Raw genomic sequence first — 112,374 nt, 5'->3', positions numbered from 1 at the left:
AACCCGCAGGGAGGGGCAGTTGCTCAGCCCGGAGGAGCAGCGCGTCGGCGAGGACCGCATGCTGCTGCTGTCCTGGGAGAGCAAGTGGTGGGGCGGTACGAAGGCGCAGCAGCCGACGTGGAAGGAGATCGCGGCCGGTGAGCTGGACGAGACCGTCATCGACGTCCAGGCCCGCCGGATCAAGGAGTACGGCGAGCGCACCGGGAAGAAGGTGTTCCTCTCCTTCGACCTGGAGATGGACACCCGCACCCCGGACAACGGCACACCGGCCGAGTACGTGAAGGCGTACCGCCACATCCACGAACGGTTCGCGACACTGGGCGTCGACAACGTCGTGTGGACGTGGATCATCACCGGCTATCTGAACCACGCCGACCTGTTCGAGCGGATGTACCCGGGAGACGCGTACGTCGACTGGATCGGCTACAACCAGTACAACTACTACCGCTGCCACAAGGCGCGGTGGATGACCTTCGCCCAGACCCAGACGGCCAGCCACGACTGGATACGGAAGAACATCTCCGCCGACAAGCCGCTGATGCTCTCCGAGTTCGGCACGGCGGTCGACTCGGAACGGCCGGAACGGCAGGCCGAGTGGTACGCGGAGGTGCCCGGCGTGCTGAAGAACCTGGACGGGGTCAAGGCCGCCCTCCAGTGGAACCACCGCGACCCCGGCCCCCACTGCAACCTCGCCCTGGCGAATGACGCGGCGTGGGACAGCCTGCGCGAGGTGGTGGCCGACCCGTATCTGAACCAGCCGCTGAAGTGACCTCAGCCGGCGAACTCCGGCCCGCGGAGCAGCGCCCGGCCGTGCCGGTACCAGCGCCAGGCGAGCGTCCTCGGGCCGTCCCGGTACGGGGCGATCCGCGCCCCGCCGCCGGCCAGCCACGTCTCGACATCGGCGACGGTGTGGCCGCGGCGGACGATCAGGCGGGCGATGCGGTAGCGCTCGTCCCGGTCCGAGCTGAGCGCGTGCCGCACGGCGGTCGCCGTCTCGTAACCGGCCCGGGCGGCCGTCGCGCGCACCCGCGGGCTGTTGTAGCCGTGCGGATAGGCGAGGTGCGGGACGGCATGGCCGAGGGCGTCCTCCAGCGCGGCCTTGGAGTCGAGGAGTTCGGCTCGGAGCCGGCGGGCGGTCAGGGTGTCGAGCTGGGCGTGGGTGACCGTGTGGCTGCCGACCTCCAGGCCGGCCTCCTCCAGCCGCTTCGCCTCGTCGAGGGTCATCATCGGGGCGGGCGGCAGCAGACTGCGGCCGCCGGGGGAGATGGCGCCGGTGGTGAGATACGCGGTGGCGGGCAGCCCGCGCCCGGCCAGCACCTCGGCGGTCGGGCCCGGCAGGTCGGCGAAGCCGTCGTCGAAGGTGAGCAGCACCGGCCGGGGCGGCAGCGGCGCCCGCCCGGCGAGGTGGGCGGCGAGCGCGCTGATGGTGACGGGGGTGCGCCCGCTGTCCGCGACGGCGTCGAGGTGGGCCGCGAACGCCTTCGGCGTCACGGTGAACTCGGCGATCCACTCCGGCGGATCGTCCATCACGGCGTGGTAGAGGAACACGGGGACGACCGAGGCCGCCGCGGCCCGCACGGTGTTCATCGCGCCCCCTTCCCCGCACCGTCCCCGGCGCTGCTCCCCGGCCTGTTCCCCGCACCGTCCCCGGCGCTGCTCCCCGGCCTGTTCCCCGCACCGTCCCCCGCGCCGTCCCGCAGCGCCCGCCGGGCCCGCAGGTAGCCGAGCGGTCCCAGGAGCATCCCCCTGCGCTGGAGCCGCGACAGCCGGCGGGGCCACGGATGGGTGCGGCTGTCGTGGGCGCCCGGTGCGTCGCCGCCGCCGGTGTCCCGTACGGCGGTCAGCGCGCGGGCGTGCGCCAGGCCGCGCGGCAGCCGGGCGAGGAACGCGGGCAGCAGCGCGGGCCGGTTGACGAGGATCGCGGTGAGGTAGGCGGTGAGGCCGGCGCCGTAGCCGTACGCCTGGGCCTCCAGGTCCGCCCAGGTCTCCCGGTGGTGGTGCCACACCAGCGCGTACGGCGTGTAGTGCAGTCGGTGCCCCTGGGCTAGGACCCGCACGAAGCCGTACAGGTCGTCGCCGCCCCGTGCGGGCGTCCCCGCCCCGGTGGCCGGGTCGAAGCCGCCGACGGCCCGCAGCGCCTCCGTACGGAAGGCCATGTTGGCGCCGGAGCCGAAACGGCCCGCGGTGAACGGGAACAGGGGTTCGCCGCGGGGCGGTCGCCGGGGGTCGTACGTCGTCGGGGCGAAGCCCTTGGCGAAGCCGCCGTTGCTCTCCAGCAGGACCTGGGCGGGGGTGCGCAGCCGGGCGGGCAGGATCAGGCCGGTGGCGCAGCCGAGCCGCGGGTCGGCGGCGAACGGCGCGGTCAGCTCGGTGAGCCAGCGGGGATCGGCGACCACGTCGTCGTCGGTGAACGCGATCACCTCGCCCCGGGCGGCCGCCAGCCCCCTGTTGTGCGCGACGGCGAGTCCGGGGACGGGCTCGCACACGTACCGCACCCGCTCGCCGTACTTCCGCTCCACCAGCTCGCGCGTCCCGCCGGTCACGGGCGCGTTGTCGACGACGAGGACCTCGAACCGCGGATGCTCCTGTGCGAGCAGCGAGTCGAGCGCCCGCGCCAGTTGCCCGGCCCGCTCCCGGGTGGCCACGACGACGGAGGTGTACGGCGGTGCCACCCCGCCGTCCCCCCGCCCGGCCGCGGACGGTGCCTGCGGGGCCGCCCCCGCGAACCGCTCCCGGGCCGCCGCGGTCAGCACCGCCCGCGGATCCGCCCCCCGCGGTACCCGCGCCAGCAGCGTGCCCACCGGCCGTCCGAAGCGTCTGACCAGCAGGAACACCTCGCCGTCGGTCACCGGCGGGCTGCCGGGGCCGGGTCTCGGCCCGCCCCCGCCCGGCTCCAGGGCCAGGTCCAGGTCCAGGTCCAGCTCGGCCACCTGCACCGCGCCGATGGCCAGGAACCGCCGTATCTCCTCCTGTGTGTCCGCGCTGCGGGACATCCGCCCTCCCCCTCCTCACGAGCGGCGCAGCCGTGCCGCGCCCTTCAAGGTCCGTGACGCCAGTGACGCGAGGCGCGGGCGGGCGCGGACGAAGCCGTGCGCCCGGCGGGCGGGCTCACGGCCCAGCCGGTGCAGCACGGCGCCCGCGCCCGGACGGGTCACCGCCCCCTCGTGGACGGCGAGTTCGCCGGTCTTCAGCGAGTCCTTGTACGCGGCCGGACCGCGCCCCATGTCGAGCAGCCCGATGCCCTCGGCCGCCGCCGCCCCGGCCATCCGCAGATGCAGCACGAGGCCGGGCGAGTACTTCGCGAACTCCGGGTCGTACGCCGGGAACCAGCAGGCCAGGACGGAGGCCGAGCGCAGCCCGAAGTGGGCGGCGACGGGCCGGTCACCGGCGTAGAGGACCGACAGCGTGCCCGTGCACCCGGGCGCCCGGGTCTCGGCGAGCCGGCCCACGAGCCGGGTGATCCACTCCTGCGCGAACCGGTCACGGCGTCCGGTCCTGCGGTACTGCGCGGACTTCCACTCCATGAGCACCCGCAGCGCGCCCGGGTCACGCTCGTCGAAGACGAACCGTACGGGTCCGGCGTGGCGGCCCAGCCTGCGTTCCTTGGCGAGGGTGGTCCTGAGGAACTTCGGCGACCGGGTGCGCAGCACCGACTCGTACGTCCCGTAGCCCTTCTCCACGTCGATGACATAGGTGGCGTGCTCCTCGGCCGCGTACGGCACGAACAGCTCCTGGCCGGCCTCCAGGTTGTCGAAGGCGAGGCTCGACAGCGAGCAGGCCCGCAGCAGCCCGGCGCCGTCCGGGAGCACGCCGGGCGCCAGCACCGCGCCCTGGCAGTCCGACACCCCGAGCCCGATCGCCCGGCCCTGCCCCAGCACGCCCCGCTCGTAGGGCAGGAAGCCCGCCGGCTGCGCCCCCTCGTACAGCACCGCCACCCGGGCCCGTGGCCGCACCCGGCCCACGGCGGTGGTGAACTCCGGTTCCATGAACGGGCTGCGCGGTGCGTCCGCCGCGGCGCGCAGTTCCCGCCAGCGCTCCCGTTCCCCCTCGCCGAGCTCCTCGGGCCTCAGCACGCGCACGCGTCCGCTCACCTGACCCCCCGATCAAGTCCCCCCTGGACACTTGGAAGGTACCGCCCGAACCCGGGCGGACGGTAGAGAGCGGACGATGTTCTCGCCAAACGGTGAAAGAGACCGAACCGGTCGCCACCCGGCGCCGACCAAAGGGGAACCGCACCGAAATCGAGCCCAAACGGGCACGGTGAATCGGGTGGTCGCGTTGTCCGTATTCTCTGATCATGGCCGCACCCACCGATTGTTCGCTCATCGCCACCGACCTGGACGGGACGCTGCTGCGCGGCGACGACACCCTGTCCGACCGGTCCCTCGCCGCACTCGCGCGGGTGGCGCAGGCCGGTGCCCAGCACCTCGTGGTGACGGGCCGCCCGGCCCCCAGAGTGCGGCCGCTCCTCGACGACCTCGGCTGCACGGGGCTCGCGGTGTGCGGACAGGGCGCGCAGGTGTACGACGCCGGCGCGGACCGGCTGCTGTGGTCCGTCACCCTGGACCGGGAGCTGGCGGAGACCGCGCTCGGCAAGATCGAGGCCGAGGTGGGGGAGGTGTACGCCGCGGTCGACCAGGACGGGGTCGACGGGCTGACGCTGATCGAGCCGGGCTATCTGATGCCGCACCCGACGCTCCCCGCCGTACGGGTCGAGCGGCGGAGCCAGCTGTGGGTGCGGCCGATCAGCAAGGTGCTGCTGCGGCACCCGCTGCTGTCGGACGACGCGTTGGCGGCGGCGGCGCGGTCGGTGGTCGGTTCGCTGGCCACCGTCACCATGTCGGGGCCGGGGACCGTGGAGCTCCAGCCGTGCGGGGTGACCAAGGCGACCGGGCTGGCGCTGGCCGCCGAGCACCTGGGGCTGAGCCCGGCGCGGACCGTCGCCTTCGGGGACATGCCGAACGACATCCCCATGTTCGACTGGGCGGCCCACGGCGTCGCGATGGCGAACGCGCACCCCGAGCTGAAGGCGGTCGCCGACGAGGTCACCACGTCGAACGAGGACGACGGCGTGGCCGTCGTCCTCGAGCGACTGTTCGGTGGTGCGGCCGTGCTCGGCCGTCAGCGGTCGGCTCAGTACGCGCCGAAGACGTTGTCGATGGAGCCGTAGCGGTCGGCGGCGTAGTTGCAGGCGGCGGTGATGTTCGCGACCGGGTCGTACGGGTCGAAGGCGGTGCCGGGCACGTGGTAGGCGGCGAAGGTCGGGTCGATGACCTGGAGCAGGCCCTTCGACGGGGTGCCCTTGGCGGCGTTGGAGTCCCACAGGTTGATGGCGTACGGGTTGCCGGAGGACTCGCGCATGATGTTGCGGTGGATGCTCTCGTAGGAGCCCGGGATGCCGTGCTGCGCCATGACGGACAGCGACTCGCGGATCCAGCCGTCGAGGTTGTTCGGGTACGCCGTGGCGGTGGCGGCGGTGGACGTCGGGGTGGCCGCGGCGGCGCCGGTGGCGCCGAACAGCGGGAGGGCGACCACGGCGACGCCGGTGCCGGCGACGGCGAGGGAGCGGACGAGGCGGCGGCGGCCGAAGCGGGACTGACCGGTAGCGGGCATGTCTGGGTTCCTCTCCAACGCCTGCGAGGTGAGCTGTCGGGTTCGGGCGGGAGAGTGCCCGGCCGTGCCCCTGCGGGCATGGCTTCACCCCGAGCCGTCCCGGTGCGATCGGTGCGATGCCCGGTCCGGCGACTTACCTGGGTCCCCCGCTCCTGCCGTGCGTGAGTTCGTCGGTGGTGTGATGCGGGCGGTGGCAGGATTCGGCGTCCGCCCGGCAGGCCCGGAACGTATGCGAGAGCAGATGCCGGGAACAAGTGAGGGGATCACGCAAGGGGCCGTTTGATCTTCGAATGGGTGATTTGGGGTGCTTGATCCTTTGCGACTGCCAAGGGTCAACTCCGGTCCGGGGGAAGGGGAAACGCCGGTGCGCCGGGGTGGCGGGCGTGGCGGGTGGCGCGTGACTCACTTCACTGGCCGGAGGGCGCGAGAGCATTTACCGCCAAGGGGAATCCGTTTGCCAATTGCGGCAAATCGGACGGTCGGCCGGGCAGGATGGTTCGGGTGTCGCTACGTCCCGGAAAGCGGGTGTATGTCCGTTGTTATCAACCGATCGGAAACGCCCTGCTCCTGATCCCGTATCGCCCTGCCTGTGACCCCGGGTGCCGGTGGTGATCGAAACATGACCGGATACGCTGACTTGAGTGATGGCAGCGACCTATCGACATTCCGTGTAACCGCCAGTGGACACCAGCAGACAGGAGACCCCTCGTGACCGTCGTCGGGCCGTTCGGGCTGAGCGTGCGGGACCAGGCTCTGGAAGCCGATGTCCAGGCCGGAATGACGGCTGTCGAGGAAGGGCTGATCGAGGCCACCAAAAGTGAGGTCCCCTTCATCACGGGTGCCGCCCAGCACCTGGTGCGGGCCGGCGGCAAGAGGTTCCGCCCGCTGCTGGTGATGCTCGCCGCCCAGTTCGGCGACCCCTACGCGCCCGGTGTGGTGCCGTCCGCCGTGGTCGTGGAGCTCACCCACCTGGCCACCCTGTACCACGACGACGTGATGGACGAGGCCGAGGTGCGGCGCGGGGTGGACAGCGCCAACACCCGCTGGGGCAACTCCGTCGCGGTCCTCACCGGCGACTTCCTCTTCGCGCGGGCCTCGCACATCCTGGCCGACCTCGGCCCGGAGGCGGTGCGGGTGCAGGCCGAGGCGTTCGAGCGGCTGGTCACCGGGCAGATCCTGGAGACCGCGGGACCGCAGGACGGCCGCGACCCGGTCGACCACTACCTGGACGTGCTCGGCGGCAAGACCGGCTCGCTCGTCGCCGTCTCGTGCCGCTTCGGCGCGATGATGTCCGGCGCCGACGAGACGGTGGTCGACGTGCTCACCCAGTACGGCGAGCGGCTCGGCGTCGCCTTCCAGCTCGCCGACGACGTCCTGGACATCGCCTCCGACTCCCACGAGTCGGGCAAGACCCCCGGCACGGACCTGCGCGAGGGCATCGCCACCCTGCCCGTGCTGCGGCTGCGCGAGCGGGCGGCACGGCTGGGGCTGCCCGAGGACATCGCCCTGTGCGAGCTGCTCGACTCCGACCTCACCGACGACACCCGGCACGCCGAGGCGCTGCGGCTGCTGCGCGCCCACCCCGCCCTGGAACAGGCCCGCCGGGACACCGTGCGCTACGCCGAGGAGGCGCGGGCGGCGCTCGCCCCGCTGCGGGACTGCGAGGCCAAGGCCGCCCTCGTGCAGCTGTGCGACGCCGTGGTGCACCGCGCGGGCTGACCGGCCGACGGCCCGCCTCCCCGCGACCCCTACTGGACGGGGGAGGAAACCACCCCCCGTGTCATACCCCAGCAGTACGCGCAGTTGCGTCCGCGGTCTGACGCGTCCTCCCGCGGGATTTGGTCGGATGGACCACGACGGACAACACCACTTCTCACCGGTTCGGGTGAGAATGGCGGCTCAGGGCGAGACTGGTGCGAGGACACGAGACGGAAGCCGCCGCCGACCACGGAGGGCACACATGGCACCGTACGAATCCGAGAACAGGACGACCGAGGGGGAGGTCGACGAGCCGAGCACACGGCGGCGCAGGGCCGCGCGGTACGTCGTCCCGGTCACGGTGATGGGAGTGGCGGCCGCGACCATCGGGCTCGTCCCCGCGATCGCCGACTCCGGCGACCCCGACCTGCCGGAGATCACCGCCGCACAGCTCATCGAGAAGATCGCGCAGTCGGACGTCGAGCGGCTGTCCGGCACCGTGAAGATCACCACCGACCTCGGGCTGCCGGACCTCGGCGGCCTGGAGAACAGCCTCACGTCCGGCGCGACGGGACAGGGCGACGACGGCGGCTCCTCGGCCGACCCGTCCGCCAAGCTCACCGAACTGGCGTCCGGCACGCACACGCTGCGGATCGCGGCCGACGGCCCGGACCGGCAGAAGGTGTCGATCCTGGAGAACGCCGCCGAGTACAGCCTGATCCACAACGGCAAGGACGTCTGGGGCTACGACAGCGAGTCCAACGAGGTCTACCACGGCACGGTCGACGCGTCCGGCGAGGACCGGGAGCAGCGGCCCCCGGCCACCCCGGACGACTTCGCCGAGGAGGCGCTCAAAGCGGTCGACGACACCACGTCCGTGACCGTCGACGGCACCGCCCAGGTGGCCGGCCGGGACGCCTACCGGCTGGTCGTCCAGCCCAAGCAGTCCGGTTCCACGGTCGGCCGCATCAGCATCGCGGTCGACCACGAGACCGGTATGCCGCTGAAGTTCACGCTCACCCCGGCGAGCGGCGGCGCGGCCGTCGTCGACGTCGGCTTCACCAAGGTGAGCTTCGACCGGCCCGACGCGTCGACCTTCGAGTTCACCCCGCCCAAGGGCGCCGAGGTGACCGAGGAGGGCGAACTGGACCACGAACCGGGCCGCGCACCGGACCACGGCCGGGACCACTCCGGGAAGCCGGAGCGGGCCCCCAAGTCGGAAGAGGACCTGGCCAAGGGCCTCGACGGCATGAAGATGATCGGCGAGGGCTGGAACACCATCGCCACCTTCGACAGCGGCGCCGGGGGCGGCCTGCCCACCGGCGAGGCCGGCGGCGACCTCGGCGGCTTCCTCGGCTCGCTCGGCGACCCGGTCAAGGGCGAGTTCGGCACCGGCACGGTGTTCAGCACCCGCCTGGTCAACGCCCTGATCACCGAGGACGGCACGGTCTATGTGGGCGCCGTCACCAAGGACGCGCTCGTGAAGGCGGCCGACGCGGGGAAGTAAGGCCCCGGGACCTTACGACGTGACAGGGAACGAGGGAGCCGATGGGCGAGGCGTCCGCCAGGGAGCCGGACGGCGCGCACGCGGGTGACGCGGTCATCGCCACCCGCGCGCTCACCAAGCGCTACCGCGGCGGACAGCTCGCCGTCGACGGTCTGCACCTGACCGTCCCGGAGGGCAGCGTCTTCGGCTTCCTCGGCCCCAACGGCTCCGGCAAGACCACCACCATCCGCATGCTGATGGGCCTGATCGAGCCGACCTCCGGCACGGCGCACGTCCTGGGGCGCCCCATGCCGCGCTCCGCGCGCGCCGTGCTGCCCCACGTCGGCGCCCTCATCGAGGGCCCGGCCCTGTACGGCTTCCTCTCCGGCCGGGACAACCTGCTGCGCTACGACGCCGCCGACCCGACCGCCGATCCGCGCACCCGGCGCGCCCGCGTCGCCGCCGCACTGGACCGGGTGGGCCTCACGGCCGCCGCGGCCAAGAAGGCGAAGGCGTACTCCCTCGGCATGAAGCAGCGCCTCGGCCTCGCGGCCGCCCTGCTCCAGCCGCGCCGGCTGCTCGTCCTGGACGAGCCGACCAACGGCCTCGACCCGCAGGGCATGCGGGAGATCCGCACGCTCGTGCGCGAACTGGCCTCGGACGGCACCACCGTCTTCCTCTCCTCCCACCTGCTCGACGAGATCGAGCAGGTGTGCACGCACGCCGCCGTGATGGCCCAGGGCCGGCTGATCACCCAGGGGCCGGTGGCCGACCTGGCCGCCGGAGCCCGCGGCCGGCTGGCGGTGACCACACCGGACCCGGCGGACGCGGCCCGGGTGCTGAAGGAGCAGGGGGTCGCCGACGTGATCGTGGACGGTGACCGGGTGTCCGGCGAGGCGCCCGAACGGGACCTCGCCGAGCTCAACGCCGCGCTGGTGACGGCCGGCGTCCGGGTCCGCGGCTTCGGGGTCGAACGGGCCTCGCTGGAGGACGCGTTCGTGGCGCTGACCGGGGAGGGGTTCGATGTCGCGGGCTGAGACGGCACGGAGGCCGAGTCCCCTGTGGACCCTCGGCCTGTTCCGCAGCGAACTGCTCACCACCTTCCGCCGCTGGCGCACCCTGGCCCTGCTCGGGGTGCTGGCGGCCGTACCGGTCCTGGTCGGCATCGCCGTGCGCATCGAGACCGGTGACGGCTCGTCGGCCGGCGGCGGGGGCGGCGGCGGAGGGCCGGCGTTCATCTCGCAGATCACCAACAACGGCCTGTTCCTCGTCTTCACCGCGCTCGCCGCCACCCTGCCGTTCTTCCTCCCCATGGCGATCGGGGTCGTCGCGGGCGACGCCCTCGCCGGCGAGGCGAACGCCGGCACCCTGCGCTACCTCCTGGTCGCCCCCGCCGGCCGCAGCCGCCTGCTGCTCACCAAGTACGCGACGGTCGTCACCTTCTGTCTGGTCGCCACCCTCGTGGTCGCCGTCTCGGCGCTGATCACCGGCGCCCTGCTGTTCCCGCTCGGCGACCTCACCACCATCTCCGGCACCCGGATCGGCTTCGCCGAGGGACTGGGCAGAGCACTGCTGATCGCCCTGGTCGTCGCCGCGTCACTGATCGGGGTGGCGGCGCTCGGCCTGTTCGTCTCCACGCTGACCAACAGCGGCATCGCGGCGATGGCGACCACGGTCGGGCTGCTGATCACGGTCCAGATCCTCGACCAGATCCCCCAGCTGCACGCCCTGCACCCCTACCTCTTCTCCCACCACTGGCTCTCCTTCGCCGACCTGATGCGCGAGCCCGTCTACTGGGACGACCTGACGAAGAACCTCGGCCTCCAGGCCCTCTACGCGGCCGTATTCGGCTCGGCGGCCTGGGCACGGTTCACCTCGAAGGACATCACCGCGTAGGAAACGCGGTGGCACGCGTCGGCCGGGCGTGTGACGGTTCGGTCCGTGGGCAACTCAAAGGCATATCCCGTCCTGCGGACCACCGACGCGGCCGAGGCGTACCGGCAGGCCAGGCGGTTGTGTGCGCTGCTGGAGCACATCGACGACCGGATCTGGCTCTTCGCCGAGATGCGGACGGTCAGCGAGGTCCGGGAGATGGCCGGCCTCGTCCCGGGGGCGGATTTCAACTACGAGGGGCGCCGCATCGACCCGGCGACGGGAGAGGCGCTCCGGTTCGACCTCGACGTGGCGACGCTGGACGACGCCGAACTCCGTACGCACCTTCCGTTGTCCTTCAGCGAGGACGTCGAGCCCGGGGACGCCGGGGAACTCGCGGAACGGTTCCGGGCAGCTCTGGGCGAGGGCATGGCATCCATCCGATGGGACGGCCGGTGGCCGGACGACCCGGAGACGGACTCGTACGGGCACTGGGGATACGACGGGGTCCAGATCGTGTTCCACAGCGATGAGGCTCAGTACGACGACAAGTGGACCGAGGACCACACCGTCTTCGTCCATGTGAGCAAACACGACGACCCCGACCGCGCCCGGACGCTCGCCGCATACATCGGCAGCCGGGTCCTGGGCGACGCACAGCTCGGCTGGTGAGCCCCGTCCGTCAGCCGGACGCCCCGTGCCGTTCCGCCTCCCGTGCCACGGCGAGCAGCAGGTCCTCCCGTCCGCGCGCCGCCACCAGCTGGAGCCCCGCCGGGCAGCCGTCGGTGCCGAACCCGGCCGGGAGGCTCAGCGCCGGGTGCCCGCTGAGGTTGAACGCCCAGGTGAGCGCGGTCGAGTAGACCTCCCCGGGGCCCTCGTGGCCGTGCGGTGCGGTGGGCGCCGTGGGGGTGAGCAGCAGGTCGGCGGCGGAGAAGAGGGCGTCCAGGCGGCGGTCGTTCCCGGCGCGGACGCGGTGGGCGCCGGTCCGGTCGGCGCCGGGGGTGCGCAGGGCGGACCAGGCCGGAGCGGGGTCGAGGAGCGCGGGCGGCTCCGGGGGCCGGACCAGCCGTACGATCCCCGCGTCGACGAGCCGGCCGGCCGCCGACCGGGCCAGGGCGACCGGCTCCGGGTCGGGGCGGGCGAAGCCCAGGCCGGGGGACCACACGGCGGAGACGGGAAAGTCCGGGGGCGCCGCGTCCGCGCCGGACGACGGCCGTACCGCCCGCCACCAGGCCGCCGCGTCCGCGGCCGTACGGGCCAGCACCCCGGGCGCCGCCAGTCCCGTACGGTCGGGCGACGGAAGCCGGCCGCCGGTGACCTTCAGCCCGAGGACTCCGCACCACGCCGCCGGTATCCGCACCGAGCCCGCGCCGTCACCGCCCGTCGCCAGCGGCACCAGCCCGGCCGCCACCGCCACCGCCGCCCCGGCCGACGAACCGCCCGGTGTGCGGTCCGCCCGCCAGGGGTTGACCGTGCGGCCGTGCGCCCCGAGTCCCCATGTCTGCCACGGCGTCCCCGGGCCGGGCACGGACGTGGCGCCCACGGCGACACAGCCCGCCGCGAGCAACGGGCCCGCCGCACGCAGCCCGTGCCGCCCCTTGACCGCGATCGGCACCCCGGCCAGCGGCAGCCGCTCCCCGGCGGCCACCCGCGCGTCCACCTCACCCGCCCGCCGCAGCGCCTCCTCGCCCCACACGTCGAGAAAGGCGCACAGCACCGGATCGGCCCGGCCGATCCGCTCCAGCGCCTCCGCGACCACGTCCACCGCCCGGCGTTCGCGTCCGCGTACGGCGGAGGCGATCTTCTCGGCGCCGTCCGCCGTGCTCAGCGTGCCGAGCCCGTCAGCCGGGCCGGGGAGTCCGTTCCGTGCGGCGGCCGGCCGCTCAGGTCGCCCAGGCGCCACTCGGGCACCCACGGCACCCGGTACACGTCGATGACCGCCTCGATGAGCCGGATCCGCTGCGCGAGGGGGCGGGGCAGCCGTCCCGGCGCGTCCGCCACCAGGACCACGGCCTCCAGGTCGAGCCCCCGGGGCGCCTCCCCGCGCCGGAACACCTCCACGGCCGGGGCCACGGCGTCGAGGCCGGCCGCATGGGTCCGGGCGACCAGCAGCACCGACCGCGGATCGGCCGGCCCGGGCCAGGCACGGCCGCTGTCGTGGCCGCCGTAGACGGCGGCGAGCGTGGAGACGCCGGCGCCGCCGTGCAGGCCGACCCAGGAGAAGCGGCGGGCCGTCGCGTGCGCGTGGGCGGGCTCCGGCGGGGCCGCCGCCTCCGCGTCCGGCGCCGCCACCGGCCCTCGGATCCAGATCTCCGGTCCCTGTCGCATGCCTGTCCGCATGCCCCCTCTCCTGCTCGCCCCCTCGATCTTCATGCCGTCGGCCGGACGCGAAACCCGCGGTGGCGGCCGTTGGGACGAGCCTGTGACATCGCGGTGACGTGAGAAGCGCGGGCGAGCGGACAGACTCGGCGGTAGGTGTACGACCCGAATGAGGGAACGATGTCTCGACTCAGCCGCGAGAAGAAGCGGGAACAGCAGCCGGCCGCCGATGCGGCGCATCGTGCGGCCGCGCCGATCGACGTCCATGTCCCCGTGGGCGCCGCGGCGGCGACGGTCGGCGGGGTGCCGGTGATCGCGGGGCCCGGCGAGGAGATCCAGCACGCGGTGCTGAACCGCCTCCACCGCATCGCCATCGCCTCCGGGCACGCCGTCCTCGCCACCGTGCACGACGAACGCATCGGCTACGTCGTACCGCTCGAGGTCGAACCGGACGGCTCCAGCCGGTTCACGGCACAGCCGGACCGGCTGCGCACGGCACGGGACCCGGAGCCGGCGGGCGCGGCGGAGCCCGCGCGGGAGCCCGCCACGGACCGGCCGACGCACCTGCTGCGCCCCGCACCGGAACCCCGGGCACCCGAGCAGCCGGCCCCCGTACGGGACGCCACCCCCACCTTCAGGCTGCGCCCCCTCCCCGAGCCGGCTCAGGCCACGCCGCCCGGCACGGTCGCTCCCCCGACCGGCGAGTTCGGCCCGCCCCCGGCCATGGGCGCGAGGCCGCACCCCGCGGAGCCGGGACCCGAGCGCGTACCGAGTCCCGAGCCGGAATCCCCGCCGGCCCCCGACCTCGACGCCGACCCCAAGCCCACCCCGCCCCGCGGATTCGACGCCGTGGCGGAAGCGGTCCTCGGCGACGAGCCCCCCGCCGCCTCCGGCGAGCACCACCTCGCCGAGCCCATGGCCCGGGTCAACGAGGCCGTCCGGTCCGGCCGGATCGACACGGCCGCCCGCCTGGCCGAGGAGACCGTGGCGCAGGCGTCGGCCACCCTCGGCCCCGACCACCACGAAGTCCTGCGCCTGCGCGAACTCGCCGCCTACATCGCCTACCTGGCCGGTGAGCCGCTGCGCGCCTTCCGGCTCTCCCTCGACCTCGCCCTGATCTGCCGCCGCGCCCAGGACGCGGAGGCCGCCTACGGCAACGTCCGCAGCGCCGCCACCGCATGGCGCGCGGTGCGCGATCCGCTGCTCGGCCTCGAACTCGGGCACGAGCTGATCGCGCTGTGGACCGAGCTCGCCGCCGAGGGCGGTGCCGCCGCCGACGAGATCGAGGAGCTGGAGTCCGCCCGCGCCCGCATGGGCCGGCTGACCGAACGGGCCCGGAGGCAGCGGAGCTGAGCCCCGGGCGTCAGTGCAGGCAGAACTCGTTGCCTTCCGGGTCCGTCATCACGAGCCACCCCCCGGAAGGCTCCTCCACCCGGCGCAGCACCCGCGCCCCGAGGTCCTCCAGTCGCGCGAGCTCCTCCTCGCGGCGCCCCTCGCCGGGATGCAGGTCGAGGTGGAGCCGGTTCTTGACGGTCTTCGCCTCGGGGACGCGCTGGAACAGCAGCCGCCGTCCGCGGCCGGTGCCGCTCTCCTCGTCGTAGGGGTCGTCCGGGTGCCGTACCGCCGCCAGGTCGCGCCAGGCACGGCGGCCGTGCGACTCGACGGTCAGCTCCGCCGGTACGGCGCCCGCGCCGAGGAGCTTCGCTATGAGGGCGCTGTTGTCCTCCACCACGTACCGCAGGGCGGCGGCCCAGAAGTCGGCCTGGGCGTGGGGATCGGCCGCGTCGATGACGACCTTCCAGTGCACGGGCGTGGCCGGAGTCGGTGTCTGCGTCATGCCTCCAGTTATAGAACCGGGCACTGACACCCGCCCGGTGCGCTGCCGCGTCCGGCTACGGCCCGGTCCTCAGCGCGTCCTGCTCCGGCGCGGCGGGCACGCCCTCGGGGCCGCGCGCGCCGCCCACCGCGCCGGTCGTCGTGGCGCTCGCCGCGGTCGGCCGTACGTCGGGAGCGGCGGCCAGCGCGCGGGCGGCCCGGCGGGCGGTGCGCAGCGCGTCCCAGGTGAGCAGGGTGAGCGCCAGCCACACGAGTGCGAAACCGGCCCAGCGCTCGGGAGGCATGGCCTCCTTGAAGTAGACGATGCCGAGCAGGAACTGGAAGACCGGCGCCAGGTACTGCAACAGCCCCAGCGTGGACAGCGGCACGCGGATCGCGGCGGCGCCGAAGCAGACCAGGGGTATCGCGGTGACGAGTCCGGTCGCGGCGAGCAGCAGCGCGTGCCCGGCCCCCTCGCCGGTGAAGGTGGACTCGCCCTGGGAGCCGAGCCACACCAGGAAGCCGAGCGCGGGCAGGAACTGGATCGCGGTCTCGGCGGCCAGCGACTCGACACCGCCGAGGTTGACCTTCTTCTTCACCAGCCCGTACGTGGCGAAGGAGAAGGCGAGGCAGAGGGAGATCCACGGCGGCCGGCCGTATCCGACGGTGAGGACGAGCACTGCGGCGGCGCCGATCCCGACCGCCGCCCACTGCGCGGGCCGCAGGCGCTCCTTCAGCAGCAGCACGCCCATCGCGATGGTGACCAGCGGGTTGATGAAGTAGCCGAGGGAGGCCTCGACGACGTGCCCGGAGTTCACCGACCAGATGTAGACGCCCCAGTTCACGGTGATGACCGACGCGGCCACCGTGACCAGCGCCAGCCTCCGCGGCTGCCGCACCAGCTCGCCGAGCCAGGCCCAGCGGCGTACGACGAGCAGGGCGGCGGCCACGAAGAGCAGCGACCAGACCATGCGGTGGGCGAGGATCTCCACCGCCCCCGCGGGTTTGAGCAGGGGCCAGAACAGCGGCACGAGCCCCCACATGCCGTACGCGGCGAAGCCGTTCAGCAGTCCTATGCGTGCCTCTGCGGCCGACTTGCCGGTCACGGGTCCTCCTTCATGCCTGACGCGTGCCCTGTCTCCCGCGACGCCCGCCGGACGCGCGTGATGCCCGCCGGATGCGCGCGTGATGCCCGCCGGACGACGGTAACGCCGGACACCCCCGCGTGTCATGCCCGTACCGGCATACGGTCATGACCAACGGGGGTCGGGGCTGTTTCGGCCGGCCCTTCAGTCCTTCAGCGCGGCGGCGACGGCGTCGGCGAGCGGGGTGGTCGGGCGGCCGGCCAGCCGGGACAGGTCGCCGCTGTCCACGACGAGCTCGCCCTTCGCGATCGAGGCGTCCACGCCCGCGAGGATCGCGGCCATCGGCCCGGGCACGCCCGCCCCGGACAGGATGCCGGTGAGCGCCTCGGGCGTGACCGGCCGGTAGGCGATCTCCCTGCCGGTCTGCCGGCTCAGCTCGGCCGCGTACTCGGCGAAGCTCCACGCCTCGTCGCCGCCCAGCTCGTACGTCCGCGACGCGTGTCCCTCACCGGTCAGTACGGCGACGGCGGCGGCCGCGTAGTCGGCCCGGGAGGCGGAGGAGACCCGGCCGTCACCGGCGGCGGCGAGGACCGCGTCGTGCTCCAGCACCGGGGCGAGGTTCTCGGTGTAGTTCTCGTGGTACCAGCCGTTGCGCAGCAGGGTGTACGGCACTCCCGAGTCCAGCAGCGCCTTCTCGGTGGCGCGGTGGTCGTCGGCCAGGGCGGCGGTCAGGGAACCCGGGGCGCTGGTGTAGGCGAGCAGGGCCGCGCCGGCGGCCTTCGCGGCGTCGATCACGACCCGGTGCTGGCCCACCCTGCCCTTGTCGAACTCGTTGCCGGAGATCAGCAGCACCTTGTCGCCCGCGGCGAACAGGCCGTCGAAGGTCTCGGGGGCGTTGTAGTCGGCGACCGCGACGCGTACCCCGCGTCCGGCGAGGTCCGCGGCCTTCCCGGCGCTGCGGACGACGGCCGTGACCTGCTCGGCCGGGACCTTCTCCAGCAGCTGCTCCACGACGTGGCGGCCGAGGTGCCCGGTGGCTCCGGTGACGACGATGCTCATGATCGGTGACTCCTTTTGGGGTGGGTAGGACACTAACCATAAGGAGTGCGCTATCGAAAAGAAAGTGCCCACGTCCCGGCCCGGCAGGCATACGACGAGACCCGGGCGCCACAGGGCACCCGGGTCTCGTTCGCGGCCTGCCGCGGGGGTCAGCCCACGACGGTCCAGGTGTCGCCGCCGGCCAGCAGCGCGGCCAGGTCGCCCTTGCCGTTCTGTTCGACGGCGGCGTCGAGCTGGTCGGCCATCAGCGTGTCGTAGACCGGCCGGACGACGGAGCGGAAGACACCGATCGGCGTGTGGTGCAGGGTGTTCGGATCCGCGAGCCGGGACAGCGCGAACGCGGTGGTCGGGGACGCGGAGCCGGCGTCGTGGACCAGGATCTCCGCCTCGTTCTCCGGTGTCACCGTCACCACCTTCAGATCACCGGTGGCCCGGTCGCGTACGACGCCCTTGGCCCCGTCCGTGCCGAAGCGGATCGGCTCCCCGTGCTCCAGCCGGATCACCGCCTCCTCCGCCTGCTGCCGGTCCTTGAGCACCTCGAAGGCGCCGTCGTTGAAGATGTTGCAGTTCTGGTAGATCTCCACCAGCGCCGTGCCCGGGTGGTCGGCGGCCTGGCGCAGCACCTCGGTGAGATGCTTGCGGTCCGAGTCCACCGTGCGCGCCACGAACGACGCCTCCGCGCCGATCGCCAGCGACACCGGGTTGAAGGGCGCGTCGAGCGACCCCATCGGCGTCGACTTGGTGATCTTGCCGACCTCCGAGGTGGGGGAGTACTGGCCCTTGGTCAGACCGTAGATCCGGTTGTTGAACAGCAGGATCTTCAGGTTGACGTTGCGGCGCAGCGCGTGGATGAGATGGTTGCCGCCGATGGACAGCGCGTCACCGTCGCCCGTCACCACCCACACGCTCAGGTCCCGGCGGGAGGCCGCGAGCCCGGTCGCGATCGCGGGGGCGCGGCCGTGGATGGAGTGCATCCCGTAGGTGTTCATGTAGTACGGGAACCGGGAGGAGCAACCGATGCCGGAGACGAAGACGATGTTCTCCCTCGCCAGGCCCAGCTGCGGCATGAAGCCCTGGACGGCGGCGAGCACGGCGTAGTCACCGCAGCCGGGGCACCAGCGCACCTCCTGATCGGACTTGAAGTCCTTCATGGACTGCTTGCCCTCGGCCCTGGGCACGAGCTGGAGCAGCGTGTCGGCGTCAGTCATCGATGGCCTCCTTCAGCGCCGCGGCGAGCTGCTCCGCCTTGAACGGCATACCGTTGACCTGGTTGTACGACTGGGCGTCGACCAGGTACTTCGCCCGGATGAGGGTGGCGAGCTGCCCGAGGTTCATCTCCGGGACCACCACCTTGTCGTACCCCTCGAGAACCGCGCCGAGGTTGTGCGGGAAGGGGTTCAGATGCCGCAGGTGCGCCTGCGCGACGGACTCCCCGGCCCGCCGCAGCCGCCGCACCGCCGCCGTGATGGGCCCGTACGTCGAACCCCAGCCGAGCACCAGCACCCGCGCGGTCCCGCCCGGGTCGTCGACCTCCAGGTCCGGTACGTCGATACCGTCGACCTTGGCCTGCCGGGTGCGGACCATGAAGTCGTGGTTGGCCGGGTCGTAGGAGATGTTCCCCGTGCCGTCCTGCTTCTCGATGCCGCCGATACGGTGCTCCAGACCCGGCGTGCCTGGGATCGCCCAGGGGCGCGCCAGGGTCTGCGGATCCCGCTTGTACGGCCAGAACACCTCCGTGCCGTCGTCCAGCGCGTGGTTCGGGCCCTGTGCGAACCGCACCCGCAGGTCCGGCAGCTCCTCCAGGTCCGGAACCCGCCACGGCTCGGAGCCGTTGGCCAGGTAACCGTCGGACAGGAGGAACACCGGGGTGCGGTAGGCCAGGGCGATCCGGGCCGCCTCCAGGGCGGCGTCGAAGCAGTCGGCCGGGGTGCGCGGGGCGACGACCGGGACCGGCGCCTCACCGTTGCGCCCGTACATCGCCTGCAGCAGGTCCGCCTGCTCCGTCTTGGTCGGCAGACCCGTGGACGGGCCGCCGCGCTGGATGTCGACGATCAGCAGCGGCAGCTCCAGCGACACCGCCAGCCCGATCGTCTCCGACTTCAGCGCCACCCCCGGACCGGACGTCGTCGTCACCGCGAGCGAACCCCCGAAGGCCGCCCCCAGCGCCGCCCCGATACCGGCGATCTCGTCCTCCGCCTGGAACGTCCGCACACCGAAGTTCTTGTGCCGGCTCAGCTCGTGCAGGATGTCCGAGGCCGGGGTGATCGGGTACGAGCCCAGGAACAGCGGCAGGTCCGCCTGCCGGGACGCGGCGACCAGCCCGTAGGACAGGGCCAGGTTCCCGGAGATGTTGCGGTACACCCCGGGCGGGAACGCCTTCGCCGCCGGGGCCACCTCGTAGGAGACGGCGAAGTCCTCGGTGGTCTCCCCGAAGTTCCAGCCCGCCCGGTAGGCCGCGATGTTGGCCGCCGCGATGTCGGGCTTCTTGGCGAACTTCGCCTTCAGGAACTTCTCCGTGCCCTCGGTGGGCCGGTGGTACATCCAGCTCAGCAGGCCGAGCGCGAACATGTTCTTGCTGCGCTCGGCCTCCTTGCGGGTGAGGTCGAACTCCTTCAGCGCCTCCACCGTCAGCGTGGTCAACGGCACCGGGTGCAGGTGGTAGCCGTCCAGCGAGCCGTCCTCCAGGGGGCTGCTGTCGTAGCCGACCTTCTGCATCGCCCGCTTGGTGAACTCGTCCGTGTTGACGATGATCTCCGCGCCGCGCGGCAGGTCGCCGACGTTGGCCTTGAGCGCGGCCGGGTTCATCGCCACCAGCACGTTGGGGGCGTCACCGGGGGTGAGGATGTCGTGGTCGGCGAAATGGAGCTGGAAGGACGAGACACCCGGCAGGGTGCCGGCGGGGGCGCGGATCTCGGCCGGGAAGTTCGGCAGTGTGGAGAGGTCGTTGCCGAAGGACGCGGTCTCCGAGGTGAAACGGTCACCGGTGAGCTGCATCCCGTCACCCGAGTCCCCCGCGAACCTGATGATCACTCGGTCGAGCCGGCGGACATCCTTCGCCCCCGCCGCTGTGCGCTGCTCTCCCACGACTGCTCCGTCGGCCTGCTCCGCAGTGCTGCTGACCTGGCTGGTCACTGAACTGGACCTCCTCGAGGCGGCTGTCCGGGACGGCCTTCCCGCAGGCCTTCCCCGCATAAACCCTACGTCCGTAAGGGTCGCCTTCCTCGGGTCATTCGCATGTTGGACACGACTTCGAGACGTCCCGGCACGACAGGTCTAGGAGTTGAGGTAGGTGAGCACGGCCAGGACCCGCCGGTGATCGCCGTCGCTCGGGGACAGCCCCAGCTTCAGGAAGATGTTGCTGACGTGCTTCTCCACCGCGCCGTCGCTCACCACCAGCTGCCGGGCGATCGCCGAGTTCGTCCGCCCCTCGGCCATCAGGCCCAGGACCTCCCGCTCGCGCGGGGTGAGCCCGGCCAGCACGTCCTGCTTGCGGCTGCGCCCCAGCAGCTGCGCGACGACCTCCGGGTCCAGCGCCGTACCGCCCTCGGCCACCCGCACCACCGCGTCCACGAACTCGCGGACCTCGGCCACCCGGTCCTTCAGCAGATAGCCGACGCCCCGGCTGGAACCGGCGAGCAGCTCCGTGGCGTACCGCTCCTCCACGTACTGCGACAGCACCAGCACCCCGACCCCCGGATGCGACTTGCGCAGCTGCACCGCGGCCCGCACCCCCTCGTCCGTGTGCGTCGGCGGCATCCGTACGTCGGCCACCACCACGTCCGGCAGCAGGTTCTGCCCGTCCAGCTCCGCGATGGTCTTGATCAGCGCCTCGCCGTCGCCGACACCGGCCACGACCTCGTGCCCCCGGTCGGTCAGCAGCCGCGTCAGTCCCTCCCGCAGCAGCACCGAATCCTCGGCGATGACCACCCGCACCCTGTCCTCCACGTCCCTCGGCCCCCCACACCCTGCTCCGGTCCCACCCTTCTGGCGGATCCGGTCGACAGGTCCAGCATTCCAGCATCCGGCGGGGGATGGGCCGGGGGATCACGATCGGGGGTGTCGTCGGGGCGGGCGGCGGGCGGCGGGCGGCGGGCGGCGGGCGGCGGGCGGTGGCCGCCGGGTGCGGGTTGCGCGTGCGCGGCTGCCGCGGGTCGGGGCACGCGCTGCGCGTGCGGCCGGGCGAGGGCGTACGGCGTGCGACGGCGACGGGTCCGGTCCGTCACGGCCGGTTCGCGCGGCAGGCGACGGCGACCGGTTCGTCGCGGCGGTCCGGGCCCCAGGCGGCGGCGACTGGCTCGTCACGACCGGTCGCACGTACGGCATGCGGTCGGTACGGGACGGTCGCCCGCACGCCCGCACGCCCGCACGGCCGGGGCGCACGGGCGGCGGGTGCGGCCCATGTGCCGCACCCGCCGTTCCGGCCTGCCGTCCTGGCCTGCCGTCCTGGCCCGTCGTCCCGCCTCGGGGCGTCAGTACGCGGTCACCGTCACCGAGTCCGCTCCGCGCGCCACGGCAGTTCCGCCGTCACCCGGGTCGGGCCGCCGGGCGGCGAGTCCACCACCAGGATCCCGTCCACCGCGTCCAGCCGCTCCGCCAGGCCCGCCAGCCCGGAACCCCGGGAGGTGTCGGCGCCGCCCACCCCGTTGTCCACCACCTGGAGCATCAGCCGGTTCTCCGCCCGCCACACCTCCACGGCCGCCCAGGTCGCCCGCGCGTGCTTGCTGATGTTCTGCAGCAGCTCCGAGGCCGTGAAGTAGGCGATGCCCTCGATGGCCGGCGCGGGCCGCTCGGTCAGGTCCACCTCCACCTGCACCGGCACCGTGCACCGCGAGGCCACCGACGACAGGGCGGCGTCCAGGCCCCGGTCGGTCAGCACCGCCGGGTGGATACCGCGCGCCAGGTCCCGCAGCTCCTGCAGCGCCGTCTTCACCTCACCGTGCGCCTCGTCCACCATCTGCGCCGCGACCTGCGGGTCCTCCCGCAGCTTCTCCTTCGCCAGACCCAGATCCATGGCCAGCGCCACCAGCCGGGCCTGCGCCCCGTCGTGCAGATCGCGCTCGATGCGCCGCAGGTCCGCCGCCGCCGTGTCCACCACGACCCCGCGGTCCGACTCCAGCTCCACCACCCGCGTGGCCAGCCGGGACGGCCCGAGCAGCCCGTGCACCATCACCCGGTCCACCGTCGTCAGCGCCCGTACGATCCACGGCGTGGCGAGCGTGAACAGCAGACCCACGCCCGCGGTCACCGTGATCTCGAAGGCGTTGTCGAGGTAGATCTCGTGCTGCCCGTCGCCGTACAGCTGGATGCCCGGCTGCCCGGCGTACACCGGGTGGACCCAGAACCACAGCGGATACGTCAGCAGCGCCCAGCCCACCGACCAGAGCGTCACGGTGACGGTGAAGGACAGCACCGCCCACGGCAGCTGGAGCACCGCGTACAGCAGGGCCCGCCAGGACGCGCCGCTCTTCAGCACGGCACCGATCCAGCCCATGAGCCCGTTCCGCTTCGCCCGCAGCGGATCCGGCTCGCCCACCTCCAGGTCCAGCAGCCCCCGGGCCCGGGCCCGCTCCACCGACCCGAACCCGCGGCAGCCGGCGAGCGCCGCCGCCAGCACCGGAACGCCGAGGAACGTCACCAGCAGGCCCGCGCCCAGCGACACCATCGTGACCGCGTAGGTGAACAGCAGCACGCTCACCGGCAGGCTCAGCAGCACATACCCCAGCTCCCGCCAGGTGCGCCCCTCGACCGGCGCCCGCAGCGCGGCCGGCAGCCGCTGCCGCCGTGCCCCGGCGCTCCCGGGATGCCCGGGTTCCGTGGGGAGCCCGTAGCCCTGTCCGTACTCCGTGGCCATCGGCGTCGTCCTTCGTCTCGTCCGGAGGCTGTGCTGTCGTATCTCCAGACTGCTGCGTCGCAGGTCGGCGGACCATGGAGTCCGTCGCAGTCTTGGCCGGGGGGTTTTCCCTACCTCCGGCCGCGGGCGGACGCCCCCTTGCCGGTGCGGGCCTCCTCGGCCAGGACACCGGAACGGTCCCGCCACGGCAGCTCCGCCGTCACCGTCGTCGGACCGCCCTCCGGCGAGTCCACGACGAACAGACCGTCCACCGCGCCCAGCCGGTCGGCCAGGCCCCGCATGCCCGAGCCGCCCTCCAGGTTCGCGCCCCCGCGCCCGTCGTCCCACACCTGGAGGAACAGCCGCCCCTCCGACCGCCACGCGTCCACCGCCGCCGACCGGGCCCGGCTGTGCTTGCTGACGTTCTGCAGCAGCTCCGAGACGGTGAAGTAGGCGATGCCCTCGATGGCGGCCGCCGGACGCTCGTCCAGGTCGACCGTCACCTTCACCGGCACCGTGCAGCGCGAGGCGACCGAGGACAGGGCGGCGTCCAGGCCCCGGTCGGTCAGCACCGCCGGATGGATGCCCCGCGCCAGGTCCCGAAGCTCCTGAAGCGCCAGCTTCACCTCGCCGTGCGCCTCCTCGACCATCGAGGCCGCGGCGTCGGGGTCCTCCAGCAGCTTCTCCTTGGCCAGCCCCAGCCCCATCGCCAGATTGACCAGCCGGGCCTGCGCCCCGTCGTGCAGATCGCGCTCGATGCGCCGCAGGTCCGCCGCCGCCGTGTCCACCACCACACCCCGGTCGGACTCCAGCTCCGCGATACGCCGCTCCAGCTCGTCGGAGGGCGACAGCAGGCCGCGCACCATCGCCCGGTCCACATCGGCCAGGGCGCGCACCACGAACGGCAGCACCGGCCAGAGCACGAATAGCCCGGTCAGCGCGACGGTGAAGGTGAGCACCCCCCACGGCAGCCGTATCAGCTCGTACAGCACCGTGCGCCAGCCCACCGGGTCCTTCAGCGCCATCCACAGCCGCGGCCAGAACCCCCCGCGCCCGAGCGGCAACCGGCTCGGCTCCTCCACCCGCACCCCGAGCAGCAGCCTGGCCCGCGCCCGCTCCAGCCGGCCCAGCAGCCGCGCCCCCATCAGCCCGGCGGCCAGCAGCGGCAGCCCGATCACCGTCACGGCCAGCCCGGCCCCGGTGAACAGCATCGTCACCGTGTAGGTGAAGCCGACCAGCGACGCCGGGAGGTTCGCCAGCAGATGGGCGATCTCCTTCCAGGTGTGCGCGTCATAGGCGAAACGGGCCGGCGGCGGACGGTCGCCGGGCGGCCCTGCCGGTGCGGAAACCGCCGTCACGGGCGCACCCGGAGGCGGGAAGGGTTCGGTCATGCGCCTCAGCCTGCCGGGAGCAGGGGGGTCCGCGCCATCAGGCGGGCCGCCGGGCCTGCCTGAGGAAAACCCCACCCTCGGGGTATCCCGAGTGGTGACGGGCTGCTTACCGTGCCTTTACGAGGGCCTAGACTCCCGTGCGTACAGATCGTCGAGCCGTTGCGTTCGGCGTTCACCGGCACGGATCACGGGCACGGGACAGGCAGGGGCCCGGGAGCCGATCCGAGGGAGTGAGGGGCGGACGTGCGGGAAACGACCGTCGTCGCGGCGGACTACTTCCAGTCCTACTCGGTCGTCGGACTGCTCGCCGTCGTCGGCGTGCTGTTCGTCGCCGTCGCCTTCGGAGCGGGACGCCTGCTGCGGCCCGTGGTCCCCACACCCGAGAAGCTCCTGACGTACGAGTGCGGAGTCGACCCCGTCGGTGAGGGCTGGGCCCACACCCAGGTCCGCTACTACGTCTACGCCTTCCTCTACGTGATCTTCGCCGTCGACTCGATCTTCCTCTTCCCCTGGGCCACCGTCTTCGCCGCCGACGGCTACGGCGCGACGACCCTGGTGGAGATGTTCATCTTCCTCGGCTTCCTCGCCGTGGGCCTGCTGTACGCATACAAGAAGGGCGTCCTGACATGGACGTGAACCCCGCCGCCGACCCCGCCGCCCCTTCCGCCGCCGGCGGCCCCGAGCCCGTCCTGCTTCCGGAGCCGAAGCGGCTCGGCGCGCTCGCCCGGCTGGCGCCCGAGCCGATGAAGGTCGTCCTCAACTGGGGCCGCCGCTACTCCCTCTGGGTCTTCAACTTCGGCCTCGCCTGCTGCGCGATCGAGTTCATCGCCGCATCCATGGCCCGGCACGACTTCATCCGCCTCGGCGTCATCCCGTTCGCCCCGGGACCGCGCCAGGCCGACCTGATGGTCGTCTCCGGCACGGTCACGGACAAGATGGCGCCCGCGGTGAAGCGCCTGTACGAACAGATGCCCGAGCCGAAGTACGTCATCTCCTTCGGCGCGTGCAGCAACTGCGGCGGGCCGTACTGGGACTCCTACTCCGTCACCAAGGGCGTCGACCAGATCATCCCGGTCGACGTCTACGTCCCCGGCTGCCCGCCCCGCCCCGAGGCGCTGCTCCAGGGGATCCTGAAACTCCAGGAGAAGATCGCCCGCGAGTCGCTGGGGGAGCGGTACGGGACCTCCGGCGGCGGCGCGGGGCCCTCGGCGGCGGCCCTGCGGAGCGGCCTGGTCCGGCCGCCGGCGCCGGCCGGTGACGACGGGGAGGGCCGATGACCGCGGCCGGCTGGCTCCCCGCCGACGCCGGGGAACTCTTCGGCGCCGACGCCACGGCGGCGGAGTCCTACGGCGTCCTCACCGCCGACGTCCCGCCCGCCTCCTGGATCACCGCCCTGGAGACCGCGCGCGACCGGCTCGGCTGCACCTTCTTCGACTGGCTGAGCGCGGTCGACGAACCCGGCACGGGCTTCCACGTCACGGCCCACGTCGCCGCCCTGCACCCCGTACGGCGCCTGCTGCTGCGCACCACGGTGCCGCACGACGCCCCGACGCTGCCCTCCGCCGTGGACGTCTACGCGGGCGCCGCGTGGCACGAACGCGAGACGCACGAGATGTTCGGCGTCGGCTTCACGGGCCACCCCGGCCTGGACCACCTCCTCCTGCCGGACAACTTCGAGGGCCACCCCCTGCGCAAGGACTTCGTCCTCGCGGCCCGGGTCGCCAAGGCCTGGCCGGGCGCGAAGGAACCCGGCGAATCCGAGCACGGCGGTCCCAAGCGCCGCCAGATGCTGCCCCCCGGCGTGCCCGACCCCAACGAATGGGGCCCCCAGAAGGGCCAGCTCCCCCCGGCCCCGTCCCGCCCTGCCCGGGGCGCGACCCGCACCCGCACGACACCGGACACACCCCCTTCGCCGCGCCGCACCCGTTCAGCATCGGAGGGTTCGGCGAGCCAGGCGTCCGCACCGGGTTCTCCGACCCCGCCCCGCCGCAACCGCTCGGCGGCGGAGGGTTCGGCGAGCCAGGCGGCCCCCACCGAGGCTGCTGCCCAGCCCCCGACCCCGCCGCGCCGCAACCGCTCGGCGTCGGAGGGCTCCGTCAGTCAGGCGTCGACCCCGGGTTCTCCGGCTTCGCCGCGCCGCAACCGCTCGGCGGCCGAAGGTTCCGTGAGCCAGTCGGCGAAGGCGAGCCCCGAGCCGTCCGCCGCCCCCGTCCGACGCGCACGGAGCGCCAGTGAGGGGTCGGCGTCGCAGCGCTCCGGTGCGCCGTCCGCCGGAGGCCCCCGCCGGGCGCGCAGCGCGTCCGAGGGCTCCGCGAGCCAACGCGCGGCATCGGAAGAAGCCTCACCGCCGGACGACGAGTCCGCCCCCACCGGGCCCGCCCGGCCGGCCGGAAACCCCCCTGACTCCCCACGCAGCCCGGACGCCCCCTGGCACCACGCCCGCCCGGCCTTCACGGAACCGGAACCCGCCACGGAGCCCGGAACGGAACCGCAGCCCGCGACCGAGACCGAGAACGCGACCGAGACCGAGACCGAGAACGCGACCGAGACCGAGACCGAGAACGCGACCGAGACCACCACCCCCGAAGACCCCTCAGGAGGCCCGCGGTGAACGACGTGCTCGACGTCGCCCTGCGACTCCTCGTCGTGTTCGTCGTCTTCCTCACCTTCCCCCTGATCGTGGGTCAGACCGAGCACAAGGTGATGGCCCACATGCAGGGCCGCCTCGGCCCGATGTACGCCGGCGGCTTCCACGGCTGGGCCCAGCTCATCGCCGACGGCGTGAAGTTCGCGCAGAAGGAGGACGTGGTCCCGGCCGGCGCGGACCGCCGTGTCTTCCAGCTCGCCCCCGCCGTCGCCCTCCTGCCGTACCTCCTCGTGCTGCTCGCCATCCCGATCGGCCCGGGCGAAGGCGCGGTCGGCCAGGTGCTGGACGCGGGCGTGTTCTTCGTCCTGGCGGTCATGGGCGTCGGTGTCCTCGGCTCGCTCATGGCCGGCTGGGCCTCCGCCAACAAGTTCTCCCTCCTCGGCGGCCTGCGCACCGCCGCCCAGCTCCTCGCGTACGAACTCCCGATGCTGCTCACCGCCGCCTCCGTGGCGATGGCGGCCGGAACCGTCTCCCTCGTCGGCATCCTCGACGCCTTCGAGTGGTGGTGGGTGCCCTGGCAGATCACCGGCGCGCTCGTCTTCTTCGTCGCCGGCCTCGCCGAACTCCAGCGCCCTCCCTTCGACATGCCGGTCGCCGACTCGGAGATCATCTTCGGCGCGTACACCGAGTACACCGGTCTGCGCTTCGCGCTCTTCCTCCTCGCCGAGTACGCCGGAATCGTCGTGCTGTGCGGTCTGACCACCGTCCTCTTCCTGGGCGGCTGGCACGGCCCCTGGGGCGCCGACGGGCTCGGCTGGGTCTGGACCCTGCTGAAGACCGCGGTCCTCGCCTTCGTCGTCATCTGGCTCCGCGTCACCTACCCCCGGCTGCGCGAGGACCAGCTCCAGAAGTTCTCGTGGACCCTCCTCGTCCCCCTCTCCCTCGCCCAGATCGCCCTCACCGGCATCGTGAAGGTGGTGATCCGGTAACCATGGCTCCCATCCCCGGCTCCGGCCTGGCCAAGGGCCTGGCCGTCACCCTGCGGACGATGACGAAGAAGTCCGTCACCGCCCCGTACCCGGACACCCAGCCCGACCTGCCGCCCCGCACGCGCGGAGTGATCGGCCTGTTCGAGGAGAACTGCACGGTCTGCATGCTGTGCGCCCGCGAGTGCCCGGACTGGTGCATCTACATCGACTCCCACAAGGAGACGGTCCCGGCGGCGGCCCCCGGCGGACGCGAGCGCAGCCGCAACGTCCTCGACCGCTTCGCCATCGACTTCTCCCTGTGCATGTACTGCGGTATCTGCATCGAGGTCTGTCCTTTCGACGCCCTGTTCTGGTCCCCGGAGTTCGAGTACGCCGAGACCGACATCCGCGACCTCACCCACGAACGCGACAAGCTCCGCGAGTGGATGTGGACCGTCCCCGCCCCGCCCGCGCTCGACCCCGGCGCCGAGGAACCGAAGGAAGTCGCCGCCGCCCGCAAGACCGCCGACAAACTCGCCGCCGCCCAGGCCGAACCGCAGCAGGAGGAGTCGTGACCCTCGCCGCAGCCGCAGCAACGGCCGCGCACGCCACGACCACCACGACCACCACCGCCGCCGAGGCGCACGGCTTCCTCTCCCCGACCGGGGTGGAGATCGCCTTCCTCCTCGTCGGCCTGGTCACCTTCGGGGCCGCCGTCATCACCGTCACCACCCGGCAGCTGGTGCACGCCGCCCTGTGGCTGGTGGTGGCCCTCGGTGGCCTCGCCGTCGAATACCTCCTGCTCACCGCGGAGTTCATCGCCTGGGTGCAGGTCCTCATCTACGTCGGCTCCGTCATCGTCCTCCTCCTGTTCGGGCTCATGCTCACCAGGGCCCCCATCGGCCGCTCACCGGACGCCGACTCCGGCAACCGCCTGGTCGCCCTCGGCGTGGCCGTCACCGCCGCGGCCGCCCTGGTGTGGGTGGTCGTCGACGCCTTCCGGACCACCTGGATCGACCTGGACGGCGCCCCCGCCGGCTCCACCGAGGTGACCGGCGCGAGCCTCTTCCAGCACTGGGTCCTCCCCTTCGAGGCCCTCTCCGTCCTCCTCCTCGCCGCCCTCGTCGGCGCGATCGTCCTCTCCCGCAAGGCCAAGGCCGAGCGAGCGGCGGCCACCGCGCCCGCGCCGGCCACCACCCCCGGCGCCCCGGGGCCCGGAGCCACCCGGCGCGACACGGAAGGGACCCGCTGATGCACCTCGCCTATCCCGCCGTGCTGTCCGCCCTCCTCTTCTGCACCGGCCTCTACGGCGTCCTCGCCCGCCGCAACGCGATCCTCGTCCTGATGTCGGTCGAGCTGATGCTCAACGCCGTCAACCTCAACCTCGTCGCCTTCGACGTCTGGCTCAGCCGGGCCGCCGAGGAGACCCTGCACTCCGGCCAGGCCCTGGCCCTGTTCACCATCGCCATCGCCGCCGCCGAGATCGGCATCGGCCTGGCGATCGTCCTCGCCGTGTACCGCAACCGCGGCACCTCGGACATCGACAGGCTCCGCGACACCGCCGAGGGCCACGATCCCGACGGCCCCGACGACGACGCGTCCGGCGGCGACTCCTCCGCACACCGGGCGGCCGCCGAGAAGGCTGAGGCCACCGCGTGACCACGACCACTCTCGCCGTCCTCGTCCCCCTCCTCCCGTTCCTCGGCGCGCTCGCCGGACTGCTCCTCGGCCGCACCGCCCCCGGCTTCGTCCGTCCGCTCGCCGTCCTGCCGGCGCTCGCCTCCCTCGTCCTCGCCGTCGTCGTCGCCGCCCGCCAGGGCGGTGACGGCGCGGTCGACGCCGCGACCGAACTCACCCCGACCGGCTCGGTGCCGATCGAACTCGCCCTCCACATCGACGGCTTCGCCGCGCTGACCGCCGTCCTGGTCACCGTCGTCGCCACCTGCGTGCAGATCTACTCGACCGGCTACCTGCGCGACGACCCGCGCTACCCCTCCTACGCGGCACTCGTCTCCCTGTTCACCTCCGCGATGCTCCTGGTCGTCTACTCCGGCGACCTGATGGTCCTGCTGGTCGGCTGGGAAGTCATGGGCCTCTGCTCCTACTTCCTCGTCGGCCACTACTGGGAGACTCCCGAGGCCCGCGCCGCCTCCCTCAAGGCCTTCCTGGTCACCAAGCTCGGCGACGTCCCCTTCCTCATCGGCCTGTTCGCGCTGGCCACCGAAGCCGGGTCGTTCCGCATCACCCGGATCCTCGGCGCCGTCGCGAACGGCGGCATCGAACACCCCACACTGATCGCCCTGCTGCTCCTGGCGGGCGTGGCCGGCAAGTCGGCGCAGTTCCCGCTGCACACCTGGCTCCCCGACGCGATGGCGGGCCCGACGCCCGTCTCCGCACTGATCCACGCCGCGACCATGGTCGCCGCCGGTGTCTACTTCGTCGCCCGTCTCCTCCCGCTCTTCGAGGCCTCCCGGGCCGCCATGACCGTCCTCGCCGTCATGGCCGCCGTGACCATGACCGGCTCCGCGCTCGCCGCCCTCGCCCAGGACGACATCAAACGCGTCCTCGCCTACTCGACGATCGGTCAGCTCGGCTACATGACCGGCGCCCTCGCCGTCGCCGACCGCGGCGCCGCCGTCTTCCACCTCCTGTCCCACGGCGCCTTCAAGGCGCTGCTGTTCCTTGCCGCCGGCGTGATCATCCACGCCGCCGGCACCAACTCACTGACCGCCATGTCCCGCATGAGCCACCTGCGCGACCGCGTCCCTGACGCCTACTGGACGACGACCGTGGCGCTCCTCGCGCTCGCCGCCATCCCGCCGTTCAGCGGCTTCTTCTCCAAGGAAGCCGTCCTCGGGGCCGCCGAACACGTCGTCACCGGTCACACCGGACACACCCCCGCCGCCGCGGGCTGGATCGTCCTGCTGGGCGGACTCGTCACGGCCCTGCTCACCGCCGCGTACGCGACCCGCCTGTGGCTCCTGGCGTTCCGCGGGCACGGCCCCGAGGCCCCCGACCACGGCAGGCAGCCGCTGCCGATGACCGTGGTGCTGTGGGTGCTCGCCGTCCCGTCCCTCGCCCTCGGCGGCCTCGCCTTCCGCCCGCTGCCCGACTGGTTCGACGGCCACGACCTCACCCCGGCCCTCACCACCTCCGTGCTCGGCACGGGCGTGGCCCTGGTCGGCGGCATCGTCACCTACGCCACCTGGCGGCACACCACCGCACACGCCGCCCGCGTCCCCCTCGGCGCCGTCGCCGCCCACCCCGAGGGCGACGCCGGACAGGTCGAGGCGGAAGCCATCGCCGCGCACGAGCCGGCCTACGGCGACATCGCGTACGCCCCCGACCCGTCGGACCCCGGACGGCTGCTGCTCGGCCCGCTGCACCGCCCCGCGGCCGCCGGATTCCACCTGGACGCCGTGTACACGGCGCTCTTCGTCCGCCCGGTCCGGGCCGGCGCCAGCCTCGTCCGGTTCCTCGACCGCGAGGTCGTCGAGACCTACGTACGCGGCGCGGGGACGCTGCCCCGCTGGCTCGGCGCCGCCGTACGACGGGCCCAGACCGGCAATCTGCAGACCTATGTGAGCGCGCTGCTCGCCGGCACCGTCGTCCTCGCGGTCGCCGCCGTCCTCGTCGCCACGGGAGCGTGAGCACGCGTGATCGATATCAGTGAGTCCGTGATGCAGGTCCTTCTGGCGTTTCTCGTCGTCGGCCCGCTCCTCGGCGCCGCCGCCGCTCTTCTGCCGGCCCCGCCCGGACTGAAGGGGAAGTCACCGGAGCAGGCCGTGCTCCGCCACGGCGTCACCGTCACCGGCGCGGTCCTCCTCGCGGCGATCGTCCTCGCGCTCGGCTTCGACCACAGCCGGCCGGCGAAGATGCAGGCCACGACCGACATCAGCTGGATCCCCGCACTCGACGTGCGCATCCACCTCGGCACCGACGGCATCTCCCTCCCCCTTCTGGTCCTGACCGCGCTGCTGACCTTCCTCAGCGCCCTCTACTCGTACGTCAAACCGCCCGCGGGCCCGTCCCCGAAGGCATTCGTCGCCCTGCTGCTCGTCCTCGAGTCCGGAACTCTGGCGACCTTCGCCGTCCTCGACCTGATCCTGTTCTTCCTCGCCTTCGAAACGGTCCTCATCCCGATGTACTTCCTCATCGCCCGCTGGGGCGGCGAGGGCCGGGCCGAGGCCGCCTGGAAGTTCATCCTCTACACGCTGCTCGGCTCCGTCGTCATGCTGCTCGGCCTGCTCCTGATCGGAATCGAGGCGGGCACATTCGACATGGTGGCACTCGCCACTGACAACGGCCGGTCGCTCACCACATCAGTGCAGGTCATCGCCGTTCTGGCGATCGGGATCGGGCTCGCGGTCAAGACCCCGATGTGGCCGCTGCACAGCTGGCTGCCCGACGCCCACACCGCCGCGCCGACCGTCGGCTCGGTCCTCCTGGCCGGCGTGCTGCTGAAGATGGGCACCTACGGGTTCGTACGGATCCTGCTGCCCGCCGCACCGGACGGCTTCCGCACCTTCGCGCCCTACCTCGCCGCGTTCGCCGTCGTCGGCATCGTCTACGGCTCACTCGCCTGCCTGGCCCTCGCCCGACGGGGCGCGAAGGGCGACCTCAAACGCCTCATCGCCTACTCCTCCGTCGGCCACATGGGCTTCGTCCTCCTCGGCATCGCCACCATGACCCCGACCGGCGTCAACGGCGCCCTGTTCGCCAACATCGCCCACGGCCTCATCACCGGCCTGCTGTTCTTCCTGGTCGGCGGCCTCAAGGAGCGCACCGGCAGCACCGACCTCGACACCCTCGCCAAGGAAGCGGGCGCCGCCCTCTACGGCAGGGCCCCCCGCCTCGGCGGCCTGCTCGCCTTCGCCGCCGTCGCCTCCCTCGGCCTGCCCGGCCTCGCCGGGTTCTGGGGCGAGATGCTCGCCCTGTTCGGCGCCTTCGACCCCGCCGACGGCCTGAGCCGCCCCGCCTTCCTCACGTTCATGGCGATCGGTGCGTTCGGCACACTGCTGACGGCCGCGTACCTGCTGATCGTGGTCCGCAGGGTCTGCATGGGCGCCGTACCGCAGGAGGCCCCGCTCCTCACCGACGTGCGCCCCCACGAGTTCGCCGCCTGGACCCCGCTCGTCGTCCTCACCGTCGTCGCCGGCCTGTGGCCGAAGGCCCTCCTCGGGCTGACCGACCCGGCCGTGCAGCAGCTCCTCGCAGGAGGCACCCGATGAGCTCCCTCGTCCAGTCCGTCGACTGGCTGGCCATCGCGCCGCCCACCATCGCGGCGGTCGTCGGACTCCTCGTCCTCGTCGCCGACCTGTTCGTCGACGACAGGCGCAAACCCCTCCTCGGCTGGCTCTCGGTGGCCGGACTCGCCGCCGCCACGCTCATGCTGCTGCCCCTCCTCGACGCCGACCGCAGCACCTTCTGCCTGGTCGGCGACACCGGTGTGTGCAGCTACACCGCGGACCGCTTCACCCTCGTCATCCAGTTCCTGGTGCTCGGCGGCGCCCTCCTGGCGGCCCTGCTGTCCGTCACCGCCCTGAAGGACGAAGGAAAACGGCTCCCCGAGGGCGAGTACTGGTTCCTGTTCCTCTCCTCCGCGGCCGGCGCCGCCCTCCTCCCCGCCTCCCGCGACCTCGCGACGCTCGTCGTCGCCCTGGAGGTCGCCTCCCTGCCCGCCTTCGCCCTGGTCGGCCTGCGGCACGGCGACCGGAAATCCTCCGAAGCCGCCCTTAAGTTCTTTCTGTCCTCCGTCACCGCCACCGCGGTCAGCCTGCTCGGCATCAGCTTCGTCTACGCCGCCACCGGCACCCTCCACCTCACGCGGGTCGCCGAGCGGATCCAGTCCGTCGACGGGCAGCTCCACACCCTCGCCCAGACCGGCGTCGTCCTCACCCTCGTCGGCTTCGCCTTCAAGACCGCCGCCGTGCCCTTCCACTTCTGGGTCCCCGACACCTACGTGGGCGCCCCCCTGCCCATCGCCGCCTACCTGTCCGTCATCGGCAAGGCGGTCGGCTTCTCCGGCCTGATCCTCGTCACCGTCGTCGCCCTCCCGTCGTACGCCGACGTCTGGGGCCCCGCCCTCGCCGTCCTGGCCGCCCTCACCATGACGGTCGGCAACGTCGGCGCCCTGCGGCAGGGCACCACACGCGCGTACAGCGCCGTACGCCTCCTCGCCTGGTCGTCCGTCGGCCAGGCCGGCTACCTCCTGGTGCCGATCGCCGCCGCCGCGTACGCCGACGACCCCGAGAAGGCCATCGGCTCCACCCTCGCCTACGCCCTCATGTACGGCGCCGTGAACCTGGGCGCCTTCGCCGTGGCCGCCCTCGTCGGCCGCACCCACCGCCGCAACCGTGTCGCCGACTACCGAGGCCTCTACGCCTCCAGCCCCCTCACCGCACTCCTCCTCGGCTTCTTCCTGCTCTGCCTCGCCGGACTCCCGCCCGGCATCATCGGCCTCTTCGCCAAGGTCACGGTGTTCGCCGCGGCCGTCGACGCCGGACTCGGCTGGCTCGCCGTCGTCATGGCCGTCAACGTCGTCATCGCACTGGTCTACTACCTCCAGTGGGCCGCCCTGCTGTTCCGCGCCCCCGAGGGAGAGCCGGCCCGGCACCGCCTCCCCGCCCCCCTCACCGCCGCGATCGCCCTCACCGGCGTGATCGGTATCGCCCTGTCCGGCGCTCCCCAGCTGGTCCTCCGCTTCACCGACACCGGACTCTTCTGACCGCACGGCACCGCACCGTGCCGCACACCGCATCGCACCGCGCGGTGTCGCCGGGAGCGCCGTCACCCGGACGGTGCACCCCCGCCCCCGCGCGCACAAGGGAACTAGTGCCCTTCGCCTCGCGTTGACCGGTACGGGAGGGTCCACTGGACGTGACACCGCGGAACCGGTGGGCAGCGCAGGTCAGAAGGAAGATCAGCAAGCAAGGGTCCCCCTGCCGCACGATTTGGAGGGCGTACCGTGCACCGCCGGCACAACGGGCTCAGGACAGCAGTCCTCCTCGGGGGACTGTCCGCACTCATCATCGTCATCGGCAGCTTCTTCGGCCGGACGGGGCTCGTCGTCGCCGTCCTGATCGCGCTCGGTACCAACGCCTACGCGTACTGGAACAGCGACAAACTGGCCCTGCGCGCGATGCGTGCCCGCCCGGTGAGCGAGTTCGAGGCCCCGGGGCTGTACCGCATGGTCCGCGAGCTCTCCACCCAGGCCCGCCAGCCGATGCCCCGCCTGTACATCTCCCCGACGGAGGCCCCCAACGCCTTCGCCACCGGCCGCAACCCGCGCAACGCCGCGGTGTGCTGCACCGAAGGCATCCTGCGCCTGCTCGACGAACGGGAGCTGCGCGGCGTCATCGGCCACGAGCTCAGCCATGTCTACAACCGGGACATCCTGATCTCCTCGGTCGCCGGCGCCCTCGCCTCCGTGATCATGTTCCTGGTCAACTTCGCCTGGCTGATCCCGATCGGCCGCTCGAACGACGACGACGGCCCGGGCCTCCTCGGCATGCTGCTGATCATGATCCTCGGCCCGCTCGCGGCGTCCCTCATCCAGCTGGCCATCAGCCGCTCCCGGGAGTACGAGGCGGATGCCTCCGGCGCCCAGCTCACCGGCGACCCGCTCGCCCTCGCCGGAGCCCTGCGCAAACTGGACCACGGAACCAAGCAGCTTCCGCTGCCTCCCGAGCCCCGCATCGAGACGGCCAGCCACATGATGATCGCGAACCCGTTCCGTCCCGGCCAGGGGCTCTCCAAAATGTTCTCCACCCACCCGCCGATGGCGGAACGCATCGCCCGGCTCGAGAAGATGGCAGGTCACCACCAGTGAAGACCATCCTGAATCTCATATGGCTCGTCTTCAGCGGCTTCTGGCTGTTCCTCGGCTACTTGCTCGCGGGCGTGCTGCTCTGCATCACGATCATCGGCATCCCCTTCGGCGTCGCCGCGTTCCGGATCGGTGTCTACGCCCTGTGGCCCTTCGGGTACACGACGGTGGAACGCCGTGACGCGGGAGCCCCGTCCTTCCTCGTCAACGTGCTCTGGCTGCTCCTGGCCGGCTGGTGGCTGGCGCTCAGCCACATCCTCACCGGGATCGCCCTGTGCGTGACGATCATCGGAATCCCTCTCGGCATCGCCAACTTCAAGCTGATCCCGGTGTCGCTGTTCCCGCTGGGCCGCGAGATCGTCCGCACGGACCAGGCGTTCACGTCCTCGTCGCGCTGGTAGGCGGACCCGTCCGGTCCGTCACCCACCGGTGGTTGTCCACAGGCCGGCAGTTGTCCACAGGCCCGCACGCCAGACGGCGGCGGCCCGCATGATGACCCCATGACCGAGCACGAGCAGTTGCCGACACACCGGGCGGACAGGGCCCGTCCCACCGGTGGGGTCCGCCGGACAGCGAACCGGCGCCCAGCACGCCCGCCGCCTACCGGCCGCGCCCCAACCTCCGCGCGCCGTAAGCCGCCACACCCACCACCAGCACTCCCGCGCCCACGGCGACCGAAACCCACGGCAGCGAGAACGCCAGCACCACGCACCCGGCGAGCCCCACCGCCGGCACCACCCGCGCCACCGGCCTCGTATCGAGCGTCCAGGCCGACGCGTTGGCCACCGCGTAGTACGTCAGCACACCGAAGGAGGAGAAACCGATCGCACCCCGCACATCCACCGTGGCGGCCAGCACGGCGACCACCGCGCCCACCACCAGCTCCGCCCGGTGCGGCACCCGGAACCGCGGATGCACGGCCGCCAGAGCACCCGGGAGATGCCGGTCCCGGGCCATGGCCAGCGTCGTCCGAGAGACCCCCAGGATCAGGGCGAGCAGCGAACCCAGCGCGGCCACCGCCGCGCCCACCCGCACCACCGGCGCCAACTCGGGCACCCCGGCGGCCCGCACCGCGTCGGCGAGCGGCGCGGTGGTATCACCCAGCCCCTCCGCTCCGAGAACCGAAAGGACGGCCACCGCCACAGCCGCGTACACGACCAGAGCGATGCCGAGGGCCAGCGGAATCGCCCGGGGAATGGTGCGCGCCGGATCCCGGACCTCCTCACCGAGGGTCGCGATACGGGCGTACCCCGCGAAGGCGAAGAACAGCAGCCCGCCCGCCTGAAGCACCCCTCCGGCACCCTCCGGGGCCCCGATGCCCAGCCGCCCGGCATCGGCTTCCCCCGACGTCAGACACACCACCACCACGGAAGCGAGGACCGCCAGCACCACACCCACGATCGCCCGCGTCAGCCACGCGGACTTCTGGACACCGCCGTAGTTCACCGCCGTCAGCAGCACCACCGCGGCGACCGCCACGGCATGCGCCTGCCCCGGCCACACGTACGCGCCCACGGTGAGCGCCATCGCCGCACAGGACGCCGTCTTCCCCACCACGAACGCCCAGCCGGCGAGGTAACCCCAGAACTCCCCGAGCCGCTCCCTGCCGTACACGTACGTCCCGCCCGAGGCCGGGTACCGGGCGGCGAGCCGCGCCGACGACGCGGCGTTGCAGTAGGCGACCACGGCGGCGACCGCGAGTCCGAGGAGCAGCCCGGAGCCGGCCGCGTGAGCGGCGGGCGCCAGGGCGGCGAAGATACCGGCCCCGACCATCGAGCCGAGGCCGATGACCACGGCGTCACCGACGCCGAGCGTACGCCGCAGCCGGGGACCGGAGGTGTCTGTCATGGGGCCGCACCCTACTGACCGGATGCAACCGCCACCTGTACGTGTGATGTCTTCCAGGGTGCAAGCGCAACAGGAAAGGGGCAGGTGCACCGCATGACGATCATCAGCTGGATCATCCTGGGCCTGCTGGCCGGGGCGATAGCGAAGTTCCTGCTCCCCGGCCGCGACCCGGGCGGCCTCGTCGGCACGACCCTGATCGGCGTGGCCGGCGCGTTCATCGGCGGCTGGATATCGGCCCGTTGGCTCGACCACCCGGTCACCAAGGACTTCTACGACGGCACCACGTGGCTCGCCGCGATCGGCGGCTCACTGGTCCTCCTGGTCGCCTACCGCATCCTGTTCGGCAACTCCCGCGACTGACACCGCCCGGCGCCGGCCCTGACGTACGGCCGGCGGACGGGAAGGGCGGGCACCCGCCGGTACCCGCCCTTCCCGTCTTCCGCCCGGACCTACCGGTAGTTCACGAACTGCAGCGCGAAGTCGAAGTCCTTGCCCTTGAGAAGGGCGATGACGGTCTGGAGGTCGTCCCGGCTCTTGGAGCTGACCCGCAGCTCCTCGCCCTGTACCTGCGCCTTCACGCCCTTCGGGCCCTCATCCCGGATGATCTTGGCGACCTTCTTCGCGTTGTCCTGGGAGATGCCCTCTTCGATCGACGCGAAGATCTTGTACTCCTTGCCCGAGAGCTGCGGCTCGCCCGCGTCCAGAGCCTTCAGGGAGATGCCCCGCTTGATCAGCTTGGACTGGAAGACGTCGAGGACGGCCTTGACCCGGTCCTCGGAGTTCGCCTCCATGAGGATCTTCTCCCCGGACCACGAGATCGAGGCACCCACGCCCTTGAAGTCGTAGCGCTGCGAGATCTCCTTGGCGGTCTGGTTGAGGGCGTTGTCGACCTCCTGCCGCTCGACCTTCGAGACGATGTCGAAACTGGAGTCGGCCATGTCCTGTGGCTCCTTGAATCGGGGTGCGTATCGGGCTGCGCACCGGATGCGTACCGGCATACGTGGGACGGCCCGGAGCCCGGCATCGGCTCCGGACCGCATTCCGACCAGCCTAGTCACCCCTCGCCCCCCGGGTGGCGATCAATCGGGTGGCGAAGCACCCCTGTCCATCGGGTATTGTTTACGTCGTTGCCACGGAGCACCGCCGCAAGGCGGTTCGAGGGCAGCAACCCCGGCGGTGTGCCCGAGCGGCCAAAGGGAGCAGACTGTAAATCTGCCGGCTCAGCCTTCCCAGGTTCGAATCCTGGCGCCGCCACAAGACCGAAAGGGTCTGTGACCAGCAGCAATGCTGATCGCAGACCCTTTCGGCGTTCACTGAACCTGTGGCGCCGTTATGGGCGGTATTTCCCAGTGTGTCTCACCCTGATTCGTGTGCTGACCAGTCCATGTGGGGCAGACCCGGCCGTGCTGTGGCCGGCGCGCGCGGCAACTTCCTGGGGTTCCGCCCCGGAGCTGAGCCATGTGGAGACGGCAGCGTGGCGCAGACCATACGGACGCTTCGCCGGCAGCGACGCCGTAGGCCGTGACATGCCACCGCAGCATGCGCACGAGGTCGGGCGGGATCGGCACCGTGCGGACCGCCTTCCGGGGCCGGTGCTTGAGTCCCCGCCGGTCGTGCGCTTCGCCGCTGTCCGTCCAGGCCGCCCCCGACCGGGGGCGGGTCTCCCGCAGCCGTAGAGTCCCCCACCAGCGGGGGAGGTTGCCGTCCCCAGAGCGACCCTGTCAATCACTCTGTTCCTGTGAATCAGAAGATTTGCGCTGTCCCGTGATGGTCGACCCTTTGATGGAATACGCGAGAACGCTTTTCCATGCGTCTTGGGCCATGGGGGGCATTACTTTCAGGAGATCCCCTGTCCGCGTGATCTCTTCTGTTGTCTGCAAGTCGAACGCCCGAGCGAGGATCGCGCGCACGTCGTCGGGGCTGACTCTGTTTTCCGCATCTATCCTGCGTAGTACCTGGTCAGGTCCATAGCCCAGTCGGACAGCGAGGCTGTGAGACTCTCTGCCAGTCGGCTTCTCCGCTGGCGATTCGGAAACGAGGTGATCTCTCATGGAGGCAGTCGACTCCTGGTGCAGCGGATCACGTCTCGCTTTGTCTAATTCGGCCTGAAGAGTTGCTATGTGCGCCTGAGTGGCCGCCATCCGCTCTTGGGTTATGGCGTATTCCTGAGCTGCACGCTCTTGCAATGCATCAGCTTCGCTGGCCACGTCGACATTTGTGGCCCGCCCCTCGGGTTGGGAGGTGGGTTTCTCTTCGCGTTCAGCGCTCTCAATCTGCCGCTCCAGTTGATCGCATCGTTCTTCCGCCAGGGCGCGGGCATTCGTCGCTTCCTTTAGTTGTTTCTTGAGGACATCGATTTCAGTTTGTAGCTGATCCCTCTCTCTGCGCAGATCATCTGCCTCGGACGTGAAAAGTTCGATCTCTGATTCGGCCGCCTGTCGATCTGCCGCTCTGACCGCGCGCAGAGCCTTGAGCTCTACGTTCAGGTGGGCTACTTGCTGCTGCGACTCGTGCAGTGCCGCTCGGAGCAGACGTTCCAAAGAAGCTGCTTCGCGCGCCTGTTCATCAGCTTCCTCAAGAAGACGTTGCAGGTCGCTTGCTCTCCTGGTTCCGCCGCTGCCCCCAGCCGCACGAGCATAAAGTTGACGAAGGAGCGCCACTGTCTCGTTGCTGGTCTGACCCTCTCGCTCCTCGGCCACGTGGGCGAGCAAGTTGACAATAAAATTCCACGGTGGAACGCGCGTGCCTGCGAGATAGCGAGAAAGAGTACCCGGATCCGTGTAACAGCGAGCTGCGTACCGCCGCATTGAAATTCCGAGTGAATCGAAGAGTGTTCGCAAGGCTTCGGCCAGCGCTCGGTTCTCCTCGCTTACCTCGTCACCGATTGGCTCTAGTGCCCCCACACTGCCCTCCCCTGGGTGTTGCGCGACTGGCAACGCCACCGTTGGCGCTCCTGCAACGCACTGTCGTACCTGCTGGGAGGCTTGAAAGCCTCCCATCGCAAGCTGCTGACACCCTGCAGCAAGGATGCCCGTTGCAGCAAGAGCAACACCTGCGACCGTGTTGCCAAGCGAGAGCAACACTACTGTTGCGGCTTCTGCAACGCCTGTCCCCAAAGGCAAGCTCGGGTCAGAACATAACTCGGGTGCAGGCCCGCTGAAGGAAGGCGAAAAAAGTGACACCCCGCATGGATCCCTCCTACCCGAACCTTGCACGTCTTTTTGACTTCCTTGTCTTCATGGGGATTCTCTCCGTCATCCTCACCCTCGCTCACTGGGGAGTGGGACCTGCTTCCATTGCCGCAATCGCTGCGCTGGTGGGTGTGTGCGGTCGTATGTGGGTCGCTATCAGTCGTCCCTCGGGGACGTTCCGCAAGGACAAGGCGAACCTCGCTTGGGCTCCGGGAAAGTGGCAGGGCAGGATCGAAACCGAGCGTCACACGGAAGGTGGGTCCGAGGAGTAGCAACGTCTCAGGCTCACCTGGGGCATCCGAGGGGCAGGGCGCTTGTCGGTAGCCGGCTGCGCGGCTGAGCGCCCAGCTCGCGCGCAGACTGGCAATCTGCCGGCTCAGCCTTCCCAGGTTCGCATCCTGGCGCCGCCACGGGCCCTTCGTCATGTCTCCTTCAGGAGCACCCGGAATCGCGGCAGAGGGCCCTTGCCGCGCTCGGCGGCACGAATCGGGTGCAAGCGCGTGTGCGGTGACCGGGCGGGGGCCTACCCTCGGTGCTCGGACGGTGCCGGGCTGGTACGGGGGTCTGGGTGGCGGGTGTCGGGGATGCGCAGGGCGGAGTGCGGGTGTTCGTCTCGCACGCGGGGGCGGACCTCGCGTGGGCGGAATGGGTGGCCTGGCAGTTGCAGGACGCCGGGTACGACGTGGAGTTGGACGCCTGGCACTGGGGGGCCGGGGAGAACTTCGTACTGAACATGGACCGGGCCCTGGCCGACGGGCCGATGGTGGCGCTGTTCTCGGCCGCGTACTTCGGTTCCGAGCGGTGGACCACCGAGGAGTGGACGGCGAAGGTGGCCGGGCGGGAGCAGCTGATCCCGTTACGGATCGAGGAATGCGCCGTGCCGAGGATGGTGCGGGCCCTGTACGCGCCGCAGCTCTTCGGGCTGGGGGAGGAGAAGGCCCGGCAGGTGCTCCTCGCGGCGGTGAAGGGACCGGCGGGGGCCCCGCCGGTGAGCCCGGGTTTTCCGGGCGGGCACGGGGCGGGCCGGCTCCGCAGCATGGGCGCGACCGGACCGCGGTTGCCCGGCACCTTGCCGCGGGTGTGGAACGTTCCGGTGCGCAACGCCGGGTTCGTGGGCCGGGACGAGCTGCTGGTGGGGATGCGTTCCCGGCTGGCCGGCGGGCGCGCGGTGGCGGTGGTGGCGCTGGACGGCCGTGGCGGTGTGGGCAAGACGCAACTGGCCGCCGAGTACGCGTACCGCTTCTGCGGGGAGTACGAGCTGGCGTGGTGGGTGCCGGCCGAGGACCCGGCACTGATTCCGGGTCAGCTGGCCTCGCTGGCGGTGGAGACCGGGGTCGCGCATGCGGAGACGCCCACCGAGGAGGCCGTACAGGCGCTGGGGTCCGAGCTGCGCTCGCGGGCGCGCTGGCTGATCGTCTTCGACAACGCCGAGGATCCCGCGGCGCTGACGGAATTCGTACCGTCCGGGCCGGGGCACGTGCTGATCACTTCCCGCAATCCGGACTGGCACGGTGTGGCCCGGCCGTTGGATGTGGATGTGATGGCCCGGCGGGAGTCGGTCGATCTGCTCAGACGGCGGACACGGTGGCTCACGGAGGACGAGGCGGGGCGGTTGGCGGAGGCGCTGGACGACCTGCCGCTGGCCCTGGTCCAGGCCGCCGCGGTGCTGACGACGACGACCGTGGACGACTATCTGGCCCTGCTGGCCGACCATGCCGGTGAGGTCACCGACGAGGGCAGGCCGAGGGACTACCGGTGGTCGCTGGCCGCGCAGATCCGGCTGAGCATGCAGCGGCTGCGGGCCGAGGACCCGGAGGCCGCCGAGGCGATGGAAGCGTGCGCGCTGCTGGCCCCGGAGCCGTTCGCGCTGCCCGCCCGCACCGATCCGGAGGACGAAGCGGGGGCGTCCGCGGGACGGATGGTGGCCGACCGGCGAACGAGGACCCGTGTCCTGTCGGCACTGCACCAGCACGGGTTGGCCCGGGTGGCGGGCGGCAGCCTGCATCTGCACCGTCTGACCCAGGCCGTTCTCAAGGACCAGCTCACCGACGACAAGCGCGCCACCGCGGCTGGAAACGCCAGCGTTCTGCTCGCCGCCGCCTATCCCGGCAAGGCGGACGATCCCGCGTCCTGGCCCGACTGGCCCGCCCTGTTGCCCCACCTGCTGACGATCGACCCGAACGACCTGGTCACCGCGGACGCCCGCTTCGCAGCCTGCGAGGCCTGCTTCTTCCTCCTGGACCGCGGCAGCGCACGAGCGGCCCTTTCACGCCTCGAGGCACTTCATCAGGCCTTCGACACCTTGCTCGGCCCTGATCACATCCACACCTGGTGGGCCGTCAACTACCTGGCCCTGGCATGCGCCGACGCCGGCGATCACGACCGCGCCTACGCACTGCACCAGGACCTGTACGACCGGCAGCGTCGACTGCTGGCCGAGGACGATGCCGACATGCTGGGCACCGCGTCGAATCTGGCGGTGCGGCTCGCGCGGCTGGGGCGGGTGGAGGAGGCGGTGGAGCTGGGTGAGGACACGCTGGCCCGGCAGCGGCGAGCGCTGGGGGACGACCACGCCGACACTCTGATCACCGCGTCGAATCTGGCGGTGCGGCTCGCGCGGCTGGGACGGGTGGAGGAGGCGCTGCACCTGGGCGAGGACACGCTGGCCCGGCAGCGGCGGGTACTGGGGGAGGGCCACCCGTCCACGCTGATCACCGCGTCGAATCTGGCGGTCGACCTGGCGGGCCTCGGGCGGGTGGAGGAGGCGGTGAAGCTGGGCGAGGACACGCTGGCCCGGCAGCGGCGGCTGCTGGGGGAGGACCACCCCTCCACGCTGCGTACGGCGTCGAATCTGGGGGTCGACCTGGCGGACCTGGGGCAGGTGGAGGAGGCGGTGGAGCTGGGTGAGGACACGCTGGCCCGTCGGCGGCGGGTGCTGGGTGAGGACCACGCCGACACGCTGATCACCGCGCGACTGCTGGACAGTTTCAAACGGCCGGCCGGTGAATGACAGCGCCACGGGCCCACATGGGCTCGTGGCGCTGTCCGGGCGGAACGTGCCGCACGCCGCCGGTCACAGGGCACACTGGCCGCATGTCGTCGCGTCGTCGTACCTGTCCCGAGTGCCGTCGTGAGATCGCCGTGGTGGCCGGGCGGTACGCGCGGCACGATCCGCCCGGTGCGCGGGGGAGCGGGGAGCTGACGTCCTGCCCCGGGTCACGGCGGCGCGCCCCGCTCGGGGCGGAGCAGCCGTCGCTGGACGGGCACGTGGTGCCCGAGTTCCCGGGGCAGATGTCCCTCTTCTAGCCGCCCCTCTTCCAGCCCCTCTTCCAGCCCCGAACGGGGGGTGCTCAGTTGCCCGCCACCGACTTGACCGCCACCGACACCGGCGCGTTGCCGCCGATGAGTTCCAGGGTCAGGCCGGCCGTCGCGGGGGTGTCCACCAGTTCGGCCAGTACGGCGGCCACGTCGTCGCGGGGGACGGCACCGCGGCCCGTGTGGGCCTCCAGCCGGACCAGGCCGGTGCCGGCGTCGTCGGTGAGCCGGCCGGGGCGCAGGATCGTCCAGTCCAGGGCGTCCAGTCCGCGGACGTAGGCGTCCGCCTCGCCCTTGGCGCGCTGGTAGACGTCGAAGACCTCGTCGCCCTCGTGCGCCGGGTCCGCGCCCATGGACGACACGACCACGAAGCGCCGTACGCCCGCGCGGACGGCCGCGTCGGCGAAGAGGATCGCCGCCGCCTTGTCGACCGTCTCCTTGCGGGCCACCCCGCTGCCCGGGCCGGCGCCCGCCGCGAACACGGCCGCGTCCGCGCCCTCCAGGCGTTCCGCGACCTCCTCCACCGAGGCCGACTCCAGGTCCAGGACGACCGGTTCAGCGCCCAGTTGACGGAGTGCGTCGGCCTGTTCGGGTTTGCGGATGATGCCCGCCGCCTCGTCCCCGCGCGCGGCGAGCAGCCGCTCCAGCCGCAGCGCGATCTGACCATGACCACCAGCGATGACAATGCGCATGCCTCCGACCGTACGCCGGGGCACCCGCATCCGCCGCGCGACTCCCGCGACGCGCCGGAGGGCGTCCGCGCGGGACCGTCCCGCCCTACGCGGGCTCCGGCGGCCCGTGCCCCTGCCCCTCCCCCCGCCTCTGCCCCTGCCGGGGCAGTCCCGGGGCGACCGTGCCCACCGAATCGCAGTACTCCCGCACCGCGCTCGTGCGTGCCACCACCCGGCCCCCGTGGATGACGATCCGGCTGTACGCCAGCGACAGCGCGCCCGGGAGTCCCTCTCCGCGGACCGCCAGCAGGTCGGCCGGGAAGCCGGCCTCCACGCGTACCTCGGGCAGTCCCAGGGCCGCCCGCGCGGACGTGCTCACCGTGGCGTAGGCGTCCTCGGCGGACAGTCCCTGGCACGAGGCCAGCAGGTAGGCCGCCTCCAGCGGGTCGCCGCGGCCCACCGGGTTCGACACGTCCCGCAGGGCGCCGCTCCCCGCGGCCACCCGCACTCCCGCCGAGCGCAGCAGCCGTACCGGAGCCGCGGAGTGGGTGTCCACGGCGCCGCAGCCGCCCTGGGGCAGGCACACGACCGTCACCCCGGCCGCCGCGAGCCGGTCCGCGGTCCGGGCGGCGAGTTCGGCCGGCAGCGCCGCGAGACCGCCGCACGGTCCGAAGGCGACCCCCGGCCGCAGACCGCCCGCCATGGCCGCGAAACGGGCCAGCCGGGCGGGATCGGCGGCGTCCGTGTGCAGGTCGACGGGGCAGCCGTGCTCGGAGGCGACCTCCAGGACCGCTTCCACGTAGCCGGTGGGATCGGGGTCGAGGTCCGGGCAGCCGCCCACCACACCCGCCCCCGTCTTCAGCGCGTCGCGCAGCACCGCGAGCCCTTCCGCCCCGGCCACCCCGGTCAGCACCCGCGGCATCGCCACGGCCGTCAGCTCGGCCAGCCCGCGCAGCGAACGGCCCGCCTCCAGTACGGCGGTCAGCGCGCCCAGTCCGGCCAGGTCGCCCACCCGCACATGGGCCCGCAGCGCCGTCGCACCGTGCCCGAGCTGCAGCAGCGCCGCCTCCGTCGCCCGGCGCCGGACGTCCCCGGGGTCGTACGAGACGGGCCCGCCGGTGTCGGCGGACAGGGCGGTGTCCGCGTGGGCGTGGGGTTCGGCGGGGGCCGGCAGCAGCAGATAGCCGCCGAGGTCGATCCGGCTGCCGCACGCGCGTGTGCCGTCCGCCGCCAGGCTGCCCGCCGTACCGACCGCCTCGATGCGTCCGCCGCCCAGCCGTACGTCCACGGTCCGGCCGTCGGTGAGCCGGGCGCCGCACAGCAGCAGCGGGGCCGGGTCGGCCGGACACGAACCCGGGGGTGACGGCCACGGGTCGGGCGGTGGCTGCGGCTGGCTGTCGGGCATCACGCTCCTGGGGCTCCGGCCGCGCGCGAGGGCGCGATCACAGGGGGGCAAGATCACGCAGAGTGAGACGAGCCTAGGACGGCCTCCCTCCGCTTGCCGGGAGGAGCTCAATAGTCGTACCGGCGTGGTCCCTCATGAGGGGACAGGGGGCACGAAACGGATTTGGGCGAACGGCGGCGGACCGTGTAATGTCTTCCTCGCTCGCCCCAATAGCTCAGTCGGCAGAGCGTCTCCATGGTAAGGAGAAGGTCAACGGTTCGATTCCGTTTTGGGGCTCTGGTGTGTGAGGTTCCCGTCGCGAGGCGGGGCCCGATCGCATCAAAGCGGTGTAGCTCAGTCGGTAGAGCAAGCGGCTCATAATCGCTGTGTCACCGGTTCAAGTCCGGTCACCGCTACAGACAGTAGCCGATTGCGGGGTCGGTCCTTCGATCGGCTACTCTTCTTGCGTTAATACAGTCAATCCGTTCGTCAAGGAGCACTCACGTGGCTGCCACCGACGTCCGCCCGAAGATCACGCTGGCCTGCGTGGAGTGCAAGGAGCGGAACTACATCACCAAGAAGAACCGGCGTAACAACCCGGACCGTCTTGAGATGAAGAAGCACTGCCCGCGTTGCAATGCGCACACCGCGCACCGCGAAACGCGATAAAACAGGCTCGTACACGAGGCCGTCCCCCCACTCGGGGGGCGGCCTCGTGTCGTTTCTCCACCCGGCCCGACCATCGCGGGCAAGCATGGTCCAGAGACAGGCAGACACAGGAGGTGCCGCGCGCATGGCGCTCGACCAGTCCTTCGTGGGGCGGAGCTACCCGCCCACCGAGCCCTACGAGGTGGGCCGGGAGAAGATCCGTGAGTTCGCCGAGGCAGTGGGGGACGCCAACCCGGCGTACACGGACGCGGAGGCCGCCAAGGCACTCGGCCACCCCGATGTGATCGCCCCGCCGACCTTCGTGTTCTCCATCACCTTCAAGGCCGCCGGCCAGGTCGTCGCCGACCCGCAGCTCGGCCTCGACTACAGCCGGGTCGTGCACGGCGACCAGAAGTTCGCCTACAACCGGCCGGTGCGCGCCGGTGACCGGCTCACCGTGACCTCGACCATCGAGACGATCAGGTCCATGGCCGGCAACGACCTGCTGGACATCCGCGGCGAGGTGCACGACCAGGACGGCGAGCACGTCGTGACCGCCTGGACCAAGCTGGTGGCCCGCGCGGCCGAGGAGGCGTGAACAACACCATGACGGCGAAGATCTCCTACGCCGACGTCGAGGTCGGCACCGAGCTGCCCGCACAGACGTTCACCGTGACCCGCGCCACCCTCGTCCAGTACGCGGGCGCCTCCGGCGACTTCAACCCCATCCACTGGAACGAGAAGTTCGCCAAGGACGTCGGCCTGCCCGACGTCATCGCGCACGGCATGTTCACCATGGCCGAGGCGATCCGCGTGGTGACCGACTGGGTGGGCGACCCGGGAGCCGTCGTCGAGTACGGCGTCCGCTTCACCCGTCCGGTCGTCGTCCCCAATGACGACCGGGGCGCCACCGTCGAGGTCAGCGGCAAGGTCGCCGCCAAACTCGACGACCGCACGGTCCGCGTGGACCTCACCGCGACCAGCGCCGGGCAGAAGGTCCTCGGCATGTCGCGGGCCGTCGTCCGGCTCGGCTGAGCCGCAACGGCTGAGCCGCAACGGGGAGCGGGGGCTGTCGGTGCCGTCTCGTAGTCTTGAGCCCGTGCAGGAACTCCACGACGCCCCCCTCGCCCCGCTGACCACCTTCCGGCTGGGCGGCCCCGCGACCCGGCTGGTCACCGCGACCACCGACGACGAGGTGATCGCCGTCGTCCGCGACGCCGACGACAGCGGTACGCCGCTGCTGATCATCGGCGGCGGCTCCAACCTGGTCATCGGCGACAAGGGCTTCGACGGCACCGCCCTCGTCATCGCCACCCGGGGCTTCACCCTGGACGGCACCGGCCTGGAGCTGGCGGCCGGCGAGGTGTGGACCGACGCCGTCGCCCGCACCGTGGAGGCGGGCCTCGCCGGTGTCGAATGCCTGGCCGGCATCCCCGGCTCGGCGGGCGCCACCCCGATCCAGAACGTCGGGGCGTACGGCCAGGAGGTCTCCGCCACCATCACCGAGGTCGTCGCCTACGACCGCCGGGCCCGCGAGACCGTCACCCTGAGCAACGAGGAGTGCGCCTTCTCGTACCGCCACAGCCGCTTCAAGTCCGACCCCGAGCGCTACGTCGTCCTGCGCGTGCGGTTCGCCCTGGAGGACGCCGGCGGTCTGTCCGGTCCTCTCAGATACGCCGAGACGGCCCGCGCCCTCGGTGTCGCGCCGGGCGAGCGGGTACCGCTGGCCACGGCCCGCGAGACGGTGCTGGCGCTGCGCGCCGGCAAGGGAATGGTCCTGGACCCCGAGGACCACGACACCTGGTCGGCCGGCTCCTTCTTCACCAACCCGATCCTCGACGACGAGGCGTTCGCCGCCTTCCGTACGCGCGTGCGGGAGCGGCTCGGTGAAGACGCCGAGGCCCCCGCGTACCCCGCGGGCGAGGGACACACCAAGACCTCCGCGGCCTGGCTGATCGACAAGGCGGGCTTCACCAAGGGCTACGGCCACGGCCCCGCCCGCATCTCCACCAAGCACACCCTCGCCCTCACCAACCGCGGGGAGGCGACCACCGAGGACCTGCTGGCGCTCGCCCGCGAGGTCGTCGACGGGGTGCGGGAGGCCTTCGGCATCACCCTGGTCAACGAGCCGGTGACGGTCGGCGTCAGCCTGTAGCGGCGGAATCCCCGTTGCCACCCGGCACACGCGCCCGCGATCCTGGGCCCGTGAGGCCGACCGCATGCACCTGAGACTGCGCGGTTTCCGTCCCCGCACGGGCCCGCGCGAGCACCGCGTCGTCCAGCCCCGGCACCCCCTGCGCCACACCTCGCTGCGCGCCCCCGAGCCCATCGGTCTGCTCCTCGGCGACCACGACGGACTGAACCGGCTCGCCGGCCTGTTCTCCTTCGCCGCCTACTCACGGCACACGATCGTCCACGTGCCGCTGCGGGACGGCGTGCCGCCGGACGAGGGCACCGGAGACCTGGTGGACCTCGTCCTGGCCCACCACTCCTACGGGCTGCGGCCCAGCAAGTGGCCGGAACTGCGCCGCTCGCTCGGTCCGGGCACGCCCCTGACCGTCCGTACCGACGAGGCGCGCACGGACCGCGACGCGGCCGCGTGGCGCCGTCGCGCGGGACGCGCGGACCGCCGGGACGAACTGCGGCACGCCCTCCACGCCCGCACGTTCTTCCTCTTCGGCAACCGGGACACGTTCGCCGAGGCGGCCATGTCCTGCGCCTACGCGGCGGGATGGGGGCCGCGGCAGAAGGGCGTGACCAAGGGCCGGGCGGCCTTCATGACCGGCCTCGGGAGCCTCGCGCAGCGGCCCGGTGGCGGACACCCGCACGAGATCCTGGTCTGCTTCAAGCCGTATCCGCCCTACGCCCACTTCAAGCGGCCGGGGTGACCGAGGGCGGGGCCGTGAGCCAGTCGTCCACGCCCGACAGCAGCTTCGCCTTCACGTCCTCCGGGGCCGCCGAGCCCCGTACCGACTGGCGGGCCACCTCGGCGAGCTCCGCGTCCGTGAAGCCGTGGTGGAGCCGCGCGATCTCGTACTGCGCCGCCAGCCGGGAGCCGAACAGCAGCGGATCGTCCGCGCCCAGTGCCAGCGGCACCCCCGCCTCGAACAGGGTCCGCAGCGGTACGTCCTCGGGCTTCTCGTAGACCCCCAGCGCCACGTTGGACGCCGGGCACACCTCGCAGGTCACCTGGCGGTCCGCCAGCCGCTGCATCAGCCGCGGGTCGTCCGCCGCCCGCACGCCGTGACCGATGCGGTGCGCCCCCAGGTCGTCCAGGCAGTCCCGCACCGACGAGGGCCCCGCCAGCTCGCCGCCGTGCGGGGCGGACAGCAGCCCGCCGTCCCGGGCGATCGCGAACGCGCGGTCGAAGTCGCGCGCCATCCCGCGCCGCTCGTCGTTGGAGAGCCCGAACCCGACCACGCCCCGCTCCGCGTACCGCACCGCCAGCCGGGCCAGCGTGCGCGCGTCCAGCGGGTGCTTCATCCGGTTGGCGGCCACCAGCACCCGCATCCCGATCCCGGTGTCCCGCCTCGCCGCGTCCACCGCGTCCAGGATGATCTCCAGCGTCGGGATCAGCCCGCCCAGCCGGGGCGCGTACGACGTCGGGTCGACCTGGATCTCCAGCCAGCCGGAGCCGTCCCGCACGTCCTCCTCCGCCGCCTCCCGCACCAGCCGCTGGATGTCCTCCGGCTCGCGCAGGCACGAGCGCGCGGCGTCGTACAGCCGCTGGAAGCGGAACCAGCCCCGCTCGTCCGTGGCCCGCAGTCTCGGCGGCTCCCCGCCGGTCAGCGCGTCGGTCAGCGCCTCCGGCAGGCGCACCCCGTACTTGTCGGCCAGCTCCAGCAGGGTGGCGGGTCGCATGGACCCGGTGAAGTGCAGGTGGAGATGGGCTTTCGGCAGCTCAGAGACATCACGTACACGCTCCATCCCTGGATGTTGCCGCACGCCCCGTCCGTCCCGGTAGCGTTTTCCCCTTTCGTGGTCTTGCTCGCACAAACGAACAGGGGCGCCCGGGAGGAAACCGGACGCCCCTGGGACGAAACGCGAGGTCAGTCCCGCGCCTCCGCGAGCAGCTTCTGGATGCGGCTCACGCCCTCGACGAGATCCTCGTCGCCCAGCGCGTACGACAGCCGCACGTAACCCGGCGTGCCGAACGCCTCACCGGGTACCACCGCGACCTCGGCCTCCTCCAGGACGAGGGCGGCCAGCTCGACCGAGTTCTGCGGGCGCCTGCCCCGGATCTCCTTGCCGATCAGCGCCTTCACCGAGGGGTAGACGTAGAACGCGCCCTCGGGCTCGGGGCAGACCACGCCGTCGATCTCGTTGAGCATCCGCACGATGGTCCTGCGCCGGCGGTCGAAGGCCTCGCGCATCGCCGCGACCGCGTCCAGGTCGCCGGAGACGGCGGCGACGGCGGCGGCCTGGGCGACGTTGGAGACGTTCGACGTGGCGTGCGACTGGAGGTTGGTCGCGGCCTTCACCACGTCCTTCGGGCCGATGACCCAGCCGACCCGCCAGCCCGTCATCGCGTACGTCTTCGCCACACCGTTGACCACGATGCACTTGTCGCGCAGCTCCGGGAGCAGCGCGGGCAGGGACACGGACACCGCGTCGCCGTACACCAGGTGCTCGTAGATCTCGTCCGTCAGCACCCACAGACCGTGCTCCACGGCCCACTTGCCGATCGCCTCGGTCTCGGCCTCGCTGTAGACCGCGCCGGTCGGGTTCGACGGGGAGACGAACAGGACGACCTTCGTCTTCTCCGTGCGGGCCGCCTCCAGCTGCTCCACGCTCACGCGGTAGCCGGTGGTCTCGTCGGCGACCACCTCGACCGGGACACCGCCGGCCAGCCGGATCGACTCCGGGTACGTCGTCCAGTACGGCGCCGGGACGATGACCTCGTCGCCCGGGTCGAGGATCGCGGCGAAGGCCTCGTAGATGGCCTGCTTGCCGCCGTTGGTGACGAGGATCTGGGACGGGTCCACCTCGTAGCCGGAGTCGCGCAGCGTCTTGGCGGCGATCGCGGACTTCAGCTCCGGCAGACCGCCGGCCGGCGTGTAGCGGTGGTACTTCGGGTTCTTGCAGGCCTCGATCGCGGCCTCGACGATGTAGTCCGGCGTCGGGAAGTCGGGCTCACCGGCGCCGAAGCCGATCACCGGTCGCCCGGCGGCCTTGAGGGCCTTGGCCTTGGCGTCCACGGCGAGGGTGGCGGACTCGGAGATCGCGCCGACTCGGGCGGAGACCCGGCGCTCGGTGGGAGGGGTTGCAGCGCTCATGGGCCCATCGTTCCAGACCCGAAACCCGCCGGGCACGGGGGTTTCACGGACTGAACATCACCGGGCAAACCACTGAACACCAGTGCGGACGCACCGCGCGGGAGGCCGCGCGGTCAGGGGCGTCCGGTGCCGCTCCCCGGCCGGGACGGCCCCCCACGGGCACTTTCTGTTCGACGCCCGGCCCAGGAACACGTACACTCTCACCTCGTTGGCCTTCAGCGGCCCGCGCCCGGCCGGTGCACACCAAGCATCCGGCGGATGCGGTACGTTGGGGGACACACAAAGGGTCGTAGCTCAATTGGTAGAGCACTGGTCTCCAAAACCAGCGGTTGGGGGTTCAAGTCCCTCCGGCCCTGCTACACACACCATCGCCAGGATGTGTGCGCATGTACGTACAGCAATGCACCGCCGTGCGGGCTCGGACCGGGCGCGGCACGGCCACGACCCGGAATCAGGTGAGGACGAGTGACGGACGCCGTGGGCTCCATCGACATGCCTGATGCCGAGGACGAGGCTCCGGACTCCAGGAAGAAGACCCGCAAGGGCGGCAAGCGGGCCAAGAAGGGTCCGCTGAAGCGCCTCGCGCTCTTCTACCGGCAGATCGTCGCGGAGCTCCGCAAGGTCGTCTGGCCGACCCGTAACCAGCTGACGTCGTACACGACCGCAGTGATCATCTTCGTCGTCCTGATGATCGGCCTGATCACCCTGTTCGACTATGGCCTCAGCAACGCCGCCAAGTACGTCTTCGGCTGATCCCCGAGCGAAGAGCGCCGAGGTACCCGGCGCTCCTTTCGCATGTTCCACCCCTATGTATCCAGGAAGAAGCAGCCACCGTGTCTGACCCGAACGTGAACGACGCCGTCGAGCCTTACGGCGAAGGGGCCGAGTCCGCCGAGGACGCGCTCGCCGCCGTCGAGGGCGCGGACGTCGAGGACACCGAGGCCCCCGCGGCCGAGGCTGCCGGCACCACCGCGGACGAGACTCCCGAGGCGGACGAGACCCCCGAGGCCGACGAGGCCGCGGAAGCCGCCGAGGAGGCCGAGGAGCCGGAGGACGACCGCGACCCGGTCGAGAAGCTCCGCGAGGAACTGCGGACCCTGCCCGGCGAGTGGTACGTCATCCACACCTACGCGGGCTACGAGAACCGGGTGAAGACCAACCTGGAGCAGCGCGCCGTCTCGCTGAACGTCGAGGACTACATCTTCCAGGCCGAGGTGCCGCAGGAAGAGGTCGTCCAGATCAAGAACGGCGACCGCAAGACGATCAAGCAGAACAAGCTCCCGGGCTACGTCCTGGTCCGCATGGACCTGACGAACGAGTCCTGGGGCGTCGTCCGCAACACCCCCGGTGTCACCGGCTTCGTGGGCAACGCCTACGACCCGTACCCGCTGACCCTGGACGAGATCGTCAAGATGCTCGCCCCGGAGGCCGAGGAGAAGGCCGCCCGCGAGGCCGCCGAGGCCGAGGGCAAGCCGGCTCCGCAGCGCAAGGTCGAGGTCCAGGTGCTGGACTTCGAGGTCGGCGACTCGGTCACCGTCACCGACGGTCCGTTCGCCACGCTCCAGGCGACCATCAACGAGATCAACCCCGACTCCAAGAAGGTCAAGGGCCTGGTGGAGATCTTCGGCCGGGAGACGCCGGTCGAGCTCTCCTTCGACCAGATCCAGAAGAACTAACCCTTCTGGCACCGCTGGTACACAGCTTCCGCGCAGGTCAGGCGAGCGCTCGCGCACTTGTCTGACCTGCTCGGTTTTTGGCCGCGCATCTATACCCGTTATCGTTGTGCGGTATGCCTGCGTCCGGGTTGTCCCCATGACGTGGGCAGGACCCGAATCGAAAGGACCCGGAGAGCCATGCCTCCCAAGAAGAAGAAGGTCACGGGGCTCATCAAGCTCCAGATCCAGGCCGGTGCCGCCAACCCGGCCCCGCCGGTCGGTCCCGCGCTGGGCCAGCACGGCGTCAACATCATGGAGTTCTGCAAGGCCTACAACGCCGCGACCGAGTCGCAGCGCGGCTGGGTCATCCCGGTGGAGATCACGGTCTACGAGGACCGTTCCTTCACCTTCGTCACCAAGACCCCGCCGGCCGCCAAGATGATCCTCAAGGCCGCGGGCGTGGAGAAGGGCTCCGGCGAGCCGCACAAGACCAAGGTCGCGAAGATCACGCGTGACCAGGTCCGTGAGATCGCCACGACCAAGATGCCCGACCTCAACGCCAACGACCTGGACCAGGCGGAGAAGATCATCGCCGGCACCGCCCGTTCCATGGGCGTCACGGTCGAGGGCTGACCTCCACCCCCGTAAGCCAAGCAGTAGTGGAAGGGCCGGCTCGGCCCGGACCACGACTCCTCAGATTCCACAGGAGCTTTTAGTGAGCAAGCGCAGCAAGTCTCTCCGCGCTGCGGACGCCAAGATCGACCGGGAGAAGCTGTACGCCCCGCTCGAGGCCGTCCGTCTCGCCAAGGAGACCTCCACGACCAAGTTCGACGGCACCGTCGAGGTCGCCTTCCGCCTGGGTGTCGACCCGCGCAAGGCCGACCAGATGGTCCGTGGCACCGTGAACCTCCCGCACGGCACCGGCAAGACCGCCCGGGTCCTGGTCTTCGCGACCGGTGACCGTGCCGAGGCCGCGCGTGCCGCGGGCGCCGACATCGTCGGCGCCGACGAACTGATCGACGAGGTGTCGAAGGGCCGTCTGGACTTCGACGCCGTCGTCGCCACCCCGGACCTCATGGGCAAGGTCGGCCGCCTCGGCCGCGTGCTCGGTCCCCGTGGTCTCATGCCGAACCCCAAGACCGGCACCGTGACCCCGGACGTCGCCAAGGCTGTCAACGACATCAAGGGCGGCAAGATCGAGTTCCGTGTCGACAAGCACTCGAACCTGCACTTCATCATCGGCAAGACGTCGTTCGACGACAGCAAGCTGGTGGAGAACTACGGCGCGGCGCTGGAGGAGATCCTCCGTCTGAAGCCGTCCGCCGCCAAGGGCCGGTACATCAAGAAGGCCGCCATCACCACCACGATGGGCCCCGGCATTCCGCTCGACCCGAACCGCACCCGCAACCTCCTCGTCGAGGAGGACCCGGCCGCCGTCTGAGCCGGGTGGGCCGGCTGACCGGCCCCTGCACTCCGTGTGAAGCCCGCCCCCACGCCTCCCGAGGCGTGGGGGCGGGCTTTTCCGTACGACAGTGTCAGCCGGGTGGGTTACCGTTCTGCTGAATTCACAGACGTAGCACAGCGAACAATCAGGGGTGGGACGCAATGGCCATGTCCGCATGGAAGCGCGCGGGTGTCTGTCTGACGGCCGCGGCCGTCATCGGGGGCGTCGCGGGATGCGGCGGCGGCGACGAGGGCGGCAAGAAGAAGGCCGCCGACTCGGCGCAGTCCGGGGTCCAGACGCAGAACGAGATGACGAAGGTCCTCCAGGCCGCCTTCAAGAACACCACGGAGGCCAAGTCCTCCAAGGTGCGCATGACGGTGGAGACGCCGGCCGGCCTGGCGGACGGCGGGACCATGGAGATGTCCGGCGTCCAGGGCTGGGACCCGGCCGTCATGGACGTCACCATGAAGGGCTCCTCGTTCCCGGCGGGCGGACCGGACGGCCCCGAGGAGTCGCGCGTGATCATGCTCGACGGGGTCATGTACGCGGACATGGGCGCCGAGTCGGCCGCCGACATGGACGGCATGCGCTGGATGAAGCTGGACTTCGGCGCCATCGCCGACGCCTCGGGTGACCCCGAGGCCCGGAAGCAGATGACCGCCGGCATGGAGAACCTGAACCAGAACCCGGCGCAGCAGCTGGCCATGCTGCTCGAGTCGAAGAACCTGAAGCACGTGGGTCCGGAGAAGGTCGACGGGGTCCAGACGCAGCACTACAAGGGCACGCTGAGCATCGAGGAGATGCTGGGCGCCAACAAGGCGCTCGACGAGATGTTCACCCCCGAGGAGCGCGAGAAGCTCGTCGCCAACATGAAGAAGACGGGCCTGAAGGGGTACGACACCGAGGTCTGGGTCAACGAGGACAACTTCCCGGCCAAGATGATCATCGGCATACAGTCGCCCGAGGGCACGACGAAGATGACGGCCCACTACTCCGACTACGGCGCTGCCGCGGAGGTCGAGGCGCCGCCGGCCGCGGAGACGCTCGACTTCATGGAGATGCTGCAGGGCCTGGAGGACCTGGGCGCCGGCGCCTAGACGGCCGGCCGCCGGTGTCCCCGATCGGCCGATTTGCTTGACGCCGATCCGTTCGCGTACTCTTCCACGGAAGCCAAAGACCGCTGGTCGTTGCCGTGTGCTCGTCGGAGCTCACGGTGGCCGAAGGATCCGCTGAACTGCGGACGACCCGCGCAGGTGTCAGTGGAAGAGTTCCCGGAGCTCGCTGCCGCAAGGACGCGAACGACCGGTTGAGCTACGCCCCGTGCGCCTGCGCCCGGGGCGTTTCGTTTTCCCCAGTCCTCCTTCGGGTCCGCGCGGTCCGAATCACCCGGAAGGAGGCCGAGGCTCTATGGCGAGGCCCGACAAGGCTGCCGCGGTTGCCGAGCTGACGGACAAGTTCCGCAGCTCCAACGCCGCCGTGCTGACCGAGTACCGCGGTCTCACCGTGGCGCAGCTCAAGACGCTGCGTCGTTCGCTCGGTGAGAACGCCCAGTACGCCGTGGTGAAGAACACGCTGACCAAGATTGCGGCCAACGAGGCCGGGATCACGCTGGACGACCAGCTCTTCGCTGGCCCGACGGCGGTCGCCTTCGTCACCGGTGACCCGGTGGAGTCGGCGAAGGGTCTCCGTGACTTCGCCAAGGAGAACCCGAATCTCGTCATCAAGGGCGGTGTCCTTGACGGCAAGGCGATGTCCGCCGACGAGATCAAGAAGCTCGCGGACCTCGAGTCCCGTGAGGTGCTGCTCTCCAAGCTGGCGGGCGCGTTCAAGGGCAAGCAGTCCCAGGCTGCTCAGCTCTTCCAGGCGCTCCCCTCGAAGCTCGTCCGCACCGTGGACGCGCTCCGTGCCAAGCAGGACGAGCAGGGCGGTGCCGAGTAACTCGGCTCGCTTTCTGACCCCGGCCGCCCAGCGGCGGGGTCGCAGCGGGCCCGACGTCTACGCAGTAATGCCGTAAGGCAGCCGCCCGCCTCACCCCCGTACATCCGGCATCCGCCGAATTAGTGGAAGGACCGCCATCATGGCGAAGCTCAGCCAGGAAGACCTGCTCGCCCAGTTCGAGGAGATGACCCTCATCGAGCTCTCCGAGTTCGTGAAGGCCTTCGAGGAGAAGTTCGACGTCACCGCCGCCGCGGCCGTCGCCGTTGCCGGCCCGGCCGGCCCGGCCGCCCCGGCCGAGACCGCCGAGGAGAAGGACGAGTTCGACGTCATCCTCACCGGCGCCGGCGACAAGAAGATCCAGGTCATCAAGGTCGTGCGTGAGCTGACCTCCCTGGGTCTGAAGGAGGCCAAGGACCTCGTCGACGGCACCCCGAAGCCGGTCCTGGAGAAGGTCAACAAGGAGCAGGCCGACAAGGCCGCCGAGTCCCTCAAGGGCGCCGGCGCCTCCGTCGAGGTCAAGTAAGACCTCGCGGATCCGGCAGGATCCGCAGCGCGTCCCACGGGACGTGTAACGCTCAAGCGCTGAGGAGCGATCATCCATCCGGGTGGTCGCTCTTCGGCGTACGGGGGGTCCGGAGGCGGCTGCCTTGCCCCCGGGACGGCGGGGGGTATGGTGATCTTCGTTGTGCCTCCAGGGGCCGCGAAGAATCGCCTCGTGGCGGACGGTCCGGGCCAGGGGGGCCTTGACGAACCGCACGCAGCGCGCAATTCTCAGGACGCGTCGTCACAAGGATCCGAATCCGAGGCATGGATCGACGGCAAAGAGGGCAGTATCACGGTGCGTTGAGGGCAGCGCCTTGTCGCAGGAGTTGAGAACAACGAGGGCCTCCACCCGGTCTCGTACACCGCACTGGACATCAGTGTGCCAAATGGCTACACTGACCCTTTGCGCTGCCTGTTAGCTGTCCCCTGCCCGTCACCAGGGGCATGCCCTCGCTCGAGCATCGACGACCAGATGATCTCTGACCTGGCCTTTCGGCCGAATCAGCGGGCTCTGGACTCTGTGCACAGTGGGGGGCCGGTACGCGCGTAGTGAGTCCGAGCCCTCGGAAGGACCCCCTCTTGGCCGCCTCGCGCAACGCCTCGACCGCGAATACGAACAACGGTGCCAGCACCGCCCCGCTGCGCATCTCCTTTGCAAAGATCAAGGAGCCTCTCGAGGTTCCCAACCTGCTCGCGCTGCAGACCGAGAGCTTCGACTGGCTGCTCGGCAACACCGCCTGGCAGAGTCGGGTCGAGGAGGCTCTCGAGAACGGGCAGGACGTCCCCACCAAGTCCGGTCTGGAGGAGATCTTCGAGGAGATCTCGCCGATCGAGGACTTCTCCGGGTCGATGTCCCTGACCTTCCGCGACCACCGCTTCGAGCCGCCGAAGAACTCCATCGACGAGTGCAAGGAGCGCGACTTCACGTACGCCGCCCCGCTCTTCGTCACCGCCGAGTTCACCAACAACGAGACCGGCGAGATCAAGTCCCAGACCGTCTTCATGGGCGACTTCCCGCTCATGACGAACAAGGGCACCTTCGTCATCAACGGCACCGAGCGTGTCGTGGTGTCCCAGCTGGTCCGCTCGCCCGGTGTCTACTTCGACTCCTCCATCGACAAGACCTCCGACAAGGACATCTTCTCCGCCAAGATCATCCCGTCCCGGGGTGCCTGGCTGGAGATGGAGATCGACAAGCGCGACATGGTCGGTGTCCGCATCGACCGCAAGCGCAAGCAGTCCGTCACCGTCCTCCTGAAGGCGCTCGGCTGGACCACCGAGCAGATCCTCGAGGAGTTCGGCGAGTACGAGTCCATGCGCGCCACCCTGGAGAAGGACCACACCCAGGGCCAGGACGACGCGCTGCTCGACATCTACCGCAAGCTGCGTCCGGGCGAGCCCCCCACGCGTGAGGCCGCGCAGACGCTCCTGGAGAACCTCTACTTCAACCCCAAGCGCTACGACCTCGCCAAGGTCGGCCGCTACAAGGTCAACAAGAAGCTCGGCGGGGACGAGCCGCTGGACGCCGGCGTGCTCACCACCGACGACGTCATCGCCACCATCAAGTACCTGGTGAAGCTGCACGCCGGTGAGACCGAGACGGTCGGCGAGTCCGGGCGCTCGATCATCGTCGAGACCGACGACATCGACCACTTCGGCAACCGCCGCATCCGCAACGTCGGCGAGCTCATCCAGAACCAGGTCCGTACGGGTCTCGCCCGTATGGAGCGCGTCGTGCGCGAGCGCATGACCACCCAGGACGTCGAGGCGATCACGCCGCAGACCCTGATCAACATCCGGCCGGTCGTCGCCTCCATCAAGGAGTTCTTCGGCACCAGCCAGCTGTCCCAGTTCATGGACCAGAACAACCCGCTGTCGGGCCTGACGCACAAGCGTCGTCTCAACGCCCTCGGCCCGGGTGGTCTCTCCCGTGAGCGGGCCGGCTTCGAGGTCCGTGACGTGCACCCCTCGCACTACGGCCGCATGTGCCCGATCGAGACGCCCGAAGGCCCGAACATCGGTCTGATCGGCTCGCTCGCCTCCTACGGGCGGATCAACCCGTTCGGCTTCATCGAGACGCCGTACCGCAAGGTCGCCGACGGCCAGGTCACCGACGAGGTGGACTACCTGACCGCCGACGAGGAGGACCGCTTCGTCATCGCGCAGGCCAACGCGCCGCTCGGCGACGACATGCGCTTCGTCGAGAACCGCATCCTGGTCCGCCGCCGCGGCGGCGAGGTCGACTACGTCCCCGGCGACGAGGTCGACTACATGGACGTCTCGCCGCGCCAGATGGTGTCGGTCGCGACCGCCATGATCCCGTTCCTCGAGCACGACGACGCCAACCGTGCCCTCATGGGCGCGAACATGATGCGCCAGGCCGTGCCGCTCATCAAGAGCGAGGCCCCGCTCGTCGGCACCGGCATGGAGTACCGCTCCGCCGTCGACGCCGGCGACGTGGTCAAGGCCGAGAAGGCGGGTGTGGTCCAGGAGGTCTCCGCGGACTACATCACCACCGCCAACGACGACGGCACGTACATCACGTACCGCCTCGCCAAGTTCTCCCGGTCCAACCAGGGCACCTCGGTCAACCAGAAGGTCATCGTCGTCGAGGGCGACCGGATCATCGAGGGCCAGGTCCTCGCCGACGGTCCGGCCACCCAGAACGGCGAGATGGCGCTCGGCAAGAACCTGCTGGTCGCCTTCATGCCGTGGGAGGGTCACAACTACGAGGACGCGATCATCCTGTCGCAGCGCCTCGTGCAGGACGACGTCCTCTCCTCGATCCACATCGAGGAGCACGAGGTCGACGCCCGTGACACCAAGCTCGGCCCCGAGGAGATCACCCGGGACATTCCGAACGTCTCCGAGGAGGTCCTCGCCGACCTCGACGAGCGCGGCATCATCCGCATCGGCGCCGAGGTCATCGCCGGCGACATCCTCGTCGGCAAGGTCACGCCCAAGGGTGAGACCGAGCTGACCCCCGAGGAGCGTCTGCTCCGCGCGATCTTCGGTGAGAAGGCCCGTGAGGTCCGTGACACCTCGCTGAAGGTGCCGCACGGCGAGACCGGCAAGGTCATCGGCGTGCGCGTCTTCGACCGCGAGGAGGGCGACGAGCTTCCCCCCGGTGTCAACCAGCTGGTGCGCGTCTACGTCGCGCAGAAGCGCAAGATCACCGACGGTGACAAGCTCGCCGGCCGTCACGGCAACAAGGGCGTCATCTCCAAGATCCTGCCCATCGAGGACATGCCGTTCCTCGAGGACGGGACCCCGGTCGACATCATCCTCAACCCGCTGGGTGTGCCGTCCCGAATGAACCCGGGACAGGTCCTGGAGATCCACCTCGGCTGGCTCGCCAGCCGCGGCTGGGACGTCTCCGGCCTCGCGGAGGAGTGGGCCGAGCGGCTCCAGGCCATCGGCGCCGACAAGGTCGAGCCCGGCACCAACGTCGCCACCCCGGTCTTCGACGGTGCGCGCGAGGACGAGCTGGCCGGTCTGCTCCAGCACACCATCCCCAACCGCGACGGCGAGCGCATGGTGCTCCCGTCCGGCAAGGCGCGGCTGTTCGACGGCCGCTCGGGTGAGCCGTTCCCGGACCCGATCTCGGTCGGCTACATGTACATCCTGAAGCTGCACCACCTGGTCGACGACAAGCTGCACGCCCGTTCGACCGGCCCGTACAGCATGATCACCCAGCAGCCGCTGGGCGGTAAGGCTCAGTTCGGTGGCCAGCGGTTCGGCGAGATGGAGGTGTGGGCACTCGAGGCGTACGGCGCCGCCTACGCGCTCCAGGAGCTGCTGACCATCAAGTCCGACGACGTCACCGGCCGCGTGAAGGTCTACGAGGCCATCGTCAAGGGCGAGAACATCCCCGAGCCCGGCATCCCCGAGTCCTTCAAGGTGCTCATCAAGGAGATGCAGTCCCTGTGCCTGAACGTGGAGGTGCTGTCCAGCGACGGTATGTCCATCGAGATGCGCGACACCGACGAGGACGTCTTCCGCGCTGCGGAGGAGCTCGGCATCGACCTGTCCCGGCGCGAGCCGAGCAGCGTCGAAGAGGTCTGACGGGAGTGGGGCGGCCCGGTGAACCCCGGGCCGCCCGCCCCAGGACCCCCGTTTCAGACCCCAAGACTTACGACCCTGAGAGGGATTGACGCATAGTGCTCGACGTCAACTTCTTCGACGAGCTCCGGATCGGCCTGGCCACCGCTGACGACATCCGTCAGTGGAGCCACGGCGAGGTCAAGAAGCCCGAGACCATCAACTACCGCACCCTCAAGCCCGAAAAGGACGGACTCTTCTGCGAGAAGATCTTCGGTCCGACCCGGGACTGGGAGTGCTACTGCGGCAAGTACAAGCGCGTCCGCTTCAAGGGCATCATCTGTGAGCGCTGTGGCGTCGAGGTCACCCGCGCGAAGGTGCGCCGTGAGCGGATGGGCCACATCGAGCTGGCCGCTCCCGTCACGCACATCTGGTACTTCAAGGGCGTCCCGTCGCGCCTCGGCTACCTGCTCGACCTCGCCCCGAAGGACCTGGAGAAGGTCATCTACTTCGCGGCGTACATGATCACGTACGTCGACGAGGAGCGCCGCACCCGCGACCTGCCCTCGCTGGAGGCCCACGTCTCCGTCGAGCGCCAGCAGATCGAGAACCGCCGCGACGCCGACCTCGAGGCCCGCGCCAAGAAGCTCGAGACGGACCTCGCCGAGCTCGAGGCCGAGGGTGCCAAGGCCGACGTGCGCCGCAAGGTGCGCGAGGGCGCCGAGCGTGAGATGAAGCAGCTGCGCGACCGCGCGCAGCGCGAGATCGACCGCCTCGACGAGGTGTGGAGCCGGTTCAAGAACCTCAAGGTCCAGGACCTCGAGGGCGACGAGCTGCTCTACCGCGAGCTGCGCGACCGCTTCGGCACGTACTTCGACGGCTCGATGGGTGCCGCGGCGCTGCAGAAGCGCCTGGAGTCCTTCGACCTCGACGAGGAGGCCGAGAAGCTCCGCGAGATCATCCGCACCGGCAAGGGCCAGAAGAAGACCCGTGCGCTCAAGCGCCTGAAGGTCGTCTCCGCGTTCCTGCAGACGTCCAACAGCCCCAAGGGCATGGTGCTCGACTGCGTGCCGGTCATCCCGCCGGACCTGCGTCCGATGGTGCAGCTGGACGGTGGCCGCTTCGCGACCTCCGACCTGAACGACCTGTACCGCCGCGTCATCAACCGCAACAACCGCCTGAAGCGGCTGCTCGACCTCGGCGCGCCCGAGATCATCGTGAACAACGAGAAGCGCATGCTCCAGGAGGCCGTCGACGCGCTCTTCGACAACGGCCGCCGCGGCCGCCCGGTGACGGGCCCCGGCAACCGTCCGCTGAAGTCGCTGTCCGACATGCTCAAGGGCAAGCAGGGCCGCTTCCGTCAGAACCTGCTCGGCAAGCGAGTCGACTACTCGGCGCGTTCCGTGATCGTCGTCGGCCCGCAGCTCAAGCTGCACCAGTGCGGTCTGCCGAAGGCGATGGCGCTGGAGCTGTTCAAGCCGTTCGTGATGAAGCGCCTGGTCGACCTGAACCACGCGCAGAACATCAAGTCGGCCAAGCGCATGGTCGAGCGCGGCCGCACCGTGGTGTACGACGTCCTCGAAGAGGTCATCGCCGAGCACCCGGTGCTGCTGAACCGTGCGCCCACGCTGCACCGCCTCGGCATCCAGGCCTTCGAGCCGCAGCTGGTCGAGGGCAAGGCCATCCAGATCCACCCGCTCGTCTGCACCGCGTTCAACGCGGACTTCGACGGTGACCAGATGGCCGTGCACCTGCCGCTGTCCGCGGAGGCGCAGGCCGAGGCCCGCATCCTGATGCTGTCCTCGAACAACATCCTCAAGCCGGCCGACGGCCGCCCGGTGACGATGCCGACCCAGGACATGGTCCTCGGTCTGTTCTTCCTCACCACCGACGGCGAGATGCGCGACCTCAAGGGCGAGGAGCGTTCCTTCTCCTCGGTCGCCGAGGCGATCATGGCCTTCGACGCGGGCGAGCTGTCGCTCCAGTCGAGGATCGACGTCCGCTTCCCGGTCGGCACCATCCCGCCGCGCGGCTGGACCCCGCCGGCGCGCGAGGAGGGCGAGCCGGAGTGGCAGCAGGGTGACAGCTTCCGGCTGAACACCACCCTGGGCCGCGCGCTCTTCAACGAGCTGCTGCCCGAGGACTACCCGTTCGTCGACTACGAGGTCGGCAAGAAGCAGCTCTCGGAGATCGTCAACGACCTCGCCGAGCGCTACCCGAAGGTCATCGTGGCGGCGACGCTCGACAACCTGAAGGCGTCCGGCTTCTACTGGGCCACCCGCTCCGGCGTCACCGTCGCCATCTCCGACGTCGTCGTTCCCGAGGCGAAGAAGGAGATCGTCCGCGGCTACGAGGCGCAGGACGAGAAGGTCCAGAAGCAGTACGAGCGCGGTCTGATCACCAAGGACGAGCGCACGCAGGAACTCATCGCGATCTGGACCAAGGCGACCAACGAGGTCGCCGAGGCGATGAACGACAACTTCCCGAAGACCAACCCGATCTTCATGATGGTGAACTCGGGCGCACGAGGCAACATGATGCAGATGCGTCAGATCGCCGGTATGCGTGGTCTGGTGTCGAACGCGAAGAACGAGACGATCCCGCGTCCGATCAAGGCGTCGTTCCGTGAGGGCCTGTCCGTGCTGGAGTACTTCATCTCCACGCACGGTGCCCGTAAGGGTCTGGCGGACACCGCTCTGCGTACCGCCGACTCGGGTTACCTCACCCGTCGTCTGGTCGACGTCTCCCAGGACGTCATCATCCGCGAGGAGGACTGCGGCACCGACCGCGGTCTGCGCCTCAAGATCGCGAGCCGGGACGAGACGGGCGTGCTCCGCAAGGAGGGCGATGTCGAGACGTCCGTGTACGCGCGCTGCCTCGCCGAGGACATCGTGGTCGACGGCCAGGTGCTGGCCCCGGCCGGCACCGACCTGGGCGACGTCCTCATCGAGGAGCTCGTCTCCCGCGGCGTCGAGGAGGTCAAGACCCGCTCGGTCCTGACCTGCGAGTCCGCCGTCGGCACCTGCGCGATGTGCTACGGCCGTTCGCTGGCCACCGGCAAGCTGGTCGACATCGGTGAGGCGGTCGGCATCATCGCCGCCCAGTCCATCGGTGAGCCCGGTACCCAGCTGACGATGCGTACCTTCCACACCGGTGGTGTGGCCGGTGACGACATCACCCAGGGTCTGCCCCGTGTCGTCGAGCTCTTCGAGGCCCGTACGCCGAAGGGTGTCGCCCCGATCTCCGAGGCCTCCGGCCGCGTGCGGATCGAGGAGACCGAGAAGACCAAGAAGATCGTCGTCACCCCGGACGACGGCAGCGACGAGACGGCGTTCCCGATCTCGAAGCGCGCCAAGGTCCTGGTCGGCGAGGGCGACCACGTCGACGTGGGCCAGCAGCTCACCGTGGGTGCCACCAACCCCCACGACGTGCTGCGCATCCTGGGCCAGCGTGCCGTCCAGGTCCACCTGGTCGGCGAGGTCCAGAAGGTCTACAACTCGCAGGGCGTGTCGATCCACGACAAGCACATCGAGATCATCATCCGGCAGATGCTGCGCCGTGTGACGATCATCGAGTCGGGCGACGCCGAGCTGCTGCCCGGCGAGCTGGTCGAGCGCTCGAAGTTCGAGACCGAGAACCGTCGTGTGGTCCAGGAGGGCGGTCACCCGGCCTCCGGTCGTCCGCAGCTGATGGGTATCACCAAGGCCTCGCTGGCGACGGAGTCCTGGCTGTCGGCCGCCTCCTTCCAGGAGACGACCAGGGTCCTGACGGACGCGGCGATCAACGCCAAGTCCGACAGCCTCATCGGCCTCAAGGAGAACGTCATCATCGGTAAGCTCATCCCGGCCGGTACGGGTCTGTCCCGCTACCGCAACATCCGGGTCGAGCCGACCGAGGAGGCCAAGGCCGCGATGTACTCGGCCGTCGGCTACGACGACATCGACTACTCGCCGTTCGGCACGGGCTCCGGCCAGGCCGTTCCGCTGGAGGACTACGACTACGGTCCGTACAACCAGTAAGCGAGCCGCTTGATCCGAGGGGCGGTCACTCCGTACGGGGTGGCCGCCCTTCGGCGTGCCGGGACGCGGTCGGAACCGGGGCCGATACCGGGGCCGATACCGGTGCCTTGCCTGCCGGTGGAACCAAACTCCCGGTACGGTGCGTTCAAGTGGGTGAAAACGCTTATCGGGGAGCTTCCGGGAGGCAGCCGTGTCGTACCCGACTCCGTGGCAGGGCAATCCCTTGCAGGGGCCGCCCGGTGCCCCGTCGATGCTGGCCTCGCACGCCGACCGCGAGCGCGCGGTGGACGTCCTGCGGGCCGGGTACGGCGAGGGCAGGCTGGACCACCCCGAGTTCGAGAAGCGCGTCGCCCGGGCCTACTCCGCCCGTACCGTGGCCGAGCTGTCGCTGCTGGTCGCCGATCTGCCGCAGGGGCCGATGCCTCAGCCGTTGGCGGCGGTGTCGGGGCCGGTGCCGGCGACGTTCCTGCCCCGGCCGCAGGCGCGAACCAACGGCAAGGCGATCGCCTCGATGGTGTGCGGGATCCTGTCGGTGGCGACGGGTGGGCTCACGGGTCTTCCGGCGGTGATTCTCGGGCATATGGCGCAGTCGGAGATACGCCGCACGGGTGAGGGCGGCGACGGCTTCGTCCTGACCGGCCTGGTCCTCGGGTGGCTGTCCGTGGCCGGGTGGGTCCTGTTCCTCAGCTTCGCCGTCCTGCTCGCCGCGGCGGTCTGATTTTTTCCGCCCCCGCCGCCCCTTCCCGTCCCGTCCTGGGGCTCCGCCCCAGACCCCGCTCCTCAAACGCCGGAGAGGCTGATTCCAGCCCGTCCGGCGTTTGAGGACGAGGCCCGAAGGGCCGAAGGGGGGTCCGGGGGCACAGCCCCCGGGGACGGGACGGGAAGGGGCGGCGGGGGCGTGTGCGCCGTGGCGCGCCCTCCGCGGCCGCTCGACGGAACCCGCCGGGAGCAGAGCGGGAGAAGTCCGGCGTGTCGGGCCGGCCTCCATTTGTTTTGACCGGAGTCCGTGAGGTAGGTACGCTCAGACCTTGTGCCTGGGGTGTGCCCTGGTCTTCGTGCGTGCCATCACACCGCACTGGGGGCCGACAACGGCCACCGCAATTCAGCGCCTTCTTCTGCCTCGCGGTGGGAGTCCGCAGGATTCGACACACCCGACCGCGTGGGTCGGTGACGTTCCAGGTTAGCTGTACCCATCGGCACACAGAAACCGGAGAAGTAGTGCCTACGATCCAGCAGCTGGTCCGCAAGGGCCGGCAGGACAAGGTCGAGAAGAACAAGACGCCCGCACTCGAGGGTTCGCCCCAGCGCCGTGGCGTCTGCACGCGTGTGTTCACGACCACCCCGAAGAAGCCGAACTCGGCCCTGCGTAAGGTCGCGCGTGTGCGTCTGACCAGCGGCATCGAGGTCACGGCCTACATCCCGGGTGAGGGACACAACCTGCAGGAGCACTCCATCGTGCTCGTGCGCGGCGGCCGTGTGAAGGACCTGCCGGGTGTTCGTTACAAGATCATCCGCGGTTCGCTCGACACCCAGGGTGTCAAGAACCGCAAGCAGGCTCGCAGCCGTTACGGCGCCAAGAAGGAGAAGTAAGAATGCCTCGTAAGGGCCCCGCCCCGAAGCGCCCGGTCATCATCGACCCGGTCTACGGTTCTCCTCTGGTGACCTCCCTGATCAACAAGGTGCTGCTGAACGGCAAGCGCTCCACCGCCGAGCGCATCGTCTACGGCGCCATGGAGGGCCTGCGCGAGAAGACCGGCAACGACCCGGTCATCACGCTGAAGCGCGCTCTCGAGAACATCAAGCCGACCCTCGAGGTCAAGTCCCGCCGTGTCGGTGGCGCCACCTACCAGGTGCCGGTCGAGGTCAAGCCCGGCCGTGCCAACACCCTGGCGCTGCGCTGGCTGGTCGGTTACTCCCGCGCCCGTCGCGAGAAGACCATGACCGAGCGTCTGCTCAACGAGCTCCTCGACGCCAGCAACGGCCTCGGCGCCGCTGTGAAGAAGCGCGAGGACACGCACAAGATGGCCGAGTCCAACAAGGCCTTCGCGCACTACCGCTGGTAGTCGCTACCCACATCGAGACCGAGAGAAGACTGAAGCCTTATGGCTACCACTTCACTTGACCTGGCCAAGGTCCGCAACATCGGGATCATGGCCCACATCGACGCGGGCAAGACGACCACCACCGAGCGGATCCTGTTCTACACCGGCGTCTCCTACAAGATCGGTGAGACGCACGAGGGCTCCGCGACCATGGACTGGATGGAGCAGGAGCAGGAGCGTGGTATCACCATCACCTCCGCTGCGACCACCTGTCACTGGCCGCTCGAGAACAACGACTACACGATCAACATCATCGACACCCCGGGGCACGTCGACTTCACCGTCGAGGTGGAGCGCTCGCTGCGCGTCCTCGACGGTGCCGTGACGGTGTTCGACGGCGTTGCCGGTGTCGAGCCGCAGTCCGAGACGGTGTGGCGTCAGGCGGACCGCTACGGCGTTCCGCGGATCTGCTTCGTGAACAAGCTCGACCGCACCGGTGCCGAGTTCCACCGCTGCGTCGACATGATCTCCGACCGCCTGGGCGCGCAGCCGCTGGTCATGCAGCTGCCGATCGGCGCGGAGGCGGACTTCAGGGGCGTCGTCGACCTCGTGACGATGAAGGCCCTGGTCTGGTCCGCCGAGGCGACCAAGGGCGAGATGTACGACACCGTCGACATCCCGGACACCCACATCGAGGCTGCCGAGGAGTACCGCGGCAAGCTGCTCGAGGCCGTCGCGGAGAACGACGAGGAGCTGATGGAGCTGTACCTGGAGGGCACCGAGCCCTCCGTGGAGCAGCTGTACGCGGCCATCCGTCGTATCACCATCGCGTCCGGCAAGTCCGACGCCACCACCGTCACCCCGGTGTTCTGCGGCACCGCGTTCAAGAACAAGGGCGTTCAGCCCCTGCTCGACGCGGTCGTGCGCTACCTGCCGACCCCGCTCGACGTCGAGGCCATCGAGGGCCACGACGTCAAGGACCCCGAGGTCGTCGTCAAGCGCAAGCCGTCGGAGGAGGAGCCGCTCGCCGCGCTCGCCTTCAAGATCATGAGCGACCCGCACCTGGGCAAGCTCACCTTCGTCCGGGTCTACTCGGGCCGCCTGGAGTCCGGCACCGCGGTGCTGAACTCCGTGAAGGGCAAGAAGGAGCGCATCGGCAAGATCTACCGCATGCACGCCAACAAGCGTGAGGAGATCGAGTCGGTGGGCGCCGGCGACATCGTCGCCGTCATGGGTCTGAAGCAGACCACCACCGGTGAGACGCTGTCCGACGACAAGAGCCCGGTCATCCTGGAGTCCATGGACTTCCCGGCGCCGGTCATCCAGGTCGCCATCGAGCCCAAGTCGAAGGGCGACCAGGAGAAGCTCGGCGTCGCGATCCAGCGCCTGGCCGAGGAGGACCCGTCCTTCCAGGTCCACTCGGACGAGGAAACCGGCCAGACCATCATCGGCGGCATGGGCGAGCTGCACCTCGAGGTGCTGGTCGACCGTATGCGCCGTGAGTTCAAGGTCGAGGCCAACGTCGGCAAGCCGCAGGTCGCCTACCGTGAGACGATCCGCAAGGCCGTCGAGCGCGTGGACTACACCCACAAGAAGCAGACCGGTGGTACCGGTCAGTTCGCCAAGGTGCAGATCGCGATCGAGCCGATCGAGGGCGGCGACGCCTCGTACGAGTTCGTGAACAAGGTGACCGGTGGCCGCATCCCGAAGGAGTACATCCCTTCGGTGGACGCCGGTGCGCAGGAGGCCATGCAGTTCGGCATCCTGGCCGGCTACGAGATGACGGGCGTCCGCGTCACGCTCATCGACGGTGGCTACCACGAGGTCGACTCCTCCGAGCTCGCGTTCAAGATCGCCGGTTCGCAGGCCTTCAAGGAGGCCGCGCGCAAGGCTTCGCCCGTGCTCCTGGAGCCGATGATGGCCGTCGAGGTCACCACGCCCGAGGACTACATGGGTGAGGTCATCGGCGACATCAACTCCCGCCGTGGCCAGATCCAGGCCATGGAGGAGCGGGCCGGTGCCCGCGTCGTGAAGGGTCTCGTGCCCCTCTCGGAGATGTTCGGCTACGTCGGCGACCTGCGCAGCAAGACGTCCGGCCGCGCCAGCTACTCCATGCAGTTCGACTCCTACGCCGAGGTTCCGCGGAACGTCGCCGAGGAGATCATCGCGAAGGCCAAGGGCGAGTAAGGGACTCCGTTTAACGGACCCCCTGTCCACGCTTTAGGCTTGACCCCGGAGCCTGCAAGTGGGCATTCCGCCGCCACCCCGGCGGAATGCCCCGGGCCCGGGTTTCCCAGCAAAGATCACCTGGCGCCGATGAAGTAAGGCGTACAGAACCACTCCACAGGAGGACCCCAGTGGCGAAGGCGAAGTTCGAGCGGACTAAGCCGCACGTCAACATCGGCACCATCGGTCACATCGACCACGGTAAGACGACCCTCACGGCCGCCATTACCAAGGTGCTGCACGACGCGTACCCGGACCTGAACGAGGCCTCGGCGTTCGACCAGATCGACAAGGCTCCCGAAGAGCGCCAGCGCGGTATCACGATCTCGATCTCGCACGTCGAGTACCAGACCGAGCAGCGTCACTACGCCCACGTCGACTGCCCCGGTCACGCGGACTACATCAAGAACATGATCACGGGTGCGGCGCAGATGGACGGCGCCATCCTCGTGGTCGCCGCCACCGACGGCCCGATGCCGCAGACCAAGGAGCACGTGCTCCTGGCCCGCCAGGTCGGCGTTCCGTACATCGTGGTCGCCCTGAACAAGGCCGACATGGTGGACGACGAGGAGATCCTGGAGCTCGTCGAGCTCGAGGTCCGTGAGCTCCTCTCCGAGTACGAGTTCCCGGGCGACGACGTTCCGGTCGTCAAGGTCTCGGCGCTCAAGGCCCTCGAGGGTGACAAGGAGTGGGGTGAGTCCGTCCTCAACCTGATGAAGGCCGTGGACGAGGCCATCCCGTCGCCCGAGCGTGACGTCGACAAGCCGTTCCTGATGCCGATCGAGGACGTCTTCACCATCACCGGTCGCGGTACGGTCGTCACCGGCCGCATCGAGCGTGGTGTCCTCAAGGTCAACGAGACCGTCGACATCATCGGCATCAAGCCGGAGAAGACCACCACCACGGTCACCGGCATCGAGATGTTCCGGAAGCTCCTCGACGAGGGCCAGGCCGGTGAGAACGTCGGTCTGCTGCTCCGCGGCATCAAGCGCGAGGACGTCGAGCGCGGCCAGGTCATCATCAAGCCGGGCTCGGTCACCCCGCACACCGAGTTCGAGGCCCAGGCCTACATCCTGTCGAAGGACGAGGGTGGCCGTCACACCCCGTTCTTCAACAACTACCGCCCGCAGTTCTACTTCCGTACGACGGACGTGACCGGCGTCGTGACCCTCCCCGAGGGCACCGAGATGGTCATGCCGGGTGACAACACCGAGATGAAGGTGGAGCTCATCCAGCCCGTCGCCATGGAGGAGGGCCTGAAGTTCGCCATCCGTGAGGGTGGCCGGACCGTGGGCGCCGGCCAGGTCACCAAGATCAACAAGTGAGCTTGCTGATCTGACCTGGTAGCTCCTTCCGCGAGCACCTGAGAGGGCCCGTACGACTTCGGTCGTACGGGCCCTTTCGCTGTGCCGGGGGGCGACACGGCTGCCGTGGAGAGCACGCGATCGCGCAAGGAGGGGGCCGGCCGTCAGGGGCGGGAGCCGGGAACGCGAGGAACCGGCCCCGGGCGCGTCGTCAGGAGCGCGCCCGGGGCCGGTTCGTTTCCCCCGTCGGGATGGTCAGGTGGGGTCAGGCACGCTGCCAGAGGGCCGGGACGTTCGGGGGCTCCCAGCCGGTCTGGGCCTGGTGGCCCTGGAGGCAGCGGTAGGTGGCGCCGCCGTAGGTGACCGTGTCGCCCGGCTGGTAGACGGTGCCGGCCGACCAGGTGCCTCCCGGCTCCTCCCCACCGGGCGGCGGCTCCTCGCCGCCGCCGGTGGTCTTCAGGGTGAGGCCGTAGTTCTGGAGCAGCGGGTTGATCGGCTGGTGGAACGTCGTACCGCCGCTGCTGCAGTTGCCCGAGCCGCCCGAGGTGACGCCCTGGGCCTGGCTGCCGGAGATGTAGGAGCCGCCCGAGTCACCGGGCTCGGCGCACACGGTCGTCCGGGTCACGCCGGTGATGGTGCCCTCGGGGTAGGTCACGCTGGTGTTGTGCTGCTGGATGGTGCCGCAGTGCCAGCCGGTGGTGGAGCCGGAGCGGCAGACCGAGGCGCCGACCGGTGCCTGCGTGGAGCCGGTGACCTGGACGTTCTGACCGCCCGCGCCCTTCACGTACGGGGTCGCCGTCCACTGGGAGTTGGTGGCCACCCAGGCCATGTCCCGGCCGGGGAAGACCGAGCCCTGGAAGGTGCCCTGGGCCACCCGGTTGTGGCCGCTGGTGCTGTTGCCGGTCCGTCCGCAGTGGCCGGCCGTGGCGTAGCCCTGCTGGGTGCCCTTGGTGACGGGGAAGCCGATGGAGCAGCGGCCGCTGTTGTTGATGTAGTACGCCTCGCCGCCGCGCAGGTCGTACAGCGGGCGGGGCCGGTCGGCGGACTTCTCGATCCGGACCAGGGAGCGGTCGACGCCGGCCGCGGAGAGCAGGGCGCCGGCCGCCGAGGAGCGTATCGCCTGGACCGTGACGGTGTTGGTGCGGACGTCGACGTACCAGACGGGGGCGTCCGCGGTGCCGGTCTCGCCGGTGGCGGCGGCCCGGTCCAGGCGGGCCTTGGCCGCCTCCAGCTCGGTCAGGGAGTGGGGTACGACCGTGGCCCGGGCGCCCTGCGCCTCGATGGTCGGTACGTCGGCGGCGTCCGTCGTCGCCACGGTCAGCGTGCCGGATTCGGCGCCGCGTACCCAGGCGCCCGCGAAGTCGGGGCCCAGTGCCGCCTGGAGGCGTCCGGCGGTGGTGCCGGCCTCCGCCTCGTTCGCCAGGCGGCGTTCCGCCTGCTGCCGGTCCAGCCCGAGGTCGCGTTCCATGGCCTTGAGGAGGGCGGGCGGGGCGGCGTCCGTGCGCAGGGTCTCGGCGGCGGAGGGGGCGGCCGGGGGAGCGGCCGGTCCCGCGCTCGCGGAGCCGCTGAGCCCGGCCACGAGCAGGGCGGCCGTCGCCGCGGCGGCGGCGCCCACGGCTCTGGTGCGTAGGGGGAAGGGGCGGTGGAGCATGGGGCATCTCCTCGGTTCGGTGGGGAGGTGCCGAAACCGTAGGGAGGGCCGGCCGGGCGCCGTAAGCCGTCGGCCGGCCCCTGCCCCGGTGTTATGGAACGTGTCAGGGGACGGGCTGGGCGGCGAGCCACCGTGTGTAGCTGTCGCAGCGTGCCGCCACTCCCGCGTGTGCCAGCCGGGCCTGCGCCAGCACGGTGGCCGCGGTCTCCGCCCGCTGGGTCGGCCGGTGCCAGCCGAGCAGGTGCCGCCAGGTCAGCGGGGTGCCGGTGAGCGGCCGGGTGATGATGCCGGGCGTGTCCGGGAAGGTGGCCCGGCACAGTCCGACCGCCCGGCCGACCTGCACCAGGTGGACCAGGGAGGAGGTGTCCGTCTCGTACATCCGGCGCGGGGTGAAGCCGGCGCGGGCGCAGGCCGCGGTGAAGCAGTCCCCGAAGCAGCCGTCGCCCGGCACGCAGGCCCACTCCTCGTCGGCCAGCTCGGTCAGGTCCACCTCGCCGGGGCCGGCGAGCGGGTGGCGCTCCGGCACCATGACGAACACCGGGTCGACCGCGACCTCCTGCCAGACGAGTCCCTTGGCACCGGGCGGCGAGGCCGAACCGCACGTCCCCGCGAGGGCGAAGTCCAGCCGCCCCTCGGTCAGCAGCTCGGCCAGCTCCCTCTCGGACCAGGAGGTGCAGGTCGTCACCCGGTCGTCGGGGTGCACGTCCGCCAGCCGGTCCACGACGGCGCCGAGCAGGGGGCCGTGGGTGCCGCCGAGCCGTAAGCACGCGGTCGCGCGGGAGGTCCGGGCGAACCGGGCCGCCTCCTGCTGCAGCTCGGTCACCGCCGGCAGCACGATCCGGCTGCGTTCCAGCACGAGTTCGCCCAGCGCGGTGGCCCGCACACCGTGCCGTCCACGTTCGAACAGGGCACCGCCCAGGGCGCGTTCGATCCGCTTGAGCTGTGCGCTCAGCGCGGGCTGTGCGAGCCCCAGGTCGGTCGCCGCCCGGGTGAGGCTGCCCGCCTCCGCGATCGCACGGATCGTCTTCAGATGCCGCAACTCCAGCTCCATGAGGGGAGCTTGCGACGTGGGAGGGGCGGGGGCAAGGGGTTGGTACGGACCTCTCGGCGGGCCGGTGTCAGTGCGGGCGGCGCAGGCCGTCGACGAGGACGCCGGCCAGCCGGCGCGCGTCGTAGTCGGGGTCGCTCTCCGCGCCGATGCAGAGGTTGCCCACGCCGCGCATGAGGGTGAGGGCGTCGATGTCGGCGCGGATCTCCCCGGCGGTGACCGCGGCGTCGAGCAGCTCGGCGCATACCGGCAGGAGCCGGTCGAGGAAGTAGCCGTGCAGGGCGGTGAAGCCCGCCTGGTCGGAGCGGAGCACGGCGGCGAGGCCGTGCTTGGTGACCAGGAAGTCGACGAAGAGGTCGATCCACTGCCGCAGTGCGGCGTGCGGGGTGCCGGCGGCGGCCAGCAGGGACGGGCCGGCCTCGGCGCAGGCTTCGACCTGGTGCCGGTAGACGGCGATGATCAGGTCCGCCCGGGTCGGGAAGTGGCGGTAGAGGGTGCCGAGGCCGACGCCGGCCCGGGAGGCGATGTCGCGCACCGGGGCGTCCACGCCCGAGGTGACGAAGACCGCGGCGGCCGCGTCGAGCAGCGTCTCCTTGTTGCGCCGGGCGTCCTTCCGGCGTGACCCGGCCTTGTGTCCGCCCTCGTCGCTCTGGTTCACCGTGTCGTTCCTCCGCCTCTCGCGCGCACCGGCATGGTCTCACGCGGGCCGGGACGCGCTCACGCTTGCCAAAACGGAACAGTGTTCCGTATCGTTTCCGTCATACCGGAACGGTGTTCCGCTTCATCTCCATGGTGCCGGAACCGGGCCCGGCCGGCATCCCGTGCCCCGGCACCGTCCACCACGCTTCCCCGCCACGAGGAGATACGGTCATGCAGTACCGCACCCTGGGCCGCACCGGCGTACAGGTCAGCTCCCTCGCGCTCGGCGCGATGAACTTCGGCGCGATCGGACGCACCACCCAGGACGAGGCCACCGCCCTCGTCGACACGGCCCTGGAGGCCGGCGTCAACCTCATCGACACGGCCGACTGGTACAGCGCCGGCGAGTCGGAGGAGATGGTCGGCAAGGCCATCGCCGGCCGCCGCGACGACATCGTGCTCGCCACGAAGGCGACCATGCCGATGGGGGAGCGCAACCGGCAGGGCGGTTCGCGCCGCTGGCTGGTCACCGCCCTGGAGGACAGCCTGCGCCGGCTCGGCGTGGACCACGTCGACCTCTACCAGATGCACCGCTGGGACCCGGCCACCGGCGACGAGGAGACCCTGTCGGCGCTCACCGACCTCCAACGAGCGGGCAAGATCCGCTACTTCGGGTCCTCCACCTTCCCCGCACACCGCATCGTGCAGGCCCAGTGGGCCGCCCGGGAACACCGGCTGGGCCGGTACGTCACCGAACAGCCCAGCTACTCGATCCTCCAGCGCGGCATCGAGGCCCATGTCCTGCCCGTCACCGAGGAGTACGGACTCGGGGTGCTGGTGTGGAGCCCGCTGGCCTCGGGCTGGCTGTCGGGCGCGGTCCGCGCGGGCCGGGACGTCACCACGCACCGCTCCACGGTCATGCCGGAACGCTTCGACCCCGCGCTCCCCGCCAACCGGGCCCGGCTCGACGCCGTGGAGCGGCTGGCCGCCGTCGCCGACGAGGCCGGACTGACCATGATCCAGCTGGCCCTCGGCTTCGTGACCGCGCACCCCGCCGTGACCGGCGCGCTCATCGGCCCCCGCACGGCGGACCATCTGCGCGCGCAGCTCGCCGCCGCCGACACCGTGCTCCCCGCCGACGTCCTCGACGCGATCGACGAGATCGTCGCCCCGGGCGTCGACCTGGCCGCGCACGAGAAGTTCGACACCCCGCCCGCGCTGCTCGACGCGTCACTGCGCCGCCGCCGCTGACCGTCCGGAGGACCGGCCCATGTCACCCGCACCCCGGCCCCTCTTCGGGATCATGACCGCCCCCTCGCAGGTCGGCTACGACGACATCCTGCGCGTCTGGCGCGAGGCGGACGCCCTCCCGGAGATCGAGCACGCCTGGCTGTTCGACCACCTCATGCCCATCTTCGGCGACCCCGACGGGCCGACCTACGAGGGCTGGACACTGCTCTCCGCCCTCGCGGCGCTGACCCGGCGGCTGCGGCTCGGCGTGATGGTCACCAGCAACCGGTTCCGGCCGCCCGCGCTGCTCGCCAAGATCGCCACGACCGTCGACATCGTCTCCGGCGGACGGCTCGACTTCGGCATCGGCGTCGGCTCCCGCCCGAACCCGCCCGAGGCCTGGCGCGAGTACCCGGCGCACGGCCTGCCCTTCCAGCCGACCGCGCGGGCCGTGGAGAGCCTCGCCGAATCCTGCACGGTGATCCGGCGCCTGTGGACCGAGAAGGAGCCCTTCGACTTCCACGGCCGCCACCACCACCTCACCCGGGCGTTCGGCAGCCCCAAGCCCGTACAGCGCCCCCACCCGCCGATCCTCGTCGGCGGCCGCTCCCCGGCGACCCTGCGCGTCGTCGCCGAGCACGCGGACCTGTGGAACATCCCCGGCGGCGACATCGACGACGCGGTCCGCCGCGGCGCCCTGCTGGACCGCTACTGCGCGGACATCGGCCGCGACCCCGGCTCGATCGTCCGCTCGATCCACCTGCCCGTCGACACCGGCCGGCCCGGTGCCACGCGGGCGGCGATCGGCGAGGCGCTCGACGCGGGCTTCCGGCACATCGTCCTCGGACTGCCGGTGCCGTATCCCGACGGCGTCGCACGGTGGGTCGCCGAGGAGCTGATCCGCCCGTCGGTCTGACCGCCGCACCGCACGCGCGCCTCGCCCACGGAGCCACCGGGGGCGGGGCGCCGCGTATGCCGACGCCCGTTCAGGCGCCCGACCGCGCAGGGGTCTTGACGCACCGCTCGTCCGGCCCATACCGTCCGCCCATCCCTAATGTTTCGGAGTCGACTTCGAAACATTCGAGAACCGACGATGGGAATGAGACTCCCCGCATGAGATCCATTCGTTTCGCCACCGTGGCCGTCGCCACCGCCGCCCTCGCCCTGCCGCTCATCGCGGCCGGCCCCGCGACCGCCGACCCGTCGGACGGCCGGAAGGCCGCCCCGCACTCCTCTGCGAAGTTCGACCGGCTGCGCGCCGCCGCTCCCGAGGGCTTCGTCGTGGGCACCGCCGTCGCCGGCGGCGGCCACCACCTGTCGCAGGACTACCCGGACCCCTTCACGCACGACAAGGAGTACCGGAAGATCCTGGGCCGGCAGTTCAGCTCGGTCTCCGCCGAGAACCAGATGAAGTGGGACTACATCCACCCCGAGCGCGACCGCTACGACTTCGGGCAGGCCGACGCCATCGTGGCGTTCGCCCAGCGCAACCACCAGGTCGTACGCGGCCACACCCTGCTCTGGCACAGCCAGAACCCCGAGTGGCTGGAGCAGGGCGACTTCACCAAGGCGGAGCTGCGCACGATCCTGCGCGAGCACATCACCACCGTCGTCGGCCGCTACGCCGGACGGATCCAGCAGTGGGACGTCGCCAACGAGATCTTCGACGACCAGGGAAAACTGCGCACCCAGGACAACATCTGGATCCGCGAACTCGGGCCGGGCATCGTCGCCGACGCCTTCCGCTGGGCCCACAAGGCCGACCCCGAGGCGAAGCTGTTCTTCAACGACTACAACGTCGAGGGCGTCAACGCGAAGAGCGACGCCTACTACGCCCTCGTCCAGGACCTGCTCGCCCAGGGCGTTCCGGTGGACGGCTTCTCCACCCAGGGGCACCTGAGCACGCGCTACGGCTTCCCGGGCGACCTGGAGGACAACCTCCGCCGGTTCGACGCGCTCGGCCTGGAGACCGCCCTCACCGAGGTGGACGTCCGTATGGACGTGCCGGAGAACGGTGAGCCCACCGCGGAGCAGGAGGAGCAGCAGGCCGACTACTACCAGCGGATGCTGGAGGCCTGCCTGGCCGTCGACGGCTGCAACTCGTTCACCATCTGGGGCTTCACCGACAAGTACTCGTGGGTGCCGGTGACCTTCGAGGGCGAGGGCTTCGCGAACGTCATGACCGGCGACTTCGAGCGCAAGCCCGCCTTCTACGCGCTGCGGGACACGCTGAGGGAGGCGGCCCGCGAGGACGACTGCGAGAAGCACCGCAAGCACCGCAAGCACCACAGGCACGGCAGGCGCTGACACCGACCGGCGCTGACACCGCCCGGCGCCGGGTGCCCACGGGAGCGGCGGCCCCCGTGGGCACCCGGCCGGACCTCACCCCTTGCGGGCCACCGCCACATAGGCCCCGCTCGGCACACCTTCCGCCCCCGGCACCGGCTCACCGAGTTCCGGATGCCACGCCTCCGCGGCCACGATGCCGGGGTCGACGATCTCCAGGCCCTCGAAGAACCGCGCGAACCGATCCCGGTTGCGCATGTCCATGGTGAGCCCGCCCGCCCGGTAGAGGTCGATGACCTTCTGCGACGCCTCCTCCGGGTGGAAGTCGGGCGTGAGGTGCGACATGACGAGGTAACTGCCCGGAGCCAGCTCCCCCTTCAGCCGCTCCACCAGCTCGTACGCCCCGTCCTCGTCGCCGATGAAGTGCAGCAGCGCGATGAGCGACAGCGCGAGCGGCTTCCCGAAGTCAAGGACCTTGCGGGCCTGTTCGACGATGGCGTCGGTGTCACGGGCGTCCGCCTGCACGTAGTCGACGACCCCCTCGGGGGTGCCGCGCAGCAGCGCCTCGGCGTGGACCAGGACGATCGGGTCGTTGTCGCAGTACACGATCCGCGCGTCGGCGGCGACGCCCTGGGCCACCTGGTGCAGATTCGGCTCCGTCGGGATCCCGGTCCCGATGTCGAGGAACTGCCGTACGCCCTGTCCCGACACCCACCGCGTGGCACGGTGCATGAACGCCCGGTTCATCCGCGCCATGACCGGTATCACCGGCGCGAACCCGACCAGCTGCCGCCCCAGCTCCTCGTCCACCGGGTAGTTGTCCTTGCCGCCGAGGAACCAGTCGTACATCCGCGCGGGATGCGGCTTGCTGGTGTCGATCCGTATCGAGGCGTCCCTGCCGGAGTGCTGCTGATCCACCGTGATTCCCCTTGTCCCGGACGGGAGTTGACCTGTGAAGGTGTTGTGGACCGTCACGATAGCCAGGCCGTGTCGGACGGCATGGACGAGGGTCCGCCGAGACTGTTCGCCGGCGAGGGGGGAGAGGGTGAAGGCCTAGGCCCGGCCCGCGGAGGACGCGAGACTCATGGTGAACGCCGTGCCTCACCGTGGCCCGGAGCCGAGGCGCGGACCATGGCGATGTCCGGCCGCACCTTGGCGATGGCCGCGAAGTCGTCGTCGACATGGAGAACGGTCAGGCGGTGGTGCTCGGCGGTCAGGGCGATCAGGATGTCCATGGGGGAGGGCCCACGGTGATGGCCGATCGACGCCAGGTCCCGCTGCACGCTCACGATCTTCGACCAGGGGTCGTCCAATGCCGGGACCCAGCCGAAGGTCTGACCGAGCATGGTGAAGAAGGGCTCGTAGTCCCTGTCCGAGCGGAGCCCGGGCATCAGCTCGGCCTCGACGGGCGGGCAGATGGCGACCAGTCCGCGCGCCACACGGCCGGGCCAGGGCGGATCGAGCTGCCCCCGCAGCAGACGCCATACCGCGGAGGTGTCGGCCAGGTAGGTCACAACCCCGCCCGCTCTCGGTCCTCGAGGACGTCGAAGTCCAGGAACGCGTCCGCGTTCTCCTGGAGCCAGCGCAGGGCACGGGCCCGGTCGTCCGCGCTGATCGCGGACGCTATGGTCAGCGCGCGGTCGATGGTCTCCCGTTTCGTCTTGGTCCCGAGCTGCCGCTGGGCGAAGGCCAGCTTGTCGTCGTCGATGTCGACCAGAGTCCTGGACATGGGGCCTCCCGCGAGCAACCAAGGTTTATATATCGAGTCCCATCGTATATCGACCGTAGGGCTCGCCGGTCTGACGCGAGACTGCGGCCCGCCCGGGGTGGGCACCGTCCCGCATCCGGAGTGCGGGCGCGCTGTCCAGATAGCGGACATTCCGGCTCGGCCCTTGGTATTGCGTTAACGCAGGAGTAACACTGGAAGGGTTGGCCGGCCTGTCGTATGCAATCGGGCGGCCCTGTCCCGCGGTCGGCAACGGCGCCGAGCGCCCCTCACCGGTCCCCGTACCGGTGTCCGCCGTGCCAGAAAGGGACCCCGTGACCTCACGCCCCGACCCCAAGATCTCGCTCGACCTGCTGCGCGCCGAGGTGGAGCGCCGCAACCCGGCGGAGCCCGAGTTCCACCAGGCCGCGCGCGAGGTGCTGGAGACGCTCGCCCCGGTGCTGACCGCCCGGCCGGAGTACGCGGTGCCCGGGCTCGTGGAGCGGCTCGTCGAGCCGGAGCGGCAGATCATGTTCCGCGTGCCGTGGCAGGACGACGCCGGCCAGGTGCACGTGAACCGCGGCTTCCGGATCGAGTTCAACAGCGCCCTCGGCCCCTACAAGGGCGGCCTGCGCTTCCACCCCTCGGTGAACCTCGGCATCATCAAGTTCCTCGGCTTCGAGCAGATCTTCAAGAACGCGCTCACCGGACTCGGCATCGGCGGCGGCAAGGGCGGCAGCGACTTCGACCCGCAGGGCCGCAGCGACGCCGAGGTCATGCGCTTCTGCCAGTCCTTCATGACCGAGCTGTACCGGCACATCGGCGAGTACACCGACATCCCGGCCGGTGACATCGGCGTCGGCGCCCGCGAGATCGGCTACCTGTTCGGCCAGTACCGCAGGATCACCAACCGCTGGGAGGGCGGCGTCCTCACCGGCAAGAGCGCGGGCTGGGGCGGCTCGCTGATCCGCCCGGAGGCCACCGGATACGGCAACGTGCTCTTCGCGGAGGCCATGCTGCGCGCCCGCGGCGAGGACCTGGAGGGGCAGACCGCGGTCGTCTCCGGCTCCGGCAACGTGGCGATCTACACCATCCAGAAGCTGGCCGCCCTCGGCGCCAACCCCGTGACCTGCTCCGACTCCAGCGGCTACGTCGTCGACGACAAGGGCATCGACCTGGAGCTGCTGCGCCAGATCAAGGAGGTCGAGCGCGGCCGGGTCAGCACGTACGCCGAGCGGCGGGGCGCCTCCGCGCGGTTCGTCCCCGGCGGGCGGGTGTGGGAGGTACCGGCGGACGTCGCCCTGCCGTCGGCCACGCAGAATGAGCTGAACGCGGGCGACGCGGCGGCCCTGATCCGCAACGGCGTGAAGGCGGTCTCCGAGGGCGCGAACATGCCGACCACCCCCGAGGCCGTCGACCTGCTCCAGCAGGCCGGTGTCGCCTTCGGCCCCGGCAAGGCGGCCAACGCGGGCGGTGTCGCGGTCAGCGCGCTGGAGATGACGCAGAACGCCTCGCGCACCTCCTGGAAGGCCGACCAGGTCGAGCACGAGCTGGCCCGCATCATGACCGACATCCACACCACCTGCGCCGAGACCGCCGAGCGCTACGGAGCCCCCGGCGACTACGTGACCGGCGCCAACATCGCCGGTTTCGAGCGGGTGGCGGACGCGATGCTCGCACAGGGCGTCATCTGAGAAGTGCCGTCCGGCCCGGTGGGCGGGGAACCGCCGGCGCCTGATCCGGGGCGATCCGGGAGGACACGTACCCGCCTCACGGCGTGGGGATGCCGGCCGGACGGGCCGGGCGTCCGAAACGGGCGGGGACGCCCGGTGAGTACAGCACGCTCACCGGCTCCCCGTCCGGCGCCGGCAGACCCGCCGCCGCGATCAGGTCCTCCTCGCACTCCACCAGCTCGGCCCGCTCCAGCGGCCAGCGCGGATGCGCGTTGGGCAGGTACATCGACCGGCCGAAGAACGCGCCGTGCATGCCCCAGCGGGCGGTGAGGAAGTGCTCCAGCCGGGTCGGCTCCCCGATCGGCCCGCCCCTGCGGACGGTGAGACGGCCGCCCGCCCCGCGCGGCCCGGGCAGGCGACGCGCACACGTGTACGTCACCGTGCGCGCGTCGACGTGCTCCACCCGCATCCGGGACCACACGTACGGCATCCCGAAGCCGAGGCGCCCGACCGCCACCGGGATCAGCCGGGAGGCGTCCAGGGAGAGGAAGACGACCCCGCGCCGCCCGTACGCGTCCACGGAGTACAGGCGGACGTTGGTCTCGGGGAAGCTGCCGAGATACGGGACCCCCGGCAGGCGCAGCCAGCCCACCCGATGCATCCGGAACGCGACGAGACCGACGTACGTGACCCCGTCCAGCGTGTCGGGCACGGTCCCCGGCGGCAGCAGCCCGGCCACCTCGGCCGGGTCCACCGCCCAGTGCACGAACGTCAGGTCGAGCCAGGACTGGGTGAGCAGCGGACGCGCGATCACCTCCGGCGGATCGGGCGAGACGGGCTCCGGGGGCAGCGGTGTCGACGGCACCGCGCCAGTATCCCGGACCGCGCGGACCCGTGACGGCCCTCCGGGGGAAGGCGACGCACCCCACGGTGTGCCCCACACGGCCCTGGTGACCGCGCGCCGCGCCCGGGAACACTGGGAGCCATGCAGAAGCTCTCCCTCGACGCCCTCGCCCGCGAACACCTGGAGCGCGCCGCCGCCTCCTCCAACGGCCGCAGCGCCACCACCGTCTTCGGCGGTCACGAGCACACCCTGCGCCAGACCCTCCTCGCGCTGACCGCCGGCACGAGCCTCGCCGAACACGAGAACCCCGGCGAGGCCACCCTGCTGGTCCTGCGCGGCCGCGTCCGCCTCACCAGCGGCGACACGGAGTGGGAGGGCCGCACCGGCGACCTGCTCGCCATCCCCCCGGCCCGCCACGCCCTGGACGCCCTGGAGGACGCGGCAGTGATCCTCACGGTCGCCAAACACGGCTGAACGATCCGCCGGCAGTATGGCGATGTGCCGTCGGTCGGCTGCGGCGCCGTCGTGGCCGGCCGCGCGGATCCCTGCGGCGGTTGCGAGGCGCTGCCCGACCGGGTGGGGCTTCGCCGGGCCACGAGGGGTTTCACCGGACCGCAGGGGCTTCGCCGGGCCCGCTCGGTCCTCCGCCCGCCGTACCCCCCGACCTCGCCCTCGGCCCTGAGCCGTTCCCGGACCGGCAGGGCGTCCGTGGCGGCGGGGCGTGCCTCCAGGCGCCCGGCGACGACCCGCCGCAGCCCACCGCAGCCAGCCCAGGCCGCGGGCAGCGGCAGACGACGTGTGACGCCCTGCCCGCCGGGGCGGGCGGAGCAGCCGTGACATCACACTCCGCCACGCCGCGATACCGTGTGCGACAGCGGTCAACCCTCCGACACCGGTGTGGCCGCGTGGGAGGGCGACCGGACGGGGAGGACGGTCCGTGGTGACGGGCGCCGCTGGGACGAAGCGGACGGCAGGGACGAAGCCGAACCGGTTCCCGGCGAGTCCTTCCGGGGCGCTCTGCCGGCCGAACCCTGCCGAGACACCCTGGGGGATCGAGATGCCGACCTACCACGAGATCATGACCACGGACCTCGGCGCACTCACCACGGCCGCCGAACAGTGGGACGAGATGGCGGGCGAGTTCGCCGAACAGGAGAAGGCCTACCGCCGGGACGTGCACGGCATCTCCCTGGGCGCCGGCTGGGAGGGACTGAGCGCCGACGCGGCCAACAGGCGTTTCGACATCACACTCAAGCAGTTCGAGTACGCGCAGACGGAGGCCAAGGCGGTGGCCGCACTGTTACGTGACGCGCACACGCAGTTCGTCGAACTGCGCGGCCGGCTGACGTCGGCCCGGCAGGACGCCGTGGACGCGGGTATGAACGTGTCCGAGAACGGACGCGTGAGCTTCGACATGGAGCGGCTGCCGGAGGAGTCACGCAGGGCGGTGCGCCAGGACCCGGCCTACCTGGATGCCGTCCAGTCGTGGCAGGACCGCATCGACAAGGCGGTGCGGGACGTCACGGACGCGGACACCGGCGTACGGATCGCCCTGCAGGCCGTCGTGACCGACTCCAGCCCCATCGCCGGCGGCAAGGGCTTCAACGGCGAGGCGAAGGGCGATATCGAGAAGTACGAGGGTGAGGCGGCCGAGAGGGCCCTGGATCGGCTTCGCAAGGGCGAGCGCCTCTCCGACAGGGAACTCGCCGAACTCGAGCGGACGTTCCGCGACAACGGCGACGACCCCGCGTTCTCCCGCACGCTCCTGGACGGCCTGGGCGCCGAAGGCACCCTCAGACTGACGAACGAGCTGAACGACCTCATCCACGCGCGGAACGACGGCCGCGCGGACCACTATGCGAAGATCGAGACCGGCCTGGCCCACGCCCTCGCCTCGGCGACCCGGGACACCGGGTCGCCCTGGTACGAGGGCTGGCGCGAGGACATGCGGGAGGCCGGCGTGGTCCGGTACGCCACCGACGCCCAGGGCGCCCGCCTCGACAAGGCGGTCGGCTACCAGTCGCTGGTCACCCTCATGCAGAAGGGCGACGGGTACGCGCCGGGCATGCTCGCGGACCTCACCGACGACATGATCGCGGCCGAGAAGAAGGACCCGGGCGTCTGGCGCCTCAAGCACGAGTACAGCGGAGAGCGGGGCGGCTGGTTCGCCAACGACCCGGTGGACGGCATGCTCGGGCTCATGAGCCGGGACCCCGCCGCCGCGGCGGATTACCTCAGCTCCGACGAACACATGAAGTACCTCATGAAGGACCGGGACTGGGAGGTCACCCTGCATGAGCGGGAGGGGATGAAGACGACCACGTACTCACGCGGTCTGGACGGCGACAGCCGCGCGGGCTTCGGCGCCGCCCTGCAGGCCGCGACGACGGGTATCGACCCGTCGGACGGGAACGCCCGCTACGTCGAGCACACCGAGCAGAACGAGGCGGTCCTCAAGTCGGCCCTGACGACTCTGGCCGATCAGGGCGACGACTTCCCGCCGTCCCTGCGGGAGCCCATGGCCAAGATCCTGGTCAACCACGGGAACACGGTGTATACGGCGATGAGCGAGGTCGCCGTCGCGAGGTCCCCCCTGGATCAGACCGACCTCTTCGAGGTCACGAAGCAACTCTCAAAGGACCAGGACGCCTACGGCACGCTGAACGGCGGGCTGAACCAGGCGATGGTCACGGGCTTCCACGCCGATACCCGGCCCGACTCGACGGAGTCCCTCGTGCGTGCTGGGCGAACAGTGGGTTTCCTGGAGGAGGCACGTACCCAGGCGCAAGGCGATCCTGAGGTTGCGGAATTCGCGGCCAAGCCATTCATTGATGAAGCGATCAGCTATATCCCTGTGGTCAGTGACAAGGTGCAGCAAGGATTCGATTACGTCACAGGCATGTGGCTGGAGGACGAGCAGAAGAGGATCGAAGATCAGAGGGCCGAGAGCAACATCGAGGTTGCTGAATCGAGAAACCGGCAGCTCATGGCGCTCGTGGACGAATGGAAGGATGCGCGCCAAGGGGAATTCGATGATACCTACGATGCGCAGAACACCATCGACGCGGCAGCCGGCCGGGGTGAAGCGAAAGGCAAGGACGTGTCCGGGGTGGAGCCGAAGTGAGACTGAGCAGTCGGACGAGGCGGGTAGCACCCCTCGCCCTGGTCCTCGCCTTCCTTGTGGTGTCCTGTGGGCGAGGCGAAAAGCCCCAGTATCCTGAGGAGATCTGCGGTGCGCCGGTCAATTGGGAACTCGCCAACCCGCTTGTCGAGTCCGCCGAGGACCTTCACGAATACAGCCGGGTGGACCGTTCGAGGGCGATCTCTGCTCCGTGTACACTCTTTTCCGGAGATGATCGAGAAATGGAGTTCAACTTCTACTGGACTCCGGACGCGCCCGGGTTGGCCCATCGGTCGGAATTCGATCCGATATTCGAAGGTGTTTCGCAGTGGCGCAAAGCAGGCATAGGTGACGAGGCGGTCATCGGTGCAAATGGTGCCATCGTGAGCTCCTCATGCATTACTGATCGCGGACGGTATTTCACACTCAAGTTGCACTTGCCGCAGGCGAGCATCCTGGACGAAGGCAAACGCGCAGAAGTGGAGAGGTTCATGCGCGCCTACTTCCCCACCACCGTGAAGACGCTGAACTGTCGCTGAGCCGGTCGGTCACCGTTGGACGCGTCGTGTGGGCTGCTGCTGAGCTGAGCGAAGATTGCGCCAGGTCGACAGTGAGTGCACCGAGCAGCGCCTGCCCTTGCAGGATCTCACCGTGCTGATCGGGCGGAACGGCAGCGGGAAGTCCCACGCGCTCGACGGGCTGATCGTGTTGTCCCGGCTGGCGCTGGGCAAACCGGTGAGGGACGCGCTGGGCGGGGCCCGCACCGTTTCGCGCTCGGGTGCCGAGTGCGGTTCGGCGAAGCGGTCTTCGTTCTGGACGTGGTGATCGCGGTCTCTCCCGAAGGGCGCATCCTCCGTGAGGAGCTGACGGCGGTCGAGGGCGTGCCCTATGCGGGCCGTCGGCTGGCGGCGGGGCGTTCTCTCCCTACAGGCGACGCACCGGACGCACGCCGCAGCGACCTCAACGTCCCTACCGAGCAGCGCATGACGTGCTCGGTGGATGCCGACGTGGTCCGCTGTGGCCATGACGTTGTCATCGCCCGAGTCCGCGTTGAACAGCACGAGATCACCGGGCTGGACCTGCTCGGCGGAGGGAGGGTTCACCCCGTCGGTGCGGGCGATGCGCACCCCCGGGGCATGGTCGGCCATGTCGTGGGACCGCCGGGGTATCCGGGTGCCGGAGGTGTCCTCACCCGCGGCCATCGGCACCCATGTGATGGCCGTACACCATCCGTGTGCAACCCGAGTAGTCGAGGTTGCCCACCTGCTTGCTCGACGGCCGGTGTGGGTGCCGTCGGGAAAGGTCCAACCGGTGTCCATGTACTCGTGGAAGTCGGCACCCTCGTAGCGCAGGCCCTGCGAGTCCAGGTGGCCGCCCAGAACCTGTCTGCCCTCCGTCGGTCCGGAGCCGGACGGCGGGAGCACCGGGGAGGAACATGGCCGCGTAGGCCAGGACGTCCGGCGCGGTGGAGCCGGACCAGGCGCCTACGGTGCTCTCCACCTCGCTCGGGCAGCACCCGCACCCAGTCCCCATGGGTGACCGTTGCCGGCTCGGCCCATGTGCCGGCGTCCAGTTGGAAACGGCTCACCAGCAGCTTCATCGGCAGGCTGGTGCAGCCGCGGTTGGCCAGTGCACGCAGGCCGACACGTCCTGTCCCGAAGGCCGAGTCGGTGACGTCGGCCGCCCACTCGGAGGGCTCCGGTGCGGCGGACGCCCAGGCCTTGGCCCGGACCGGAGGCTCCCGCGTTTGACCTACGTCACTCCCGGGGTACTCTCTTCCGCTCGATTGGCCAGGCCCCCGCCCGCTGTGGCAGACTGTCGGAGTTGCTCGGTCGAGCGTTGATGCTGCGCGCCTCCCGCCGGGAGGACCGGAAGCGAGTCCCACAGTACTCGTCGTCCCACGCATTGCACCGAAAGGTGTAGGGGCGGACGTACGGGAATCTTCCGGGAAGCGTATGCGCGGCGCCGGCCAGGCGCCCGGTGGGCCTTTCGCCCCCGGTCTGCGGTTCTGGTAGGGCCGTGTCAATCCCGCAGGGATGTTCGAACAAGGGACATCTGTGTCAGCGGGAGCGCGACACGCCCGACCGCGTGGGTCGGAGAGCGAGACCTGGAACACCGGGTTCCGGAGCGTAAAGAGAGACAGGACTACGAAGTAGCCATGGCGGGACAGAAGATCCGCATCCGGCTCAAGGCCTACGACCACGAGGTCATCGACTCCTCGGCGAAGAAGATCGTCGAGACGGTGACCCGTACTGGTGCGTCGGTCGCGGGCCCGGTGCCGCTGCCCACTGAGAAGAACGTGTACTGCGTCATCAAGTCGCCGCACAAGTACAAGGACTCGCGCGAGCACTTCGAGATGCGCACGCACAAGCGCCTGATCGACATCCTCGACCCGACCCCCAAGACCGTTGACTCCCTGATGCGACTCGACCTCCCGGCCGGTGTCGACATCGAGATCAAGCTCTGAGGCCGGTGATCTGAAAGATGGCTAAGCAGATCAAGGGCATCCTGGGCGAGAAGCTCGGCATGACGCAGGTGTGGGACGAGAACAACCGTGTTGTTCCGGTCACCGTCGTCAAGGCCGGCCCCAACGTCGTCACCCAGGTCCGTACGAACGACGTCGACGGCTACGAGTCGGTCCAGATCGCCTTCGGCGAGATCGACCCGCGCAAGGTGAACAAGCCCCTCAAGGGCCACTTCGCCAAGGCCGACGTCACCCCCCGTCGTCACCTCGTCGAGATCCGTACCGCGGACGCCTCCGAGTACACGCTGGGCCAGGAAGTCACCGCCGAGGTGTTCGAGGCCGGCGTGAAGGTCGACGTGACCGGCAAGAGCAAGGGCAAGGGCTTCGCCGGTGTCATGAAGCGCCACAACTTCCGTGGCCTCGGCGCCGGACACGGTACCCAGCGCAAGCACCGCTCGCCCGGTTCCATCGGTGGCTGCGCCACCCCGGGTCGTGTGTTCAAGGGCCTCCGCATGGCGGGCCGCATGGGCAACGAGCGGGTCACCACCCAGAACCTGACCGTCCACGCCGTTGACGCGGAGAAGGGTCTGCTGCTCATCAAGGGCGCGGTTCCCGGTCCGAACGGCGGCCTCGTCCTGGTCCGCACCGCGGCCAAGGGGGCCTGAGGTAACCGATGAGCACTGTTGACATCCTTTCGCCGGCGGGCGACAAGGCCGGTACCGTCGAGCTCCCCGCGGAGATCTTCGACGTCGAGAAGGTCAGCGTCCCGCTGATCCACCAGGTCGTCGTCGCGCAGCTGGCCGCCGCCCGCCAGGGCACCCACAAGACCAAGACCCGCGGTGAAGTCCGTGGCGGTGGCCGCAAGCCGTACCGCCAGAAGGGCACCGGCCGCGCCCGTCAGGGCTCGACCCGCGCCCCGCAGTTCGCCGGTGGTGGCGTCGTGCACGGTCCCGTGCCGCGCGACTACTCGCAGCGGACGCCCAAGAAGATGAAGGCCGCGGCCCTGCGCCACGCCCTCACCGACCGGGCCCGCCACAACCGCATCCACGTCGTCACCGGCGTGATCGAGGGTGAGACGCCCTCCACGAAGGCCGCCAAGACGCTGTTCGGCAAGATCTCGGAGCGCAAGAACCTGCTCCTGGTCGTCGACCGCGCCGACGAGGCCGCGTGGCTGTCCGCCCGCAACCTGCCCCAGGTCCACATCCTGGAGCCGGGCCAGCTGAACACGTACGACGTTCTCGTCTCGGACGACGTGGTCTTCACCCAGGCCGCTTTCGAGTCCTTCGTCGCCGGCCCGAACAAGGCCAACGACAACGAAGGGAGCGAGGTCTGATGGCTGCCCGTCACCCCTCGATCGCCTCGAAGGCCGCCAAGGCGGCCAAGGCTGCGCGCGTCGCCAAGGCGCGCCGTCACGCCGCCGAGGGCAAGAACACCGTCGTCACCCCGGTGAGCAAGGCGTACACGGACCCCCGTGACGTCCTGCTGAAGCCGGTCGTGTCCGAGAAGAGCTACGCGCTCATCGACGAGAACAAGTACACGTTCATCGTCGACCCGCGCGCCAACAAGACCCAGATCAAGGAGGCCGTCCAGGCGGTCTTCGAGGTCAAGGTCACCGGGGTCAACACGATCAACCGGGTCGGCAAGCGCAAGCGCACCCGTACCGGCTTCGGCCAGCGTGCGGCGACCAAGCGCGCGATCGTGACCCTCGCCGAGGGCGACCGTATCGACATCTTCGGCGGTCCGACCGCGTAAGCGGTCAGGATCGTTCGATATCGGACGAGGACTGAGAAATGGGTATCCGCAAGTACAAGCCGACGACTCCGGGCCGTCGTGGCTCCAGCGTCGCCGACTTCGTCGAGGTCACGCGGTCCACGCCGGAGAAGTCGCTGGTCCGCCCCCTGCACAACAAGGGCGGCCGTAACAATTCCGGTCGTGTGACCGTGCGCCACCAGGGTGGTGGCCACAAGCGCGCCTACCGCGTGATCGACTTCCGTCGTCACGACAAGGACGGCGTGCCGGCGAAGGTCGCGCACATCGAGTACGACCCCAACCGCACCGCGCGCATCGCGCTGCTGCACTACGCGGACGGCGAGAAGCGCTACATCCTCGCGCCGCGTGACCTCAAGCAGGGCGACCGCGTCGAGAACGGCCCCGGGGCCGACATCAAGCCGGGCAACAACCTTGCCCTGCGCAACATCCCGGTCGGTACGACGCTGCACGCCATCGAGCTGCGTCCCGGCGGCGGCGCCAAGTTCGCCCGCTCCGCCGGCGCCTCGGTGCAGCTGCTCGCGAAGGAGGGCCAGATGGCCCACCTGCGCATGCCGTCCGGCGAGATCCGCCTGGTCGACGTCCGCTGCCGCGCCACTGTGGGCGAGGTCGGCAACGCCGAGCAGAGCAACATCAACTGGGGCAAGGCCGGCCGTAAGCGGTGGCTGGGCGTCCGCCCGACCGTCCGTGGTGTCGTCATGAACCCGGTCGACCACCCGCACGGTGGTGGTGAGGGCCGTACCTCCGGTGGTCGCCACCCCGTGTCCCCGTGGGGCAAGAAGGAAGGCCGTACTCGTTCGCCCAAGAAGGCGTCGAACAAGTACATCGTCCGCCGCCGCAAGACGAACAAGAAGCGCTAAGGACGGGTTGAGATGCCTCGTAGCTTGAAGAAGGGACCCTTCGTCGACGACCACCTGATCAAGAAGGTGGACGTCCAGAACGAAGCCGGTACCAAGAACGTCATCAAGACCTGGTCCCGCCGCTCGATGATCGTCCCGGCGATGCTCGGCCACACGATCGCGGTGCACAACGGCAAGACCCACATCCCGGTGTTTGTCACCGAGTCGATGGTCGGCCACAAGCTCGGCGAGTTCTCGCCGACCCGCACCTTCCGGGGCCACGTCAAGGACGACCGGAAGTCGAAGCGCCGCTAGCCGGCGGGGTGCAATCGACCATGACAGACACTGAAGGGACAACCATGGAAGCCAGGGCCCAGGCGCGGTACATCCGCGTCACGCCCATGAAGGCCCGCCGCGTGGTGGACCTCATCCGTGGCATGGATGCCACGGAGGCTCAGGCGGTCCTGCGTTTCGCCCCGCAGGCCGCGAGCGTGCCGGTCGGCAAGGTGCTGGACAGCGCCATCGCCAACGCCGCGCACAACTACGACCACACCGATGTCGACAGCCTCTTCATCTCCGAGGCCTACGTCGACGAGGGCCCGACCCTGAAGCGGTTCCGTCCGCGCGCCCAGGGCCGCGCCTACCGGATCCGCAAGCGGACCAGCCACATCACCGTGGTCGTCAGCAGCAAGGAAGGAACCCGGTAATGGGCCAGAAGGTTAACCCGCATGGGTTCCGGCTCGGTGTCACCACGGACTTCAAGTCCCGGTGGTACGCCGACAAGCTGTACAAGGACTACGTCAAGGAAGACGTCGCCATCCGCCGGATGATGACGTCCGGCATGGAGCGCGCCGGCATCTCCAAGGTCGAGATCGAGCGCACCCGCGACCGTGTGCGTGTGGACATCCACACCGCTCGTCCGGGCATCGTCATCGGCCGCCGCGGCGCCGAGGCCGACCGCATCCGCGGCGACCTCGAGAAGCTCACCGGCAAGCAGGTCCAGCTGAACATCCTCGAGGTCAAGAACCCCGAGACCGACGCTCAGCTGGTTGCCCAGGCCGTCGCCGAGCAGCTCTCCTCCCGCGTCTCCTTCCGCCGCGCCATGCGCAAGAGCATGCAGTCGGCGATGAAGGCGGGCGCCAAGGGCATCAAGATCCAGTGCGGCGGCCGCCTCGGCGGCGCCGAGATGTCCCGCTCGGAGTTCTACCGCGAGGGCCGTGTGCCCCTGCACACCCTCCGCGCGAACGTGGACTACGGCTTCTTCGAGGCCAAGACGACCTTCGGCCGCATCGGTGTGAAGGTCTGGATCTACAAGGGCGACGTCAAGAACATCGCCGAGGTCCGCGCCGAGAACGCCGCCGCCCGCGCCGGCAACCGTCCGGCCCGTGGCGGTTCCGACCGCCCGGCCCGTGGTGGCCGCGGTGGCGAGCGTGGCGGTCGCGGTCGCAAGCCGCAGCAGGCTCCCGCTGCCGAGGCCCCCAAGGCCGAGGCTCCGGCTGCCGCTCCGGCTGAGAGCACCGGAACGGAGGCCTGACCGACATGCTGATCCCCCGTAGGGTCAAGCACCGCAAGCAGCACCACCCCAAGCGCAACGGCATGTCCAAGGGTGGCACGCAGGTTGCGTTCGGCGAGTACGGCATCCAGGCGCTGACCCCGGCGTACGTGACGAACCGCCAGATCGAGGCGGCTCGTATCGCCATGACCCGCCACATCAAGCGTGGCGGCAAGGTCTGGATCAACATCTACCCGGACCGCCCGCTCACCAAGAAGCCGGCCGAGACCCGCATGGGTTCCGGTAAGGGTTCTCCGGAGTGGTGGATCGCCAACGTCAAGCCCGGACGCGTGATGTTCGAGCTGTCGTACCCCAACGAGAAGATCGCCCGTGAGGCGCTGACCCGTGCGGCCCACAAGCTGCCGATGAAGTGCCGGATCGTCAAGCGCGAGGCAGGTGAAGCGTGATGTCGGCCGGTACCAAGGCGTCCGAGCTGCGCGAGCTGGGCAACGAGGAGCTTCTCGCGAAGCTCCGCGAGGCCAAGGAAGAGCTGTTCAACCTCCGCTTCCAGGCGGCGACCGGGCAGCTCGAGAACCATGGCCGTCTGAAGGCGGTCCGCAAGGACATCGCGCGGATCTACACCCTGATGCGCGAGCGTGAGCTGGGCATCGAAACGGTGGAGAACGCCTGATGAGCGAGAACAACGTGACTGAGACGAACACTGAGGCCCGTGGCTTCCGCAAGACCCGCGAGGGCATCGTCGTCAGCGACAAGATGGACAAGACCGTCGTCGTCGCCGTCGAGGACCGCAAGAAGCACGCGCTGTACGGCAAGGTCATCCGCAGCACGAGCAAGCTCAAGGCCCACGACGAGCAGAACGCCGCAGGCGTCGGCGACCGCGTCCTCCTGATGGAGACCCGGCCGCTGTCCGCGACGAAGCACTGGCGCATCGTCGAGATCCTCGAGAAGGCCAAGTAGGCAATTCCCGCAAGGGAGTTCCACACAGTACGTTCCTGCGGGGCATTCCCCGCAGGACAGTTCCGCCAGGCTCCGGGGGCCGTCCGCCGAAGGTGAACGGCCCCCGGGGAACCGGCAGACAAACAGGAGATAGACGTGATCCAGCAGGAGTCGCGACTGCGTGTCGCCGACAACACTGGTGCGAAGGAAATCCTTTGCATCCGTGTGCTCGGTGGCTCCGGTCGCCGCTACGCGGGCATCGGTGACGTCATCGTCGCCACCGTCAAGGACGCGATCCCCGGTGGCAACGTGAAGAAGGGTGACGTCGTCAAGGCGGTCATCGTTCGCACCGTCAAGGAGCGCCGCCGTCCGGACGGCTCGTACATCCGCTTCGACGAGAACGCCGCCGTCATTCTGAAGAACGACGGCGACCCTCGTGGCACCCGTATCTTCGGCCCCGTGGGCCGTGAGCTGCGCGAGAAGAAGTTCATGAAGATCATCTCCCTCGCGCCGGAGGTGCTGTGAGCATGAAGATCAAGAAGGGCGACCTGGTCCAGGTCATCACCGGCAAGGACAAGGGCAAGCAGGGCAAGGTCATTGCCGCTTACCCGCGCGACGAGCGTGTCCTGGTCGAGGGTGTCAACCGGGTCAAGAAGCACACCAAGGCCGGTCCGACCGCTCGCGGTTCGCAGGCCGGCGGCATCGTGACCACCGAGGCCCCGATCCACGTCTCCAACGTCCAGCTGGTCGTGGAGAAGGACGGCAAGAAGGTCGTCACGCGCGTCGGTTACCGCTTCGACGACGAGGGCAACAAGATCCGCGTTGCCAAGCGGACGGGTGAGGACATCTGATGGCTACCACCACCACTCCGCGTCTGAAGACGAAGTACCGCGAGGAGATCGCGGGCAAGCTGCGCGAGCAGTTCTCCTACGAGAACGTCATGCAGGTTCCCGGCCTCGTCAAGATCGTGGTCAACATGGGTGTGGGCGACGCCGCCCGCGACTCCAAGCTGATCGAGGGCGCCATCCGCGACCTCACCACGATCACCGGTCAGAAGCCGGCCGTCACCAAGGCCCGCAAGTCCATCGCGCAGTTCAAGCTGCGTGAGGGTCAGCCGATCGGTGCCCACGTCACGCTCCGTGGCGACCGCATGTGGGAGTTCCTGGACCGCACCCTGTCGCTCGCGCTGCCGCGCATCCGCGACTTCCGCGGTCTGTCCCCCAAGCAGTTCGACGGCCGTGGCAACTACACCTTCGGTCTCACGGAGCAGGTCATGTTCCACGAGATCGACCAGGACAAGATCGACCGTGTCCGGGGTATGGACATCACCGTGGTGACCACGGCGACCAACGACGAAGAGGGCCGCGCCCTTCTCCGTCACCTCGGCTTCCCGTTCAAGGAGGCGTGAGCGAGATGGCGAAGAAGGCTCTCATCGCGAAGGCTGCTCGCAAGCCCAAGTTCGGAGTGCGCGGCTACACCCGCTGCCAGCGCTGCGGTCGTCCGCACTCCGTGTACCGCAAGTTCGGCCTGTGCCGCGTGTGCCTTCGTGAGATGGCTCACCGTGGCGAGCTGCCGGGCGTGACCAAGAGCTCCTGGTAGTCCCGGTAATTCCGGACTCCCAGGGCTCTCGGTAAGCAAGGGGAACGGCAGGAGGCCCGGCCCGCATGGCTTAGGCTTGTGGGGTTGGGCACCTGCCGTGCCCGTACGCACGCGGGCGACGCCCGCTCATGTTTGCTTACTACGCCGTAGGTCCACCGCGCCGCACCCGTCCCGTCTCGGATCGGGGAGAGGGATGGCGCACCAGGAAACCCCGGCGAGAGAGGCCGAAGGCCAATTCATGACCATGACTGATCCGATCGCAGACATGCTTACGCGTCTGCGGAACGCGAACTCGGCGTACCACGACACCGTGGCGATGCCGCACTCGAAGATCAAGTCGCACATCGCGGAGATCCTCCAGCAGGAGGGCTTCATCACGGGCTGGAAGGTCGAGGACGCCGAGGTCGGCAAGAACCTCGTCCTGGACCTGAAGTTCGGTCCGAACCGTGAGCGCTCCATCGCGGGCATCAAGCGGATCTCCAAGCCCGGTCTCCGGGTGTACGCGAAGTCCACCAACCTGCCGAAGGTGCTGGGCGGCCTCGGCGTGGCGATCATCTCCACGTCGCACGGGCTCCTCACCGACAAGCAGGCCGGCAAGAAGGGCGTGGGTGGGGAAGTCCTCGCCTACGTCTGGTAGCGGAAGGGAACGGAGGAAACAGCTATGTCGCGCATCGGCAAGCTCCCCATCGCGGTTCCCGCCGGCGTGGACGTCACCATCGACGGCCAGACGGTCACGGTCAAGGGCCCCAAGGGCTCGCTGACCCACACCGTCGTGGCGCCGATCGAGATCGCCAAGGGTGAGGACGGCGTTCTGAACGTCACCCGCCCCAACGACGAGCGTCAGAACAAGGCCCTGCACGGCCTGTCCCGCACGCTGGTGGCGAACATGATCACCGGCGTGACCCAGGGTTACGTGAAGAAGCTCGAGATCAGCGGTGTCGGTTACCGCGTTGTCGCCAAGGGTTCCAACCTGGAGTTCTCCCTGGGCTACAGCCACCCGATCACGATCGAGGCACCCGAGGGCATCAGCTTCAAGGTGGAGGCCCCCACCCGCTTCTCGGTCGAGGGCATCGACAAGCAGAAGGTCGGCGAGGTTGCGGCCAACATCCGCAAGCTGCGCAAGCCCGACCCGTACAAGGCCAAGGGCGTCAAGTACGAGGGCGAAGTCATCCGCCGCAAGGTCGGAAAGGCGGGTAAGTAAGCCATGGCATACGGGCAGAAGATCCTCAAGGGCGACGCCTACAAGCGTGCCGCTATCAAGCGTCGTCACATCCGGATCCGCAAGAAGGTCGCCGGTACCGCCGAGCGTCCTCGCCTGGTCGTGACTCGTTCCAACCGCCACATCGTGGCGCAGGTGATCGACGACCTGAAGGGTCACACCCTGGCGTCGGCGTCCACCCTGGACGCTTCGGTCCGGAGTGGCGAGGGCGACAAGTCCGCGCAGGCCAAGCAGGTCGGCGCCCTGGTCGCCGAGCGCGCCAAGGCCGCCGGTGTCGAGGCCGTCGTGTTCGACCGTGGTGGCAACCAGTACGCCGGGCGCATCGCCGCTCTGGCGGACGCCGCCCGCGAAGCCGGTCTGAAGTTCTGAGCCGGTTCCGTAGCTAGCGGAAACAGAGAGAGGTAATTCCAATGGCTGGACCCCAGCGCCGCGGTGGCGGTGCCGGTGGCGGCGAGCGGCGGGACCGGAAGGGCCGTGACGGCGGCGCAGCTGCCGCCGAGAAGACCGCGTACGTTGAGCGCGTCGTCGCGATCAACCGCGTCGCCAAGGTTGTGAAGGGTGGTCGTCGCTTCAGCTTCACCGCGCTGGTCGTGGTGGGCGACGGTGACGGCACCGTGGGTGTCGGATACGGCAAGGCCAAGGAGGTGCCGGCCGCCATCGCCAAGGGCGTTGAGGAGGCCAAGAAGCACTTCTTCAAGGTCCCCCGCATCCAGGGCACCATCCCGCACCCCATCCAGGGTGAGAAGGCTGCCGGCGTCGTGCTGCTCAAGCCCGCGTCCCCGGGTACCGGTGTGATCGCCGGTGGTCCGGTGCGCGCCGTGCTCGAGTGCGCCGGTATCCACGATGTGCTGTCGAAGTCGCTCGGCTCCGACAACCAGATCAACATCGTGCACGCGACCGTGGAGGCCCTCAAGGGCCTGCAGCGTCCCGAGGAGATCGCGGCCCGCCGCGGTCTGCCGCTCGAGGACGTCGCCCCCGCGGCTCTTCTCCGTGCGCGTGCCGGGGCGGGTGCGTAATCATGGCGCAGCTCAAGATTACGCAGGTCAAGTCCTACATCGGCAGCAAGCAGAACCACCGTGACACCCTGCGTTCGCTTGGCCTGAAGAAGGTCAACGACGTGGTCGTCAAGGAGGACCGCCCCGAGTTCCGCGGCATGGTGCACACCGTCCGCCACCTCGTGACGGTCGAGGAGGTCGACTGATCATGGCGGAGCAGAACCCGCTCAAGATCCACAACCTCCGTCCCGCCCCCGGCGCCAAGACCGCCAAGACCCGTGTGGGTCGTGGTGAGGCGTCGAAGGGTAAGACGGCCGGTCGTGGTACGAAGGGCACCAAGGCCCGTTACCAGGTTCCGGAGAGCTTCGAGGGTGGCCAGATGCCGCTCCACATGCGTCTCCCGAAGCTGAAGGGCTTCAAGAACCCGTTCAAGACCGAGTTCCAGGTCGTCAACCTGGACAAGCTCGCCTCCCTCTACCCCGAGGGCGGAGAGGTCACGGTCGAGGACCTGGTCGCCAAGGGTGCCGTGCGCAAGAACAGCCTCGTCAAGGTCCTGGGCCAGGGCGAGATCTCCGTGGCGCTGCAGGTGACGGTCGACGCCGTCTCCGGCTCCGCCAAGGAGAAGATCACCGCCGCCGGCGGTACCGTCACCGAGCTCGTCTGACCCCGTCAGGTGTCTCGATGACGTAGAGCGATCCCGACCGGGGATACCCCACAAATGGGGTATCCCCGGTTGGTCGTTCCTAGGGCGGCAGTCTCGCCGGTAAGGTGGCCTGCGCTGCCCATTGACCTCGGGAGCCCCATACGGGGCACTCAGGGCCGCAGTTGACCGTTACGTATTCGTCCTTAGTCGGAATCTCAAGACCGTCACCCTTGACGCAGTTGCGCGGGGGGTCGCAGGAGGCACCGTGCTCACCGCGTTCGCCCGGGCGTTCAAGACGCCCGACCTGCGCAAGAAGCTGCTCTTCACGCTCGGCATCATCGTCGTGTACCGCATCGGTACGAACGTCCCGATCCCGGGTGTCGACTACCGCAACGTCCAGGCCTGTATCGACAACGCTGAAGCCGGCCAGGGCCTGCTGGGTCTGGTCAACATGTTCAGCGGCGGCGCGCTGCTTCAGATCACGATCTTCGCGCTCGGCATCATGCCGTACATCACGGCGAGCATCATCCTGCAGCTGCTGACCGTGGTGATCCCGCGCCTGGAAGCCCTGAAGAAGGAGGGCCAGGCCGGTACGGCGAAGATCACGCAGTACACCCGTTATCTGACGGTCGCGCTCGCCATCCTCCAGGGCACCGGTCTGGTGGCCACCGCCCGCAGCGGCTCCCTCTTCCCGGGCTGCCCCGTCGCCGGCCAGATCGTCCCCGACCAGTCGATCTTCGTGACCGTGACCATGGTCATCACCATGACCGCCGGTACGGCCGCCGTCATGTGGCTCGGTGAGCTCATCACCGACCGCGGCATCGGCAACGGCATGTCGATCCTGATGTTCATCTCGATCGCCGCGACCTTCCCCTCCGCCCTGTGGGCCATCAAGGAGCAGGGCAGCCTGGCCGACGGCTGGATCGAGTTCGGCACCGTCATGGTCGTCGGGTTCGTCATGGTCGCCCTGGTGGTCTTCGTCGAGCAGGCCCAGCGCCGGATCCCGGTGCAGTACGCCAAGCGCATGATCGGCCGCCGTTCCTACGGCGGTACGTCCACCTACATCCCGCTCAAGGTGAACCAGGCGGGCGTCATTCCCGTCATCTTCGCCTCGTCGCTGCTCTACATTCCGGCGCTGATCGTCCAGTTCTCCAACTCGGACGCGGGCTGGGCGGCCTGGGTGACGAAGAACCTCGCGGACACCGGAGCGACGTTCCACATCATCCTGTACTTCCTGTTGATCGTCTTCTTCGCCTTCTTCTACGTGGCCATTACCTTCAACCCCGAAGAAGTCGCCGACAACATGAAGAAGTATGGTGGCTTCATCCCGGGCATCCGGGCTGGCCGACCGACCGCTGAGTACCTGAGCTTCGTACTCAACCGGATCACCTGGCCGGGTTCGCTGTATCTGGGCCTGATCTCTCTCGTGCCGACAATGGCGTTGGCTGGTTTCGGGGCAAACCAGAACTTCCCGTTCGGCGGGACCAGCATCCTGATCATCGTGGGTGTCGGTCTCGAGACTGTGAAGCAGATCGAGAGCCAGCTCCAGCAGCGCAATTACGAAGGGTTCCTCCGCTGATGCGAATCGTCCTCGTCGGGCCGCCGGGTGCCGGAAAGGGTACGCAGGCCACCCGCCTTGCCGAGAAACTGCGCATCCCGCACATCTCCACGGGTGACCTGTTCCGCGCCAACATCAGCAGGCAGACGGAGCTGGGCAAACTCGCGAAGTCCTACATGGACGCCGGCAATCTCGTCCCCGACGAGGTGACCATCGCCATGGCCAAAGACCGCATGGAGCAGCCCGACGCCGAGGGCGGTTTCCTGCTGGACGGCTTCCCTCGCAATGTGTCGCAGGCCGAGGCGCTGGACGAGCTGCTGAAGACCGAGGGCATCAAGCTGGACGCGGTGCTCGATCTGGAAGCCCCCGAGGACGAGGTCGTCAAGCGGATCGCCGGCCGGCGGGTCTGCCGCAAAGATTCGGCGCACGTGTTCCACGTGACGTACAGCCCGCCGAAGCAGGAGGGTGTCTGCGACATCTGCGGCGGCGAGCTGTACCAGCGGGACGACGACTCGGAGTCGACGGTGCGGACGCGGCTGGAGGTCTACCACACGCAGACCGAGCCGATCATCGGCTACTACCGGGCGCAGGGGCTGGTCGTGACCATCTCGGCGACGGGTCCGGTGGACGAGGTCACCGGGCGGGCGCTGGAGGCGCTGAAGAGCGGTAAGTAGGTCGTACGTCTGGTTGCAGCCGCGGTTCCTCTGGGTGAGGGGCCGCGGTTGTTGCTTGGCGGGGGGTCGTACGCGCGGCCCGGCGCTGACGGGGTGCCGTCGCGCCCACCCGCGCCGCTGGGGGCACTTCCCAGGTTGGGGGAGGCACGTGCGCGCCCGCGGAGGCACGGAGGGGTGGGGAGCGGCGCGGTGGGGTGCGGCGGGCGCCGCGTATCGTTGGAAGCGTTCGTATACCTGGTCCAGGAAGGCCGTCGTCCCCATGGTGCAGATCAAGAGCCCTGAGCAGATCGCCAAGATGCGTGAGGCGGGGCTGGTCGTCGCGGCCATTCACGCGGCCACCCGTGAGGCGGCCGTGCCCGGGGCCACGACGAAGGATCTGGACCAGGTGGCGCGCAAGGTGCTCGCCGAGCACGGCGCCAAGCCGAACTTCCTCGGCTACGGCGGCTTCCCCGCCACCATCTGCACCTCCGTGAACGAGGTCGTCGTCCACGGCATCCCCTCCGACGACGTGGTCCTCAAGGACGGGGACGTCATCTCCATCGACTGCGGTGCGATCATCGACGGCTGGCACGGCGACGCCGCCTACACCGCGTTCGTCGGATCCGGGCACTCGCCGGAACTGGTCGAGCTGTCCCGGGTGACCGAGGAGTCGATGTGGGCCGGCATCGCGGCCATGAAGCAGGGCAACCGGCTCGTCGACATCTCCCGGGCCATCGAGACCTACATCCGCCGCCAGCCGAAGCCGGGCGGCGGCAAGTACGGGATCATCGAGGACTACGGCGGCCACGGCATCGGCACCGAGATGCACATGGACCCGCACCTGCTGAACTACGTGGAGCGCAAGCGGGGCAAGGGCCCCAAGCTGGTCCCCGGCTTCTGCCTCGCCATCGAGCCGATGATCTCCCTGGGCACCCCGAAGACGGAGGTCCTCTCCGACGACTGGACCGTCATCACCACCGACGGCACCTGGTCCTCCCACTGGGAGCACTCGGTCGCCCTCACCGAGCAGGGGCCCCTGGTCCTGACCTCCCCCGACGGGGGCAGGGCCAAGCTCGCGGAGATGGGCATCACGGCGGCTCCGGATCCGCTCGGTTAAGGATCTCCCGGGTGGGGCAGACTTTCCCGATTCGTGTTTCCGGGTGCGCTGACGTAGACTGACTCGTCGGCTCTTGTGCACCCGCATGTCTGCATGTGCTTCACACGGTGCACGCCGGAGTCGATCAAGGTAGTCGATTCGAAGGGCGAAGCGTGGCCAAGAAGCAAGGTGCCATCGAGATCGAGGGCACTGTCGTCGAGTCTCTTCCGAACGCCATGTTCAAGGTCGAGCTCCAGAACGGCCACCAGGTCCTGGCACACATCAGCGGCAAGATGCGCATGCACTACATCCGCATCCTCCCTGACGACCGGGTCGTGGTGGAGCTCTCCCCGTACGACCTGACGCGTGGCCGGATCGTCTACCGGTACAAGTAGATCTTGCCCGCGCCCCGGCCCGCCGGGGTGGTGGCACTGACCCGGAGAACCTCACATCCCATGAAGGTCAAGCCGAGCGTCAAGAAGATCTGCGACAAGTGCAGGGTGATCCGCCGTCACGGCCGGGTCATGATCATCTGTGACAACCCGCGCCACAAGCAGCGCCAGGGCTGACCGCAGCACGATCGACCCTCTGCGACTTTCCGCAGAACTTCGCGCGACGCGAGCAACACATGTTCATAAGCAGGTCCCGAGCCGCATGGCTCGACACCCCCGGCTCGGAGGCCGGGGACCCGGTCCGTACCCACTCTTTGAAGCAGAAGAGGCCGGCGGGCTGGGAAGCGGCCCTGTGGAAGACCTCCGACAATCAACTGGAGCCATTGAATGGCACGCGTTTCCGGTGTTGACATCCCGCGCGAAAAGCGCGTGGAGATCGCCCTCACCTACGTGTTCGGCATCGGCCGGACCCTTTCGCAGCAGACGCTGGCCGCCACCGGCGTCGACCCGAACACCCGCGTTCGCGACCTCTCCGAGGAGCAGCTCGTCGCGATCCGCGAGTACGTCGACAACAACATCAAGACCGAGGGTGACCTCCGTCGCGAGATCCAGGCCGACATCCGCCGCAAGGTCGAGATCGGCACCTACCAGGGTCTGCGTCACCGTCGCGGTCTGCCCGTCCGCGGTCAGCGCACCAGCACCAACGCGCGTACCCGCAAGGGCCCGCGTCGCGCCATCGCCGGCAAGAAGAAGCCGGGCAAGAAGTAGTCCGCAGCGGACGCCTGTCCACGGTCTTCGCTGTAGGACCGACCACCTCCCGTAGGAGTTAAGAGATGCCCCCCAAGGGACGTCAGGGCGCTGCCAAGAAGGTGCGCCGCAAGGAAAAGAAGAACGTCGCTCACGGCCACGCGCACATCAAGAGCACGTTCAACAACACGATCGTGTCGATCACGGACCCGTCCGGCAACGTGATCTCCTGGGCCTCCGCCGGCCACGTCGGCTTCAAGGGTTCCCGGAAGTCCACGCCGTTCGCCGCGCAGATGGCCGCCGAGTCGGCTGCCCGCCGCGCCCAGGAGCACGGCATGCGCAAGGTCGACGTGTTCGTCAAGGGCCCGGGCTCCGGTCGTGAGACCGCGATCCGTTCCCTGCAGGCCACGGGCCTCGAGGTCGGCTCCATCCAGGACGTCACCCCGACCCCGCACAACGGCTGCCGCCCGCCGAAGCGCCGCCGCGTCTGAGGCACGGCCGCTTCGTTCGGCTTCGGGTTCCGGGCGGTACGGCTCGTAAGGGCCGTATCGCCCGTACCCTTGCAGTACCCGCACTTTTCACCGGGTGCGGTTTCCGTCGGGCGTCAAATAGCGGGCGTCCACGAAAGAAGGATCTGATCCACACATGCTGATCGCTCAGCGTCCCTCGTTGACCGAAGAGGTCGTCGACGAATTCCGCTCCCGGTTCGTGATCGAGCCGCTGGAGCCGGGCTTCGGCTACACCCTCGGCAACTCCCTCCGCCGTACCCTCCTGTCGTCGATCCCCGGTGCCGCCGTCACCAGCATCCGCATCGACGGCGTCCTGCACGAGTTCACCACCGTGCCGGGCGTCAAGGAGGACGTCACCGACCTGATCCTCAACATCAAGCAGCTGGTCGTCTCCTCCGAGCACGATGAGCCGGTCGTGATGTACCTGCGCAAGCAGGGCCCGGGTCTGGTCACCGCCGCCGACATCGCGCCCCCGGCCGGTGTCGAGGTGCACAACCCCGACCTCGTCCTCGCCACGCTCAACGGCAAGGGCAAGCTGGAGATGGAGCTCACGGTCGAGCGCGGCCGCGGTTACGTCTCCGCCGTGCAGAACAAGCAGGTCGGTCAGGAGATCGGGCGCATCCCGGTCGACTCGATCTACTCGCCGGTTCTCAAGGTCACCTACAAGGTCGAGGCGACCCGTGTCGAGCAGCGCACGGACTTCGACAAGCTGATCGTCGACGTCGAGACCAAGCAGGCGATGCGTCCCCGTGACGCCATGGCCTCCGCCGGTAAGACCCTGGTCGAGCTGTTCGGTCTCGCCCGCGAGCTGAACATCGACGCCGAGGGCATCGACATGGGCCCGTCCCCCACGGACGCCGCCCTCGCCGCCGACCTGGCGCTGCCGATCGAGGAGCTGGAGCTCACCGTTCGGTCGTACAACTGCCTCAAGCGTGAGGGCATCCACTCCGTGGGTGAGCTCGTGGCGCGCAGCGAGGCGGACCTGCTCGACATCCGCAACTTCGGTGCGAAGTCGATCGACGAGGTCAAGGCGAAGCTGGCGGGCATGGGTCTCGCGTTGAAAGACTCGCCTCCCGGCTTCGACCCCACCGCTGCCGCGGACGCCTTCGGCGCCGACGACGACGCGGACGCCGGCTTCGTAGAGACCGAGCAGTACTGAGCCCTCCGCGAGGAGGCCGGTTCTGCGTCCACCGGTCCGTCGTGGCCGGTCGCGCAGTTCCCCGCGCCCCTTCGGGGGCGCGGACCCTCCGGGTACCCGGCAAGGCGCCCGGATCTCCGACAGGCAACCGTCTGCTCGGATACTGACCCCGGTACCTGATACGGCCGGGGCAGACACACAGGAGAAACATCATGCCGAAGCCCACCAAGGGTGCCCGTCTGGGCGGCAGCGCCTCGCACGAGAAGCTCATGCTCGCGAACCTCGCGAAGGCGCTTTTCGAGCACGGCCGCATCACCACCACCGAGGCGAAGGCGCGCAAGCTGCGTCCGTACGCCGAGCGTCTGGTCACCAAGGCGAAGAAGGGCGACCTTCACAACCGCCGTCAGGTGCTCCAGGTCATCACGGACAAGAGCATCGTCCACACGCTCTTCACCGAGATCGGCCCGCGGTACGAGAACCGTCCCGGTGGCTACACCCGCATCACCAAGATCGGCAACCGCCGTGGCGACAACGCGCCCATGGCCGTCATCGAGCTGGTCGAGGCGCTGACGGTGCAGCAGACCGCGGTCGGCGAGGCCGAGGCGGCGACGAAGCGCTCCGCCAAGGACGCGGAAGCCGCCGAGGCCGCTGAGGCGAAGGCGGATCTGTCCAAGGACGAGGCCGCTGAGGCTCCGGCCGAGGAGTCCAAGGACGCGTAAGCGTCTGCCGGGGACTGTTTGATTGCGGCTGCGGCTTCGTCGTGGCTGGTCGCGCCCGCGCGGCGGAGCCGCATATCGAGTACAGCCCCGCGCCCCTTCGGGGCGCTGTTGCGGGCCCGTTCCCTTCCAGGGGCGGGCCCGCTTCTTTGTGTGGTGAGAGGATCTGCGGATGAGTGATGTGGTGCGGGTTCGGCTGGATCTTTCCTATGACGGGACCGAGTTCTCCGGCTGGGCCAAGCAGGCCGGCGGGCGGCGGACCGTGCAGGGGGAGATCGAGGACGCGCTGCGGACCGTGACCCGGTCCGGGGGGACGACGTACGAGCTGACCGTGGCCGGGCGGACCGACGCCGGCGTCCATGCGCGCGGCCAGGTCGCCCATGTCGACCTGCCCCGCGAACTGTGGGCCGAGCACCACACGAAGCTGCTCAAGCGGCTCGCCGGACGGCTGCCGAAGGACGTACGGGTGTGGGCCCTCAGGGAGGCGCCCGCCGGGTTCGACGCGCGGTTCTCCGCGATCTGGCGGCGCTACGCCTACCGGGTCACCGACAACCCCGGCGGGGTGGACCCGCTGCTGCGCGGCCATGTGCTGTGGCACGACTGGCCGCTGGACGTCGACGCCATGAACGAGGCGGCCCGCGGACTGCTGGGGGAGCACGACTTCGCCGCGTACTGCAAGCGGCGGGAGGGCGCGACGACCATCCGGACGCTCCAGGAACTGAGCCTGGTGCGGGGCGAGGACGGGATCATCACCGCCACCGTCCGGGCCGACGCCTTCTGCCACAACATGGTGCGCTCCCTGATCGGCGCCCTGCTCTTCGTCGGCGACGGCCACCGCCCGCCCGACTGGCCGGGAAAGGTGCTGGCCGCGGGCGTACGCGACTCGGCCGTCCACGTGGTACGCCCGCACGGCCTGACCCTGGAGGAGGTCGGCTACCCGGCCGACGAACTGCTGGCCGCCCGCAGCAAGGAGGCCCGCAATAGGCGATCACTGCCTGATAGGCCCGGATGCGAAGCCTGTTAGCTCTGTCCCATTCTTGGTTTTATATCTCCCATAAACGGACTTTCCGAACATAGCGCTTCTGTTGCACCCTTACGCCCCTCTTATCTCTCGTATAGCCTTACGCCGCTCGGTCGGGGGTTCGAGAGACCGGGTGAGAGTGGGGGTCGACGGGCCCGTTGTGGTCCGGGGAGTGTCGTATGAGTTCAGTGAGTCCGGTTCGAACCGGGGGGCGCCGTGACGGTCGCCGGAGCAGCGGGCGACGCAGGGCGGTACGCGGTGGCGGAGCCCCGCTGGGCCTGTTGCCGCTGCCGCCGACCGACAAGGAGAAGTACTCCTACGCGCGTCGGCACCTGTGGATCCTGACGATCAGCTCGCTGATCAGCTTCTGCTGTCTGGTGGTCAGCCAATTCAAGCTGGCGCAGTCCACGCCGCTGCTGTGGGCGTATACGCCGCTGCTCGCCTTCACGGTCATCTACTACTTGGTGTCGCTGCGGGTGAACGGCTTCACGCGTGACTTCGACATCGCGTACCACAAGCAGCTGGTCCGCGACTGGCGGCCGCAGACGTACCCCACCGTCGATGTGTTCCTGCCCGTGTGCGGTGAGCCCATCGAGGTTCTGCACAACACCTGGAAACACGTGCGTGCGATGGCCGATCACTATCCGGGCGTCTGCGTCCCGTTCGTGCTGGACGATGGCGCCAGCCCGGAACTGGAGGCCATGGCGCGCGACTTCGGTTTCCGCTACGGGACCCGGGAGAACCGCGGCTGGTTCAAGAAGGCGGGCAACCTGCACTTCGGGTTCGACCGGTCCGACGGTCAGTACATCCTGATCCTCGACGCCGACTTCACCCCGCGCGCCGACCTGCTCCAGGAGCTGCTGCCGTACATGGAGGCCGATCCGCGGGTCGGGATCGTCCAGTCGCCGCAGTACTTCCGCGTGCTCGACTCGCAGAACTGGATCGAACGCGGCGCGGGCGCCGTGCAGGAGCTGTTCTACCGGTCCGTGCAGGTCTCCCGGCAGGGCAGCGACGGCGCGATCTGCGTGGGCAGCTGTGCGGTCTACCGGCGTGCGGCCCTGGATACCAACGGCGGAACCACGCTGATCGAGCACTCCGAGGACGTGCACACCGGTTTCGACCTGCGCGGCCTTGGTTGGGACCTGCGCTATGTGCCGGTCGCCGTGTCGACGGGCGTGTGCCCGGACAGCGCGGGTGCCTTCTTCAACCAGCAGTACCGTTGGTGCTCCGGCTCGATGAGCCTGCTCGGCAGCAGGAAGTTCTGGCAGGCGAAGATCAGGATGTCGAGCCGCCTGTGCTACATGTCCGGCTTCTTCTACTACATCCACACGGCGCTGTTCACCTTCGCGGCACCCGTGATCCCGATCATGCTGCTGCTGGCGATGCCGGAGAAACTCATGGTCGAGCACCTGTTCCTGGTGCTCCCGAGCATCATCTACACCACGATCGTCTTCCCGATGTGGCACAAGGCGCCCTACCGCCTGGAGGCGTGGGCGACCCGCATGATGTACGGCTGGGCGCACGTCTTCGCCATCTGGGACATCCTGCGCAAGAACCGCATGGGCTGGCAGCCCACCGGCTCGTCCGGCGCCAAGAAGAACAAGACCCGGCGCTTCTGGATCGGCATGTGGGTGTGGAGCGGTGGCACCGCCCTGGTGTGGGTGGTCGGAGCGGTGTACCGCACGTTCACCATGGACGCCCCGGACTTCGCGCTGATCCTGTCCTCTGGGCTGTTCTACGCCCTGGTGGTGGCCCGCGTCCTGGTGCAGCCCCGGGCGGAGGTGGCGGCCTGATGCGTTTTCCCTTCCGCACCCGCGCACTGCTGTCCTGCCTGCTCGCGACCCTGCTGCTGAGCGGATGCTCGCTGCTCGGCGACGAGTCGGCCGGCCGGGACGCATCCGGCGGCGGCCCGAGCACCGAGAGCGCCGGCGCGAGCGCCCCCTACGACGTCGTACCGCTGCTGAAGCCGTCGAAGAAATACTTCGGCGCCGCCGTCGAGGGCGCGCCGCACTCGATGGAGGGCATCGACACCTACACCGGGATGGTCGGCAAGCAGCCGAACCTGATCGAGTACTACGCCGCCTGGGGCGACGGCTTCGACGCCACCGGCGTGCGCAACGCATGGGCGGAGGGTGCCCTGACACTGATGTCCTGGGAGCCCTTCGACACCTCGCCGGCCGAGATCGCGGCGGGCGAGTCGGACGCCTACATCAAGAAGTACGCGACGGCGGTGCGCAAGCTGAACCTGCCCGTCGTGATCTCCTTCGCCGACGAGTTCAACGGCCACTGGGAGAAGTGGGGCACCAAGGACACCACTCCCGAGGAGTACGTGGCCGCCTGGCGGCACATCCACGACACCTTCATCGACGCCGGCGCCTCGAACGTCATCTGGGCCTGGTCGCCGAACATCGTCAACCCGGTCAGCGAGGTCGAACTCGAGCCGTACTACCCGGGTGACGGGTACGTCGACTGGATCGGCCTGATCGGCTACTGGACGATCGAGGAGGACAACGCCTTCGACAGCCTCTTCGGGCCGACCAGGGACCAGGTCCGCACCTTCACCGAGAAGCCGATGCTGCTGCTGGAGACGGCGGCCATGGCCGGCGAGCGGCGGCGGGCCGACATCCGCAACCTCTTCGAGGGCGTGACGGCCGACGACGACATGCTCGGCTTCGTCTGGTTCAACCACGACAAGCGCGCCGACTGGCGGCTGGAGGCGAGCCCTCTGGCGCTTGAGGAGTTCAAGCGCCTGGCTGCCGACGACCGGTTCGGCTTCGACGTACGGAAGCCGTGATGACCTCTCGCTACGACCACTACACGCCGCAGCCCTACGACCCGTACGCCGAGGATGGGACGGCCGGCGGCTGGTTCGACTCCACCGGACTCGTACCGCGGCAGCCGAGCCCTCCGCAGGACGGCCACCGCGCCGGCTACGACGTTCCGGTCCAGGACCACCGGCAGCAGTCGTACCGGTCCGCGGTCCGGGACCGGCCGCGGGACGGTGAGGACGACCAGCCGACCTACGCGCTGCGGATCGTGGAGGAACAGGCGCCGGCCGAGCCGGGCTACCACGTGCCGGACACTCCCGAAGTGGGCTGGGACATGGCCGCCAGCAGGCGCCGGGCCTGGGTCAGCCGTGCCGTGCTGCTGTGCGTCCTGGCCGTGCAGGCCGTGCTCTCGCTGCGGCTGTCCAACACCGCCTTCCAGGACGAGGCCCTGTACCTGTCGGCCGGACACGCCGTGCTCGACCACATCCAGCACGGCACCGAGTTGCCCGTGGACTACGCGGCGTACTTCTCCGGCTCGCCCCAGCTGTATCCCGTCCTCGCCGCGCTCGTGGACGGGCAGTTCGGACTCGCCGGGGCGCGCGGGCTGAGCCTGGTGTTCATGCTGGGCGCCACCGCGCTGCTGTACTCCCTCACCCGCCGCCTGTTCAACGAGCGTGCGGCCCTGGCGGCGGCGGCCCTGTTCGGGGTGCTGCAGTCGACCGTCGTCATGGGGTACTTCGCCACCTACGACGCCGCCGCCGTGTTCCTGCTGGCACTGGCCACCTGGATCGTCGTCCGCACCGACCGGGCGCCCGCAGCGGCCGTCCTGCTCGCCGCGCCCGTGGCGGTCCTGGCCGTCGGCGTGAAGTACGCCGCCGCTCTGTACCTGCCGACCATCGTCGTGCTGGCCCTGCTCACCGCGTGGCCGCGCCGGGGCGCCAGGTCGGCGGTCGGGCGGATGGTGCTGCTCGGTCTGGGCATCGGCGCCGTCCTCGCGGCCGGTGTGTACGCCACCGACCTGATGGCCGGAGTGCGGCAGACGACCACCGACCGGGAGCACGGCACCGACAGCGCCGGGTTCCTCCTGAAGCAGTCGGCGCAGTGGGGCGGGCTCATGTTCCTGACCGCCGTCGGCGGCGCCCTCTCCTACGCCCGGCGCAGCCGCATGTACGAGTCGCCACTCGCGCGGCGCCTGGACGACCCCGGCCGGCGGCGACGGGCTCTGCTCGGACTGGTGCTGTGCGGTACGGCGCTGCTCGCGCCCGCCTACCAGATCTACCTGGGCACCTCGGTGTCGCTGTTCAAGCACATCGGCTTCGGTCTGCTCTTCGCCGCGCCCATGGCCGGTGTCGGCGTGACCCGCCTGGTGGGCGCGCACTTCCGGTACCCGCAGCTCGGCATCATGCTGTGGACGGCGATGCTCTCCCTGGGCATCGCCCAGTCGGAGTGGCGCTTCGGCGTCTGGCCCGACTCCACGAAGATGATCGCGGCCATCGACTCCTACGTGGGCCCCGAGGGGCACTACCTCTCCTCCACGCCCGAGGTGCCCGTCTACTACCTGCGCGACAAGACCACACAGCGCCAATGGGCGAGCGTCTTCGGCATGGAGTACAGGGACGAGAAGGGCACGTACCACACCGGGGACGCCGCCTACCGGGCGGCGCTGCGCGAGGGCGAGTTCGACCTGATCGTCCTGGACGGGCACACCAACCCGCGAGTGGACGACCTCGTCACGGACGCGGTCAGGGGCAATCCGCACTACCGGCTCCTGGCGAACCTGCCGTTCCGGAACTCCAGCGGCACCGGTGAGTACCGCATCTGGATCAAGACGCCCTGAGCGGTTTCCGCTCCTTCAGTTCCTTCAGTGAGAAAGGCCGTACCCATGCGGCTCACCGTCATCGGCACCGGCTATCTGGGTGCCACCCACGCCGCCTGCATGGCGGAGCTCGGCCACGAGGTGATCGGCGTCGACGTCGACCCCGACAAGGTGGCCGCTCTGCGTGCGGGGCGGGTGCCGTTCCACGAGCCCGGACTGGGTGAGCTGATCGCCCGGCACACCGCGAGCGGGCGGCTGCGGTTCACCACCTCCTACGAGGAGGCCGGAGCCTTCGGCGAGGTGCACTTCGTGTGCGTGGGCACGCCGCAGCGGCAGGGTTCCGAAGGCGCCGACCTGACCTACGTCGAGTCGGCCTTCGCCGCGATCGCGGCACACTGCGCCGAGGACGCGCTGCTCGTCGGCAAGTCCACCGTGCCGGTCGGCACCGCCGAGCGGCTGGCCCGGGCGCACGCCCCCGAGGTCGCTTGGAACCCCGAGTTCCTGCGCGAGGGCTTCGCGATCGAGGACACCCTGCGGCCGGACCGGCTGGTGTTCGGGGTGCGGTCCACCCGTGCGGAATCGATCCTGCGCACTGTCCACGAGCCTGTCCTCGCGGCCGGGACCCCGCTGGTCGTCACCGACTTCCCGACCGCCGAGCTGGTCAAGACGGCCGCCAACGCCTTCCTCGCCACCAAGATCTCCTTCATCAACGCCATGGCCGAGATCTGCGAGGCGGCCGGCGGCGACGTCCGCCGGCTCTCCGAGGCACTCGGGCACGACGACCGGATCGGCGCGAAGTTCCTGCGGGCGGGCGTCGGCTTCGGCGGCGGCTGTCTGCCGAAGGACATCCGTGCCTTCGCGCACCGCGCCGACGAACTCGGGGTCTCGCTGGCGTTCCTGCGGGAGGTCGACGCGATCAACATGCGGCGCCGGGACCGAGTCGTGGAGCTGGCCGGGGAACTGTGCGGAGGCGCGGTGCTCGGGGCCCGGATCACGGTGCTCGGGGCGGCCTTCAAACCGGACTCCGACGACATCCGCGACTCGCCCGCGCTGAACGTGGCCGCCCGGCTCGCACTGGACGGTGCCGACGTCACGGTCTACGACCCCGAGGCGATGGACAACGCCCGTAAGGCGTTCCCGCTGCTCGGGTACGCGGAGTCGGCGGAGGCGGCGCTGCGCGGCGCGGATCTGGTCCTGTTGCTGACCGAGTGGCCGCAGTTCCGGGACCTCGATCCGGAGCGGACCCGTGCCCTGGTCGGCCGTGCGCGGATCGTGGACGGCCGGGGCGTGCTCGACGCGGCACGCTGGACCGCCGCGGGGTGGCGCTTCCGGGCGCTCGGCAGGCCCGTCGCGGCAGGGGAGTGACCGGGACCATGGCATACGACCCGAAGGGTGCCCGCGTCACCGTGGTGATGCCCACCTACAACGAGGCGGCCAACGTGCCGCGCATGGCCGAGGCGGTGCTGTCGCTGCCGCTGGACGGGCTGCGTCTGAAGATCGTCGACGACTCCAGCCCGGACGGCACCGGGCGGATCGCCGAGGAACTCGCCGAGAGGTACAACTCCGACGGCCGGCACCGTATGAGCGTGCTGCACCGGACAGGGAAGGACGGACTGGGGCGGGCGTACGTCGCGGGGATGAGCGCCGCGCTGGCCGAGGGCGCCGAGTACGTCGTGCAGATGGACGCCGACGGCAGCCACCCGGTGGATGCGCTGCCGCGGATGCTCGGCACGGCTCTGGCCTCGGAGGCGGGACTGGTCGTCGGCAGCCGGTACGTGGAGGGCGGGGTGCTGGACGAGGCGTGGGGCCGGCACCGGGTGCTGCTGTCCCGCTTCGCCAACCTGTACGTCCGGACCGTGCTCGGCACGAGGATCCAGGACATCACCGCGGGGTTCAACCTGTGGTCGGCGGCCGCACTGCGGGACGTGGACCTCACCACCCTGGGCAGCGCGGGCTACAGCTTCCAGGTCGAGCTGAAGTACCGGGCCGTGCGTGCCGGGCACAGCGCCGTCGAGATCCCCATCCGCTTCGAGGAGCGGACCGAGGGCGTCTCGAAGATGACGCTCCGGACGCAACTGGAGTCGGCGGTCGTGCCGCTCCGGCTGCGCCTGAGGCACAGGTAGGCGGACCGGCGGCCGGTTACTCGTTCGCCGCTGCCGATGCCTGGGCCTCGCCTCTGCGGCGGATCTGGCGGAACGTGAACTCCTGGAGGTCGTCGCCGGTGGCGAAGACGGCCTTGTCCTTCTCCGTCACGTTCTTGCCGTCGGTGAAGCCCGCCAGGGTGAAGTAGGCGTAGCGGCCCAGGTTGTTGCGGGTGGAGCGGCAGACCGAGCCGGAGCAGAAGTCCTTGACGCCGCCGCCGGACAGCGACTTGACGATGCTCTGCGCGTCGGTCTGCTGCCGGGCCTTGGCCGCCTGGGCCTGGGTGTCGAAGACGGCCACGCCGACCGTCACCGCCACGTTGTCCTTGGTGTAGGTGACCCGGATCAGGCGCGTGCAGTCGTTGTCGGTGAGCGCCTTGGGGAGCGTGGCCTTCGCGGCCGAGGCGCAGTTCTTGGTGTCCGCCGTCGGCCCCTTCTTGTACACCGTCTCACCCATGGTCAGCTGCGTGCCGGGGAAGAGGATGTCGGGGCTCAGCGGGGCCTTGTCCTTCGACGCGTCGGCGATGAAGTCGTTGGGGTCCAGCGGGGGC

Annotated in this window: 115 protein-coding genes, 5 tRNA genes, 1 pseudogene and 1 riboswitch (2 of these 122 running past the window's edge); of the genes and pseudogenes, 91 read left to right on the top strand and 30 right to left on the bottom strand. The window is 70.1% G+C overall.

Going from position 1 to position 112,374, the window contains the following annotated elements; all coding sequences use genetic code 11:
- On the top strand, window positions 1-769 hold the 3' portion of the coding sequence (locus ACZ434_RS06885; protein WP_468452572.1) for a glycosyl hydrolase. 281 nt of this gene lie to the left of the window's left edge; the window shows 769 of its 1,050 coding nt (coding positions 282-1,050); its start codon lies beyond the left edge, outside the window; its stop codon occupies window positions 767-769.
- Between the two features lie 2 nt (window positions 770-771).
- Here ACZ434_RS06885 and ACZ434_RS06880 read toward each other — a convergent pair whose 3' ends face one another.
- Genes ACZ434_RS06880 through ACZ434_RS06870 form a run of 3 tightly spaced genes read right to left on the bottom strand, consistent with a single transcriptional unit; the run spans window position 772 to window position 4,073 of the window.
- Window positions 772-1,587 carry a polysaccharide deacetylase family protein gene (locus ACZ434_RS06880; protein WP_468452570.1) on the bottom strand — a complete coding sequence of 272 codons (816 nt, stop codon included), beginning with the start codon at window positions 1,585-1,587 and terminating at the stop codon, window positions 772-774.
- A complete protein-coding gene (locus ACZ434_RS06875; RefSeq protein WP_468452568.1) occupies window positions 1,584-2,993 on the bottom strand; it encodes a glycosyltransferase family 2 protein in 1,410 nt (469 codons plus the stop codon). The genes ACZ434_RS06880 and ACZ434_RS06875 overlap by 4 nt, the downstream gene beginning before the upstream one ends.
- Before the next feature lie 15 nt (window positions 2,994-3,008).
- Complete coding sequence (locus ACZ434_RS06870; RefSeq protein WP_468452934.1) at window positions 3,009-4,073, bottom strand: GNAT family N-acetyltransferase; 1,065 nt, start codon at window positions 4,071-4,073, stop codon at window positions 3,009-3,011.
- A 224-nt stretch (window positions 4,074-4,297) separates the two neighbouring features.
- On the opposite strand from ACZ434_RS06870, the gene ACZ434_RS06865 reads away from it, so the two are divergent.
- Window positions 4,298-5,170, top strand: a complete 873-nt coding sequence (locus ACZ434_RS06865) for an HAD family hydrolase (RefSeq protein ID WP_468452566.1) — start codon at window positions 4,298-4,300, stop codon at window positions 5,168-5,170.
- Here ACZ434_RS06865 and ACZ434_RS06860 read toward each other — a convergent pair.
- A complete protein-coding gene (locus ACZ434_RS06860; RefSeq protein WP_468452564.1) occupies window positions 5,134-5,613 on the bottom strand; it encodes a transglycosylase SLT domain-containing protein in 480 nt (159 codons plus the stop codon). The genes ACZ434_RS06865 and ACZ434_RS06860 overlap by 37 nt on opposite strands.
- A gap of 3 nt (window positions 5,614-5,616) precedes the next feature.
- Window positions 5,617-5,796: riboswitch (cyclic di-AMP (ydaO/yuaA leader) on the bottom strand.
- 525 nt (window positions 5,797-6,321) lie between these two features.
- Between ACZ434_RS06860 and ACZ434_RS06855 the strand changes: the two genes are divergently transcribed.
- The 5 genes from ACZ434_RS06855 (at window position 6,322) to ACZ434_RS06835 (ending at window position 11,341) form a co-directional block, all read left to right on the top strand.
- Window positions 6,322-7,332 carry a polyprenyl synthetase family protein gene (locus tag ACZ434_RS06855; RefSeq protein ID WP_468452562.1) on the top strand — a complete coding sequence of 337 codons (1,011 nt, stop codon included), beginning with the start codon at window positions 6,322-6,324 and terminating at the stop codon, window positions 7,330-7,332.
- A gap of 241 nt (window positions 7,333-7,573) precedes the next feature.
- The gene (locus ACZ434_RS06850) at window positions 7,574-8,818 is read left to right on the top strand and encodes a LolA family protein (RefSeq protein WP_468452560.1); all 1,245 of its coding nucleotides are present in this window, start codon (window positions 7,574-7,576) and stop codon (window positions 8,816-8,818) included.
- Between the two features lie 41 nt (window positions 8,819-8,859).
- Window positions 8,860-9,834: an ABC transporter ATP-binding protein gene (locus ACZ434_RS06845; RefSeq protein WP_468452558.1), complete on the top strand. Its 975-nt coding sequence runs from the start codon at window positions 8,860-8,862 to the stop codon at window positions 9,832-9,834.
- Entirely contained in the window at window positions 9,821-10,693 is an 873-nt protein-coding gene (locus ACZ434_RS06840) for an ABC transporter permease (RefSeq protein ID WP_468452556.1), read from the top strand. Before ACZ434_RS06845 ends, ACZ434_RS06840 begins: the two co-directional genes overlap by 14 nt.
- A gap of 45 nt (window positions 10,694-10,738) precedes the next feature.
- Window positions 10,739-11,341 (top strand): hypothetical protein, encoded by a 603-nt coding sequence (locus ACZ434_RS06835; RefSeq protein ID WP_468452554.1) that lies wholly within the window; start codon window positions 10,739-10,741, stop codon window positions 11,339-11,341.
- Between the two features lie 10 nt (window positions 11,342-11,351).
- On the opposite strand, the gene ACZ434_RS06830 is transcribed toward ACZ434_RS06835, so the two are convergent.
- Window positions 11,352-12,434, bottom strand: coding sequence for an amidase family protein (locus tag ACZ434_RS06830; protein ID WP_468452931.1), 1,083 nt, complete (start codon window positions 12,432-12,434; stop codon window positions 11,352-11,354).
- A 59-nt stretch (window positions 12,435-12,493) separates the two neighbouring features.
- Window positions 12,494-13,009: a DUF6668 family protein gene (locus ACZ434_RS06825; protein WP_468452552.1), complete on the bottom strand. Its 516-nt coding sequence runs from the start codon at window positions 13,007-13,009 to the stop codon at window positions 12,494-12,496.
- 159 nt (window positions 13,010-13,168) lie between these two features.
- On the opposite strand from ACZ434_RS06825, the gene ACZ434_RS06820 reads away from it, so the two are divergent.
- Window positions 13,169-14,341 (top strand): tetratricopeptide repeat protein, encoded by a 1,173-nt coding sequence (locus ACZ434_RS06820; protein ID WP_468452550.1) that lies wholly within the window; start codon window positions 13,169-13,171, stop codon window positions 14,339-14,341.
- Between the two features lie 10 nt (window positions 14,342-14,351).
- Here the strand turns inward: ACZ434_RS06820 and ACZ434_RS06815 are convergent, their stop codons facing one another.
- From ACZ434_RS06815 to ACZ434_RS06780, 8 genes are all read right to left on the bottom strand, one after another.
- Window positions 14,352-14,825: a VOC family protein gene (locus ACZ434_RS06815; RefSeq protein WP_468452548.1), complete on the bottom strand. Its 474-nt coding sequence runs from the start codon at window positions 14,823-14,825 to the stop codon at window positions 14,352-14,354.
- A gap of 55 nt (window positions 14,826-14,880) precedes the next feature.
- On the bottom strand, window positions 14,881-15,909 hold the full coding sequence (gene rarD, locus ACZ434_RS06810; RefSeq protein WP_468452546.1) for an EamA family transporter RarD: 1,029 nt from the start codon (window positions 15,907-15,909) through the stop codon (window positions 14,881-14,883).
- A gap of 183 nt (window positions 15,910-16,092) precedes the next feature.
- The gene (locus ACZ434_RS06805) at window positions 16,093-16,947 is read right to left on the bottom strand and encodes an NAD(P)H-binding protein (RefSeq protein ID WP_468452544.1); all 855 of its coding nucleotides are present in this window, start codon (window positions 16,945-16,947) and stop codon (window positions 16,093-16,095) included.
- Between the two features lie 149 nt (window positions 16,948-17,096).
- Complete coding sequence (locus ACZ434_RS06800) at window positions 17,097-18,155, bottom strand: 2-oxoacid:ferredoxin oxidoreductase subunit beta (RefSeq protein WP_468452542.1); 1,059 nt, start codon at window positions 18,153-18,155, stop codon at window positions 17,097-17,099.
- Complete coding sequence (locus tag ACZ434_RS06795; RefSeq protein ID WP_468452540.1) at window positions 18,148-20,079, bottom strand: 2-oxoacid:acceptor oxidoreductase subunit alpha; 1,932 nt, start codon at window positions 20,077-20,079, stop codon at window positions 18,148-18,150. The genes ACZ434_RS06800 and ACZ434_RS06795 overlap by 8 nt, the downstream gene beginning before the upstream one ends.
- Window positions 20,080-20,220: 141 nt before the next feature.
- The gene (locus ACZ434_RS06790) at window positions 20,221-20,880 is read right to left on the bottom strand and encodes a LuxR C-terminal-related transcriptional regulator (RefSeq protein ID WP_468452929.1); all 660 of its coding nucleotides are present in this window, start codon (window positions 20,878-20,880) and stop codon (window positions 20,221-20,223) included.
- Between the two features lie 553 nt (window positions 20,881-21,433).
- Complete coding sequence (locus ACZ434_RS06785; protein WP_468452538.1) at window positions 21,434-22,798, bottom strand: sensor histidine kinase; 1,365 nt, start codon at window positions 22,796-22,798, stop codon at window positions 21,434-21,436.
- 110 nt (window positions 22,799-22,908) lie between these two features.
- Complete coding sequence (locus ACZ434_RS06780; protein WP_468452536.1) at window positions 22,909-24,168, bottom strand: sensor histidine kinase; 1,260 nt, start codon at window positions 24,166-24,168, stop codon at window positions 22,909-22,911.
- A 243-nt stretch (window positions 24,169-24,411) separates the two neighbouring features.
- Here ACZ434_RS06780 and ACZ434_RS06775 point away from each other — a divergent pair, with 243 nt between their 5' ends.
- From ACZ434_RS06775 to ACZ434_RS06720, 12 genes are all read left to right on the top strand, one after another.
- On the top strand, window positions 24,412-24,804 hold the full coding sequence (locus ACZ434_RS06775; RefSeq protein WP_468452534.1) for an NADH-quinone oxidoreductase subunit A: 393 nt from the start codon (window positions 24,412-24,414) through the stop codon (window positions 24,802-24,804).
- Entirely contained in the window at window positions 24,795-25,445 is a 651-nt protein-coding gene (locus tag ACZ434_RS06770) for an NADH-quinone oxidoreductase subunit B (protein ID WP_468452532.1), read from the top strand. Before ACZ434_RS06775 ends, ACZ434_RS06770 begins: the two co-directional genes overlap by 10 nt.
- Window positions 25,442-26,779 carry an NADH-quinone oxidoreductase subunit C gene (locus ACZ434_RS06765; RefSeq protein WP_468452530.1) on the top strand — a complete coding sequence of 446 codons (1,338 nt, stop codon included), beginning with the start codon at window positions 25,442-25,444 and terminating at the stop codon, window positions 26,777-26,779. The genes ACZ434_RS06770 and ACZ434_RS06765 overlap by 4 nt, the downstream gene beginning before the upstream one ends.
- A complete protein-coding gene (locus tag ACZ434_RS06760) occupies window positions 26,776-27,744 on the top strand; it encodes a complex I subunit 1/NuoH family protein (RefSeq protein ID WP_468452528.1) in 969 nt (322 codons plus the stop codon). The genes ACZ434_RS06765 and ACZ434_RS06760 overlap by 4 nt, the downstream gene beginning before the upstream one ends.
- Window positions 27,745-27,746: 2 nt before the next feature.
- Entirely contained in the window at window positions 27,747-28,298 is a 552-nt protein-coding gene (locus tag ACZ434_RS06755) for a NuoI/complex I 23 kDa subunit family protein (RefSeq protein WP_468452526.1), read from the top strand.
- Entirely contained in the window at window positions 28,295-28,975 is a 681-nt protein-coding gene (locus tag ACZ434_RS06750) for an NADH-quinone oxidoreductase subunit J family protein (protein ID WP_468452524.1), read from the top strand. The genes ACZ434_RS06755 and ACZ434_RS06750 overlap by 4 nt, the downstream gene beginning before the upstream one ends.
- Window positions 28,975-29,382, top strand: a complete 408-nt coding sequence (nuoK, locus tag ACZ434_RS06745; protein ID WP_468452522.1) for an NADH-quinone oxidoreductase subunit NuoK — start codon at window positions 28,975-28,977, stop codon at window positions 29,380-29,382. Before ACZ434_RS06750 ends, nuoK begins: the two co-directional genes overlap by 1 nt.
- Window positions 29,379-31,373 (top strand): NADH-quinone oxidoreductase subunit 5 family protein, encoded by a 1,995-nt coding sequence (locus tag ACZ434_RS06740; protein WP_468452520.1) that lies wholly within the window; start codon window positions 29,379-29,381, stop codon window positions 31,371-31,373. The genes nuoK and ACZ434_RS06740 overlap by 4 nt, the downstream gene beginning before the upstream one ends.
- Before the next feature lie 6 nt (window positions 31,374-31,379).
- Complete coding sequence (locus ACZ434_RS06735) at window positions 31,380-32,954, top strand: complex I subunit 4 family protein (protein ID WP_468452517.1); 1,575 nt, start codon at window positions 31,380-31,382, stop codon at window positions 32,952-32,954.
- The gene (locus ACZ434_RS06730) at window positions 32,951-34,450 is read left to right on the top strand and encodes an NADH-quinone oxidoreductase subunit N (protein WP_468452515.1); all 1,500 of its coding nucleotides are present in this window, start codon (window positions 32,951-32,953) and stop codon (window positions 34,448-34,450) included. The genes ACZ434_RS06735 and ACZ434_RS06730 overlap by 4 nt, the downstream gene beginning before the upstream one ends.
- A 240-nt stretch (window positions 34,451-34,690) precedes the next feature.
- On the top strand, window positions 34,691-35,554 hold the full coding sequence (gene htpX / locus ACZ434_RS06725) for a zinc metalloprotease HtpX (RefSeq protein ID WP_468452513.1): 864 nt from the start codon (window positions 34,691-34,693) through the stop codon (window positions 35,552-35,554).
- Window positions 35,551-35,952, top strand: a complete 402-nt coding sequence (locus ACZ434_RS06720; RefSeq protein WP_468452511.1) for a YccF domain-containing protein — start codon at window positions 35,551-35,553, stop codon at window positions 35,950-35,952. Before htpX ends, ACZ434_RS06720 begins: the two co-directional genes overlap by 4 nt.
- Before the next feature lie 199 nt (window positions 35,953-36,151).
- Here the strand turns inward: ACZ434_RS06720 and ACZ434_RS06715 are convergent, their stop codons facing one another.
- Window positions 36,152-37,399, bottom strand: coding sequence for an APC family permease (locus ACZ434_RS06715; protein WP_468452509.1), 1,248 nt, complete (start codon window positions 37,397-37,399; stop codon window positions 36,152-36,154).
- A gap of 93 nt (window positions 37,400-37,492) precedes the next feature.
- Here ACZ434_RS06715 and ACZ434_RS06710 point away from each other — a divergent pair, with 93 nt between their 5' ends.
- Window positions 37,493-37,759: a GlsB/YeaQ/YmgE family stress response membrane protein gene (locus ACZ434_RS06710; protein ID WP_468452507.1), complete on the top strand. Its 267-nt coding sequence runs from the start codon at window positions 37,493-37,495 to the stop codon at window positions 37,757-37,759.
- A gap of 89 nt (window positions 37,760-37,848) precedes the next feature.
- Here the strand turns inward: ACZ434_RS06710 and ACZ434_RS06705 are convergent, their stop codons facing one another.
- The gene (locus ACZ434_RS06705; RefSeq protein ID WP_004927449.1) at window positions 37,849-38,337 is read right to left on the bottom strand and encodes a YajQ family cyclic di-GMP-binding protein; all 489 of its coding nucleotides are present in this window, start codon (window positions 38,335-38,337) and stop codon (window positions 37,849-37,851) included.
- Window positions 38,338-38,571: 234 nt separating this feature from the next.
- On the opposite strand from ACZ434_RS06705, the gene ACZ434_RS06700 reads away from it, so the two are divergent.
- Window positions 38,572-38,653, top strand: a tRNA-Tyr gene (locus ACZ434_RS06700).
- Window positions 38,654-38,798: 145 nt separating this feature from the next.
- Here ACZ434_RS06700 and ACZ434_RS06695 read toward each other — a convergent pair.
- Window positions 38,799-39,114, bottom strand: a pseudogene (locus tag ACZ434_RS06695) (site-specific integrase); the annotation flags it as partial.
- 6 nt (window positions 39,115-39,120) lie between these two features.
- A complete protein-coding gene (locus tag ACZ434_RS06690; RefSeq protein WP_468452504.1) occupies window positions 39,121-40,341 on the bottom strand; it encodes a hypothetical protein in 1,221 nt (406 codons plus the stop codon).
- A gap of 575 nt (window positions 40,342-40,916) precedes the next feature.
- On the opposite strand from ACZ434_RS06690, the gene ACZ434_RS06685 reads away from it, so the two are divergent.
- The 3 genes from ACZ434_RS06685 (at window position 40,917) to ACZ434_RS06675 (ending at window position 43,896) form a co-directional block, all read left to right on the top strand.
- A tRNA-Ala gene (locus ACZ434_RS06685) sits at window positions 40,917-41,000 on the top strand.
- Window positions 41,001-41,194: 194 nt separating this feature from the next.
- Entirely contained in the window at window positions 41,195-43,600 is a 2,406-nt protein-coding gene (gene fxsT, locus ACZ434_RS06680) for an FxSxx-COOH system tetratricopeptide repeat protein (RefSeq protein ID WP_468452502.1), read from the top strand.
- Between the two features lie 83 nt (window positions 43,601-43,683).
- Window positions 43,684-43,896, top strand: a complete 213-nt coding sequence (locus ACZ434_RS06675) for a hypothetical protein (RefSeq protein ID WP_468452500.1) — start codon at window positions 43,684-43,686, stop codon at window positions 43,894-43,896.
- A gap of 44 nt (window positions 43,897-43,940) precedes the next feature.
- Here ACZ434_RS06675 and ACZ434_RS06670 read toward each other — a convergent pair whose 3' ends face one another.
- Together ACZ434_RS06670 and ACZ434_RS06665 are read right to left on the bottom strand one after the other, a co-directional pair.
- Entirely contained in the window at window positions 43,941-44,597 is a 657-nt protein-coding gene (locus tag ACZ434_RS06670) for an NAD(P)H-binding protein (RefSeq protein ID WP_468452498.1), read from the bottom strand.
- An 85-nt stretch (window positions 44,598-44,682) separates the two neighbouring features.
- Window positions 44,683-45,981 carry an amidohydrolase family protein gene (locus tag ACZ434_RS06665; RefSeq protein ID WP_468452496.1) on the bottom strand — a complete coding sequence of 433 codons (1,299 nt, stop codon included), beginning with the start codon at window positions 45,979-45,981 and terminating at the stop codon, window positions 44,683-44,685.
- A 203-nt stretch (window positions 45,982-46,184) separates the two neighbouring features.
- Between ACZ434_RS06665 and ACZ434_RS06660 the strand changes: the two genes are divergently transcribed.
- From ACZ434_RS06660 to ACZ434_RS06630, 7 genes are all read left to right on the top strand, one after another.
- Window positions 46,185-46,257: transfer RNA gene (locus ACZ434_RS06660), tRNA-Thr, on the top strand.
- A gap of 46 nt (window positions 46,258-46,303) precedes the next feature.
- Window positions 46,304-46,376 (top strand) — tRNA-Met (locus tag ACZ434_RS06655).
- Between the two features lie 88 nt (window positions 46,377-46,464).
- Window positions 46,465-46,629 (top strand): 50S ribosomal protein L33, encoded by a 165-nt coding sequence (gene rpmG / locus ACZ434_RS06650; RefSeq protein WP_003948671.1) that lies wholly within the window; start codon window positions 46,465-46,467, stop codon window positions 46,627-46,629.
- 124 nt (window positions 46,630-46,753) lie between these two features.
- Window positions 46,754-47,206 (top strand): FAS1-like dehydratase domain-containing protein, encoded by a 453-nt coding sequence (locus tag ACZ434_RS06645; RefSeq protein WP_468452494.1) that lies wholly within the window; start codon window positions 46,754-46,756, stop codon window positions 47,204-47,206.
- Window positions 47,207-47,214: 8 nt separating this feature from the next.
- On the top strand, window positions 47,215-47,643 hold the full coding sequence (locus ACZ434_RS06640; RefSeq protein ID WP_468452927.1) for a MaoC family dehydratase: 429 nt from the start codon (window positions 47,215-47,217) through the stop codon (window positions 47,641-47,643).
- Between the two features lie 64 nt (window positions 47,644-47,707).
- On the top strand, window positions 47,708-48,763 hold the full coding sequence (locus tag ACZ434_RS06635) for a UDP-N-acetylmuramate dehydrogenase (RefSeq protein WP_468452492.1): 1,056 nt from the start codon (window positions 47,708-47,710) through the stop codon (window positions 48,761-48,763).
- Between the two features lie 64 nt (window positions 48,764-48,827).
- The gene (locus tag ACZ434_RS06630) at window positions 48,828-49,496 is read left to right on the top strand and encodes a hypothetical protein (RefSeq protein ID WP_468452490.1); all 669 of its coding nucleotides are present in this window, start codon (window positions 48,828-48,830) and stop codon (window positions 49,494-49,496) included.
- Here ACZ434_RS06630 and ACZ434_RS06625 read toward each other — a convergent pair.
- Both ACZ434_RS06625 and ACZ434_RS06620 read right to left on the bottom strand, forming a co-directional pair.
- Entirely contained in the window at window positions 49,480-50,535 is a 1,056-nt protein-coding gene (locus tag ACZ434_RS06625) for an adenosine deaminase (RefSeq protein ID WP_468452488.1), read from the bottom strand. The genes ACZ434_RS06630 and ACZ434_RS06625 overlap by 17 nt on opposite strands.
- A gap of 122 nt (window positions 50,536-50,657) precedes the next feature.
- Entirely contained in the window at window positions 50,658-51,884 is a 1,227-nt protein-coding gene (locus ACZ434_RS06620) for a pyridoxal phosphate-dependent aminotransferase (RefSeq protein ID WP_468452486.1), read from the bottom strand.
- 283 nt (window positions 51,885-52,167) lie between these two features.
- On the opposite strand from ACZ434_RS06620, the gene ACZ434_RS06615 reads away from it, so the two are divergent.
- From ACZ434_RS06615 to tuf, 15 genes are all read left to right on the top strand, one after another.
- Window positions 52,168-52,240 (top strand) — tRNA-Trp (locus ACZ434_RS06615).
- Window positions 52,241-52,349: 109 nt separating this feature from the next.
- On the top strand, window positions 52,350-52,637 hold the full coding sequence (gene secE / locus ACZ434_RS06610) for a preprotein translocase subunit SecE (protein ID WP_468452484.1): 288 nt from the start codon (window positions 52,350-52,352) through the stop codon (window positions 52,635-52,637).
- 80 nt (window positions 52,638-52,717) lie between these two features.
- Window positions 52,718-53,560 carry a transcription termination/antitermination protein NusG gene (gene nusG, locus ACZ434_RS06605; RefSeq protein WP_468452482.1) on the top strand — a complete coding sequence of 281 codons (843 nt, stop codon included), beginning with the start codon at window positions 52,718-52,720 and terminating at the stop codon, window positions 53,558-53,560.
- A 177-nt stretch (window positions 53,561-53,737) separates the two neighbouring features.
- A complete protein-coding gene (rplK, locus tag ACZ434_RS06600; protein WP_468452480.1) occupies window positions 53,738-54,172 on the top strand; it encodes a 50S ribosomal protein L11 in 435 nt (144 codons plus the stop codon).
- An 82-nt stretch (window positions 54,173-54,254) separates the two neighbouring features.
- Window positions 54,255-54,980 carry a 50S ribosomal protein L1 gene (gene rplA / locus ACZ434_RS06595; RefSeq protein WP_468452478.1) on the top strand — a complete coding sequence of 242 codons (726 nt, stop codon included), beginning with the start codon at window positions 54,255-54,257 and terminating at the stop codon, window positions 54,978-54,980.
- 164 nt (window positions 54,981-55,144) lie between these two features.
- Window positions 55,145-56,080 carry an SCO4651 family lipoprotein gene (locus ACZ434_RS06590; RefSeq protein WP_468452476.1) on the top strand — a complete coding sequence of 312 codons (936 nt, stop codon included), beginning with the start codon at window positions 55,145-55,147 and terminating at the stop codon, window positions 56,078-56,080.
- 310 nt (window positions 56,081-56,390) lie between these two features.
- The gene (rplJ, locus tag ACZ434_RS06585; protein ID WP_468452474.1) at window positions 56,391-56,921 is read left to right on the top strand and encodes a 50S ribosomal protein L10; all 531 of its coding nucleotides are present in this window, start codon (window positions 56,391-56,393) and stop codon (window positions 56,919-56,921) included.
- 139 nt (window positions 56,922-57,060) lie between these two features.
- The gene (rplL, locus tag ACZ434_RS06580; protein WP_468452472.1) at window positions 57,061-57,444 is read left to right on the top strand and encodes a 50S ribosomal protein L7/L12; all 384 of its coding nucleotides are present in this window, start codon (window positions 57,061-57,063) and stop codon (window positions 57,442-57,444) included.
- A gap of 599 nt (window positions 57,445-58,043) precedes the next feature.
- The gene (gene rpoB / locus ACZ434_RS06575; RefSeq protein ID WP_468452470.1) at window positions 58,044-61,529 is read left to right on the top strand and encodes a DNA-directed RNA polymerase subunit beta; all 3,486 of its coding nucleotides are present in this window, start codon (window positions 58,044-58,046) and stop codon (window positions 61,527-61,529) included.
- Window positions 61,530-61,624: 95 nt separating this feature from the next.
- Window positions 61,625-65,524 (top strand): DNA-directed RNA polymerase subunit beta', encoded by a 3,900-nt coding sequence (locus ACZ434_RS06570; protein ID WP_468452468.1) that lies wholly within the window; start codon window positions 61,625-61,627, stop codon window positions 65,522-65,524.
- Window positions 65,525-65,714: 190 nt separating this feature from the next.
- Window positions 65,715-66,242, top strand: coding sequence for a DUF1707 and DUF4190 domain-containing protein (locus tag ACZ434_RS06565; protein ID WP_468452466.1), 528 nt, complete (start codon window positions 65,715-65,717; stop codon window positions 66,240-66,242).
- Window positions 66,243-66,742: 500 nt separating this feature from the next.
- The gene (gene rpsL / locus ACZ434_RS06560; RefSeq protein ID WP_003948652.1) at window positions 66,743-67,114 is read left to right on the top strand and encodes a 30S ribosomal protein S12; all 372 of its coding nucleotides are present in this window, start codon (window positions 66,743-66,745) and stop codon (window positions 67,112-67,114) included.
- Window positions 67,115-67,116: 2 nt separating this feature from the next.
- Window positions 67,117-67,587 carry a 30S ribosomal protein S7 gene (gene rpsG, locus ACZ434_RS06555; RefSeq protein WP_003998848.1) on the top strand — a complete coding sequence of 157 codons (471 nt, stop codon included), beginning with the start codon at window positions 67,117-67,119 and terminating at the stop codon, window positions 67,585-67,587.
- Window positions 67,588-67,626: 39 nt separating this feature from the next.
- Entirely contained in the window at window positions 67,627-69,753 is a 2,127-nt protein-coding gene (gene fusA, locus ACZ434_RS06550) for an elongation factor G (protein ID WP_468452463.1), read from the top strand.
- A 170-nt stretch (window positions 69,754-69,923) separates the two neighbouring features.
- Window positions 69,924-71,117 (top strand): elongation factor Tu, encoded by a 1,194-nt coding sequence (gene tuf / locus ACZ434_RS06545; RefSeq protein WP_468452461.1) that lies wholly within the window; start codon window positions 69,924-69,926, stop codon window positions 71,115-71,117.
- 244 nt (window positions 71,118-71,361) lie between these two features.
- On the opposite strand, the gene ACZ434_RS06540 is transcribed toward tuf, so the two are convergent.
- The 3 genes from ACZ434_RS06540 to ACZ434_RS06530 all read right to left on the bottom strand — a co-directional run bounded on the left by ACZ434_RS06540 (window position 71,362) and on the right by ACZ434_RS06530 (window position 74,453).
- Window positions 71,362-72,747, bottom strand: coding sequence for a carbohydrate-binding protein (locus tag ACZ434_RS06540; RefSeq protein ID WP_468452459.1), 1,386 nt, complete (start codon window positions 72,745-72,747; stop codon window positions 71,362-71,364).
- A gap of 103 nt (window positions 72,748-72,850) precedes the next feature.
- The gene (locus ACZ434_RS06535) at window positions 72,851-73,798 is read right to left on the bottom strand and encodes a LysR family transcriptional regulator (protein WP_468452457.1); all 948 of its coding nucleotides are present in this window, start codon (window positions 73,796-73,798) and stop codon (window positions 72,851-72,853) included.
- Between the two features lie 67 nt (window positions 73,799-73,865).
- Window positions 73,866-74,453, bottom strand: coding sequence for a TetR/AcrR family transcriptional regulator (locus tag ACZ434_RS06530; RefSeq protein WP_468452455.1), 588 nt, complete (start codon window positions 74,451-74,453; stop codon window positions 73,866-73,868).
- A gap of 212 nt (window positions 74,454-74,665) precedes the next feature.
- On the opposite strand from ACZ434_RS06530, the gene ACZ434_RS06525 reads away from it, so the two are divergent.
- The 3 genes from ACZ434_RS06525 (at window position 74,666) to ACZ434_RS06515 (ending at window position 77,971) form a co-directional block, all read left to right on the top strand.
- A complete protein-coding gene (locus ACZ434_RS06525; RefSeq protein ID WP_468452453.1) occupies window positions 74,666-75,685 on the top strand; it encodes an aldo/keto reductase in 1,020 nt (339 codons plus the stop codon).
- A gap of 19 nt (window positions 75,686-75,704) precedes the next feature.
- Window positions 75,705-76,580, top strand: coding sequence for an LLM class flavin-dependent oxidoreductase (locus ACZ434_RS06520; RefSeq protein WP_468452451.1), 876 nt, complete (start codon window positions 75,705-75,707; stop codon window positions 76,578-76,580).
- A 197-nt stretch (window positions 76,581-76,777) separates the two neighbouring features.
- Entirely contained in the window at window positions 76,778-77,971 is a 1,194-nt protein-coding gene (locus tag ACZ434_RS06515) for an endo-1,4-beta-xylanase (protein WP_468452449.1), read from the top strand.
- Between the two features lie 75 nt (window positions 77,972-78,046).
- On the opposite strand, the gene ACZ434_RS06510 is transcribed toward ACZ434_RS06515, so the two are convergent.
- From ACZ434_RS06510 to ACZ434_RS06500, 3 genes are all read right to left on the bottom strand, one after another.
- Complete coding sequence (locus ACZ434_RS06510) at window positions 78,047-78,868, bottom strand: SAM-dependent methyltransferase (RefSeq protein WP_468452447.1); 822 nt, start codon at window positions 78,866-78,868, stop codon at window positions 78,047-78,049.
- Window positions 78,869-79,032: 164 nt separating this feature from the next.
- Window positions 79,033-79,464 carry a PIN domain-containing protein gene (locus tag ACZ434_RS06505; RefSeq protein ID WP_468452445.1) on the bottom strand — a complete coding sequence of 144 codons (432 nt, stop codon included), beginning with the start codon at window positions 79,462-79,464 and terminating at the stop codon, window positions 79,033-79,035.
- The gene (locus tag ACZ434_RS06500; protein ID WP_468452443.1) at window positions 79,461-79,679 is read right to left on the bottom strand and encodes a type II toxin-antitoxin system VapB family antitoxin; all 219 of its coding nucleotides are present in this window, start codon (window positions 79,677-79,679) and stop codon (window positions 79,461-79,463) included. Before ACZ434_RS06500 ends, ACZ434_RS06505 begins: the two co-directional genes overlap by 4 nt.
- A 311-nt stretch (window positions 79,680-79,990) precedes the next feature.
- Between ACZ434_RS06500 and gdhA the strand changes: the two genes are divergently transcribed.
- Complete coding sequence (gene gdhA / locus ACZ434_RS06495; RefSeq protein WP_468452441.1) at window positions 79,991-81,349, top strand: NADP-specific glutamate dehydrogenase; 1,359 nt, start codon at window positions 79,991-79,993, stop codon at window positions 81,347-81,349.
- A 76-nt stretch (window positions 81,350-81,425) separates the two neighbouring features.
- Here gdhA and ACZ434_RS06490 read toward each other — a convergent pair whose 3' ends face one another.
- Window positions 81,426-82,193 carry a YqjF family protein gene (locus ACZ434_RS06490; RefSeq protein WP_468452440.1) on the bottom strand — a complete coding sequence of 256 codons (768 nt, stop codon included), beginning with the start codon at window positions 82,191-82,193 and terminating at the stop codon, window positions 81,426-81,428.
- Between the two features lie 120 nt (window positions 82,194-82,313).
- Here ACZ434_RS06490 and ACZ434_RS06485 point away from each other — a divergent pair, with 120 nt between their 5' ends.
- From ACZ434_RS06485 to ACZ434_RS06290, 40 genes are all read left to right on the top strand, one after another.
- A complete protein-coding gene (locus tag ACZ434_RS06485) occupies window positions 82,314-82,646 on the top strand; it encodes a cupin domain-containing protein (protein ID WP_468452438.1) in 333 nt (110 codons plus the stop codon).
- Between the two features lie 604 nt (window positions 82,647-83,250).
- A complete protein-coding gene (locus ACZ434_RS06480) occupies window positions 83,251-85,296 on the top strand; it encodes a hypothetical protein (protein ID WP_468452436.1) in 2,046 nt (681 codons plus the stop codon).
- 239 nt (window positions 85,297-85,535) lie between these two features.
- Entirely contained in the window at window positions 85,536-85,832 is a 297-nt protein-coding gene (locus ACZ434_RS06475; protein WP_468452434.1) for a hypothetical protein, read from the top strand.
- A gap of 55 nt (window positions 85,833-85,887) precedes the next feature.
- A complete protein-coding gene (locus ACZ434_RS06470; protein WP_468452430.1) occupies window positions 85,888-86,118 on the top strand; it encodes an AAA family ATPase in 231 nt (76 codons plus the stop codon).
- Between the two features lie 1,333 nt (window positions 86,119-87,451).
- On the top strand, window positions 87,452-87,760 hold the full coding sequence (rpsJ, locus tag ACZ434_RS06465) for a 30S ribosomal protein S10 (RefSeq protein ID WP_003948644.1): 309 nt from the start codon (window positions 87,452-87,454) through the stop codon (window positions 87,758-87,760).
- Between the two features lie 17 nt (window positions 87,761-87,777).
- Window positions 87,778-88,422, top strand: coding sequence for a 50S ribosomal protein L3 (gene rplC / locus ACZ434_RS06460; RefSeq protein WP_030571197.1), 645 nt, complete (start codon window positions 87,778-87,780; stop codon window positions 88,420-88,422).
- An 8-nt stretch (window positions 88,423-88,430) separates the two neighbouring features.
- Complete coding sequence (gene rplD, locus ACZ434_RS06455; RefSeq protein ID WP_468452428.1) at window positions 88,431-89,090, top strand: 50S ribosomal protein L4; 660 nt, start codon at window positions 88,431-88,433, stop codon at window positions 89,088-89,090.
- Window positions 89,090-89,509, top strand: a complete 420-nt coding sequence (gene rplW / locus ACZ434_RS06450; RefSeq protein ID WP_468452426.1) for a 50S ribosomal protein L23 — start codon at window positions 89,090-89,092, stop codon at window positions 89,507-89,509. The genes rplD and rplW overlap by 1 nt, the downstream gene beginning before the upstream one ends.
- Before the next feature lie 38 nt (window positions 89,510-89,547).
- Window positions 89,548-90,384 (top strand): 50S ribosomal protein L2, encoded by an 837-nt coding sequence (gene rplB, locus ACZ434_RS06445; protein WP_468452424.1) that lies wholly within the window; start codon window positions 89,548-89,550, stop codon window positions 90,382-90,384.
- 12 nt (window positions 90,385-90,396) lie between these two features.
- A complete protein-coding gene (gene rpsS, locus ACZ434_RS06440; RefSeq protein WP_003948639.1) occupies window positions 90,397-90,678 on the top strand; it encodes a 30S ribosomal protein S19 in 282 nt (93 codons plus the stop codon).
- A gap of 44 nt (window positions 90,679-90,722) precedes the next feature.
- Window positions 90,723-91,070, top strand: a complete 348-nt coding sequence (gene rplV, locus ACZ434_RS06435) for a 50S ribosomal protein L22 (RefSeq protein ID WP_006130776.1) — start codon at window positions 90,723-90,725, stop codon at window positions 91,068-91,070.
- The gene (rpsC, locus tag ACZ434_RS06430; protein WP_190098387.1) at window positions 91,070-91,897 is read left to right on the top strand and encodes a 30S ribosomal protein S3; all 828 of its coding nucleotides are present in this window, start codon (window positions 91,070-91,072) and stop codon (window positions 91,895-91,897) included. Before rplV ends, rpsC begins: the two co-directional genes overlap by 1 nt.
- Before the next feature lie 5 nt (window positions 91,898-91,902).
- A complete protein-coding gene (rplP, locus tag ACZ434_RS06425) occupies window positions 91,903-92,322 on the top strand; it encodes a 50S ribosomal protein L16 (RefSeq protein WP_009190136.1) in 420 nt (139 codons plus the stop codon).
- Window positions 92,322-92,546: a 50S ribosomal protein L29 gene (gene rpmC / locus ACZ434_RS06420; RefSeq protein WP_007494763.1), complete on the top strand. Its 225-nt coding sequence runs from the start codon at window positions 92,322-92,324 to the stop codon at window positions 92,544-92,546. The genes rplP and rpmC overlap by 1 nt, the downstream gene beginning before the upstream one ends.
- Window positions 92,546-92,833 carry a 30S ribosomal protein S17 gene (gene rpsQ / locus ACZ434_RS06415; protein ID WP_023587024.1) on the top strand — a complete coding sequence of 96 codons (288 nt, stop codon included), beginning with the start codon at window positions 92,546-92,548 and terminating at the stop codon, window positions 92,831-92,833. Before rpmC ends, rpsQ begins: the two co-directional genes overlap by 1 nt.
- A gap of 135 nt (window positions 92,834-92,968) precedes the next feature.
- Window positions 92,969-93,337 carry a 50S ribosomal protein L14 gene (gene rplN / locus ACZ434_RS06410; RefSeq protein WP_003998823.1) on the top strand — a complete coding sequence of 123 codons (369 nt, stop codon included), beginning with the start codon at window positions 92,969-92,971 and terminating at the stop codon, window positions 93,335-93,337.
- Window positions 93,338-93,339: 2 nt separating this feature from the next.
- Entirely contained in the window at window positions 93,340-93,663 is a 324-nt protein-coding gene (gene rplX / locus ACZ434_RS06405; protein WP_016434629.1) for a 50S ribosomal protein L24, read from the top strand.
- Window positions 93,663-94,220, top strand: a complete 558-nt coding sequence (rplE, locus tag ACZ434_RS06400; protein ID WP_004927250.1) for a 50S ribosomal protein L5 — start codon at window positions 93,663-93,665, stop codon at window positions 94,218-94,220. Before rplX ends, rplE begins: the two co-directional genes overlap by 1 nt.
- 5 nt (window positions 94,221-94,225) lie before the next feature.
- Window positions 94,226-94,411, top strand: coding sequence for a type Z 30S ribosomal protein S14 (locus ACZ434_RS06395; protein ID WP_003948630.1), 186 nt, complete (start codon window positions 94,226-94,228; stop codon window positions 94,409-94,411).
- Between the two features lie 238 nt (window positions 94,412-94,649).
- Complete coding sequence (gene rpsH / locus ACZ434_RS06390) at window positions 94,650-95,048, top strand: 30S ribosomal protein S8 (protein WP_004927242.1); 399 nt, start codon at window positions 94,650-94,652, stop codon at window positions 95,046-95,048.
- A 24-nt stretch (window positions 95,049-95,072) separates the two neighbouring features.
- Window positions 95,073-95,612, top strand: a complete 540-nt coding sequence (gene rplF / locus ACZ434_RS06385; RefSeq protein ID WP_468452420.1) for a 50S ribosomal protein L6 — start codon at window positions 95,073-95,075, stop codon at window positions 95,610-95,612.
- Window positions 95,613-95,615: 3 nt separating this feature from the next.
- Window positions 95,616-95,999 (top strand): 50S ribosomal protein L18, encoded by a 384-nt coding sequence (rplR, locus tag ACZ434_RS06380; protein WP_397827463.1) that lies wholly within the window; start codon window positions 95,616-95,618, stop codon window positions 95,997-95,999.
- Window positions 96,000-96,040: 41 nt separating this feature from the next.
- Window positions 96,041-96,646 (top strand): 30S ribosomal protein S5, encoded by a 606-nt coding sequence (gene rpsE, locus ACZ434_RS06375; protein WP_004927232.1) that lies wholly within the window; start codon window positions 96,041-96,043, stop codon window positions 96,644-96,646.
- Window positions 96,647-96,648: 2 nt separating this feature from the next.
- Window positions 96,649-96,831, top strand: coding sequence for a 50S ribosomal protein L30 (gene rpmD / locus ACZ434_RS06370; RefSeq protein ID WP_004984515.1), 183 nt, complete (start codon window positions 96,649-96,651; stop codon window positions 96,829-96,831).
- A gap of 2 nt (window positions 96,832-96,833) precedes the next feature.
- Window positions 96,834-97,289: a 50S ribosomal protein L15 gene (gene rplO / locus ACZ434_RS06365; protein WP_468452417.1), complete on the top strand. Its 456-nt coding sequence runs from the start codon at window positions 96,834-96,836 to the stop codon at window positions 97,287-97,289.
- 244 nt (window positions 97,290-97,533) lie between these two features.
- On the top strand, window positions 97,534-98,847 hold the full coding sequence (gene secY, locus ACZ434_RS06360) for a preprotein translocase subunit SecY (protein WP_468452415.1): 1,314 nt from the start codon (window positions 97,534-97,536) through the stop codon (window positions 98,845-98,847).
- On the top strand, window positions 98,847-99,500 hold the full coding sequence (locus tag ACZ434_RS06355) for an adenylate kinase (RefSeq protein WP_468452413.1): 654 nt from the start codon (window positions 98,847-98,849) through the stop codon (window positions 99,498-99,500). The genes secY and ACZ434_RS06355 overlap by 1 nt, the downstream gene beginning before the upstream one ends.
- 259 nt (window positions 99,501-99,759) lie before the next feature.
- Window positions 99,760-100,596: a type I methionyl aminopeptidase gene (gene map, locus ACZ434_RS06350; RefSeq protein WP_468452411.1), complete on the top strand. Its 837-nt coding sequence runs from the start codon at window positions 99,760-99,762 to the stop codon at window positions 100,594-100,596.
- A 152-nt stretch (window positions 100,597-100,748) separates the two neighbouring features.
- Complete coding sequence (gene infA, locus ACZ434_RS06345) at window positions 100,749-100,970, top strand: translation initiation factor IF-1 (RefSeq protein WP_003948620.1); 222 nt, start codon at window positions 100,749-100,751, stop codon at window positions 100,968-100,970.
- A gap of 60 nt (window positions 100,971-101,030) precedes the next feature.
- Window positions 101,031-101,144: a 50S ribosomal protein L36 gene (gene rpmJ, locus ACZ434_RS06340; protein WP_003948619.1), complete on the top strand. Its 114-nt coding sequence runs from the start codon at window positions 101,031-101,033 to the stop codon at window positions 101,142-101,144.
- Window positions 101,145-101,354: 210 nt separating this feature from the next.
- Entirely contained in the window at window positions 101,355-101,735 is a 381-nt protein-coding gene (gene rpsM, locus ACZ434_RS06335; protein WP_004984507.1) for a 30S ribosomal protein S13, read from the top strand.
- A gap of 65 nt (window positions 101,736-101,800) precedes the next feature.
- Complete coding sequence (rpsK, locus tag ACZ434_RS06330) at window positions 101,801-102,205, top strand: 30S ribosomal protein S11 (RefSeq protein ID WP_003956432.1); 405 nt, start codon at window positions 101,801-101,803, stop codon at window positions 102,203-102,205.
- A 154-nt stretch (window positions 102,206-102,359) separates the two neighbouring features.
- Window positions 102,360-103,382 (top strand): DNA-directed RNA polymerase subunit alpha, encoded by a 1,023-nt coding sequence (locus tag ACZ434_RS06325; protein WP_003966937.1) that lies wholly within the window; start codon window positions 102,360-102,362, stop codon window positions 103,380-103,382.
- A gap of 191 nt (window positions 103,383-103,573) precedes the next feature.
- Window positions 103,574-104,080, top strand: a complete 507-nt coding sequence (gene rplQ, locus ACZ434_RS06320) for a 50S ribosomal protein L17 (protein WP_468452409.1) — start codon at window positions 103,574-103,576, stop codon at window positions 104,078-104,080.
- Window positions 104,081-104,249: 169 nt separating this feature from the next.
- Complete coding sequence (gene truA, locus ACZ434_RS06315; RefSeq protein ID WP_468452407.1) at window positions 104,250-105,101, top strand: tRNA pseudouridine(38-40) synthase TruA; 852 nt, start codon at window positions 104,250-104,252, stop codon at window positions 105,099-105,101.
- 374 nt (window positions 105,102-105,475) lie between these two features.
- Entirely contained in the window at window positions 105,476-106,891 is a 1,416-nt protein-coding gene (locus ACZ434_RS06310) for a glycosyltransferase family 2 protein (RefSeq protein WP_468452925.1), read from the top strand.
- Window positions 106,891-107,892 carry a glycoside hydrolase family 26 protein gene (locus ACZ434_RS06305; RefSeq protein WP_468452405.1) on the top strand — a complete coding sequence of 334 codons (1,002 nt, stop codon included), beginning with the start codon at window positions 106,891-106,893 and terminating at the stop codon, window positions 107,890-107,892. Before ACZ434_RS06310 ends, ACZ434_RS06305 begins: the two co-directional genes overlap by 1 nt.
- The gene (locus ACZ434_RS06300) at window positions 107,892-109,703 is read left to right on the top strand and encodes a glycosyltransferase family 39 protein (protein ID WP_468452403.1); all 1,812 of its coding nucleotides are present in this window, start codon (window positions 107,892-107,894) and stop codon (window positions 109,701-109,703) included. The genes ACZ434_RS06305 and ACZ434_RS06300 overlap by 1 nt, the downstream gene beginning before the upstream one ends.
- Before the next feature lie 45 nt (window positions 109,704-109,748).
- Window positions 109,749-111,047, top strand: a complete 1,299-nt coding sequence (locus ACZ434_RS06295; RefSeq protein ID WP_468452923.1) for a UDP-glucose dehydrogenase family protein — start codon at window positions 109,749-109,751, stop codon at window positions 111,045-111,047.
- Window positions 111,048-111,055: 8 nt separating this feature from the next.
- Entirely contained in the window at window positions 111,056-111,805 is a 750-nt protein-coding gene (locus ACZ434_RS06290) for a polyprenol monophosphomannose synthase (RefSeq protein ID WP_468452401.1), read from the top strand.
- 16 nt (window positions 111,806-111,821) lie between these two features.
- Here ACZ434_RS06290 and ACZ434_RS06285 read toward each other — a convergent pair whose 3' ends face one another.
- Window positions 111,822-112,374 carry the 3' portion of a hypothetical protein gene (locus ACZ434_RS06285; RefSeq protein ID WP_468452399.1) on the bottom strand. It continues 329 nt past the right edge of the window, so only the last 553 of its 882 coding nucleotides appear in the window; its start codon lies off the right edge, out of view — the gene reads right to left on this strand; it ends in the stop codon at window positions 111,822-111,824.

Source organism: Streptomyces sp. NPDC030893, from assembly GCF_055571535.1.
Note: the sequence above shows the minus strand (reverse complement) of the source record. Positions and strands in the feature narration are given on the sequence as shown.

Coding starts and splice junctions, on each gene's coding strand:
- ACZ434_RS06880 (WP_468452570.1), bottom strand. CDS start 1,587: ATGAACACCGTGCGGGCCGCGGCGGCCTCGGTCGTCCCCGTGTTCCTC.
- ACZ434_RS06875 (WP_468452568.1), bottom strand. CDS start 2,993: ATGTCCCGCAGCGCGGACACACAGGAGGAGATACGGCGGTTCCTGGCC.
- ACZ434_RS06865 (WP_468452566.1), top strand. CDS start 4,298: ATGGCCGCACCCACCGATTGTTCGCTCATCGCCACCGACCTGGACGGG.
- ACZ434_RS06860 (WP_468452564.1), bottom strand. CDS start 5,613: ATGCCCGCTACCGGTCAGTCCCGCTTCGGCCGCCGCCGCCTCGTCCGC.
- ACZ434_RS06850 (WP_468452560.1), top strand. CDS start 7,574: ATGGCACCGTACGAATCCGAGAACAGGACGACCGAGGGGGAGGTCGAC.
- ACZ434_RS06845 (WP_468452558.1), top strand. CDS start 8,860: ATGGGCGAGGCGTCCGCCAGGGAGCCGGACGGCGCGCACGCGGGTGAC.
- ACZ434_RS06840 (WP_468452556.1), top strand. CDS start 9,821: ATGTCGCGGGCTGAGACGGCACGGAGGCCGAGTCCCCTGTGGACCCTC.
- ACZ434_RS06825 (WP_468452552.1), bottom strand. CDS start 13,009: ATGCGGACAGGCATGCGACAGGGACCGGAGATCTGGATCCGAGGGCCG.
- ACZ434_RS06820 (WP_468452550.1), top strand. CDS start 13,169: ATGTCTCGACTCAGCCGCGAGAAGAAGCGGGAACAGCAGCCGGCCGCC.
- ACZ434_RS06815 (WP_468452548.1), bottom strand. CDS start 14,825: ATGACGCAGACACCGACTCCGGCCACGCCCGTGCACTGGAAGGTCGTC.
- ACZ434_RS06805 (WP_468452544.1), bottom strand. CDS start 16,947: ATGAGCATCGTCGTCACCGGAGCCACCGGGCACCTCGGCCGCCACGTC.
- ACZ434_RS06800 (WP_468452542.1), bottom strand. CDS start 18,155: ATGACTGACGCCGACACGCTGCTCCAGCTCGTGCCCAGGGCCGAGGGC.
- ACZ434_RS06785 (WP_468452538.1), bottom strand. CDS start 22,798: ATGGCCACGGAGTACGGACAGGGCTACGGGCTCCCCACGGAACCCGGG.
- ACZ434_RS06780 (WP_468452536.1), bottom strand. CDS start 24,168: ATGACCGAACCCTTCCCGCCTCCGGGTGCGCCCGTGACGGCGGTTTCC.
- ACZ434_RS06770 (WP_468452532.1), top strand. CDS start 24,795: ATGGACGTGAACCCCGCCGCCGACCCCGCCGCCCCTTCCGCCGCCGGC.
- ACZ434_RS06765 (WP_468452530.1), top strand. CDS start 25,442: ATGACCGCGGCCGGCTGGCTCCCCGCCGACGCCGGGGAACTCTTCGGC.
- ACZ434_RS06755 (WP_468452526.1), top strand. CDS start 27,747: ATGGCTCCCATCCCCGGCTCCGGCCTGGCCAAGGGCCTGGCCGTCACC.
- nuoK (WP_468452522.1), top strand. CDS start 28,975: ATGCACCTCGCCTATCCCGCCGTGCTGTCCGCCCTCCTCTTCTGCACC.
- ACZ434_RS06730 (WP_468452515.1), top strand. CDS start 32,951: ATGAGCTCCCTCGTCCAGTCCGTCGACTGGCTGGCCATCGCGCCGCCC.
- ACZ434_RS06715 (WP_468452509.1), bottom strand. CDS start 37,399: ATGACAGACACCTCCGGTCCCCGGCTGCGGCGTACGCTCGGCGTCGGT.
- ACZ434_RS06710 (WP_468452507.1), top strand. CDS start 37,493: ATGACGATCATCAGCTGGATCATCCTGGGCCTGCTGGCCGGGGCGATA.
- ACZ434_RS06705 (WP_004927449.1), bottom strand. CDS start 38,337: ATGGCCGACTCCAGTTTCGACATCGTCTCGAAGGTCGAGCGGCAGGAG.
- ACZ434_RS06675 (WP_468452500.1), top strand. CDS start 43,684: ATGTCGTCGCGTCGTCGTACCTGTCCCGAGTGCCGTCGTGAGATCGCC.
- ACZ434_RS06670 (WP_468452498.1), bottom strand. CDS start 44,597: ATGCGCATTGTCATCGCTGGTGGTCATGGTCAGATCGCGCTGCGGCTG.
- ACZ434_RS06665 (WP_468452496.1), bottom strand. CDS start 45,981: ATGCCCGACAGCCAGCCGCAGCCACCGCCCGACCCGTGGCCGTCACCC.
- ACZ434_RS06645 (WP_468452494.1), top strand. CDS start 46,754: ATGGCGCTCGACCAGTCCTTCGTGGGGCGGAGCTACCCGCCCACCGAG.
- ACZ434_RS06640 (WP_468452927.1), top strand. CDS start 47,215: ATGACGGCGAAGATCTCCTACGCCGACGTCGAGGTCGGCACCGAGCTG.
- ACZ434_RS06630 (WP_468452490.1), top strand. CDS start 48,828: ATGCACCTGAGACTGCGCGGTTTCCGTCCCCGCACGGGCCCGCGCGAG.
- ACZ434_RS06625 (WP_468452488.1), bottom strand. CDS start 50,535: ATGGAGCGTGTACGTGATGTCTCTGAGCTGCCGAAAGCCCATCTCCAC.
- ACZ434_RS06620 (WP_468452486.1), bottom strand. CDS start 51,884: ATGAGCGCTGCAACCCCTCCCACCGAGCGCCGGGTCTCCGCCCGAGTC.
- rplK (WP_468452480.1), top strand. CDS start 53,738: ATGCCTCCCAAGAAGAAGAAGGTCACGGGGCTCATCAAGCTCCAGATC.
- ACZ434_RS06590 (WP_468452476.1), top strand. CDS start 55,145: ATGGCCATGTCCGCATGGAAGCGCGCGGGTGTCTGTCTGACGGCCGCG.
- rplJ (WP_468452474.1), top strand. CDS start 56,391: ATGGCGAGGCCCGACAAGGCTGCCGCGGTTGCCGAGCTGACGGACAAG.
- rplL (WP_468452472.1), top strand. CDS start 57,061: ATGGCGAAGCTCAGCCAGGAAGACCTGCTCGCCCAGTTCGAGGAGATG.
- rpsG (WP_003998848.1), top strand. CDS start 67,117: ATGCCTCGTAAGGGCCCCGCCCCGAAGCGCCCGGTCATCATCGACCCG.
- fusA (WP_468452463.1), top strand. CDS start 67,627: ATGGCTACCACTTCACTTGACCTGGCCAAGGTCCGCAACATCGGGATC.
- ACZ434_RS06540 (WP_468452459.1), bottom strand. CDS start 72,747: ATGCTCCACCGCCCCTTCCCCCTACGCACCAGAGCCGTGGGCGCCGCC.
- ACZ434_RS06535 (WP_468452457.1), bottom strand. CDS start 73,798: ATGGAGCTGGAGTTGCGGCATCTGAAGACGATCCGTGCGATCGCGGAG.
- ACZ434_RS06525 (WP_468452453.1), top strand. CDS start 74,666: ATGCAGTACCGCACCCTGGGCCGCACCGGCGTACAGGTCAGCTCCCTC.
- ACZ434_RS06520 (WP_468452451.1), top strand. CDS start 75,705: ATGTCACCCGCACCCCGGCCCCTCTTCGGGATCATGACCGCCCCCTCG.
- ACZ434_RS06515 (WP_468452449.1), top strand. CDS start 76,778: ATGAGATCCATTCGTTTCGCCACCGTGGCCGTCGCCACCGCCGCCCTC.
- ACZ434_RS06500 (WP_468452443.1), bottom strand. CDS start 79,679: ATGTCCAGGACTCTGGTCGACATCGACGACGACAAGCTGGCCTTCGCC.
- ACZ434_RS06485 (WP_468452438.1), top strand. CDS start 82,314: ATGCAGAAGCTCTCCCTCGACGCCCTCGCCCGCGAACACCTGGAGCGC.
- ACZ434_RS06480 (WP_468452436.1), top strand. CDS start 83,251: ATGACCACGGACCTCGGCGCACTCACCACGGCCGCCGAACAGTGGGAC.
- ACZ434_RS06475 (WP_468452434.1), top strand. CDS start 85,536: ATGGAGTTCAACTTCTACTGGACTCCGGACGCGCCCGGGTTGGCCCAT.
- rpsJ (WP_003948644.1), top strand. CDS start 87,452: ATGGCGGGACAGAAGATCCGCATCCGGCTCAAGGCCTACGACCACGAG.
- rplC (WP_030571197.1), top strand. CDS start 87,778: ATGGCTAAGCAGATCAAGGGCATCCTGGGCGAGAAGCTCGGCATGACG.
- rplD (WP_468452428.1), top strand. CDS start 88,431: ATGAGCACTGTTGACATCCTTTCGCCGGCGGGCGACAAGGCCGGTACC.
- rplW (WP_468452426.1), top strand. CDS start 89,090: ATGGCTGCCCGTCACCCCTCGATCGCCTCGAAGGCCGCCAAGGCGGCC.
- rplB (WP_468452424.1), top strand. CDS start 89,548: ATGGGTATCCGCAAGTACAAGCCGACGACTCCGGGCCGTCGTGGCTCC.
- rpsS (WP_003948639.1), top strand. CDS start 90,397: ATGCCTCGTAGCTTGAAGAAGGGACCCTTCGTCGACGACCACCTGATC.
- rplV (WP_006130776.1), top strand. CDS start 90,723: ATGGAAGCCAGGGCCCAGGCGCGGTACATCCGCGTCACGCCCATGAAG.
- rpsC (WP_190098387.1), top strand. CDS start 91,070: ATGGGCCAGAAGGTTAACCCGCATGGGTTCCGGCTCGGTGTCACCACG.
- rplP (WP_009190136.1), top strand. CDS start 91,903: ATGCTGATCCCCCGTAGGGTCAAGCACCGCAAGCAGCACCACCCCAAG.
- rpmC (WP_007494763.1), top strand. CDS start 92,322: ATGTCGGCCGGTACCAAGGCGTCCGAGCTGCGCGAGCTGGGCAACGAG.
- rpsQ (WP_023587024.1), top strand. CDS start 92,546: ATGAGCGAGAACAACGTGACTGAGACGAACACTGAGGCCCGTGGCTTC.
- rplX (WP_016434629.1), top strand. CDS start 93,340: ATGAAGATCAAGAAGGGCGACCTGGTCCAGGTCATCACCGGCAAGGAC.
- rplE (WP_004927250.1), top strand. CDS start 93,663: ATGGCTACCACCACCACTCCGCGTCTGAAGACGAAGTACCGCGAGGAG.
- ACZ434_RS06395 (WP_003948630.1), top strand. CDS start 94,226: ATGGCGAAGAAGGCTCTCATCGCGAAGGCTGCTCGCAAGCCCAAGTTC.
- rpsH (WP_004927242.1), top strand. CDS start 94,650: ATGACCATGACTGATCCGATCGCAGACATGCTTACGCGTCTGCGGAAC.
- rplF (WP_468452420.1), top strand. CDS start 95,073: ATGTCGCGCATCGGCAAGCTCCCCATCGCGGTTCCCGCCGGCGTGGAC.
- rplR (WP_397827463.1), top strand. CDS start 95,616: ATGGCATACGGGCAGAAGATCCTCAAGGGCGACGCCTACAAGCGTGCC.
- rpsE (WP_004927232.1), top strand. CDS start 96,041: ATGGCTGGACCCCAGCGCCGCGGTGGCGGTGCCGGTGGCGGCGAGCGG.
- rpmD (WP_004984515.1), top strand. CDS start 96,649: ATGGCGCAGCTCAAGATTACGCAGGTCAAGTCCTACATCGGCAGCAAG.
- rplO (WP_468452417.1), top strand. CDS start 96,834: ATGGCGGAGCAGAACCCGCTCAAGATCCACAACCTCCGTCCCGCCCCC.
- ACZ434_RS06355 (WP_468452413.1), top strand. CDS start 98,847: ATGCGAATCGTCCTCGTCGGGCCGCCGGGTGCCGGAAAGGGTACGCAG.
- map (WP_468452411.1), top strand. CDS start 99,760: ATGGTGCAGATCAAGAGCCCTGAGCAGATCGCCAAGATGCGTGAGGCG.
- rpmJ (WP_003948619.1), top strand. CDS start 101,031: ATGAAGGTCAAGCCGAGCGTCAAGAAGATCTGCGACAAGTGCAGGGTG.
- rpsM (WP_004984507.1), top strand. CDS start 101,355: ATGGCACGCGTTTCCGGTGTTGACATCCCGCGCGAAAAGCGCGTGGAG.
- rpsK (WP_003956432.1), top strand. CDS start 101,801: ATGCCCCCCAAGGGACGTCAGGGCGCTGCCAAGAAGGTGCGCCGCAAG.
- ACZ434_RS06325 (WP_003966937.1), top strand. CDS start 102,360: ATGCTGATCGCTCAGCGTCCCTCGTTGACCGAAGAGGTCGTCGACGAA.
- rplQ (WP_468452409.1), top strand. CDS start 103,574: ATGCCGAAGCCCACCAAGGGTGCCCGTCTGGGCGGCAGCGCCTCGCAC.
- truA (WP_468452407.1), top strand. CDS start 104,250: ATGAGTGATGTGGTGCGGGTTCGGCTGGATCTTTCCTATGACGGGACC.
- ACZ434_RS06305 (WP_468452405.1), top strand. CDS start 106,891: ATGCGTTTTCCCTTCCGCACCCGCGCACTGCTGTCCTGCCTGCTCGCG.
- ACZ434_RS06300 (WP_468452403.1), top strand. CDS start 107,892: ATGACCTCTCGCTACGACCACTACACGCCGCAGCCCTACGACCCGTAC.
- ACZ434_RS06295 (WP_468452923.1), top strand. CDS start 109,749: ATGCGGCTCACCGTCATCGGCACCGGCTATCTGGGTGCCACCCACGCC.
- ACZ434_RS06290 (WP_468452401.1), top strand. CDS start 111,056: ATGGCATACGACCCGAAGGGTGCCCGCGTCACCGTGGTGATGCCCACC.